Annotated in this window: 80 protein-coding genes and 1 pseudogene (1 of these 81 only partly in view); 51 read left to right on the top strand and 30 right to left on the bottom strand. The window is 71.3% G+C overall.

The annotated features are described in order from the left end of the window. Positions 1-279 carry the 5' portion of a hypothetical protein gene (locus ACIQM3_RS29395; RefSeq protein WP_401629544.1) on the bottom strand. Its footprint begins 156 nt before the window's first position, so 279 of the gene's 435 nt are visible here — the first part of the coding sequence; its start codon is at positions 277-279; the stop codon falls past the left edge of the window. A 293-nt stretch (positions 280-572) separates the two neighbouring features. On the opposite strand from ACIQM3_RS29395, the gene ACIQM3_RS29400 reads away from it, so the two are divergent. Continuing rightward, on the top strand, positions 573-1,577 hold the full coding sequence (locus tag ACIQM3_RS29400; protein ID WP_401629546.1) for a hydrolase: 1,005 nt from the start codon (positions 573-575) through the stop codon (positions 1,575-1,577). Between the two features lie 12 nt (positions 1,578-1,589). Here the strand turns inward: ACIQM3_RS29400 and ACIQM3_RS29405 are convergent, their stop codons facing one another. Further along, positions 1,590-2,483 carry a LysR family transcriptional regulator gene (locus ACIQM3_RS29405; RefSeq protein WP_401629549.1) on the bottom strand — a complete coding sequence of 298 codons (894 nt, stop codon included), beginning with the start codon at positions 2,481-2,483 and terminating at the stop codon, positions 1,590-1,592. Between the two features lie 124 nt (positions 2,484-2,607). Here ACIQM3_RS29405 and ACIQM3_RS29410 point away from each other — a divergent pair, with 124 nt between their 5' ends. The 8 genes from ACIQM3_RS29410 to ACIQM3_RS29445 all read left to right on the top strand — a co-directional run bounded on the left by ACIQM3_RS29410 (position 2,608) and on the right by ACIQM3_RS29445 (position 12,455). Continuing rightward, positions 2,608-3,609: an aldo/keto reductase gene (locus ACIQM3_RS29410; protein ID WP_401629551.1), complete on the top strand. Its 1,002-nt coding sequence runs from the start codon at positions 2,608-2,610 to the stop codon at positions 3,607-3,609. A 170-nt stretch (positions 3,610-3,779) separates the two neighbouring features. Beyond that, on the top strand, positions 3,780-4,613 hold the full coding sequence (locus ACIQM3_RS29415; protein WP_401629553.1) for a M55 family metallopeptidase: 834 nt from the start codon (positions 3,780-3,782) through the stop codon (positions 4,611-4,613). Then, positions 4,606-5,949 (top strand): M20/M25/M40 family metallo-hydrolase, encoded by a 1,344-nt coding sequence (locus tag ACIQM3_RS29420; RefSeq protein WP_401629555.1) that lies wholly within the window; start codon positions 4,606-4,608, stop codon positions 5,947-5,949. Before ACIQM3_RS29415 ends, ACIQM3_RS29420 begins: the two co-directional genes overlap by 8 nt. Positions 5,950-5,987: 38 nt before the next feature. Continuing rightward, positions 5,988-7,988: a S9 family peptidase gene (locus tag ACIQM3_RS29425; RefSeq protein ID WP_401629558.1), complete on the top strand. Its 2,001-nt coding sequence runs from the start codon at positions 5,988-5,990 to the stop codon at positions 7,986-7,988. Beyond that, entirely contained in the window at positions 7,985-8,929 is a 945-nt protein-coding gene (locus ACIQM3_RS29430) for an LD-carboxypeptidase (protein WP_401629561.1), read from the top strand. Before ACIQM3_RS29425 ends, ACIQM3_RS29430 begins: the two co-directional genes overlap by 4 nt. A gap of 132 nt (positions 8,930-9,061) precedes the next feature. Next, positions 9,062-10,855: a CocE/NonD family hydrolase gene (locus tag ACIQM3_RS29435; RefSeq protein ID WP_401629563.1), complete on the top strand. Its 1,794-nt coding sequence runs from the start codon at positions 9,062-9,064 to the stop codon at positions 10,853-10,855. A 111-nt stretch (positions 10,856-10,966) separates the two neighbouring features. Then, positions 10,967-11,200 carry a DUF1049 domain-containing protein gene (locus ACIQM3_RS29440; RefSeq protein WP_401629566.1) on the top strand — a complete coding sequence of 78 codons (234 nt, stop codon included), beginning with the start codon at positions 10,967-10,969 and terminating at the stop codon, positions 11,198-11,200. Between the two features lie 166 nt (positions 11,201-11,366). Next, positions 11,367-12,455 carry a glutamate--cysteine ligase gene (locus ACIQM3_RS29445; protein ID WP_401629568.1) on the top strand — a complete coding sequence of 363 codons (1,089 nt, stop codon included), beginning with the start codon at positions 11,367-11,369 and terminating at the stop codon, positions 12,453-12,455. Positions 12,456-12,498: 43 nt separating this feature from the next. Here ACIQM3_RS29445 and ACIQM3_RS29450 read toward each other — a convergent pair whose 3' ends face one another. After that, on the bottom strand, positions 12,499-12,954 hold the full coding sequence (locus tag ACIQM3_RS29450; protein ID WP_401629571.1) for an SRPBCC family protein: 456 nt from the start codon (positions 12,952-12,954) through the stop codon (positions 12,499-12,501). Between the two features lie 300 nt (positions 12,955-13,254). Between ACIQM3_RS29450 and ACIQM3_RS29455 the strand changes: the two genes are divergently transcribed. The 3 genes from ACIQM3_RS29455 (at position 13,255) to ACIQM3_RS29465 (ending at position 16,515) form a co-directional block, all read left to right on the top strand. Beyond that, complete coding sequence (locus ACIQM3_RS29455) at positions 13,255-14,439, top strand: alcohol dehydrogenase catalytic domain-containing protein (protein WP_401629574.1); 1,185 nt, start codon at positions 13,255-13,257, stop codon at positions 14,437-14,439. Positions 14,440-14,467: 28 nt separating this feature from the next. After that, positions 14,468-15,508, top strand: a complete 1,041-nt coding sequence (locus ACIQM3_RS29460) for an NAD-dependent epimerase/dehydratase family protein (protein ID WP_401629577.1) — start codon at positions 14,468-14,470, stop codon at positions 15,506-15,508. Between the two features lie 101 nt (positions 15,509-15,609). Further along, positions 15,610-16,515: an arginase family protein gene (locus ACIQM3_RS29465; RefSeq protein WP_401629580.1), complete on the top strand. Its 906-nt coding sequence runs from the start codon at positions 15,610-15,612 to the stop codon at positions 16,513-16,515. 5 nt (positions 16,516-16,520) lie between these two features. Here the strand turns inward: ACIQM3_RS29465 and ACIQM3_RS29470 are convergent, their stop codons facing one another. From ACIQM3_RS29470 to ACIQM3_RS29480, 3 genes are all read right to left on the bottom strand, one after another. Then, positions 16,521-16,874, bottom strand: coding sequence for a VOC family protein (locus ACIQM3_RS29470; protein WP_401629584.1), 354 nt, complete (start codon positions 16,872-16,874; stop codon positions 16,521-16,523). Positions 16,875-16,935: 61 nt separating this feature from the next. Beyond that, entirely contained in the window at positions 16,936-17,745 is an 810-nt protein-coding gene (locus ACIQM3_RS29475; RefSeq protein ID WP_401629587.1) for a class I SAM-dependent methyltransferase, read from the bottom strand. A 111-nt stretch (positions 17,746-17,856) separates the two neighbouring features. After that, entirely contained in the window at positions 17,857-19,353 is a 1,497-nt protein-coding gene (locus ACIQM3_RS29480; protein WP_401629590.1) for a bifunctional phosphatase PAP2/diacylglycerol kinase family protein, read from the bottom strand. 215 nt (positions 19,354-19,568) lie between these two features. Here ACIQM3_RS29480 and ACIQM3_RS29485 point away from each other — a divergent pair, with 215 nt between their 5' ends. The 4 genes from ACIQM3_RS29485 (at position 19,569) to ACIQM3_RS29500 (ending at position 23,579) form a co-directional block, all read left to right on the top strand. Further along, a complete protein-coding gene (locus tag ACIQM3_RS29485; RefSeq protein ID WP_401629592.1) occupies positions 19,569-20,342 on the top strand; it encodes an IclR family transcriptional regulator in 774 nt (257 codons plus the stop codon). Then, a complete protein-coding gene (locus ACIQM3_RS29490) occupies positions 20,339-21,187 on the top strand; it encodes an SMP-30/gluconolactonase/LRE family protein (protein ID WP_401629595.1) in 849 nt (282 codons plus the stop codon). Before ACIQM3_RS29485 ends, ACIQM3_RS29490 begins: the two co-directional genes overlap by 4 nt. Positions 21,188-21,304: 117 nt before the next feature. Next, positions 21,305-22,543, top strand: coding sequence for an aminotransferase class I/II-fold pyridoxal phosphate-dependent enzyme (locus tag ACIQM3_RS29495; RefSeq protein WP_401629597.1), 1,239 nt, complete (start codon positions 21,305-21,307; stop codon positions 22,541-22,543). A gap of 13 nt (positions 22,544-22,556) precedes the next feature. Beyond that, positions 22,557-23,579 carry an MBL fold metallo-hydrolase gene (locus tag ACIQM3_RS29500; RefSeq protein ID WP_401629599.1) on the top strand — a complete coding sequence of 341 codons (1,023 nt, stop codon included), beginning with the start codon at positions 22,557-22,559 and terminating at the stop codon, positions 23,577-23,579. 27 nt (positions 23,580-23,606) lie between these two features. Here the strand turns inward: ACIQM3_RS29500 and ACIQM3_RS29505 are convergent, their stop codons facing one another. After that, positions 23,607-24,227 (bottom strand): DedA family protein, encoded by a 621-nt coding sequence (locus tag ACIQM3_RS29505; RefSeq protein WP_401629602.1) that lies wholly within the window; start codon positions 24,225-24,227, stop codon positions 23,607-23,609. After that, positions 24,224-25,000, bottom strand: coding sequence for an MBL fold metallo-hydrolase (locus tag ACIQM3_RS29510; RefSeq protein WP_401629604.1), 777 nt, complete (start codon positions 24,998-25,000; stop codon positions 24,224-24,226). Before ACIQM3_RS29510 ends, ACIQM3_RS29505 begins: the two co-directional genes overlap by 4 nt. Before the next feature lie 269 nt (positions 25,001-25,269). Here ACIQM3_RS29510 and ACIQM3_RS29515 point away from each other — a divergent pair, with 269 nt between their 5' ends. Next, the gene (locus ACIQM3_RS29515; RefSeq protein ID WP_401629607.1) at positions 25,270-27,576 is read left to right on the top strand and encodes a phage holin family protein; all 2,307 of its coding nucleotides are present in this window, start codon (positions 25,270-25,272) and stop codon (positions 27,574-27,576) included. A gap of 13 nt (positions 27,577-27,589) precedes the next feature. Here the strand turns inward: ACIQM3_RS29515 and ACIQM3_RS29520 are convergent, their stop codons facing one another. The 3 genes from ACIQM3_RS29520 to ACIQM3_RS29530 all read right to left on the bottom strand — a co-directional run bounded on the left by ACIQM3_RS29520 (position 27,590) and on the right by ACIQM3_RS29530 (position 30,301). Continuing rightward, positions 27,590-28,645, bottom strand: a complete 1,056-nt coding sequence (locus ACIQM3_RS29520) for a LacI family DNA-binding transcriptional regulator (protein WP_401629610.1) — start codon at positions 28,643-28,645, stop codon at positions 27,590-27,592. A gap of 7 nt (positions 28,646-28,652) precedes the next feature. Beyond that, positions 28,653-29,282, bottom strand: coding sequence for a DUF305 domain-containing protein (locus tag ACIQM3_RS29525; protein ID WP_401629613.1), 630 nt, complete (start codon positions 29,280-29,282; stop codon positions 28,653-28,655). A gap of 83 nt (positions 29,283-29,365) precedes the next feature. Beyond that, positions 29,366-30,301, bottom strand: a complete 936-nt coding sequence (locus ACIQM3_RS29530) for a DUF1996 domain-containing protein (RefSeq protein WP_401629615.1) — start codon at positions 30,299-30,301, stop codon at positions 29,366-29,368. Positions 30,302-30,538: 237 nt separating this feature from the next. Between ACIQM3_RS29530 and ligA the strand changes: the two genes are divergently transcribed. The 5 genes from ligA to ACIQM3_RS29555 all read left to right on the top strand — a co-directional run bounded on the left by ligA (position 30,539) and on the right by ACIQM3_RS29555 (position 37,814). Continuing rightward, the gene (gene ligA / locus ACIQM3_RS29535; protein ID WP_401629618.1) at positions 30,539-32,635 is read left to right on the top strand and encodes an NAD-dependent DNA ligase LigA; all 2,097 of its coding nucleotides are present in this window, start codon (positions 30,539-30,541) and stop codon (positions 32,633-32,635) included. 147 nt (positions 32,636-32,782) lie between these two features. Then, positions 32,783-33,628, top strand: a complete 846-nt coding sequence (locus ACIQM3_RS29540; RefSeq protein WP_401629620.1) for a rod shape-determining protein — start codon at positions 32,783-32,785, stop codon at positions 33,626-33,628. Between the two features lie 590 nt (positions 33,629-34,218). Continuing rightward, positions 34,219-36,537 carry a protein translocase subunit SecD gene (secD, locus tag ACIQM3_RS29545; protein WP_401629623.1) on the top strand — a complete coding sequence of 773 codons (2,319 nt, stop codon included), beginning with the start codon at positions 34,219-34,221 and terminating at the stop codon, positions 36,535-36,537. A 111-nt stretch (positions 36,538-36,648) separates the two neighbouring features. Continuing rightward, complete coding sequence (locus tag ACIQM3_RS29550) at positions 36,649-37,392, top strand: YoaK family protein (RefSeq protein WP_401629625.1); 744 nt, start codon at positions 36,649-36,651, stop codon at positions 37,390-37,392. A gap of 116 nt (positions 37,393-37,508) precedes the next feature. Continuing rightward, entirely contained in the window at positions 37,509-37,814 is a 306-nt protein-coding gene (locus ACIQM3_RS29555; protein ID WP_401629628.1) for a 4a-hydroxytetrahydrobiopterin dehydratase, read from the top strand. 10 nt (positions 37,815-37,824) lie between these two features. On the opposite strand, the pseudogene ACIQM3_RS29560 reads toward ACIQM3_RS29555, so the two are convergent. Both ACIQM3_RS29560 and ACIQM3_RS29565 read right to left on the bottom strand, forming a co-directional pair. After that, positions 37,825-38,785 (bottom strand): annotated as a pseudogene (locus tag ACIQM3_RS29560) (LysR substrate-binding domain-containing protein). Between the two features lie 85 nt (positions 38,786-38,870). Then, positions 38,871-39,488 carry a TetR/AcrR family transcriptional regulator gene (locus tag ACIQM3_RS29565; protein WP_401629631.1) on the bottom strand — a complete coding sequence of 206 codons (618 nt, stop codon included), beginning with the start codon at positions 39,486-39,488 and terminating at the stop codon, positions 38,871-38,873. Positions 39,489-39,575: 87 nt separating this feature from the next. Between ACIQM3_RS29565 and ACIQM3_RS29570 the strand changes: the two genes are divergently transcribed. Both ACIQM3_RS29570 and ACIQM3_RS29575 read left to right on the top strand, forming a co-directional pair. Beyond that, positions 39,576-40,517 carry an aldo/keto reductase gene (locus ACIQM3_RS29570; protein ID WP_401629633.1) on the top strand — a complete coding sequence of 314 codons (942 nt, stop codon included), beginning with the start codon at positions 39,576-39,578 and terminating at the stop codon, positions 40,515-40,517. A 45-nt stretch (positions 40,518-40,562) separates the two neighbouring features. Beyond that, positions 40,563-41,306: a class I SAM-dependent methyltransferase gene (locus ACIQM3_RS29575; protein ID WP_401629636.1), complete on the top strand. Its 744-nt coding sequence runs from the start codon at positions 40,563-40,565 to the stop codon at positions 41,304-41,306. 531 nt (positions 41,307-41,837) lie between these two features. Here ACIQM3_RS29575 and ACIQM3_RS29580 read toward each other — a convergent pair. Further along, positions 41,838-42,881: a LacI family DNA-binding transcriptional regulator gene (locus ACIQM3_RS29580; protein WP_401629808.1), complete on the bottom strand. Its 1,044-nt coding sequence runs from the start codon at positions 42,879-42,881 to the stop codon at positions 41,838-41,840. Between the two features lie 407 nt (positions 42,882-43,288). Here ACIQM3_RS29580 and ACIQM3_RS29585 point away from each other — a divergent pair, with 407 nt between their 5' ends. The 6 genes from ACIQM3_RS29585 (at position 43,289) to ACIQM3_RS29610 (ending at position 52,926) form a co-directional block, all read left to right on the top strand. After that, a complete protein-coding gene (locus ACIQM3_RS29585) occupies positions 43,289-44,575 on the top strand; it encodes an ABC transporter substrate-binding protein (protein ID WP_401629639.1) in 1,287 nt (428 codons plus the stop codon). A gap of 6 nt (positions 44,576-44,581) precedes the next feature. Next, entirely contained in the window at positions 44,582-45,571 is a 990-nt protein-coding gene (locus tag ACIQM3_RS29590; protein ID WP_401629642.1) for a carbohydrate ABC transporter permease, read from the top strand. Continuing rightward, on the top strand, positions 45,568-46,428 hold the full coding sequence (locus tag ACIQM3_RS29595) for a carbohydrate ABC transporter permease (protein ID WP_401629645.1): 861 nt from the start codon (positions 45,568-45,570) through the stop codon (positions 46,426-46,428). The genes ACIQM3_RS29590 and ACIQM3_RS29595 overlap by 4 nt, the downstream gene beginning before the upstream one ends. Before the next feature lie 43 nt (positions 46,429-46,471). Next, positions 46,472-47,725, top strand: a complete 1,254-nt coding sequence (locus tag ACIQM3_RS29600; RefSeq protein ID WP_401629648.1) for a glycosyl hydrolase — start codon at positions 46,472-46,474, stop codon at positions 47,723-47,725. A gap of 63 nt (positions 47,726-47,788) precedes the next feature. Continuing rightward, on the top strand, positions 47,789-49,855 hold the full coding sequence (locus ACIQM3_RS29605) for an endo-beta-N-acetylglucosaminidase (protein WP_401629651.1): 2,067 nt from the start codon (positions 47,789-47,791) through the stop codon (positions 49,853-49,855). A gap of 41 nt (positions 49,856-49,896) precedes the next feature. Then, the gene (locus ACIQM3_RS29610; protein ID WP_401629654.1) at positions 49,897-52,926 is read left to right on the top strand and encodes an alpha-mannosidase; all 3,030 of its coding nucleotides are present in this window, start codon (positions 49,897-49,899) and stop codon (positions 52,924-52,926) included. 60 nt (positions 52,927-52,986) lie between these two features. Here the strand turns inward: ACIQM3_RS29610 and ACIQM3_RS29615 are convergent, their stop codons facing one another. The 4 genes from ACIQM3_RS29615 to ACIQM3_RS29630 all read right to left on the bottom strand — a co-directional run bounded on the left by ACIQM3_RS29615 (position 52,987) and on the right by ACIQM3_RS29630 (position 57,386). Continuing rightward, the gene (locus tag ACIQM3_RS29615; RefSeq protein WP_401629657.1) at positions 52,987-53,346 is read right to left on the bottom strand and encodes a DUF6204 family protein; all 360 of its coding nucleotides are present in this window, start codon (positions 53,344-53,346) and stop codon (positions 52,987-52,989) included. Between the two features lie 145 nt (positions 53,347-53,491). After that, positions 53,492-54,328 (bottom strand): aldo/keto reductase, encoded by an 837-nt coding sequence (locus ACIQM3_RS29620; protein WP_401629659.1) that lies wholly within the window; start codon positions 54,326-54,328, stop codon positions 53,492-53,494. Between the two features lie 136 nt (positions 54,329-54,464). Next, positions 54,465-56,264 carry an AMP-dependent synthetase/ligase gene (locus ACIQM3_RS29625; protein WP_401629662.1) on the bottom strand — a complete coding sequence of 600 codons (1,800 nt, stop codon included), beginning with the start codon at positions 56,262-56,264 and terminating at the stop codon, positions 54,465-54,467. 228 nt (positions 56,265-56,492) lie between these two features. After that, positions 56,493-57,386, bottom strand: coding sequence for a LysR substrate-binding domain-containing protein (locus tag ACIQM3_RS29630; protein WP_401629664.1), 894 nt, complete (start codon positions 57,384-57,386; stop codon positions 56,493-56,495). Between the two features lie 115 nt (positions 57,387-57,501). Between ACIQM3_RS29630 and ACIQM3_RS29635 the strand changes: the two genes are divergently transcribed. After that, positions 57,502-58,536, top strand: coding sequence for a bile acid:sodium symporter family protein (locus tag ACIQM3_RS29635; protein WP_401629667.1), 1,035 nt, complete (start codon positions 57,502-57,504; stop codon positions 58,534-58,536). A gap of 32 nt (positions 58,537-58,568) precedes the next feature. Here ACIQM3_RS29635 and ACIQM3_RS29640 read toward each other — a convergent pair whose 3' ends face one another. The 8 genes from ACIQM3_RS29640 to ACIQM3_RS29675 all read right to left on the bottom strand — a co-directional run bounded on the left by ACIQM3_RS29640 (position 58,569) and on the right by ACIQM3_RS29675 (position 66,587). Continuing rightward, entirely contained in the window at positions 58,569-58,934 is a 366-nt protein-coding gene (locus ACIQM3_RS29640; RefSeq protein ID WP_401629670.1) for a hypothetical protein, read from the bottom strand. A 284-nt stretch (positions 58,935-59,218) separates the two neighbouring features. Beyond that, positions 59,219-59,500 (bottom strand): hypothetical protein, encoded by a 282-nt coding sequence (locus tag ACIQM3_RS29645; protein WP_401629672.1) that lies wholly within the window; start codon positions 59,498-59,500, stop codon positions 59,219-59,221. Continuing rightward, positions 59,493-59,759 (bottom strand): hypothetical protein, encoded by a 267-nt coding sequence (locus ACIQM3_RS29650; protein ID WP_401629675.1) that lies wholly within the window; start codon positions 59,757-59,759, stop codon positions 59,493-59,495. Before ACIQM3_RS29650 ends, ACIQM3_RS29645 begins: the two co-directional genes overlap by 8 nt. A 220-nt stretch (positions 59,760-59,979) precedes the next feature. Next, entirely contained in the window at positions 59,980-60,828 is an 849-nt protein-coding gene (fdhD, locus tag ACIQM3_RS29655) for a formate dehydrogenase accessory sulfurtransferase FdhD (RefSeq protein WP_401629678.1), read from the bottom strand. Positions 60,829-60,833: 5 nt separating this feature from the next. Then, positions 60,834-61,694 carry a 2Fe-2S iron-sulfur cluster-binding protein gene (locus tag ACIQM3_RS29660; protein ID WP_401629681.1) on the bottom strand — a complete coding sequence of 287 codons (861 nt, stop codon included), beginning with the start codon at positions 61,692-61,694 and terminating at the stop codon, positions 60,834-60,836. Then, complete coding sequence (locus tag ACIQM3_RS29665; RefSeq protein WP_401629684.1) at positions 61,691-63,655, bottom strand: NAD(P)H-dependent oxidoreductase subunit E; 1,965 nt, start codon at positions 63,653-63,655, stop codon at positions 61,691-61,693. The genes ACIQM3_RS29660 and ACIQM3_RS29665 overlap by 4 nt, the downstream gene beginning before the upstream one ends. Then, complete coding sequence (locus tag ACIQM3_RS29670; RefSeq protein WP_401629687.1) at positions 63,646-65,601, bottom strand: molybdopterin oxidoreductase family protein; 1,956 nt, start codon at positions 65,599-65,601, stop codon at positions 63,646-63,648. The genes ACIQM3_RS29665 and ACIQM3_RS29670 overlap by 10 nt, the downstream gene beginning before the upstream one ends. Further along, a complete protein-coding gene (locus ACIQM3_RS29675) occupies positions 65,598-66,587 on the bottom strand; it encodes a 2-dehydropantoate 2-reductase (protein ID WP_401629690.1) in 990 nt (329 codons plus the stop codon). Before ACIQM3_RS29675 ends, ACIQM3_RS29670 begins: the two co-directional genes overlap by 4 nt. 279 nt (positions 66,588-66,866) lie before the next feature. Between ACIQM3_RS29675 and ACIQM3_RS29680 the strand changes: the two genes are divergently transcribed. The 17 genes from ACIQM3_RS29680 to ACIQM3_RS29760 all read left to right on the top strand — a co-directional run bounded on the left by ACIQM3_RS29680 (position 66,867) and on the right by ACIQM3_RS29760 (position 88,576). Continuing rightward, complete coding sequence (locus ACIQM3_RS29680) at positions 66,867-67,817, top strand: beta-ketoacyl-ACP synthase III (protein WP_401629693.1); 951 nt, start codon at positions 66,867-66,869, stop codon at positions 67,815-67,817. A 75-nt stretch (positions 67,818-67,892) separates the two neighbouring features. After that, positions 67,893-68,570: a GntR family transcriptional regulator gene (locus ACIQM3_RS29685; protein WP_401629695.1), complete on the top strand. Its 678-nt coding sequence runs from the start codon at positions 67,893-67,895 to the stop codon at positions 68,568-68,570. A gap of 256 nt (positions 68,571-68,826) precedes the next feature. Continuing rightward, entirely contained in the window at positions 68,827-70,008 is a 1,182-nt protein-coding gene (locus tag ACIQM3_RS29690) for an ROK family protein (protein ID WP_401629698.1), read from the top strand. Positions 70,009-70,261: 253 nt separating this feature from the next. Beyond that, a complete protein-coding gene (locus tag ACIQM3_RS29695; protein WP_401629701.1) occupies positions 70,262-71,785 on the top strand; it encodes a sugar ABC transporter ATP-binding protein in 1,524 nt (507 codons plus the stop codon). Next, a complete protein-coding gene (locus ACIQM3_RS29700) occupies positions 71,782-72,834 on the top strand; it encodes an ABC transporter permease (protein WP_401629703.1) in 1,053 nt (350 codons plus the stop codon). The genes ACIQM3_RS29695 and ACIQM3_RS29700 overlap by 4 nt, the downstream gene beginning before the upstream one ends. A 78-nt stretch (positions 72,835-72,912) precedes the next feature. Beyond that, positions 72,913-73,950 carry a substrate-binding domain-containing protein gene (locus ACIQM3_RS29705; RefSeq protein ID WP_401629706.1) on the top strand — a complete coding sequence of 346 codons (1,038 nt, stop codon included), beginning with the start codon at positions 72,913-72,915 and terminating at the stop codon, positions 73,948-73,950. A 47-nt stretch (positions 73,951-73,997) separates the two neighbouring features. Next, on the top strand, positions 73,998-75,218 hold the full coding sequence (locus ACIQM3_RS29710) for a Gfo/Idh/MocA family protein (RefSeq protein WP_401629709.1): 1,221 nt from the start codon (positions 73,998-74,000) through the stop codon (positions 75,216-75,218). Between the two features lie 12 nt (positions 75,219-75,230). Beyond that, positions 75,231-76,235 (top strand): sugar phosphate isomerase/epimerase family protein, encoded by a 1,005-nt coding sequence (locus ACIQM3_RS29715; RefSeq protein ID WP_401629711.1) that lies wholly within the window; start codon positions 75,231-75,233, stop codon positions 76,233-76,235. A gap of 325 nt (positions 76,236-76,560) precedes the next feature. Next, positions 76,561-80,262, top strand: a complete 3,702-nt coding sequence (locus ACIQM3_RS29720) for a ThuA domain-containing protein (RefSeq protein ID WP_401629714.1) — start codon at positions 76,561-76,563, stop codon at positions 80,260-80,262. A 94-nt stretch (positions 80,263-80,356) separates the two neighbouring features. Then, positions 80,357-81,475 (top strand): inositol-3-phosphate synthase, encoded by a 1,119-nt coding sequence (locus tag ACIQM3_RS29725; RefSeq protein WP_401629717.1) that lies wholly within the window; start codon positions 80,357-80,359, stop codon positions 81,473-81,475. Continuing rightward, positions 81,472-82,554, top strand: coding sequence for an SCO3242 family prenyltransferase (locus ACIQM3_RS29730; RefSeq protein ID WP_401629720.1), 1,083 nt, complete (start codon positions 81,472-81,474; stop codon positions 82,552-82,554). The genes ACIQM3_RS29725 and ACIQM3_RS29730 overlap by 4 nt, the downstream gene beginning before the upstream one ends. Further along, positions 82,551-83,414, top strand: a complete 864-nt coding sequence (locus tag ACIQM3_RS29735) for a sugar phosphate isomerase/epimerase family protein (protein WP_401629723.1) — start codon at positions 82,551-82,553, stop codon at positions 83,412-83,414. Before ACIQM3_RS29730 ends, ACIQM3_RS29735 begins: the two co-directional genes overlap by 4 nt. Next, positions 83,408-84,046 carry an EboA domain-containing protein gene (locus tag ACIQM3_RS29740; protein WP_401629725.1) on the top strand — a complete coding sequence of 213 codons (639 nt, stop codon included), beginning with the start codon at positions 83,408-83,410 and terminating at the stop codon, positions 84,044-84,046. The genes ACIQM3_RS29735 and ACIQM3_RS29740 overlap by 7 nt, the downstream gene beginning before the upstream one ends. Then, on the top strand, positions 84,043-84,891 hold the full coding sequence (locus ACIQM3_RS29745) for a TatD family hydrolase (RefSeq protein ID WP_401629728.1): 849 nt from the start codon (positions 84,043-84,045) through the stop codon (positions 84,889-84,891). The genes ACIQM3_RS29740 and ACIQM3_RS29745 overlap by 4 nt, the downstream gene beginning before the upstream one ends. A gap of 3 nt (positions 84,892-84,894) precedes the next feature. Continuing rightward, entirely contained in the window at positions 84,895-86,070 is a 1,176-nt protein-coding gene (gene eboE, locus ACIQM3_RS29750) for a metabolite traffic protein EboE (protein WP_401629731.1), read from the top strand. Then, positions 86,067-87,464: an alkaline phosphatase family protein gene (locus tag ACIQM3_RS29755; protein WP_401629733.1), complete on the top strand. Its 1,398-nt coding sequence runs from the start codon at positions 86,067-86,069 to the stop codon at positions 87,462-87,464. Before eboE ends, ACIQM3_RS29755 begins: the two co-directional genes overlap by 4 nt. A 41-nt stretch (positions 87,465-87,505) precedes the next feature. Further along, positions 87,506-88,576, top strand: coding sequence for a sugar phosphate isomerase/epimerase family protein (locus ACIQM3_RS29760; protein ID WP_401629736.1), 1,071 nt, complete (start codon positions 87,506-87,508; stop codon positions 88,574-88,576). 73 nt (positions 88,577-88,649) lie between these two features. Here ACIQM3_RS29760 and ACIQM3_RS29765 read toward each other — a convergent pair whose 3' ends face one another. The 4 genes from ACIQM3_RS29765 to ACIQM3_RS29780 form a co-directional block, all read right to left on the bottom strand. After that, entirely contained in the window at positions 88,650-90,041 is a 1,392-nt protein-coding gene (locus tag ACIQM3_RS29765; RefSeq protein ID WP_401629739.1) for an OFA family MFS transporter, read from the bottom strand. Positions 90,042-90,163: 122 nt separating this feature from the next. Beyond that, positions 90,164-92,320: an acetate--CoA ligase family protein gene (locus ACIQM3_RS29770; protein ID WP_401629741.1), complete on the bottom strand. Its 2,157-nt coding sequence runs from the start codon at positions 92,318-92,320 to the stop codon at positions 90,164-90,166. 2 nt (positions 92,321-92,322) lie between these two features. Next, positions 92,323-93,561 carry a formyl-CoA transferase gene (gene frc / locus ACIQM3_RS29775; protein WP_401629744.1) on the bottom strand — a complete coding sequence of 413 codons (1,239 nt, stop codon included), beginning with the start codon at positions 93,559-93,561 and terminating at the stop codon, positions 92,323-92,325. A 16-nt stretch (positions 93,562-93,577) separates the two neighbouring features. Beyond that, positions 93,578-95,269, bottom strand: a complete 1,692-nt coding sequence (locus tag ACIQM3_RS29780) for a thiamine pyrophosphate-binding protein (RefSeq protein WP_401629746.1) — start codon at positions 95,267-95,269, stop codon at positions 93,578-93,580. Positions 95,270-95,435: 166 nt separating this feature from the next. Between ACIQM3_RS29780 and sucC the strand changes: the two genes are divergently transcribed. The 3 genes from sucC to ACIQM3_RS29795 all read left to right on the top strand — a co-directional run bounded on the left by sucC (position 95,436) and on the right by ACIQM3_RS29795 (position 99,288). Next, on the top strand, positions 95,436-96,572 hold the full coding sequence (sucC, locus tag ACIQM3_RS29785) for an ADP-forming succinate--CoA ligase subunit beta (RefSeq protein ID WP_401629748.1): 1,137 nt from the start codon (positions 95,436-95,438) through the stop codon (positions 96,570-96,572). Positions 96,573-96,574: 2 nt separating this feature from the next. Next, complete coding sequence (gene sucD, locus ACIQM3_RS29790) at positions 96,575-97,456, top strand: succinate--CoA ligase subunit alpha (RefSeq protein WP_401629751.1); 882 nt, start codon at positions 96,575-96,577, stop codon at positions 97,454-97,456. A 245-nt stretch (positions 97,457-97,701) separates the two neighbouring features. Further along, positions 97,702-99,288 carry an aldehyde dehydrogenase family protein gene (locus ACIQM3_RS29795; RefSeq protein ID WP_401629754.1) on the top strand — a complete coding sequence of 529 codons (1,587 nt, stop codon included), beginning with the start codon at positions 97,702-97,704 and terminating at the stop codon, positions 99,286-99,288. The last annotated feature ends 125 nt before the right edge of the window (positions 99,289-99,413 follow it).

Here is a 99,413-nt window from a genome sequence, read left to right on the forward strand (position 1 = left end):
CGGGCCGCCGTCGAAGGGGAGCAACTGCGAAGGGGTCACGGAGATGCCGCCCATGAAGGCGAGCCCCAGCACGGCGGCGTAACCGACGCAGACGGCGCCCAGGAGCATGCCGGCGCGGCGCAGCAGCCTGGCCCGGCGCCCGGAGCCGTCCACGAAGACGGGTCCCTCCTGCGGCTGTTCGGCCGCGCGACGGCGCTCGGCGGAACGGGCCGGGCCGGCGTGTGCCCGGCGTCGGCCGTGCGGCGCCGGGTCTTTCTCGATGACGGGGTCGGATTGCATGTGCGCATGGTGGCGAAGCTTGATGTGCGAAGTCTGAAGCTTTCCTGGCCGCTCGCTGTGAAGAGGGTCCGAACCTGTCGGACCGCTGAGAGTACGCCGACCGCGATACGTCGGCTCTGTGCCGCTCGAACCCTGCCCATCAGGGGAGTTGGCCGTTCCGGGCGGCCGCTGCCGGTCCTTTTCCATGAGTTTCCTGTGTCTTCGGGCCGGTCCCCGGTGTGAGAGGTTCAAGGCGTCCCGGCAGCACCGGCTGCCGTTCCGGACGACATTCCGAAAGCAGGTGCACACACGTCATGCGAAGGCGCACACGGGTTTCCTCAGCCGTTGCCGGGTTGATCGCGCTCGGCCTCGCGTGCTCGGCCTGCTCGCCGGGCGGCGTCGCCGATCAGTCGAAGGGCTCCGCGCAGCCCCCACCGGCGGCCGCGCAGACCGCCTACACCCCGTACGTGAGCGCCACGACCGCCGCCGACACGGACAGCGCGGGCTCTCCGGACACGTACAACCTGGCCTTCGTCACCTCCGCCACCTCCGGCTGCACCCCCCTCTGGGGCGGCACCGCCGCTGCCGGCAGCGAGGCGGTCGCGGAGCGCGCCGAGGCGCTGACCGGTACCGGCGCCGACATCCGGGTGTCCTTCGGCGGCGCCGCGGGCACCGAGGCGGCGCTGGCCTGCGACAGCGCGGAGGAGCTGGCCGACGCCTACGCCGAGGTGCTCGACGCGGTCGGCGCCACGAAGGCCGACTTCGACATCGAGGGCGACGCGCTCACCGACACCGCCTCCGTCACCCGCCGCGACGAAGCACTGGCCCTGCTCCAGGAGAAGCGCGACCTGGACGTCACCTACACCCTGCCCGTCATGCCCGAAGGGCTCGAGGAGACCGGGGTCGCGATCCTGGAGGACGCGGTCGACCAGGGTGTCGACATCTCGGCGGTCAACATCATGGCGATGAACTACAGCACGTCCCACAGCGGCGACATGGGCGACTACGCCGAGCAGGCGGCCGCCGCGGCCCAGGCCCAGCTCGTGGACGTCCTGGGGCTGTCGCAGGACGCGGCGTGGAAGGCGCTGCACATCACCGTGATGATCGGGGTCAACGACGTCGAAGGGGAGACGTTCACCCTCGACGACGCGGCGTCCCTGCGTTCGTACGCCGCCCGCCGAGGGGTCGGCGCGCTCTCCCTCTGGGCGGCCTTCCGCGACCAGCAGTGCACCTCGGACGAGGACAAGGGGACCGCCTCGGACACCTGCAGCGGAGTCGACCAGGAAGCGGGAGCGTACGCCGAGGCGCTGAGCGGCTGAGAGGCGGCCGGGTCAGCGCAGCGGGGCCTCCCGGACCAGCGCCATCAGCGCCTTCGCCCCCGGGGTCATGGCCTGGGCCGGCGGCAGGACCACGACACTCTCGTAGGCCGGCCGGTGCGCTCCGTCGAGCTCCACCGCGACCAGGCCCCGGGCCTCCGGCTTACGGGAGAAGTGGTGCGGCACGACCGCGATCCCGAGGCCCTCGTGCACCAGCTCCAGCAGGCTGTGCACGTCGTTGACCTCCAGCGCCACCGTGCGGCGGACCCCCGCCGCGGCGAACGCCTCGTCCGCCGCGCGCCTGGGCCCCCAGTCCGGGTGGAAGTCGATGAACGACTCGCCGCGCAATTCGCCCCACGCCACCCGCACGTCCTCCTGGGCGAGCCGGTGACCAGGGGCGCACAGGACGACCATGGGCTCCCGGGCCAGCGGCACGAGCTCGCCCCGCCACTCCGGCGGGCTCACGGTCGCGGCGAACGCCAGGTCCAGCCGCCCGCCGGCCACCCCTTCGAGCAGGCTGGACGTGCCCTCCTGCCGGAGCCTGATCTCCATGTGCGGATGCTCCCGGTGGAAGGCCGCGAGCAGCCGCGCCGTGCTGACCCCGGCCACGCACTGCTCCACCCCCAGCGTCAGCGTGCCGCGCAGCAGTCCCCGTACGGCGTCGACGGCGTCCCGCGCCGCCCTGGCACCCGCCAGCGTGCGCTCCGCCTCCACCAGCAGGGCCGCCCCCGCCTCGGTGAGCCGGACCGTGCGTGTCGTACGGCTGAACAGCGGCGTCCTCAGCTCGTGCTCCAGCGCGCGGACGGACGCGGACAGTCCCGACTGGGACACGGCCAGACGCTCGGCCGCCCGGGTGAAGTGCCGCTCCTCGGCGACCGCGACGAAGTGCTCCAACTGACGCAGTTCCATGATTGAGCAATCTAACCGATGAATCCCAGCGGAATCTCCTGTTGGACCGCTGGATCGTTCTCCGCCAGTCTTGGGTACGCGCACCGGTCCTGGCGCGCCAGCCCGTGCCCCGTGGAGTGCCCCTATGTACGTTCCGTCCGCCGACCGCTACGCCGCCATGCCCTACCGGCGCACCGGACGCAGCGGCCTGCTGCTCCCCGCGCTGTCGCTGGGGCTCTGGCACAACTTCGGAGGCGACCGTACCCCCGAGAGCCAGGGCGAGATCCTGCGCAGGGCCTTCGACCTCGGCATCACCCACTTCGACCTCGCCAACAACTACGGCCCGCCGCCCGGCTCCGCCGAGACCGCCATGGGCCGCGCCCTGAAAACGGACTTCGCCGGACTCCGGGACGAGATCGTCATCTCGACCAAGGCCGGCTACCACATGTGGGAGGGGCCGTACGGGGAGTGGGGCTCCCGCAAGAGCCTGCGCTCCTCGCTGGACCAGAGCCTGACCCGGCTCGGCCTCGACTACGTCGACATCTTCTACTCGCACCGCTTCGACCCCGACACCCCGCTCGAGGAGACGATGGGCGCGCTCGACACGGCGGTGCGCCAAGGCAAGGCGCTCTACGCCGGCGTCTCCAACTACTCCGCCGAGCAGACCCGCGAGGCCGCCCGCATCCTGAACGAGCTGGGCACGCCCCTCGTGATCCACCAGCCGCGCTACTCCATGCTCGACCGCTGGGTCGAGGACGGACTGCTGGACGCCCTCGACGAGCTCGGCACCGGCTCCATCGCGTACTCCCCGCTGGAGCAGGGCATCCTCTCCGACCGCTATCTGAACGGCATCCCGGAGGGATCGCGCGCGGCGGGGAGCAGCCCCTTCCTGTCGGCCGAGGCCGTCACCCCCGACCTCGTGAGCCGACTGGGCGCACTGAACGAGCTGGCCCGCGAGCGCGGACAGTCCCTCGCCCAGATGGCGCTCGCGTGGGTCCTGCGCGGTGGCCGGGTCACCTCCGCGGTCGTCGGAGCGAGCAGCGTCGCCCAGCTGGAGAACAGCGTGGCGACGGTCGGCAACCTGGAATTCGGCGAGGACGAACTCGCCCGGATCGAGCAGCTCGTCAAGGGCACCGCCCGCGCCTGACCTCCGAGCCGTCCGCCGCCCGTGCGGCGGACGGCTTCACCGGACTGGACCAGTGGCAGATCACCGCCGCCCTGGTCCGGCGCTGTCCCGGCGCGTACCGTGATGCGGCACGAAGATCCTCTTCCCGGGAACGGGCGGGGGAGCGACCGACCAGCGACAGGACCGCGCACGTGAAGATCCTCGTCAGCGCCGACATGGAAGGCGCCACCGGAGTGACGTGGCCGGCCGATGTGCTGCCCGGCACCCCGCAGTGGGAACGGTGCCGTGCGCTCTTCACCTCCGATGTGAACGCCGCCGCCCTCGGGTTCTTCGACGGGGGCGCCGACGAGGTCCTCGTCAACGAGGCCCACTGGACCATGCGCAACCTGCTCCTGGAGCGGCTCGACGACCGCGTCCAGATGCTCACCGGCAAGCACAAGTCCCTCTCCATGGTCGAGGGCATCCAGCACGGCGACGTCGACGCCGTCGCGTTCGTCGGCTACCACACGGGCGCCGGCACGGAGGGCGTGCTCGCCCACACCTACCTCGCCAACTCCATCACCGGTGTCTGGCTGAACGGGGTCCGCGCCAGCGAGGGCCTGCTCAACGCCCAGGTCGCGGCGGAGTACGGCGTCCCTGTCATCCTGGTCACCGGCGACGACCTGACCTGCGAGGACGCCCAGGGCTACGCCCCCGAGGCGCGTACGGTGGCGGTGAAGGACCACGTCTCGCGGTACGCCGCCGTGTGCCGCACCCCGGCCCGTACCGCCGCCGACATCAGGGCGGCCGCCGCCGGCGCGACCGCGCTCGCCGGGCGCCGCACACCCGTGACGAGTGGCTCGTACACGGTGGAGCTGGAGTTCGACGCCGAGCATCTGGGGGCCGCCGCGACCGTGGTCCCCGGCGTGGCGCCGAGCGGCGAGCGGCGCGTCGTCTATACCAGCGGGACGATGTACGAAGGTATTCGCACATTCAAGGCGGTGACGACGATCGTGTCGGCCGCCGTGGAGGAGCAGTATGGCTGAGGCGGGCAACCCCACCGGACCGGTCGACGAGCGGGCGCTCGAAGAGTCGGTGACGTTCACCTCCGAGCTGATCCGGATCGACACCACCAACCGGGGCGACGGCACCTGCCGGGAACGACCGGCCGCCGAGTACGTCGCCGAGCGGCTGGCGGACGCCGGACTGGAACCGGCCCTCCTGGAGCGCACGCCGGGACGGACCAACGTCGTGGCCCGGATCGAGGGCACCGACCCGTCCGCCGACGCCCTCCTCGTCCACGGTCACCTCGACGTGGTGCCCGCGGTGGCGGAGGACTGGACCGTGCACCCCTTCTCCGGGGAGGTGCGCGACGGCGTCGTGTGGGGGCGCGGAGCCATCGACATGAAGAACATGGACGCGATGGTCCTCGCCGTCGTCCGCGCCTGGGCACGTGCGGGCGTACGCCCGCGCCGCGACATCGTCATCGCCTACACGGCCGACGAGGAGGCCAGCGCGCACGACGGCGCCGGCTTCCTCGCCGACCGGCACCCCGAGCTCTTCGAAGGCTGCACGGAGGGCATCAGCGAGTCCGGGGCCTTCACCTTCCACGCGGGACCCGGCATGTCGCTCTACCCCGTCGCGGCGGGGGAACGGGGCACAGGGTGGCTGAAGCTGACCGCCGAGGGCAAGGCCGGCCACGGATCCAAGGTCAACAGGGCCAACGCCGTCAGCAGGCTCGCCGCCGCCGTCGCCCGGATCGGTGCGCACGAGTGGCCGGTGCGGCTGACCCCGACCGTACGGGCCGCGCTCATCGAGATCGCCGCGCTCCACCACATCCGCGTCGACCCCGACGCCCCAGGGTTCGACGTGGACGAGCTGCTCGGCAAGCTCGGCCCGGCCGCCGCACTGATCGAGCCGACCGTGCGCAACAGCACCAACCCGACGATGCTGGAAGCCGGTTACAAGGTCAACGTGATCCCGGGCCACGCCACCGCCCAGATCGACGGACGCATGGTCCCCGGCGGCGAGGACGAGTTCCGCGAGACCCTGGACCGGCTGACCGGCCCCGGCGTCGACTGGGAGTTCCAGCACCGCGAGGTCGCGCTCGAAGCCCCGGTCGACTCGCCGACGTACGCGAAGATGCGCGCGGCCATCGAGCTGTTCGACCCGGACGCCCACGTCGTCCCGTACTGCATGTCGGGCGGCACGGACGCCAAGCAGTTCTCGCGCCTCGGCATCACCGGCTACGGCTACTCCCCGCTGAAGCTGCCCGTCGGCTTCGACTACCAGGCGCTGTTCCACGGCGTCGACGAGCGGGTCCCCGTCGACGCCCTGCACTTCGGAGTCAGGGTCCTGGACCACTTCCTGCGCACCGCCTGACGATCCGCACCGCCCGACCGAAGAGGGGGAAACCGACCATGGCGTCCACAGCGGCGTACGGCACATGGCCGTCACCGATCGACGCGGCGCTGGCCGCGTCGCACGACGGCAGGCCGGAGTTCGCCGGCACCGTCGGCGACGAGGTGTGGTGGACGGAGCCGCGCCCCGCCGAGGGCGGCCGCCGCGCCCTCGTACGCCGGAGGGCCGACGGCAGCGCCCGGTCCGTGCTCCCCGAGCCGTGGAACCCCCGCAGCCGCGTCATCGAGTACGGCGGAGTGCCGTGGGCCGGTGCGCCCCGCGAGGAGGGCGGGCCCCTGGTCGTCTTCGTCCACTTCCCGGACCAGCGGCTGTACGCCTACGCGCCGGACGGGCCCGACGAACCGTGGCCGCTCACCCCCGTGTCGGAGCTCGGCGGCGGACTGCGCTGGGTGGACCCGCAGTTGCACCTCGGGCGCGGGGAGGTGTGGTGCGTGCTGGAGGAGTTCACCGGCGCCTCACCCACCGATGTGCGGCGCGTGATCGCCGCCGTGCCGCTGGACGGATCGGCCGCGGGGAACCGCGGCGCCGTACGCGAACTCACCGACGACCGGAACCGGTTCGTCACCGGGCCCAGGCTGTCGCACGACGGCCGCCGGGTTGCCTGGATCGCCTGGGACCATCCGGGGATGCCGTGGGACGGAACCGTCGTGAAGATGGCCGACGTCACGGCGGACGGCGCTTTCACCGGGGTCCGGCCCCTGGTCGGCGACATCGACGAATCGGTCGTCCAGGTGGAGTGGGACCGCGACGGATCGCTGCTCTTCGTCTCGGACGTCGGAGGCTGGTGGGAGCTCCAGCGCCTCAGGCCCGACGCCGTCGCCGGCGCGGTCGTGCCCACCAGCCGCCTCTGCGGCGGCCGGAGCGAGGAGTTCGGCGGGCCGCTGTGGAAGATCGGGCTGCGCTGGTTCCAGCTCCTGGACAACGGTCTGATCGCCGTGATCCACGGCCGGGGCACCACCGCGCTCGGTGTGCTCGACCCGGAGACCGGTGAACTCGTCGACGCCGTGGGCCCCTGGACCGCGTGGGCGGAGACGCTCGCCGTGCAGGACACCAGGGTCATCGGCATCGCCGCGAGCCCTCACAGCTCGTACGAGGTGGTGGAGCTGGACACGGCCACGGGGCACACCCGGACCATCGGCGCCCACCACCAGGACGCGGTCGACCCCGCCTACCACCCCGAGCCGCAGATCCGCAGCTTCACCGGACCGGCGGGCCGCGAGATCCACGCCCATGTGTACCCGCCCCGCCACCCCGACCGCACCGGACCCGACGAAGAGCTGCCGCCCTACGTCATCTGGGCGCACGGCGGCCCCACCGGGCGTGCCCCGCTCGTACTCGACCTGGAGATCGCCTACTTCACGTCCCGGGGCATCGGCGTCGCGGAGGTGAACTACGGCGGTTCGACCGGCTACGGCCGCGCCTACCGGGAACGGCTCCGCGGGCAGTGGGGCGTCGTCGACGTGGAGGACTGCGCGGCCGTCGCCCTGGGGCTGGCCGAGGAGGGCTCCGCCGACCGTGACCGGCTGGCGATCCGGGGCGGAAGTGCCGGGGGCTGGACCGCCGCCGCCTCCCTCACGCGGACCGATGTCTACGCCTGCGGAGCGATCAGCTACCCGATCCTCGACCTGGAGGGCTGGGCGACCGGGGAGACGCACGACTTCGAATCGCGGTACCTGGAATCGCTCGTAGGCGCGTACGCCGAAGTGCCCGGGCGTTACCGGGAGCGCTCACCCGTCAACCACACGGACGGGCTCACCGCCCCGTTCGTGCTGCTCCAGGGCCTGGACGACCCGATCTGCCCGCCCGTCCAGTGCGAGCGCTTCCTCGCCGCGACCGAGGGGCGCGGGATCCCGCACGCCTACCTCACGTTCGAGGGGGAGGGGCACGGCTTCCGGCGCGCCGACACGGTGAGGCGCGCCCTGGAGGCCGAACTCTCCCTGTACGCCCAGACGTTCGGGATCGACCGCCCCGACGTGCCACGGTTGGAGCTGAAGAAGTGACCCTGGAGCCCCTCGCCCGCCCGGCCCGGCTGCGGCCCGGTGCCAGGGTCGCGGTCGTCGCTCCCAGCGGCCCCGTGCCGCCCGAACGGCTGGAGCGCGGCCTCGATCTGCTGCGCGGATGGGACCTCGACCCCGTCGTGGCCCCCCATGTGCTCGACACGCACCCGGAGCTGGACCACCTCGCCGGTACGGACGAGAACCGTGCGCGGGACCTCCAGGAGGCCTGGTGCGACCCCTCCGTGGACGCCGTGCTGTGCGCGAGGGGAGGATACGGCGCCCACCGCATGGTCGATCTCCTGGACTGGCGCGCGATGCGGGCGGCCGGGCCCAAGGTGTTCGTCGGCTACAGCGACATCACCGTGCTGCACGAGGCCTTCGCCCTGCGGGCCGGGTTCTCGACCCTGCACGGACCGATGGTCGCCACCGAGGTCTTCCTCAAGGACGCCGACACCCAACAGGCCCTGTGGTCCACCCTGTTCGAACCCGAGTCGGTGCAGACCCTGGGGCTGGACACGGCGGTCGCGCTGGTGCCCGGCACGGCCCCGGGGGTCACCTACGGCGGCTGTGCCACGCTGCTCGCAGCTGACGCGGGCACCCCGCGCGCCCGGACCTCTGTCCAGGGCGGGCTGCTGATGCTCGAGGACACGGGGGAGGAGCCGTACCGGCTCGACGGCGTCCTCACCCGGCTGCTGCGCGTCGGCGCCCTCGACGGGATATCCGGTGTGGTGTGCGGCTCCTGGGAGGGCTGCGGTCCCTACGAAGGGGTGCGGGCCGTGCTCGCCGACCGGCTCGGTGGTCTCGGTGTCCCCGTGGTCGAGGAGCTGGGCTTTGGTCACGGCCCCACGGCGCTGACCGTCCCTCTCGGTGTTCCGGCGGTGCTGGACGCGCCGGCCGACGGCGGCCCTTGCACGCTGACCTCCCAGGTCCCGGCGCTGGTCTGACGGCCCGTGGGGCCGGGCGCCGTCGCGGGGGTCCGTTCCGGAAAACTCCGCCCACGTGCGTTGACAGCGGTATGAGGTGTGTCACAACATGGGCCTGGCCCGGTACTTACCGGTCGGTAATGTGTCCTCGGTGTGGAGGTCCATGTGTCGCGTGCTGTGCCCAGATTCCGCCGTCCACGTCCACTCGCCCTGCTCGCCGGGGCGGCGCTTCTCGCCCCGCTCGCTCTGACCGGCGCCCCACCCGCGTCGGCGGCCGACCAGTACACCGTGACCCCACTGGAGTTCACCGTGCGGGCCGGCGACCGGTCCTGCACGGTCGACGCCGACCTCTACCGGCCGGCGGGAGTCGACGCGCAGCACCCTGCCCCGGCCGTCCTCGCCACCAACGGCTTCGGCGGCAGCAAGTCCGACGGCTCCACCGACGTCATCGGCAAGGCCTTCGCCGAACGCGGATACGTCGGACTGGTCTACTCGGGGCTGGGCTTCGGCAAGTCCGGCTGCCTGATCACGCTCGACGACCCCGCGATCGACGGCAAGGCGGCCTCCCGGCTCGTCGACTTCCTCGCCGGTACCCGCGCCGCCGACGACGGCACCAAGGCCGACTACGTCACCGCGGACGCACCGGGCGACCCGGTGGTCGGCATGATCGGCGGCTCGTACGGCGGGGCCATCCAGATGGCGACCGCCTCCGCCGACCACCGCGTGGACGCGCTCGTCCCGCTGATCACCTGGAACGACCTGGGGTACTCGCTCGCCCCGAACGCCGCCGGAGCGTCCCGGGGTGTCTCCTCCGACACGCCCGGTGTCTTCAAGTGGCAGTGGACCAACGGTTTCTACCTGATGGGCGAGGGCCAGCCGCTGCTGGTCCCGGGCCTCGACCCCTCGCGCTTCGGCAGCCTCGGCTGCCTCCACTTCGCCCAGCAGGCGTGCGACACCATCCGCCTCCTGAACTCCGGCCGCTATCCGGCCGAGGCGACCGAGGAGATGCTGACGTACGCGCGGAGCGTCTCACCGGCCTCCTACCTGTCCGGTGTCACCGCGCCCACACTGCTCGTCCAGGGTCAGGCCGACAGTCTCTTCAACCTCAACGAGGCCACGGCCACCTACCGGGCGCTCGAGGCCCAGGGCACCACGACGAAGATGATCTGGCAGGCCTGGGGCCACAGCGGCGGCTCCGTACCCGGCGAACTCGACCTGTCCACGGGTAATCTGGAGACCAGCTACGTCGGGCAGCGCATCCTCGCCTGGTTCGACCGCTACCTCCATCACGACAAGTCCACCGCCACCGGACCCGAGTTCGCCTACTACCGCGACTGGGAGAGCGGCTACGGCACCGCGGCCGCCGTCCCCGCCCTGTCCCGCACCATGTACCTCTCCGGCGACGGCGCCCTGGTGGACAGCCGCTCGAAGGTCACGCGCGGCAGCCGGCAGTACACCAACTGGCTCGTGCCGACCAGCCACTCCGAGAGCTCCCTCGCCGGACTCATCGGGCTGTCCGACCCGGCACCGTACGACACCAAGGGCACCTACCTCGGCTGGACCGGTGCGCCACTGACCGAGCCGGTGGACGTCGTCGGCGCGCCGAAGGCCACCCTGAAGGTCGTCTCCCCGAAGACGGAACGGGTCCAGAACAGCGGCGACGCCGCGGACAAGCTGACCCTGTTCGCGAAGGTGTACGACGTGGCACCCGACGGGACCCAGAAGCTGGTGAACCGCCTGGTCGCCCCCGTCCGCGTCCCCGACGTCACCCGCCCCTTCACCGTCGAGCTGCCCGGCATCGTGCACCGGTACGAGACCGGGCACCGGCTGCGGTTCGTGATCGCCGCGAGCGACACGGCGTACTTCGGCAACCGGGGCATCAAACCGGTCACCGTGGTCAGCGCCCCGCAGGACACCGGCGTGCTGGAACTGCCCGTGATCGGCTGACCGTCACCCGTACGGCTCCGCTCCACCACTCCCCGGACCCGGGACGGCGCCATCCTGGGTCCGGGGACCGCCGTTCCCGGCCCGGCACCAGGACGAGCGAAAGGGCAGCGCATGAGCCCCAAGGACGTATCAAGCGGCACCGCGAGCGCCTTCTCGCCGGCCCGGATCGCCGTCATCGTGCTGGCGATTCTGGCGATCGTCTTCATCTGCGTGAACACCGACGAGGTCACCATCCGCGTCATCATCCCCAAGGTCCCGATGCCGCTCTGGGCGGCGCTGCTGGGCGTCTTCCTGGCGGGCGGGCTCTGCGGGGCCTATCTGTTCCGCAGGCGGGCGGCGCGGTAGGCGACAGTGGTCCGGACCGTTCGCGGCGGCGCCGACGGCCATCCTCTTCCGTCCCCGCGCCACCGGGCCGGGGTGCGGCCGTCTGAAAGGTGTCGCCGGGGGTACGCGCGCCTCATCACCCGCTACGCGTACCGGACGGCAGCGGGCGGCTGAGGAGGATGCGAACGTGCGGACTGTCGGTGTCGAGGAAGAACTGCTGCTTGTCGACGCGGAGAGCGGTGACGCCCGCGCGCTGTCGACGGCGGTGCTGGCCCTGGCGGAACGCCGGGCCGAGGGGGACTCCGTCTTCGAGTCCGAACTGCACGACCAGCAACTGGAGTTCGCCACCGAACCACGTGCCGTGATGGACGACCTCGCGGAGGAGATCCGCCGCTGGCGGGCGGAGGCCTCACACAGCGCGGCCGAGGCCGGCGCCGCCGTGGCGGCCCTCGCGACCTCACCGCTGCCGGTCAGCCCCTCCATAGGTGACGACGAGCGGTACCGGTGGCTGGCGGAGCGGTTCGGGCTGACCGCACAGGAGCAGCTGACCTGCGGATGCCATGTACATGTATCGGTGGAGTCGGACGAGGAGGGCGTCGCCGTACTGGACCGGATACGGCCCTGGCTTCCGGTCCTGCTGGCACTGAGCGCGAACTCTCCCTTCTGGCAGGGTCAGGACACCTCGTACGACAGCTACCGGAGCAGGGTCTGGGGCCGCTGGCCGTCGGCGGGCCCGGTGGAGGTGTTCGGCTCCGCGGACCGCTACCACGAGCAGGTCCGGCAGCTGGTCGGCACGGGTGTCCTGCGTGACGAGGGAATGATCTACTTCGACGCACGGCTCTCGCACCGCTACCCCACCGTGGAGATCAGGGTGGCGGACGTGTGCCTGGACCCGGCGGACACCGTGCTGCTCGCCACGCTCGCTCGCGGCCTGGTCGAGACGGCGGCACGCGCCTGGCGGGCCGGTGGCCCGCCGGACCCGGCCCCGGTCAGCGCGCTGCGTATGGCCGCCTGGCAGTCCGCCCGCTCGGGCATGGAGGGCCGGCTGATCCATCCCCTCACCATGCGCCCCGAGCCCGCCGCCGACGTCGCGGGAGCCCTGCTCGGCCATGTGGGTGACGCACTGGAGGACAGCGGCGACCTGGCGTCGGCGGACAAGGCGCTGCGGACCCTGCTGACGCGGGGGACCGGGTCCCGGGCCCAGCGTGAACTGCTGGCGGGCTCGGACAGCCTCCGGACCGTCGTGACCGAGTGCGCGGCCAGGACCCGCGGCTGACTGCCGCGGCCGTCCGCGCGGGCACGGGGGCGGCCGCGGGCGGTCACCCGGCGGGATGCCCGCCCTCCGCCTGGGCGTCGACCGCCTCGCCCAGCCGCCTCAGCATGGTGCGGTGCCTGATCTGGAGGACCGCGTCGAGGGCGACGTTGTGCAGGCTGCCGCCGAGCCCTTGCAGCGGGTGCTCGTCGAGCAGCACCAGGGTCTCGTCACCCCAGGGACGGATGTCGAACGAGATGCGCGCCGTGCCCAGGAACCCGCTGTACACCTCCAGCTCGAGCACTTCGGGCCGTTCCAGACGGCGCACGGTGGTACGGCCCTGGAAGTCCTTCGGGCCGAGCCTCAGGGTGTACTCGATGGAGGAGCCCACCTCGGGCCACCGGCCTTCCAGAAGGCGGGAGTCATGCGTTCCCACCACCCATTTTCCGTACTGCTCCGGTTGCTCCAGTACTGCCCACAGAGCCGAGGGCGGGTGATGAATCAGCTGGTGGCGAATGGCCATGGACGCCTCCACACACGGAAACACGGACATCGGACGGGCGGGAACGGCGGCGGGTTCACCGGAAATGCTACGTGGCCCGACGGCAGCCGACATGTCGGAGCCTGCCCCGCCGGGAGCCGTCCCGGGACTCACCCGAACGGCCTAACGGGGCTCCGGTCGGCGCATCGGCGGGCCGCCGCGCCCGTGCGGCCCTGGTCACGGGTGATCCGCCCGAAGTCCTGTTCACCGTAGGAGCGGGCGGGCAGTAGAACGGAAATGCACCATGCCGGCGAACCCACCCGGAAGAATTGAGGAGGGCGCATGCGCGCACTCACCTGGCAAGGACGGCGGGACGTCCGTGTGGAGACGGTCCCCGACCCCGTGATCCAGGATCCGACGGACATCATCGTCCGGATCACGTCGAGCGGTATCTGCGGATCGGACCTCCATCTGTACGAGGTACTCGGCCCCTATCTCACGCCCGGCGACATCCTCGGGCACGAACCGATGGGCGTGGTGGAGGAGACGGGTCGCGAGGTCACCGCCGTCAAGCGCGGGGACCGTGTCGTGGTTCCGTTCAACGTCTCCTGCGGCGACTGCTTCATGTGCGACCAGGGGCTCCAGTCGCAGTGCGAGACCACCCAGGTCCGTGAGTACGGGAGCGGCGCCTCCCTGTTCGGATACACCAAGCTCTACGGGCAGGTGCCCGGCGGACAGGCCGAGCTGCTGCGCGTCCCCTTCGGCAACACCCTGCCGGTCAAGGTCCCGGACGGCCCGCCCGACGACCGGTTCGTCTATCTGTCGGACGTCCTCCCGACCGCCTGGCAGGCCGTGGAGTACGCGGCCGTGCCGCCCGGCGGCAGTGTGACGGTCCTGGGGCTCGGGCCGATCGGCGACATGGCGGCACGCATCGCCCTGCACCGAGGCGCCGAACTGGTCATCGGCGTGGACCTGGTCTCCGACCGTCTGCAGCGGAGCGCCGCGCGGGGCGTCCGGACCCTGGACCTGCGGGAGCACGGCAAGAACCTCGGAGACGCCGTGCGCGATCTCACGGACGGACGCGGCACCGACGCCGTCATCGACGCCGTCGGCATGGAGGCGCACGGAGCGCCCGTGGCCAAGGCGGGGCAGTGGGCCGTGGGCATGCTGCCCGACACGGCGGCCCGCGCGCTCATGGAGCGCGCGGGCATCGACCGCCTCAGCGCCCTGCTGACCGCGATCGACCTGGTGCGCCGGGGCGGCACCGTGTCCGTCTCCGGAGTCTACGGAGGCGCCGTGGACCCGCTGCCTCTGCTCAAGATGTTCGACAAGCAGATTCAGCTGCGGATGGGGCAGGCCAACGTCAGGAACTGGGTGCCCGACCTCCTGCCGCTGCTCGTCGACGACGACCCGCTCGGGGTGGACGGCTTCGCCACCCACCACCTGCCGCTGGCCGACGGGCCGAAGGCGTACGAGACTTTCCAGCAGAAGGCGGACGGCATGGTGAAGACCCTGCTCAGGCCGTGACCGCCCCCGACTCGGGGCAGGAGGAGCGATGACGAACGCACCCCGGGGCCTGCGCGTCGTGGTCACCGGCGCCACCGGAAACGTGGGGACCAGTGTCGTCCGGGCCCTGGCGGGTGACCCCTCCGTGGCCTCGGTACTCGGCCTGGCGCGACGGCGGCCGGAGCTCACCGTGCCCGGCGTGGAGTGGGGCACGGTGGATCTCGAACACGGCGACAGCCCTCGAAGGCTGGCGGAACACCTGGCCGGCGCCGACGCCGTCATCCACCTGGCCTGGCGCTTCCAGCCCACGCACGACCCCGTCGTCACCTGGCGGAGCAATGTCGAGGGCTCGCTGCGGGTCTTCGGCGCGGTTCGGGACGCGGGCGTGCCTGTGCTGGTCCACGCCTCGTCGGTGGGCGCCTACTCGCCGGGGCCGAAGCAGGAGCCGGGGGTGGACGAGCGGTGGCCCACACACGGGTGGCCAGATGCGGCGTACTGCCGGGAGAAGGCGTACCTGGAACGCGTACTGGACACCTACGAGCTACGGAACCCGGGGATCAGGGTGGTGCGTATGCGCCCGGGGTTCCTGTTCAAGAGGACGGCGGCGAGCGAACAGCGCCGGATCTTCGGCGGCCGCCATCTGCCGGGAATCCTGCTCCGCCCCGACCTGCTGCCCTTCGTCCCCGATCTCAAGGGGCTGCGCTTCCAGGTGCTGCACACGGACGACGCGGCCGAGGCGTACCGGCTCGCCGTCACGAACGACGTCCGGGGCGCCTTCAATCTCGCAGCGGACTCCGTGACCGATGCCCGGCAGCTCGGCGAACTGCTCGACGCCCGTGTCGTACGCGCCCCGACGGCACTGGTGCGGAGCGCCCTGGCCGCCGCGTGGCGGACGCACGCCGTGCCCGCCTCCCCGCACCTGTTCGACGCCGTGCTGCGGCTCCCGGTCATGAACAGCGCCCGGGCCCGGGAGGAACTGGGCTGGCGGCCCGCCTACTCGGCCACCGAGGCGCTGACCGCCTTTCTGCACGGAGTCTCCCGAGGCGAGGGGGAGGACACCGCCCCGCTGGCCGGCAGCCGGTGGGGATGAGCGCACCCGTCGAACTCAGGGCGGCCGCCCGGTCCCTGGGCTGAGCCGACCCTTCCCGTAACGGGGAGACATGTGTGGGCCGGAGCGCAAAAATGGTCCGCATGCGCACACTTGTGGTCCTCGACGCCCCCTCGAACCTCGGGCTGCGGCCCCCCGCACCCGGCACCGTGCCCGGCTGCTACAAACTGGCCGGCGCGCTCCGTGAGCAGCGGATCGTGCAGCGGCTCGGAGCGTTCGAGGGCGGTGTCGTCGTACCGCCCCGCTACGACCGCGGCGACTGGCAGGAGGGCGACGGCGTCTTCAACGCCACCGCCATCGCCCACTACACCCGCACGCTCGCCGACCGTATCGAGGGGCACGTCAGGGCGGGTGAGTTCCCGGTCGTCCTCGGAGGCGACTGCTCCATCCAGCTCGGCGCCACCCTCGCCCTGCGCCGCATCGGACGGTACGGGCTCGCCGCGATCGACGGTTCGGCGGACTTCCGGCACCCGGGCAACAGCGACCGGATCGGCGCGGCGGGCGGCGAGGAGCTGGCCCTGTCCACCGGACGCGGGCAGGCCGATCTCACCGACCTGGAAGGGCTGGGACCCTATCTCAAGGACGAGGACATCCGGCTCTTCGGCATGCGTGACCAGGACGAGGACCGCGCCGAGATGACCGCACTGAAGATCTCCAACGCGACGGTGGGGGAGATCAGGGAATGGGGGCCCGCCGACATCGCCCGCGCCGTGGTACAGACCCTGGAGGTCTCCGTCCTCGACGGCTTCTGGGTGCATCTCGACGCCGATGTGCTCGACCCGGCCGTCATGCCCGCCGTCGACAGCCCCGACGACGGAGGCCTGTTCCCCGACGAACTCGCCACGCTGCTGCGGACCCTGGTCCGGTCACCGCGCTGCGTCGGTCTCAACGTCACGATCTACGACCCCGATCTGGACCCGGACGGCACAGCCGGCGCTCTGCTCACCGATCTGGTCGTCGGCGCCTTCGCCGAGGAGCCCGCCGGCTGAGCACGTCAGGCGGATACGTTCCGGTCGACGTACTCGAAGACCGAGCCGTCCGGGTGCAGGGCGATGAGATTGCGGCCGGCCGGGGTGGGCACCGGGCCCGCGATGACCTTCGCGCCCACCCTCGTCAGCGCCGTGTGCGCCTCGTCGACGTCCTTGACCGCGATGGTCGCCGACACCTTGCGCAACACCTCCAGCTGCGACTCGGGGCCGCTCATCAGCAGAAAGCAGCCGATCGCGGCCACCGAGACCCCGCCGCGCTCGAAGCGCTGTGCCGGAGTGCTGGTCAGGCCCTCGTAGAAGGCCACCGCGGCCTCCAGGTCGTCGACACAGATACGCAGCGTGGTTCCCAGGATCTCCATGCCCACGAGGGTAGTTGCCGACCCCGCGGCATGTGATCGATTCCCTGCCACGCTGCACGGATCACGCCCGGCAGAGCACCTCGCCGTGGGGCACCATGAACCACGCGTCGGGCTCCTCGCCCCACGCGCGCCAGGCCTCCGAGATCGCCGTCAGCTCTCCGGCGCTCGCGTGCCCGCCGTCCACCGCCAGCTTCGCGTACACCGACGCGGTCGTGCGGTCCGCCCACAGGCCGCTCCACCAGGCCCGGTTCTCCGGGGTGGCGAAGCACCAGGCGGCCGCTGTCGGGGTGATGTCGGTGAAGCCCGCCTGCCGCGCCCAGGACAGCAGGCGGCGCCCGGCGTCCGGCTCGCCGCCGTTCGCACGGGCCACCCGGCCGTACAGCTCCAGCCACTCCCGCATCCCGGGGACTTCCGGATACCAGGTCATGGCCGCGTAGTCGCTGTCGCGGGCCGCGACGATGCCGCCCGGTCGGCAGACCCGCCGCATCTCGCTCAGGGCCAGCACCGGATCGCTGACGTGCTGGAGCACCTGATGGGCGTGGACCACGTCGAACGAGTCGTCGGGGAAGTCCAGGGCGTGGACGTCGGCCGTGGTGAACTCCACGTTGTCCACGCCGCGTTCGGCGGCGTTCCGCGCCGCGCGCTCCAGTACGTCGCTGCTGGTGTCGACCGCAGTCACCCGGCCGGGCGCCACCAGGGACGCGATGTCCGCGGTGATGGTGCCCGGCCCGCATCCCGCGTCGAGAACCGCCTGGCCCGGGCGGAGTTCGCCGACCAGGTAGGCCGCCGAATTGGCGGCGGTGCGCCATTGGTGCGAGCGCAGCACCGACTCGTGGTGGCCGTGTGTGTAGACCGCTGGTTCCTTCGGCATGGCCGTACGTCCTCTCTCGGACCTCAGTCGCAGGCGATGGAGTCGACGGTACGCCGCGATGTCGCATCCTGAGATAGGCGTCTCATGATGTGGTCGTCGTGTGGTCTCCCGTCATACCTGCATCGGGCAGTACACCGTCAGCGCCTCGGGCAGCTTGTCGATCAGCAACTCCGTCCCGGAGTGGGCAACTTCGCCGTCGTACGCGTAGGGAGTCCCCGGCGCGAGGCCGGCGAGCCGCACCCGGCGGCGGCGTACCGCGGCGTGGACGGGCGACCGGCTGAGCGGTCCGGCGATCGCTGCGGCGAGCAGCCGGAGTCCGGGGGTGCGGCCGCCGTGCACCACGCGTACGTCCAGCAGGCCGTCCGCCAGGTTGTGGCGGCGGCCCGGGGCCGGCCCCACCCGCCGGAACAGCCCGTTGCCCACGAAGAGCAGCCACAACGGCCGCCGCTTCCCCTGGAGTTCCGCCGTCAGCGGGCGCGATCCGCGCAGCGCCTCGAAGGCCGCGAGCACTCCGGCGGGCCAGCCGCCGATCCGGGGGGCCCAGTGCTCCCGGGTCCGAACGAGCTCCGGATACACACCCAGGCTGAAGGCGTTGAGGAAGTAGCCGGGCGCTCCGTCGGGTCCCAGTGGCCCGGGCCTGAAGCGGCCCAGGTCGACCCGGACCGCGTCGCCCGTCGTGAGTGCCGTCACCGTGTCCTGCACTGTCTCGATGCCGAGGTCGTAGGCGAAGTGGTTGAGAGTCCCGCCGGGGAACACGGCGAGCGGCAGGCTGTGGGTCGCCGCGACGGCCGCCGCCATGTTGACCGTACCGTCGCCTCCGCAGACGCCCAGGGCCCTGCCCTGCCCCGCGGCCTTCTCCAGGCATCCCGGCAGATCGGCGGGCGCGCACTCCACCGTCTCCGCGAGCGGCAGCGCGTCGCGGATCATCGTCGCCGCCGCGGTCGCGGAGCCGGACTCCCGGTTGACGACCACCACGAGGCCTTGGCCCGACGCCAGTGCGGGTGCCTCGGCCGGCGGGCGGCCGGGGGCCGGGAGCTGTCCACGGGTCGGTACGACACCCCGCAGTGCGAACGCGGCTCCTACGCCGAGCGCCGCACCTGCCAGCACATCGCTCGGATAGTGGACCCCGGTGTAGACGCGGGAGGCCGCCACAGCCGCAGCCACCGGGGCGACGACCGCGCCCCAGCCCTTCGACTCCATGGCGACGCCGGTCGCGAAAGCCGCCGCGGACGCGGCGTGCCCCGACGGGAAGGAGGTGGTGAACGGCTGCCGCTTCAGCTGTCTTATGACCGGAACCAGATCCACTATCGGGCGCTCCCGGCGCACCGCTCCCTTGCCCACGGTGTTGATGGCGGCCGAGGCGACGGCCAGCGAGGCGACCCCGCGCAGCGCCGCCCTGCGGGACCGCGCGCTGGAGCCCAGCGCCGCCATGCCCGCGGCGGCCCCGAACCACAGCAGCCCATGATTGGCGCTGCGGCTCAGCCGTGGCAGGACCGGCTCGGCGCCGGGCCAGTGTCTTTCGGCCACGCGCTGGAACGCGGCGAGATCCCGCTGGTGGAACCAGGCCCGCCAGCGGCCGGGGGAGGAGAGGCTGCTCGTTGTCGACATGGGACAGCGAATACCCTGCGACCGGGCGGTGAACCAGGAGGCGCGCACAGCGAGCCCCGTCGGATCTCGGCGGAATCGGGTGAGATGCGGGGAATCACCCCCGTCCCGCCCGCTCCATGGCGCCGAGGACGTTGCCCGGACAAGATTCCTGCCGCTAGCCTGCGTTCGTGATTCCGGTCATTGGCCGGAGTGTCGAACGAGATAGGCGGGCGATCATGGGACGACTCGTCCCTGCGGTGACCAGGGCGCTGGATGTCCTCGAGCTCTTCCTCCAGAGCGAGGGAACCCTCTCGGCGCCCGAGGTCACCCGCAAGCTCCAACTGCCGCGGACCACCGTGCATGAACTGCTCACCACACTCGCCGCGCGGTCCTACCTGGTCACGGTCCCGGAGCAGCCGGGCCGCTACCGGCTCGGCGTGCGCACGTACCAGCTGGGCAGCCGCTACGCCGAACAGCTCGACCTCGCGGCCGAGGGGCAGCAGGTGGCCCGTGAGGTCGCCGAGACCTGCGGAGAGACGGTACACGTGGCGATCCTGGAGGGCACCGAGGTCATCTACATCGCCAAGGTGGACTCCACCCACGCCGTCCGCATGGTCTCAGCCGCGGGCCGGAAGCTGCCCGCGCACTGCACCTCCGTCGGCAAGCTGCTGCTCGCGGCGCTCCCGGAGGCGGAGCTCGACGCCCGCCTCGACGGACGCGAGCTCATCGCCATGACCGACAACAGCCTGACCGACGCCACGGAGCTGCGGGAGGCCCTCGCCGTCGTCCGCAAGCGGGGCATAGCGGTGGAGCACCGGGAGTCGAACCCGGATGTGAGCTGTGTGGCCGCGCCCGTCCGGGACCGCTCCGGGCGGGTCGTCGCCGCGCTCTCCATCTCGGTGCCGATGATCCGCTGGAGCGAGGAGCGCGAGGCGGAACTCGCCCAGCTCGCGGCGGGCGGTGCCGACGCGCTGTCCGGCCGGCTCGGACACCACCGGCCGCAGATATGAGGCCGGCCCTGGAGGTGGCCGTGCGTGAGCAGGCCGAACTGGGTGAAGGCCCCACCTGGGACCCGGCCACCGGGCGGCTGATCTGGGTCGACATCCTCTCGGCCCGCGTCCACACCTACGACCCGTCGACCGGCCGCCGTACGGTCATGGCCACCGGCCAGCACGTCGGGGCGGCGAAACCCCGGGCGGGCGGCGGCCTCGTGGTCGTCCTGAGGGACGGAACCGGACTGTACGACGCGGCGGGTGCCTTCTCCTGGCTGGTCCACGATCCCGTCCCCGGCCGGCGGGGCAACGACGCGGCCGTGGCACCGGACGGCGCGCTCTGGGCGGGCACCATGCGCTACGACGAGGCAGAGGGAGGCGGCACCCTGTCCCGGATCGCCCCGGACGGCACGGTCAGCCGCGCCCTGGACCCGGTGACCGTCAGCAACGGCACCGGCTGGAGTCCCGACGGCCGGCTCATGTACTACATCGACACCACCACACGGCGTATCGACGTCTTCGACGTGGACGGGGAGCGCGTCCTGAACCGGCGTGCCTTCGCCGAGATCGAGCAGGGCGCCGGATGGCCCGACGGGCTGACGGTGGACGCCGACGGCTGTGTGTGGACCGCCTTCTGGGACGGCGCGGCGATCCGGCGCTACACCCCCGACGGCCGGGTGGACCGGGTCGTGGACCTGCCGGTCCGCCGGCCCACGGCGTGCGCCTTCGGCGGGCCCGGCCTCCGCGACCTGTACGTGTCCACCGCCCGAACGGGCCTGGACTCCCCGCACCCGCTGTCGGGCTCCCTGCTCGTGCTGCCGGACGTGGGGCAGGGGCTGCCGGGGACGCCGTTCGCCGGATGAGCGGGCCGGGTGGACGGCGTGCGTATTTCTGCCGCCTCCGGGGCCGGTGCGCGGGCGGACCCCGGGGAACCTCCGTATAAAGGGGCCAGAGGGACGCAGGCGGAGGGAGACCCCGGGATGCAGTGGAGCGAGCGGCAGCAGCCCCGCCCGCCCGGGGAGGACCACGGCCCGGTCCGGTACGGGCCGCCCGCCCCCGACCCCGGCCTCCCCGTCCTGCCCGAGCTCGCCGGCGTACTGGCCGCGTCGGCCGCGCGTACCCGTCCCGAGCCGCCCGGTGGCGGAACGATCCTGCGCGAGGCGGCCTGCGCCTACTGGGAGCGTCGGGGCCTGCACGGCGGTCCGGAGGGCATCGCGGCGGCCCCGGGCGCCCAGCCACTCCTCCTCGCCCTGATCGCGGCGTACGGCGGCGACGTGCTCATGCCCCGGCCCTGCCCGGCCACCTGGATGCCCCAGGCGCGGCTGCTGGGCCGGCCCGCTTACCACGTGCCGACGCCCGCCGAGTGCGGCGGCATCCCCGACCCGTACGCCCTGCTGGAGACCGTGCGCAGGGTGCGTGCCGAGGGGGGCAGGCCACGGCTGCTCCTGATCTCCGTGGTCGACGACCCGACCGCGACCCTCGCCCCGCCGGAACTGGTCCGGGAGGCGTGCGAGGCCGCCGTCTCCGAGGGGCTGCACATCGTCAGCGACGAGACCTGGCGCGACACCCTGCACCGGCCCCACGACACCGTCCTCCTGAGCCCCGCCGAGATGTGCCCCGACGACGTCACCGTCCTCTCCGACCTGGCCGGGGCCCTCACCCCCTCCGCCTGGCCGGTGGCCGTCGCACGCTTCCCGGCCACCGCGCGCGCCGCCGCACGCCGCGCCCGGGTCCTGGACATCCTCACCGCGCTCGGCGCCTTCGTCGCGGAGCCGGTGGCCCGGGCCGCCGCCCACGCGCTGGGCGAGCCCGAGGCCGTCAGGGAGAGGGTCCGGCAGGCGGCGCACCTCCAGTCCCACGTCGCCTCCGCCGCGCACCGCGCCGTGCTGACGGTCGGCGCCCTGGCCAGGCCGCCGCAGGCCGGCCGCCACCTCTACGCCGATCTCGGACCGCTGCGCACCCGACTGGCCGCCCGGGGCGTCACGGACTCCATGGAGCTGGAGGAGTACCTGACGGAGCGGCTCGGTACCCCCGCTCCCGGCGGGCACCGGTTCGGGGACGAACTGGGAGCGCTGCGGGTGCGGCTGAGCACCGGACCGCTCCTCGGCTCAACCCCGGAGCAGCAGACGGAGTCCCTCACTGCGGTGGAGCCCTTGAAATTGCCCCATGTCGCCCGAGCACTGAGCATTTTCGCAGCAGCCCTCGATGAACTCCGATGACAGGAGCCTCTCGATGACGGAACAGACCGAGCGTCCGTTCGCCGGAACCGGCCGTGCGCCCAGCCGTCCCGTCGACGCTCCACGACGCCTCGGTGAGCTGCGGATCTGGCCCCGCAGCTTCGCCGACCGCCTCACCGCACCCCTCCCGGGTGTCAGGGGCATGACCCGTCTCGCCAGGGAGCGTGCCCTGCGGCCCAACGCCGAAGGGCTCCGGGGCGTTCACCGGCTGCCGTACGCCCCCCAGCCGCTCCCGGTCACGGACACCGGCACGACGGCCGTGACCTGGGCCGGACACGCCAGCTGGATCGTCCGCATCGGAGGACTCACCGTCCTCACCGACCCCGTCTGGTCGCGGCGCATCCTGGGCACCCCCGCCAGGATCACCCCCGTCGGAGTCCCCTGGGAGGCACTGCCGCCCGTCGACGCGGTCCTCATCAGCCACAACCACTACGACCACCTGGACGCCCCCACGCTCCGCAGACTCCCTAGGGACACCCCACTCCTCGTCCCCGCGGGTCTCGGCCGCTGGTGCCGGCGCCGCCGCTTCACCTGCGTCACCGAGCTCGACTGGTGGGAGTCGGTGGAACTGGGCGGAGTCCGGTTCGACTTCGTGCCCTCCCACCACTGGTCCAAGCGCACCCTCCTGGACACCTGCCGGTCCCTGTGGGGAGGCTGGGTGCTCGGCGACGCACAGGGACGGCGGCTCTACTTCGCGGGGGACACCGGCTACGGCCACTGGTTCAAGGAGATCGGCCTCCGCTACCCCGGCCTTGACCTCGCGATGCTGCCGATCGGGGCGTACGAACCGCGATGGTGGCTCTCGGACGTCCACACCGACCCCGAGGAGGCCGTGCAGGCGTACGAGGACCTCGGGGCCCGCGCGATGGCCCCCATGCACTGGGCGACGTTCCTGCTCTCCGCCGAGCCGGTCCTCGAACCGCTGACCAGGCTCCGTACCGCCTGGCAGCGGGCCGGGCACCCGCGCGCCGACCTCTGGGACCTGCCGGTCGGCGCCTCACGCGTCCTGGAAGCCTGACCGGTGCCCCGCCGGCGCACCGCAGGCTCAGTCGGCCATCCGCGCCCGCAGCCGCTTCCAGAGCGCCGGCGTCCCGCTGATCAACAGCGTCAGCACGACCGCCGCGAGCACGCCCTCCCAGGGCTCGGCGAACAGCGAACCGCCGAGGACCCCGATCAGCTGATACGTCGCCGCCCAGGCCAGACACGCGGGTACGTCACCACGGGCGAACTGCCGCAGCGGCATCTCGCCGAGCAGACAGGCCAGCATCACGGGTATGCGCCCGGCCGGCACCAGCCGGGACAGGACCAGCACCATCGTGTCGTGCTCGTCCAGCTTGCGCTGTGCCTGCGCGAGCCGTTCCGGAGCGGCCCTGCTGGTGATCGCCTCCAGCCACTTCGAGCCGTTCTTGGACCGCACCCCGCGCTGCCCCAGCCAGTACAGGCATACGTCCCCGAGGAACGCCGCACCCGACGCCACGGCGAACACCACGAGCAGCGCGAACGGTGACGTCTGGTGGAGCGTCACCACGGACGCCGTACTCACCAGCGCCCCCGTGGGCACCACCGGCACCAGGGACCCCAGCGCCACGAGCAGGAACAGCGACGGATAGCCGACGGCCTGCTGCGTCGACTCCGTCGGCAGCTGCCCCAGCACTTCCTCTATCACCTACGGGCCTCCGGCCTCACATGCTCGCCGTGCCCCAGTCGGTGCACCGCCACTTCCGGTGCCACCCGTGCCGCCTGCCGCACGAACTCGTCGCCCGGCGCATGGAACTCGTGCGGCTTGACCCCGTCCATCCCGATCGGCCAGTACGTGCCGTAGTGCACCGGCACCGCGGACCGCGGCTCCAGCATGGTGAGCACCTGAGCGGCGCGGGCCGCGTCCAGATGGTGGTGGCCCAGATTGGGTCCCCAGCCGCCCACCGGAAGCAGCGCCACGTCCACCGGCCCCACCGCGTCGGCCATGCCCTCGAAGAGCCCGGTGTCGCCCGCGAAATAGGTGCGGGCCTCGCCCTCGACGACGTACCCGAGAGCGGGCACCCGGCGCGGGCCGACCGGCAGCCGGCGCCCGTCGTGCAGAGCCGGAACCGCCCGGACCAGGACCTCGCCGACCCGCACCACGTCCCCCGGCGCGACCTCGGAGATCCGCAGCCCGCGCGCCCGGCGCAGCAGCCTGAGGCCCGGGACGGCCCCCACGGCGCCACGGGGCACGATCAGCAGGCTGCCGGGGGCGAGTCGGGCCAGGGAGGGGAGATGCAGATGGTCGGAGTGCAGGTGGGAGATGAGGACCGCGTCGGCGACCGCGGCCTCCGGCGGCGGGATCTCGCCCCGGCGCCGGCGCAGATGTGCGAAGCGCCGTGCGAACAGCGGGTCGGTCAGCACCCGGACTCCGGTGTCCTCGATCGTGCAGGTGGCATGACCCCACCAGGTGACCTCCACCGCCGTGCCTCCTCGTCCCCGCCCTTGCCGGCCTCGTACTCGTACGCGTACGAGAGTAGGCGCTTCGCGCTCCTCCCACGCCGGAGTGCTCCTTCGCGCCCGGCCCGGCAGGCCCGTGGGCGATTACGGAGGGCTACCCCAGAGGTAGGGTCATGGCCGGCATCCGGGCCCCGGAAAGGGCCCGGGGCCTGGGAAGATCCCGAAACGGCTATGACAGGCTTGATGCGGGCCCATGCCGAAAACGGGGCCCGGACGTGAGGTGGAACGGCGTGAGTGACGGGCGATGGCGCAGGGCGGGGGGAACCCTCATACGCGTGATCTCGGTGTGGGCCGTCTCCACGCTCACCATGCTGGCGCTGGCGGGGATCCTGCCCGACTTCCAGCTCCAGGCCGACGACGGGGACACCGTCACGCGGACCGCCTTCACCGCGGCCTGGGGCGCGGGCGCATTCGGTCTGCTGTCCGCCCTGGTGTGGCCGGTGCTCGTCAGATCGCTGCTCATCGTGCCCGCCCTGGTGCTGGGCGCCCTGGTCTTCTTCCTCAACGGCTCGCTGCTGCTGGTCGCCCTGCGGCTCATCCCGGACGGGCGCGGGGACGCCAACCCGGAGACCGCCGTCGTCGTGGCCGCCGTCATGTCGGCCGTCGCCTCCGCGACCTCCACGGCCCTCGCGGTCCGTGACGACGACGCCTACCGGCGCAGACTCTCCCGCCTCGCCGACCGGCGCCGCAGACGCAGCGGCATGCCGCAGACAGCGGACGGCGGCCGCGGCGGCCCGGCCGGGATCGTGTTCGTCCAGCTCGACGGTGTGGGCCACGACGTACTCGAACAGGCCGCGGCCGACGGGCTCATGCCGACCGTGGCCGGTCTGCTCTCCGACGAGGCGGGCCACCGGCTCACCCCGTGGACCACGGACTGGTCCAGCCAGACCGGTGCCAGCCAGCTCGGCATCCTGCACGGCAGCAACTTCGATGTGCCGGCCTTCCGATGGTTCGAGAAGGAGACCGGCACCGTCATGGTCTCCAGCAGACCGGCGAGCGCACTCGAACTCCAGCGCAGGGCCATCGCCCGCACCCATGACGGCGGCCTGCTGACCGTCGACGGCGCCAGCCGGGGGAACCTCTTCAGCGGCGGGGCGGACCAGCTCGCCCTGGTCCTGTCGATGGCCGCCAGGCTCGGCAAGGGGCGTCGCTCGCGCGCCGGCTACTTCGCCTACTTCTCCGACCCGGCCAACGCGGTCCGTACAGCCCTGTCCTTCGTCGCCGAGGTGGGCCGCGAGATCGGCCAGTCCGTCCGGGCACGGGTGCGGAAGGAGAACCCGCGGGTCAAGCGCGGCGGGCTGTACCCCTTCATCAGGGCCTTCGCGACCGTCGTGGAACGCGACGTGGTGGTCGCCGCGGTGATCGGCGACATGTTCGCGGGACGCACCGCGGTCTACGCCGACCTGGTCGCCTACGACGAGGTGGCCCACCACTCCGGGCCGTTCAGCAGGGACGCGGAGAAGGTCCTGACACGGCTCGACCGGTCGCTGGGCCTCATCCTCAAGATCGCCGACCACACCCCGCGCGACTACCGGGTCGTGCTGCTGTCCGACCACGGCCAGAGCCCGGGGGAGACCTTCGCGGGACGCTACGGGCTCACACTCAAGGACCTCGTACGGGCCGGCTGCGGACTGCCCGTGCCGCGCAGCGTCCAGCGCACCCGCAGTGCCTCCGAGGCCCGCGACGCCGTGCGCATCGCGCTGCACAGGCCGGTCGCCGGGGAGCAGGAGGCGGAGCACCCGGCCAAGAACTCCGACCCGGTGGTGCTCGCCTCCGGAAACCTCGGGCTGCTGTCGTTCCCGGACATCGAGGGGCGGGCCACGCGCGAGCAGCTCGACCGGCGCTACCCCGCACTGCTCGGCACGCTCGCCGCCCATCCTGGGATCGGCTTCCTGCTCGTGCGGAGCCAGAAGCACGGGTCGGTGGTGCTCGGGCCGGGCGGTGTGGAGGTCCCGGTGGCGGAGCTGACGGACGGGGAAGGGCCCATTGCCGTCTTCGGGGCCGGTGCGGCGGACGCGGTGCGGCGGACCGACGGTTTCCCGCATGTCGCGGACGTCATGGTCAATTCGATGTACGACCCGGAGACCGGCCGCGTACACGCCTTCGAGGAGCAGATCGGCTCGCACGGCGGACTGGGCGGTGAACAGTCGCGGCCGTTCCTTCTGTGGCCGCGGACCCTGACGGACCCCCTGGACGCCGTGGCGGCGGATGCACCCCGTGGGGCGTCTCCGGCCGGTCCGGTGGGCGTTCCCGCGGCCGGTCCGGTGGGGGCGGAGGCGGTGCACCGGGTGCTGGCACGCTGGCTGAGGGAGCTGTCCGGCCCCCAGGTGCCGCTGCGGCAGGAGGGCTTCACCGGGGCGGTGCGGGTGGACGAGCCGCTCCCGGCCGGCCGGCCGCTTCCGGACGGACAACCGCTCTCGGACGGAACGCCGTTCCCGGCCGGACAACACCTTTCCGAGGGACCGGCCGTCGCGGACGTCCCTGTCCGCGCCGATGTCCCGGATTCCGGCGACGCCGTCCCGGGCCCACGCGGGTGAGAGGCCCCGGGCGTCAGGCGGACTCGCGCCGCACCAGCGTCGGGTGGAAGACCACGGAGGGAGCAGGGCCCGCGCCCGGCTTGCCGATCTGCTTGAGGAGGAGTCGGGCCATCTCGGAGGCCATCTCCTCCACCGGCTGACGTACGGTCGTCAGCGGTGGATCGCACGCCACCGCAGCGTTGCTGTCGTCGAAACCCACCACCGCCACGTCCCCCGGCACATCCTTGCCCGCCCGCAGCAGCACCGGCAGGGCGCCCAGCGCCATCAGGTCCGAGGCGATGAACACAGCGTCCAGATCCGGCCGTTCGCGCAGCAGCCGGCGCATCGCCGAAGCCCCGCCCGACTGGGTGAAGTCCCCCTCGGCGGTCACCACGTCCCCGATGCCGTGCTGCTCCAGCGCGTCCAGGAAGCCGGTCAGACGCACCTGCCCCGCAGGCATGTCCTGCGGACCCGCCACCGTCCCGATACGCCGCCGGCCCAGGGCCGCAAGGTGGTCGGCCGCCATCTGGGCCCCCGCCCGCTGATCCGCCTCGACGTAGGTGAGCGGCGAGGGCCGCCGGGGCCGTCCGGCCAGCACGGCGGGCAGCCGGGTGTCGTGCAGCAGCCCGGGCAGCGGGTCGTCGGCGTGCGAGGAGATCAGCACCACCCCGTCGACGTGCCCCTGGCGGAGATACGACAGGAGCTGATTGCGGGAGGCCTCGTCGTCGGAGAGCATCAGCACCATCTGGATCCCGGCGGGGCGCAGCACGTCCATCAGCCCGCCGACCACGCGTCCGAAGTGCGGGTCGGAGAACATCCGGCCGATGAACGGCTCGGAGACCGGCCGCCGTTCACGCTCGGACACCACCAGGGCGATCGAATCGGTACGCCGGGTCACCAGTGAACGCGCCGCACGATTGGGGACGTAGCCGGTGGCGGCCACCGCCTCCTCCACGACCCGCCGCAACGCCGGGTCCACCGTGGTCGCGCCGTTGATCACACGGGACACGGTCGCCCGGGAGACGCCCGCCACCGCGGCCACGTCCTCCAAGGTGGCGGGGCGTACGGGCGGCGATACGTCGGCAGTCATGCAGTCTTTATACAAGGTGATCCGACGGGCAGGCGAAGGCTTCCGGCACGTCAGCGGGTGTGCTTGCCCGCGTGCAGCGCGGCAGGGCGGCCAGTTGTGTCCCACGCGCGGTGACGAGCTCCCTGGCCCGTGCCCTGGCGTCCCCACGGCTGCCCGCCGACACCTCCGAGCGCGAGACCTGTTGCGACTGGCGCAGATGGTCACGGATCTGCTCCATCAGCAGACGGTCGAAGGCCGCCCCCTCGGCCGTACGGGCATCCTCGATGTCCTGGGGCGTCACCATGCCTGGCATGTCATGCCCCTTGTGCAGGTCGGTGTCCGGCAGCCCCATCCGGTCCCGCAGCCCCCGCAGCGCCGCCAGTTCGGTGTTCTGGGCGGTCCGCAGGCGGGAGGCCCAGTCCCGCAGCCGGGGAACGGTGGCCTTCTCCGCCGCGAGGTCCAGCAGGATCAGGGCCTGTTGGTCCATCGGGATCATCAACTGGACCCAGGCGGAGTCGGTCGGGTCCGCGGAGGAGGCGGCACCGTCCGTCGTACGTGACGGCACGGGACGGGGTTCCGGAGGCCGTTCTCCGTCCCGGCCGCACGAGGTCAGGACGGCGAGCAGGAGAAGCAGCGCTGCGGCGCGACGAACCGGCATCGGCAGGTCTTCCTTGCGCGAGGGCGCCTGCCCGGGCCGTGTGGGCCCGGACAGACACCGGTGGACAGTGGATCCACGGCAGATCAGGGGGTGCCGTCGGCGCCGCACTTGATGATGGCGTTGATGCAGTCGCGGACCCGCTGTGCCATCTCGGCCTCGGGCCATACGTTGAAGAAGTCGCCGTGCATGGTGTAACCGCGCCCCGAGGCCAGTCGGAGCCGTGCCGGGTCACCGTTGACCGGATAGCGCAGGACCTGGCGCAGTTTGGGCACCGCGACCGGATGGGTCGACGGGCAGGCGCCGCCCACCGGATAGGCCATGTGGCTCTTGTGGTCGGCCGAGTCGAGGTCCGTGCCGTTCCAGCACTGGGGGAAGTCGAGGTAACTCTCCAGCATCGAGCCGGCCGGGCAGTTGACGAAGTCGTGGGACGGGTTGACCTCACCGTGGTGCAGACACGACCAGCGCGAGATGGTGTTGTCGTCGGGGCCGGTCGCCTTCGCGTTGCCCGCGACGATCCGCAGCCCCCGGGGGAACGGCTTGATCGTACGGATGATGTCGTCCCGCACCCCCTCGCCGAGGTAGTAGAAGGTGGTGCCGGTGGGCTCCACCTCCTTGGCGCCGTCGTACAGCGTGGGGACCCAGTACGAGGACAGGTCGGTCGTGGGTGAGCAGCTGGTGCGGCCCTTCTCCAACGAGGCCAGGTCGGAATGCGCATTGGTGGTGTCGTTGCCGAAGAAACTGTGCATGTGCGAGGCGCCGGGGAGGTTGGGCAGCACGATCGGATCGTCGGGAGCGCGGTGGGTGTAGGGGCACTCCGCGAGGAACTCCGCGACCCGGACGACATCGGCCGCGGCCTTCGGCCCGGGCTGTGCGGTCCGGTCACCGGCCGCGTTTCCCGTGTTGGCCTGGACGAGGGTCAGGGCCAGGGCGGCGGCGGCCAGCCCCGCGATCCGGTAGCGCCACGGCGGGAGGATTCCGCGTCCGCGGTGTCCGGGCTTACGTCTGCTGAGGAAGAGCACGGCACTCCTGTTCCGAGAAGTGGGGGGGCCTCCGACCGGTTGTCCGGCCGGGGAGAGAGCGCTCTCTCATGGAACGTAGAAGTGTGATGTAAGCATGTCAAGTCTCTGCGTGGGAGCCTCAATTATCGTCCGCTTGAACGGAGTTGTTGGTGTCAATCACGGGAGAGCGCTCTCTCGTCGATGGTCCCGGATGGTGGCCGGAGGGCGTTGTCAGTGGTGGACGGCAGGATGGTGGTCATGACGACGAACTCAGTCGGTGTGCTCGCCGACACCGCCGCCTACGCGGCCGCTGTGGAAGAAGCCGAGCGTGCCGCCGCCGCGTATTACGCCACAGGTGAGAGCACGCTCGACGACGATGCGTACGACCGCCTGGTGCGCGGGATCGCGGCCTACGAGGAGGAGCACCCGCAGGAGGTGCTGGACGCCTCGCCGACCGGGAAGGTCGCCGGTGGGGCGGCTTCGGGGGACGTGCCGCACACCGCCCCGATGCTCTCGCTGGACAATGTCTTCTCCGCAGAGCAGTTCGTCACGTGGACCGCCTCCGTGGAGCGGCGTATAGGCAGGTCTGTCGCCGCCTGGAGCGTGGAGCCGAAGCTCGACGGTCTCGCCGTCGCCGCACGCTACCGGAAGGGCCGCCTCGACCGGTTGATCACCCGTGGCGACGGGACGGCCGGGGAGGACGTCTCGCACGCGATCGGTACGGTGCTCGGCCTGCCCGAGCGGCTCGGGGCTCCCGCCACCCTGGAGGTGCGCGGCGAGATCCTCATGACCAACGAGCAGTTCGAGCAGGCCAACACGGTGCGCACGGAGCACGGAGCCGCGCCCTTCGCCAATCCGCGTAACGGGGCGGCAGGCACCCTGCGGGCCAAGGACCGTCCCTACCGCGTGGAGATGACCTTCTTCGCTTACGGCGCGCTCGCGCTGCCCGAATCCGGCGAGCTGGCCGCCACCCTGGCCGAACTCCCGCACAGCGAGGTCCTGGAGTACGTCGCGGGGCTCGGCGTTCACACGGCCGCGGACACCGCGGTCGCCCCACGCACCGTCACGACGGTCGAGGAGGTGCAGGCCGGGGTCGAGGACATCGCGTCCCTGCGCGCGTCCCTGCCGTTCGGGATCGACGGCATCGTGATCAAGGCGGACCTGGCGGCAGACCAGCGCGACGCGGGATCGGGCACGCGGGCGCCACGCTGGGCCATCGCCTACAAGCTCCCGGCGGTGGAGAAGGTCACCCGGCTGCTGGGCGTCGAATGGAACGTCGGCAGGACCGGCATCATCGCGCCCCGCGCGGTGCTGGAGCCCGTCGAGATCGACGGGTCCACCGTCGGCTACGCCACCCTGCACAACCCGGCCGACATCACGCGCCGCGATCTGCGCCTGGGCGACCACGTGATGGTCTACAAGGCGGGCGACATCATCCCCCGCATCGAGGCCCCGGTCGCACATCTGCGGACGGGTGAGGAGAAGCCGGTCGAGTTCCCCGAGGTCTGCCCCCAGTGCGGGTCGGAGATCGACATGAGCGAACAGCGCTGGCGCTGCGTCCGGGGCCGCGACTGCCGCCTGGTCGCCTCCATCTCCTATGCGGCGGGCCGTGACCAGCTCGACATCGAAGGGCTCGGCGCGACGCGGGTCGTCCAGCTCGTCGACGCGGGCCTCGTCCAGGACTTCGCCGATCTCTTCACGCTGGAGCGGGACCAGCTGCTCTCGCTGGAGCGGATGGGGGAGACCTCCACCGACAATCTGCTGGCGGCCATCGAGACGGCCAGGACCCGTCCGCTGTCCCGCGTCTTCTGCGCCCTCGGTGTGCGGGGCACGGGCCGCTCCATGTCCCGCCGGATCGCCCGCTACTTCGCCTCGATGGACCGGATCGTCGCGGCGGACGCGGAGGCGTTGCAGCAGGTCGACGGAATCGGCAAGGAGAAGGCCGCAGCGGTCGTCACGGAGCTCGCGGAGCTGGCGCCGCTGATCGGCAAACTGGTGGCCGCGGACGTCAATATGACGGAACCCGGTGCGACTCCTCCGCCGGAGCCCGGTGCCGAGGCGGAGAGCGGAGACGAGGACCGGACGACGGCCGGCCTGCCGCTCGCCGGTATGACGGTCGTGGTCACCGGAGCCATGACCGGGGCTCTGGAGAAGCTCTCGCGCAATCAGATGAACGAGCTGATCGAGCGGGCCGGCGGGAAGTCGTCCTCCAGTGTCTCCAAGCGCACCAGCCTGCTGGTCGCCGGCGAGAAGGCAGGGTCCAAGCGGGCCAAGGCGGAGGATCTGGGAGTCCGGATTGCCGCACCCGAGGAGTTCGCCGAGCTGGTCGAGAGTCACCTCGCCTCTGAGGCGTGAACGGTACACGCGGGCGCAAGCCTTGGAATTGTCAAGGGAGTGGCGGTTCCATGCCTTGTATTGCATAGTGAGGGCTCGATCATGCCTCGCTATCAGCGGTCGGTGAGTGCGGGCGGCTGAGGCGGCAGACCTGAGGGTGAGGACCTGATGCGTTCTTCGCGTGACGGACGGCGGCGTGGCCGGCCGGTCCTCCGGCAGCGGGTCGCACACGCAGGAGCGGCGCACCGCCCCGGTCCCGTCACGGGACTGGCCATCGACCTGGGCAGCTCCGGGGCCCGCGCCTGGGTCCCGGGGCGCGGCCTTGTCGCCGGCGGACCGGCCGGCTGGGAGGACCACGCGAGCCGGCCGGTCCGGCGGGGGCGCATCGTCGACGAGGCGTCCTGCGCCGGACTGCTGGGCCGCGTCGCCGACACCGCGCTCGGCGACTACCGGCAGGACAGCGTGATCGTGCTGAGCCGCCCGGTCCTGGCCGGACGGGAACACCGCACGCTTGCGGGGGAACTCCTCGCCGCTCTGGGCGCGTCCAGGGCCGTGGTCCTGAACAGCGCCGGCGCCGTGGCGGCGTCCGCCGGGCTGCTGGGCAGCGGCCCCGTGCTGGTCGTCGACATGGGTGCCGAGCTGACCGAAGTCGCCCTGCTCGTGGACGGACGGGTCGTCGACGCCCGCCAGACCGACGCGGGACTCAGCGATCTCGAACCGCGGACACTGCAGGCGGAACTCGTCCGTAGCGTCCTCGATATGATCACGTCCATGTGCCGTGCGGACCAGCACGGCGCGGTGCGCGGAGCGTTGCGCCGTGGGCCCGTGCTCACCGGTGGCGGAGCGCTCCGCAGCGACGTCACCGACCTGATCGCGGGCCGCCTGGGTGTGCCGGTGCGCATCGCCCCCGACCCGTCGACCGCTGTCGTACGGGGCGCCGCGATGATCCTGGACCTCCTGCCGGCCCCCGCCGGTACGGCTGCGGTGTCCCTTCGCCCGGTCCGGCCGAGGTGAGCCCCCTTCCGGGGGCACCCCGGGGGAACGCGCCCCCGAGGGCGCCGCGCGGCACACGGCCGCACGACGCGCGGACCTTCGGCCCACGACTGCACGACCCGCGAGCGCATGGCACGCGACCGCACGGCACCCCGCGGCATGAGGTGCGACACCTTCTTGCCGCGCTGCTCCTCACCGTCCTGACTCTTCTCGGGGGCGCGCCGGCAGCCGCCGGAACCACACTCCCCGCGCCCGGCCCCGGCGCCGCGCACGCCGCCCCCGCCGGGCACATCGCCGATCCCGCCGTCGGTCTGGTGCCGCGCGCGGGGGCCGACCGCCCCAACCCCCAGCACCACGTTCCCCCTGCCGGCTGCCCCGGCGCCCTGCCACCGCACACGCAGGGTCTTCCTCTGCCTCGGGGCATCGCGTCGGGAGCGGTGCGCGCGGGCCCCTTCATCGTCGTAAGGGCAGGGGCGGCGCTTCCCGGTGTGCGGGGTCCTCCAGGGGGGACGGCCGGTCAGCCGGCCGTCCGCCGGTCCTGTTCCACAGACCTGTCGCCCCGCCCTCCCCTCTGAGACCAGGGCGGACGACGCCCACTCAAGGGGATCCCCATGACTCGCGCCACCACGGTGCGAGCGGTTCTGGCTGCCGCCGTTCTGCTCGTCTCCGTGTTCATCACGCTGACCATGTCGCCCAGACTCGGCCTCGACCTCCAGGGCGGCACCCGGATGGTGCTGCAGGCCAAGGACTCCGGCACCGCGAAGGCGGACCGTGAGACCACCGATCGCACCCTGGAGGTCCTACGGCAGCGCATCGACTCCCTCGGCGTCGCCGAACCGGTCCTGACCCGCTCGGGCGAGGACCGGATCATCGTCGAACTACCCGACGTCCAGGACCCGCGCCAGGCCGCGGAGGTCATCGGCAGAACCGCCCAGCTCAGCTTCCACTCCGTCCTGGGCGCCGGGGCCCAGGAGCAGAAGGACGCGGAGACCGAGGCAGCCGGGGACGGGCCGACACTCCCCGACGAACAGGGCGGACTCCTCGACCTCGGCCCTACGCAGCTCTCCGGCGCCGGGGTCGAGGACGCCACCGCGAACTTCGACGCCCAGCAGGGAACGGGCTGGAGCGTCTCGCTCGACTTCCACAAGGACGCGGGCAGGAAGTGGACCGAGCTCACCGGGGAAGCCGCGTGCAACCCGCCCCAGGACGAACGGCGCCGAGTCGCGATCGTCCTCGACGGGAAGGTCATCTCCTCGCCGCAGGTCGACCCGTCGGTCGGCTGCAAGGCGGGGCTGCCCTCGGGGTCCACCCAGATCACCGGCTCCTTCAGCGCCGACCAGGCGCGCGACCTCGCCCTGCTCATCAAGGGCGGCGCACTTCCCGTCCCCGTGGAGATCGTCGAGCAGCGGACCGTCGGCCCGACCCTCGGGGCCGCCGCCATCGACGCCGGCGCCCAGGCCGCCCTCATCGGCGCCGCAGCCACGGCGCTCTTCATCACCTTCATGTACCGGCTGTCCGGTGCGCTCGCCGCGCTCGCCCTCGCCGCCTACGGAGTGATCTCGTACGCCGCGCTCGTCGTCCTCGGCGTCACCCTGACCCTGCCGGGACTCGCAGGCTTCGTCCTCGCCATCGGAATGGCGGTCGATGCCAACGTCCTTGTCTTCGAACGGGCACGGGAGGAGTACGCGGAGCGGCGGAACGGTTCACTGCGCTCCGCGCTGAGCGCCGGATTCCGTAACGCCTGGAGCGCCGTCGCCGACTCCAACGTCACCACACTCATCGCCGCCGGCCTCCTCTTCCTCCTCGGCTCGGGGCCGGTCAAGGGCTTCGGAGTCACCCTCGCCATCGGTGTCCTGGTCTCGATGTTCTCCGCGCTCGTCATCGCCCGCGCGCTCACCGGGATCGCGGCGGGATCCCGGTTCGTCGGTGACTACGCGGGCGTCAACGGCATCGCACGGCCCGGCCGCGTACGCACCTGGCTGAACGCCCGGGACCCCCAGCTGTTCCGGGCCCCGCGCCGCCGGCTGATGACGTCCACCGTTCTTGTCCTGGTCGCAGTGACCGGCATCCTCGTGCGCGGAGTCGACCTGGGGGTCGAATTCACCGGGGGCCGGCTCGTGGAGTACTCCACCAGCCGGCCCGTCGACGTCGAGACCGCCCGCGACACGATCGCCGCCGCGGGATTCGCCGACGCCGAGGTCACCACCGCTGGCGAGCACGATCTTTCGGTACGTACCGGGAAACTGGACAACGACGGGGAGCACGCCCTGCGGGCCGCGCTTGCCGAGGAGGGCGGCGAGGCCACGAAGGTGCGCGACGAGCTGATCGGCCCCAGTCTCGGGGACGAGCTGCGGCGCAACGCCCTGATCGCCCTGGGCGTGGCCGTGCTCGTGCAACTGGCCTATCTCGCGGCCCGCTTCCGCTGGACGTTCGCCGTGGCGTCGGTCGGGGCCCTGGTCCACGACGTGGTCATCCTGGTCGGCGCCTTCGCCTGGCTCGGACGCCCCGTCGACGGGATCTTCCTGGCCGCCCTGCTCACCGTCATCGGTTACTCCGTCAACGACTCCGTGGTGGTGTTCGACCGGGTACGTGAGCTCTGGGCCAGGAACCGGCGCATCCCGGTCGCCGACGTGGCCAACCGTGCCGTCCTGCAGACCGTCCCACGCACCGTCAACACGGGGATGGGCGCCCTGTTCATCCTGGTCGCCCTCGCGGTGCTGGGCGGCGACTCGTTGGCGGACTTCGCGCTCGCCCTTCTGATCGGCATCTGCGTCGGGACGTACTCCTCGGTGATGACCGCCGTACCGGGAGCGCTCCTGCTGGAGAGGAGCAGCAAGGCCCCACCGCCCGCCCGCAAGCGGGCACCGGGGCGCGGGAAGAAGGTCGGCAAGCCACGCCGGGACCCCGCCGACAACGGGGCACGCGTCTAGGGTCACCACGTGCCGGGCGGGGGATACAGCCCCGCCCGGCGCGTACGGAGAGCAGGATCGCCGGGCCGGGGCACAATCCTGACCACGTCGAGTGATCGGAGTGTTCCCCTCATGCCCCTCGTGCTGCGTGAGGCCAGGGACACGCTCGTACCGGACATGGGCGGTCCGCACGGCCCGCTGCCGCCGGTGATGCTCGTCCTGACCGTGCTCACCGGGCTGGTCGACGCGTTCAGCTATCTGCTCCTCGGGCATGTCTTCGTCGCCAACATGACGGGCAACGTCGTCTTCATGGGCTTCGCCCTCGCAGGAGCGGAGGGCTTCTCGACGCTCGCCTCGATCGTGGCGCTCGTGTCGTTCGGGGCCGGGGCGCTGGCCGGCGGCATCACCGTCCACCGGGCGAGGGCGCACCGGGGCCGTCAGTTGCAGCACGCGCTCCTCGTCGAGACCGTCTTCGTCACCGCTGCCATGATCGTCACGCTGGTCTCGGGCGGACCGTACGCCGGGGGAGCCCGTTTCACCCTCATCGCGCTGCTCGCCCTCGGGCTCGGTGTGCAGAACGCCGCAGTCAGGGCGCTCGCCGTACCCGACCTCACCACCACCGTGCTGACCCGCACCCTGACCGGCGCCGTGGCCGACAGCCGGTTCGCCAAGGGGCCCGGCAGCCGGGCGGGGCGCAGGGTCCTCTCCGCCGCCGCCCTGCTGGCCGGTGCATTTGTCGGGGCTCTGGTCCTGCTGAACGGGCACCCGACGCTTCCTCTGGTTCTCGCCGTGGTCCTCCTGGCCGTCCTGAGCACGGCGGCGACGCTGCTGGCCCGCAGCGACGCGCCCTGGACGCGCCCGCGCGACAGGGCATGAGGCGGGCCCCGGCCGGCGGCGGCAGCCCCGCCCCGTGTAAGGCGCGACACCCGGCGCACCCGGACCGTAACGTCACAGGCACCGTCGACCGCACCCGTACGCCCAGGAGCCGCCGAATGCCCACTGAACCGCTGTCCGCAGACGACATCGAGGCCGGCCTGCGCGAGTTGCCCGGCTGGCAGCTGGAGGGGGACCGGATCACCCGTACCTACCGGCTGCCCTCCCACTTCGCCGCCGCCGGGCTGACCGTCCACGTCGCCCAGATCCAGGATGAGCTCAACCACCACTCGGAGCTGACGCTCAATTACCACACGGTGGCCCTCGCCGTGCACACGCATGACGCGGGCGGCGCTGTCACACGCAAGGACCTCGGGCTGGCGGCCCGGGTGGAGGCGGTCGCCGCCGGGCACGGCGCGGAGTAGGCGGGCCTCCTCACGGAGCAGGGCCGAAGCGGGGGTGTGCGGCCAGCCAGTTCGCGTAACTGTCGCTGCGCCGCACGGCCTCCGCGTACGCCGCGCGGGTGTGACCGCCCACCGCGGCGGCCGCGGCGCTCGCTGCGGGGGACTGCGGATGCCTGCCCAGCAGATGCCGCCAGCTGAGCGGCGAACCCGCGAGGGGCCGCGTCACCACGCCGGTCGTCGGCGGGAAGGTGGCGCGGCACAGCCCGATCGCCCGGCCCACCTGGACCAGATGCACCGGACGTCGTGTCCGTCTCGTACACCGACGCCGGGGTGAAGCCGGCCCGCGCGCACGCGCCGGTGAAGCAGTCGGCGAAGCATCCGTCGCCGGGGACGTCGGCCCAGCGTTCGTCCGCCAGCGCCGAGAGTTCGAGCTCCTGCCGGTCCGCCAGCGGGTGGTTCTCCGGGAGCATGACGAACACCGGGTCGACACCGATGACCTGCCAGACCAGCCGGTCCGCCATCGGCGGCGGGCTCTCCCCGCAGGCGCCGATCAGGGCGAAGTCCAGCCTGCCGTCGATCAGCAGCGAGGCGATCTCCGCCACCGACCACGAGGTGTATGTGGACACCGGCGCCGCCGGGTGAGCGGAGGCGAGCCGGTCGACCAGGCCGCCGAGCAGCGGGCCGTGCGTCCCGCCGAGTCGGAAGCGCTCCACGGTGGCCCGGGCGTTGGCGAAGCGCACCGCCTCCTCCTGGAGTCCGCTCACCGCGGGCAGCACCACCCGGGCCCGTTCCAGCACCAGTTCGCCGAGCAGGGTGGGCCGGGCACCCGTGTGGTCCCGGTCGAAGAGCGGTCCGCCGAGCGCCTTCTCGATCCGCCGCAACTGGGCGCTGAGCGCGGGCTGCGCGAGCCCGAGAGCCGCCGCGGCCTTGGTGAGGCTGCCGGTGTCGGCTATCGCCCGTACGGTGCGCAGATGACGTAACTCCAGCTCCATGCGCGCACGTTATGGCCGCCGGCATCCACCGGCAATACGTGGAGCGTGCTCCAGGTCCGGATTCATGAGGCGATCGCCCGGTCCGTCAGCCGTTCCGTCCCGCGGAGTGCCGGAGCGCGTCGACGACCAGGTCGAGGAGCTGGTCGGTCCTCTCCGGCGAGTCGCTCGCCGTGGTGGAGAGGAAGACCCCGAGCAGCATCATCGTGACGTTTTCCGGATCGACGTCCGCGCGCAGCGAGCCGGCCCGCGCGCCGCGGTCGAGGATCTCCGCGATGACTGCCGTGATCCGCTCCCGCGTCGCGGGCGTGGCGATGCTGCCCGAGGCCCAGCCCGCGCGCAGCGTGGCCGACATGCCGCGCTTGACCTGGAAGAACGCCGCGTACCGGTCCATCCATGCGCGGAGTGCGGCTTCCGGCGGCAGTTCGGAGAGCAGTACGGGCGCGCTGGAGACCACCTCGTCCAGTTCTGCCGAGTAGAGGGCCTCCACCAGCGCTTCACGGGTCGGGAAGTGCCGGTAGAGCGTGCCGATCCCTACTCCGGCCCCGCGGGCGATCGCGTCCAGGGGTACAGCCTCGGCCGTCGAGGCGAAGGCGGCTCGGGCGACGGCGAGGATCTTGTCGCGGTTTCGCCGCGCGTCGGCGCGCACCGGCCGGCCGGGCGCCGCGGCACTGCGGTCCGTGGCCGAGGATTCGTGCTCTGACAAAGCGGAGTGCCTCCGATTACTGCTAGCCTGGACTAAGCGGAGCAACTCCGCTTAACGCATCGTCTCACGAGAACCGGGAAAACCGTCATGGCCTCTCCCACCCGATCTCTCCAGCACACGGCTTCCGGCGCGCGGCGCGCCGGAGGACCCGGGCAGCTCGCGGGCCGCACCGTCTCCCGCGTCGGCTTCGGCGCGATGCAGCTCGAACGGCTTGCGGGCGACCGCAAGGCGGCCGTGGCGCTGCTGCGCCGCACCGTCGAGCTAGGCGTCGACCACCTCGACACCGCCCAGTTCTACGGCCATGGATTCGTCAACGACGTGATCCGCGAAGCCATCCGTCCCGAGGACGACGTCATGGTCGTCAGCAAGGTCGGAGCCGACCCGGACCCCGACGGCCCGTTTCCCATGCGCCTCGCGCAGCGTCCCGAGCAGCTGCGTGCCGGCGTCGAGGACAACTTGGCCGCCCTCGGACTCGACCAGATCCCGCTCGTCAATCTGCGCCGTGCGGACAACGGGCCCGGCCTGCGCGCCGAAGGCGATCAGATCGTCGACCTCGACGACCAGCTCGCCGTGATGACCGCACTGCGCGACGAGGGCAAGATCGGTGCGCTCGGCCTCAGCAGTGTCACGCTCGACGGGCTGCGCAGGGCCCTCCCCGCCGGAATCGCCTGCGTGCAGAACGCCTACAGCCTGCTCACCCGTGACGACGAGGACATGCTCCGGCTCTGTCTCGCCGAGGGCGTCGCCTGGGTGCCGTACTTCCCCCTCGGCAGCGCCTTCGACGGCCTGCCGAAGGTGTCCGAGGAGCCCGCCGTGATCGCCGCCGCCCGCGACCTGTCGGTCACTCCCGCACAGGTCGGCCTGGCCTGGCTCCTCCACCATGCCCCGAACCTGCTGCTGATTCCCGGAACTGCCGACCCGGATCACCTGCGGGCGAACGTCGACGCGGGAGCGATCACGCTCGACGAGGCGACGGTCGCGGCACTCGACGCGGTCCCGCCTCGCCCGGGAGACATCGCGCTCGGCTGAGAGAAGCCCGGACGGGATCTGACGGGTACCCCATAAGGTGGCGTCGTGCTGGATTACGACACGGAAGCCGCCCGGTACGACAGGACCCGCGGTGGGGAGCCCCGGGCCGAGGCTGCCGCGGGTGCCGTCCTCCGACTGCTGCCACCTTCCGCCCGAACACTGCTGGACGTCGGCTGCGGGACGGGACTGGTCACCCGGCAGATCGCCCAGGGACGCCCGGCGCTCCGGGTGTTCGGCGCGGACGCCTCGTACGGCATGGCGCGGCTGGCCCGGCAGCGAATCGGAGCCGTCACGCTCGCGGACGTACGGCAACTGCCTCTGCGCCCCGCCTCGGTCGACGCCGTCAGCGCCGTCTGGCTGCTGCACCTGCTGCGCGGTGACGGCCTCGTCCGCGAGGTGGTGGCCGAGGCGGCCCGGGTGCTGCGGGCCGGAGGGGTGTTCGTCGCCACGGTCGACAAGGACGCCGGGCACGACGTGGGCAGCGACATCGACGCGGTGCTCGCCCCCTACCGAAGCTCGCAACCGGCCGACGCGGCGGACCTGGTCACCGATTACGCGCGGTCCCGCGGCCTGGAGCCTGCGGGCGAGGCCGGCTTCACGGGGCACGGGCAGGGGCGCTCGCCCCTGCGCACCGCACGGGCGGTGCTGCGGGGCGACTACGCCTCGCGACTCGCGCTGCCCGGAGAGGCGGCCACCCGGCTCGCGTCCGAACTCACCGCGCTTCCCGACCCGGACCGCCCGCGGGGCGACCCCTCGTACCGGCTGCTGGCGTTCCGGGCGCGCGGCTGAGCGCCCGGCCTCGAACAGTGTCGTCGGGAAGGGCACTTCGGGGGCCCGGCGGCTTCACAGGCAGCCGCAGCCCGACGCGTAGAGCAGCAGGAACGCCGCCGTCGCCGCGACCACGATGACCGGCCACGGCTACCGCGGTCCAGTCCCCGTCGTCGGCGGCCCTTCACCGGATCGCGGAAGATCGCCCAGGCGCCGTGAGTGAGGAACAGGCTGAGCAGTCCGGCACCCGCGACGGTCAGGAGCGGGCTGAAGACCAGCTCAGGTAGGCGATCAGAACCAGTTCCGGCGAGCAGGGCGCAGGCCAGCAGGCCGAGGATCGCCTCGGCGACGGCTTCCCCCGATCATGTCTGCCAGGAAGTCGCCGATGCCCCTCACCGCTCTGCGGATCCTCTCGACGCTCCTCCGGCCCCCCCAGGGCGAGAAGGTCTCGCACGGGCTGAGGTGGAGGACCCGTGAACGGCCGGAACGGTTGCTCGGGAACACCTTCCGGTGCGGTGAGCGCCGCCGGCCGTGGAGGCAGGTCCCTCCCGGTCACCCTGCCGGCACCGCTCCCGCCCCGCCGTCCCGTGCCGCCGCCGTGCTGCCCCGCTCTATCAGCCGGGGAAGCGGAACCTGCACGGTGCGGGCAGGGCCGCCGTCGAGCAGTACGGTCAACTCCCTTGCCGCGAGCCGGCCGAACGCCACCGGGTCCCGGGAGAGCGCCGTCAGCCACGGTGCGGTCAGCCGGCAGAGTGCCGAGTCCTCCCACGACACGACCGATACGTCGTCCGGGACCGTGAGGCCGAGGCCCGTGGCGACCGCGGAACCGGCCGCGGCCATCACATCGTTGTCGTAGATCAGGGCCGTCGGCGGCATCGGCTGCTCCAGCACCTTCCTGGTGACCGCCGCCCCCTCGATGTCGGAGTAGTCCGTGGTCACCGAGTGCGCCTCGGCCAGGCCGCGCCGGTCCGCCTCGATCCGCAGGGACTCGATGCGCCGGTCGGTGTGGGCGAGGCTGGACAGACCCGCGATGTGCACGATGCGGCGGTGCCCCAGCTCGTGAAGACGGCCGACGACCGCTGCCATGGCGCCCGCGTCGTCCGCCCGGATCTGTGAGAGACCCGGATGCGGGCCCGTGTCACCGCCGGGCAGCGTGCCGATGACGACGGCGCGCAGGCCCAGTTCGTCCAGCAGGTCCGCACGTGGATCGTCCGTACGCGGGTCGACCATCAGCACGCCGTCGACCCGGTGCTCGGCCCACCAGCGCCTGTAGACGGCGCACTCGGCGGCCACGTCCTCCACCACCTGGAAGAGCAGGCCGAGTTGACGCTCGGCGAGCACCTCCTGGATACCGGAGATCAGTTGCAGGAAGAACGAGTCCACGCCCAGGTTTGCCGCCGGGCGTGCCACGACCAGCCCCACGGTGGCCGACCCCTCGCCGGACAGTGCCCGCGCGGCTGTACTCGGCCGCCAGCCCAGCTGTTCGGCGACGCGCCGGATCCGGTCCCGGGTGATCTCCGAGACGCCCGGACGGCCGTTGAGCGCGAACGAGACGGCGCTCTCCGAGACGCCGGCGCGCTGCGCGATGTCCTTCATGGTCGGCCGGCGTGCCGGTGTGCGTCTGACCGGTGAGATGTCCTCGGCCGACGGCCCCTTCGGTATCACCCGGTGCCTCTTTCCCGCGTTCCCCGTGGTCCCCAAGTGAGGTCGGCGTCTTCGCCCGGCCCTGGGGCAGTGTAAGCCTTGCCGACGGCTGGGTCGAGAGAAGTCAACGAGCAACTAATGCGCTTGAGTTGCCGGAGTCTAATGCGCTTTAGTGCACAACGGTGTCTGGAGCCTGCGGACCTCCTGACCTGCATGTATCCCGAAAGTTCGTTCAATTTTCGATGAATGTATTGACTTTCTCTCAGGTGCCTTGCAGTCTCAGCCGAGCGAAGGGGGCCGACGGGTTCACCACTCCGCTTCCCTTCGCATGCCTGGTCCGAGCAAAGGAGCCGTTCACCGTGCGCATCTCCCGCAGAGCAGCCGCCGCTGCCGTCGTACTCGCCACAGTCCTGCCGTTGAGCGCCTGCGGGGGCGGCTCCGGAGCGGGCTCCACCGATGCCTCGGGCAAGGTCGAAGGGAAGATCACCTTCCAGACCTGGAACCTGCAGGCGAACTTCAAGGACTACTTCAACGGTCTGATCGCCGACTTCGAGAAGAAGTACCCCGGCACCGAGGTCAAGTGGGTCGACCGTCCGGGCGAGGGTTACGCGGACAAGATCAGCGCCGACGCGGCCGGAGGCACCCTGCCGGACGTCGTGAACGTCTCGCCCGACCTGGTGGCGCCGTTGGCCGAGGCGGGAATCGCCCTGGACCTCGACAAGGCGGCGTCGAAGTACCGCGAGGAGTACCTGCCGGAGGCGTGGGCCAGCCATCAGGTCCCGGGCGCGGAAGGCACGTTCGCCTTCCCCTGGTATCTCAACACCGGGCCGATGTTCTACAACAAGCGGCTGCTGGAGAAGGCCGGGCTCGACGCGGCGAAGCCGCCGTCCACCTATGACGAGGTCTTCTCCGCGGGGCTGAAGCTGGCCGAGGCGAGCGACGGGAAGGTCGCGGCCCTCGCGAACGTGCCCACCATCGAGGACTTCGGCCGCTACGGCGGCGGGCTGATGAACGACGAGGGCACCGGCTTCACCTTCAACGATGCCAAGGGCGTCGAACTCCTCACAAAGTACAAGCAGTTGTACGACGCGAAGGCGCTCGACCCGCAGGCGCTGACCGCGACACCCGAGTCCTCGGGTCACAAGTTCCTCACCGAGTCCGTGGCGATGAACCCCGGCAGCGCGCTGGACCTGGCCAACTTCAAGAAGCAGGCCCCGGGGCTCTACAAGAACATCGGCATCACCGACCAGGTCAGCAACACCGGCAAGGCCAACATGTACGTCATGGGGCTCATGGTGAACGCGCAGACCGAGCAGAAGCCCGCCTCCGTGGCCTTCGCCCACTACGTCACCGACGCGACCCGGCAGATGCAGTTCGCGAAGAAGGTCGCCATCTTCCCGAGCACCGCGGGATCCCTCGACGACCCCTACTTCACCGAGGAGGACGGCACGGACGAGACCCGCGTCCGGATAGCCGCCGCCAAGTCGCTGAAGACGGCCGTCAACTACACCCCGGTGCTGTTCAGCGAACAGATGAAGACCGAGCTCCGCAACCAGATCGCCAAGGCGCTCCAGGGGAAGCAGAGCCCCAAGGAAGCTCTTGACAACGCTGTCAAGGCCTGCGACCGGCTCCTGCAGCAGAGCTGAGACCTGATGAAGACCCCTGTCACCCCCTCCGCCGCCACGCGCGCGACGGCCGACGGCGTCCCCGGGCCCCGTACCGCCCCGGCGGTGAGCGGGCCCGCGGCGCCCGGCGGCCGGCCGGCCCGCCGGATCAGCCGCCATCTTCCCCTGAGTCCGTGGCTGTTCGCGGCACCCGGACTGCTGGTCGTCGGCGCCTTCAGCCTGTACCCGTTCTTCAGCACCCTGGTCAACGCCTTCACCGACCGCCGGACGCTGGTGCCCGGCACGTTCGTCGGCCTGGACAACTTCCAGGAGCTGCTGCACGACGAGATGTTCTGGATCGGCCTCCGCAACAGCACGCTCTACGTCCTCGGCGTCGTACCCGCGCTCGTGATACTCCCGCTGATGCTCGCGATGCTCGTCCAACGGCACATCCCCGGCATCACCTTCTTCCGCTCCGCCTTCTACACCCCCGTCGTGGCCTCCATCGTGGTCGTCGGCCTGATCTGGGTGTGGATGCTCGACGACCGCGGGCTGATCAACTCCCTGCTGGAGGCGGTGGGCATCGGCAAGGTCGGCTTCCTCAGCGACCAGTGGCTGCTGCTGCTGAGCGCGATGACGGTCACGGTCTGGAAGGGCCTCGGCTACTACATGATCATCTATCTGGCGGCCCTGGCGAACGTCCCACGGGAGCTGCACGAGGCGGCCGCCGTCGACGGGGCCGGAGCGGTACGCCGCTTCTTCACCGTCACCGTTCCCGCCGTCCGCTCGACCATGGTGCTGGTCGCAGCGCTCGCCTCGGTCTCGGCCTTCAAGGTCTTCTCCGAGGTCTACCTGATGGCCGGCCCCTCCGGCGGTCCGGCCGGCGAGGACACCACCCTGGTGATGCTGGTCCAACGGGTCGGCACCGGACTGACCGGACGCGTCGGTTACGCCTCCGCGATCTCGGTCGTCATCTTCGTCGTCACCGTCGGGCTGATGCTGCTGGTGCTCCGCGCCGACCGCAAGGAGGACGCGTGAGCATCCTGAGGACCACCGACGCCGAGGGCCGCCGCATCCCGGTCTGGCAGCTCGTCCTGCGTTACGTCCTGCTGCTCCTCGTGCTGGCCCTGACCGTCGGGCCGTTCCTGTGGCAGCTCTCGACGTCGCTCAAGGGTCCGGGCGAGGACATCTTCAGCTCCCCGCCGAAGTTCTTCCCCAGCGACCCGACCCTGGACAACTACACCCGGGTCGCCGACACCATCCCGGTCTGGGAGTACGCGCTGAACTCCCTGAAGGTCGCCTCCGCCAACGTGGTGACCAACTGCGTGGGCGCCGCACTGGCCGGCTACGCGCTGGCCAGGCTGCGCTACCGGGGGCGCCGGGCCGCGACCCTGGCGTTCATCCTCGCCATGCTGGTTCCCGTGGAGGGCATCATCATCGCGCAGTTCACCACCATGCGTGATCTCGGCCTCAACAACACCCTGGTCGGGGTACTCCTGCCGGGCTCCATCGGAGCGATGAACGTCCTGCTGATGCGCAACGCCTTCCTGAACCTCCCGCAGGAGGTGGAGGAGGCCGCGTTCGTCGACGGCGCCAACGTCTGGCAGCGCTTCCTGCAGATCGCGCTGCCCTCGGTCAAGGGCACCCTCGCCGTCGTCGCGATCTTTGCCTTCATGGGCGCCTGGGACGACTTCCTGTGGCCCCTGATCGTGCTCAGCGACCCGGAGAACTTCACCCTGACCATCGGGCTGAACTACCTGCACGGCACCTTCGCCAACGACGAACGGCTCGTCGCGGCGGGCACGATCATCGCCGTGGCCCCGCTCATCGCGCTCTTCGCCTGTCTGCAGCGCTTCTTCTTCCGGGGAGTCGGCGAAGGCGCCGTCAAGGGCTGACCGTCCACCGCCCCCCACCACAGAACCAGGATCACCCCTTCCCATGAGCTCCACCGTGCCGCGTTTCGGCGCCAACTACACGCCCAGCCAGGGCTGGTTCCACCACTGGCTGGACTTCGATCTCGACGCCGTGCGCGCCGACCTGGACTCGATCGCCGGTCTCGGCCTCGACCACATCCGCGTCTTCCCGCTCTGGCCGCTCTTCCAGCCCAACCGCACGCTGATCCGCCCGCGCGCCGTCGAGCAGCTCGTCGAGCTGGCCGACGCCGCGGCCGAACGCGGCCTCGACGTCAACGTGGACGGGCTGCAGGGGCACCTGTCGAGCTTCGACTTCCTGCCCGCCTGGACGCAGACCTGGCACCGCCGCAACCTGTTCACCGACCCGGACGTCGTGGCCGGCCAGGCCGCATACCTGAGGACCCTCGCCGCCGCACTCGCCGACCGGCCCAACTTCATCGGCATGACCCTGGGCAACGAGATCAACCAGTTCTCCGGAAGCCCGCACCCAGACCCCGACCCCATCACACCCGGCCAGGCCGCCGACTGGCTGCGGACCCTGCTCGACGCGTGCGAGGACGGCGCCCCCGGGAAGCTCCATCTGCACGCGGAGTACGACGCGTCCTGGTACCAGGACGACCACGCATTCACCCCGGCGCACGCGGCCCGGATCGGTGCGGTCACCGCCGTCCACTCCTGGGTCTTCAACGGCACCGCCCAGCGCCACGGACGTCACGGCACGGCGACCGAGCACCACGCGGCGTACCTGATCGAACTCTCCAAGGCGTGGGCGCACGACCCTCACCGGCCGGTGTGGCTCCAGGAGGTGGGCGCCCCCGCGCCCCTGATCCCGGCCGACCACGCCGCCTCGTTCACGGAGGCGACCGTCGCCAACGCCCTGGACTGCGAGGACGTCTGGGGAGTCACCTGGTGGTGCTCCCACGACGTCTCACGCTCCCTGGCCGACTTCCCCGAACTGGAATACGGCCTCGGGCTGCTGACCAACGACCGGCAGGTCAAGCCCGCCGGGCAGGCCATCGCCGGGATCGTCGAGGAGCAGCGCGCGGCGGCCCACCGCCCGGCGCCCCGGACCACCGCACTCGTCGTCGACGCCGGGGACGACGACACGGCACCCCGCCGCTCGGTGTGCGCGCCCGGCGGCGCGGTCTTCGAGGCGTTCGCGCGGCTCACCGCGGACGGCGCCCGCCCCACCACCGTCCTCGCGAGCCAGGCCGAGGACCGGCACCACCTCGCCGGCCGCGGTATCACCGAGGTCGTCACGCCCGGCCAGGTCCTGTGACCCGCTGACGTACGCCACCACACCCAGCACCGGAATCGCACCTCGCACGATACGGAGCAGACCATGCCCCAGTCTCAGCAGCGCACCGCCGCCCCCACCCGGCGCACCGTCGTCCTCGCGGGCGCCGGTGCCGCGGCGGCCCTCCTCGCCCCCGCCTTTCCCGGCACGGCGGCTGCCGCCACCACCGCCGCCTCCGGAGAGCTCCAGCCCTACGCCTCGTACTGGTTCCCCGACTCGCTGCCCACCGGCACCCCCGGGGAGGGTGTGACCTGGCGGAGCCTGAAGAGCTGGCGTGCCGAGGACGACCGCGACCTCGCGTTCAACACCGCGACCGTTCCGCTCGCCGACCGCTTCACCCCCGTTCCGGTCAACACCACCGCCCGGGCCGGCCAGGCACGCAACACCTCGCTGGTCGCCTTCGGGCACACCGCGGGCAACCCGTCCCAGGGTTCGGCCACCGCCGACCATTACGCGCTGAGCCAGTGGGCCTACCTCGACGAACTCGTCTTCTGGGGCGGATCGGCCGGCGAGGGGCTGATTCTCGCGCCCAACGCGCCGGTCGTGGACGCCGCCCACCGCAACGGCGTGCCCGTCCTCGGCACCGTCTTCCTCCCCCCGGTCCACCACGGCGGTGACCTCCGCTGGACCCGCGACCTCGTGCAGCGGGACGCCGGTGGACGCTTCCCCCTGGCCGCGAAGCTGGTGGAGGTCGCCACCGTGTACGGCTTCGACGGCTGGTTCCTCAACGCCGAGACCGAGGGCGGGGACGCCGGACTCGGGGCCGACATGCTGGCGTTCGTCACCGATCTGCGGGAACGCGGGGAGGCCGCCGGGCTCCGCACCACCTGGTACGACGCCATGACGGTCGGCGGCCAGGTCGGCTGGCAGGGCGCCCTCAACGAGGAGAACACCGCGCTGTTCCAGCAGGCGGACTCGATGTTCGTCGACTTCCGCTGGACCCCGGACACCCTCACCGCGTCCGGTGAGCGGGCCGACGCCATCGGCCGCAGCCGCTACGACCTGTGGGCCGGGGTGGACGTCGAGTCCACCGGGTGGAACAAGGCCGTCGACTGGGACGCGATCGTCCCCACCGACCGCCCGCACACCGTGTCGTACGGCTTCTACCGCCCCGAATGGACGCTGAACCACCTTCCGGAGGACCGCACGCCCGGCCAGTTCCACGCCGCCGATCAGCGGTTCTGGACCGGCAGCTCGCTCGACCCCGCGAGGCCCGGCCCCAAGGAGGAGTGGCGCGCCCCGGCTGCGGTGCTCGCCGACCGCTCGACGGTCGACCGGCTTCCGTTCGCCACCACCTTCAACACCGGGCACGGCCTGCGGTGGTACGAGAAGGGGCGGCCGGTCTCGGACACCGCGTGGAACCACCTCGGGCTCCAGGACCGGCTCCCGGCACGCCGCTGGGTCGTCCGCACCGAGGGAAGCAGGCCCTCCGTGGCCTTCGACTTCGCCGACGCCTGGCGTGGTGGAAGCAGTCTCCTGGTCGACGGCGACCTGAAGGCCCCGGCCACCGTCGAGCTGTTCGGGACCCGGCTGCCGCTCTCCCGGCGTACGGTCGTCGAACTCACCCACCGCATCGATCCGGATTCCGGTCCGGTCACCGTGGAACTGGCCGTCGCCCCGCACCAACCGGACCGGGCCGGCGACCCGTTCGCCTACACCTATGTGCCGGCCGGAGAGCTGAGGCCCGGCGCGGCCGGCTGGACCACCGCGTCGCTGCGGCTGGGCTCCCTGGGCGGCACCGTCCACGCACTGGGCATCCGGCTCACCGGCACGGGCACGGGCGCCGTGCGGTGGCGGCTCGGTGCGCTGGCCGTACGCGATACCGTCAGGAAGCCGCACGCGCCGACCGCACTGCGCATCACCGACGCCGCCGCCGACGGCTCGGAGCTGCGCCTGCGGTGGCACCACGCACCGGGCCCGGTGCGTCACTACGAAGTGCACCGGATCCTCCCCGACGGCACCCTGCGCTTCCTCGGAGGCACCTGCCAGACCGCTTTCTTCCTGTCCGGCGTCCGCAGGGAGGCGGCCGAGAGGTCCGCGCGCTTCCAGGTCCGGGCCGTCGACGAGCTCTACGACCTGTCCGGCGCCGCAGTCGCCGCACACCGCTGGTAATCCACCCCCACCCGCACCCACATCACAACGGAGTCACCCTCATGCACGACGACCGCAGCCTGGTGGAAGCCCGTCTGAAGCGTGTCCTGGACGAACGCATCCGCCCCGCCGTGTACCCGGAGTCCGTACCACTGGACGTCGCCGTCTGGAACGCCCCGGGAGAGCCCGTGCCCGTCGCCGAGGGCCTGGCCGGCCCCGTCGAGCCCATCGCGGTCGGCGACCGGTGGGGTGCCCCGTGGAGCACCTGCTGGTTCCGCGTCTCCGGTACCGTCCCCGCGCACTGGGCGGGCCGCACCGTCGAGGCGCTCCTCGACCTGGGCTTCGACGAGAACATGCCGGGCTTCCAGTGCGAGGGCCTGGTGTACCGGCCCGACGGCACCCCGGTGAAGGGCCTCAACCCGCGTAACCAGTGGGTGCGCGTGGGGGCTCCAGTCGAGGGCGGCGAAGAGGTCCTGCTGCACGTCGAGGCCGCCTCCAACCCCGTCATCCTGGACTACCACCCCTTCCTCCCGACCTCGCTCGGCGACAAGGCGACCGCCGGCAGCGAGCTCCAGTACACCCTCGCCCGGATGGACCTCGCCGTCTTCGACGAGCACGTGTGGAACCTCGTCCAGGACCTGGAGGTGCTCGGGGAGCTGATGGCGGAGCTGCCCGTCGAGGGAGCCCGCCGCTGGGACATCCTGCGCGCCGTCGGCCGGGCGCTCGACGCGGTCGACCTCCAGGACGTCAACGGAACCGCGGCGGCCGCCCGCGCGGAGCTGGCCGAGGTGCTCGCCACCCCCGCGCAGCCCTCCGCCCACCGCATCAGCGCGGTGGGGCACGCCCACATCGACTCCGCCTGGCTGTGGCCGCTGCGCGAGACCGTCCGCAAGGTCGCGCGGACCACGTCCAACATGACGGCCCTGCTGGAGGACGAGCCGGACTTCGTCTTCGCGATGTCCCAGGCACAGCAGTTCGCCTGGATCAAGGAACACCGTCCCGAGGTGTACGCCAAGGTCAAGAAGGCCGTCGCGGAGGGCAGGTTCGTGCCATCCGGCGGCATGTGGGTCGAGTCAGACACCAACATGCCCGGCTCCGAGGCGATGGCCCGTCAGTTCGTGCACGGCAAGCGCTTCTTCCTCGACGAGTTCGGCATCGAGAACGACGAGGCGTGGCTGCCCGACACGTTCGGCTTCGCCGCCGGGCTGCCGCAGATCATCAAGGCCGCCGGTTCCAAATGGCTGCTCACCCAGAAGATCTCGTGGAGTCAGACCAACAAGTTCCCGCACCACACCTTCCGTTGGGAAGGCATCGACGGTACGCGGATCTTCACCCACTTCCCGCCGGTCGACACGTACAACTGCTCCATGAAGGGCAGCGAGATCGCCCACGCGGCCGGCAACTTCAAGGACAAGGGGGTCGCCCGCCACTCGCTCGCTCCCACCGGCTGGGGTGACGGCGGCGGCGGTACGACCCGCGAGATGATCGCCAAGGCCGGCCGGATGCGGAGCCTGGAGGGCTCGGCCACCGTCGAGTGGGAGAAGCCCGCCGACTTCTTCACCAAGGCCGAGGCCGAGTACCCGGACGCGCCGGTGTGGGTGGGCGAGCTGTACCTGGAGCTCCACCGCGCCACACTCACCAGCCAGGCGAAGACCAAGCAGGGCAACCGCCGGAGCGAACACCTGTTGCGGGAGGCCGAGCTGTGGGCCGCGACCGCCGCTGTCCAGACCGGATTCGCCTACCCGTACGAGCAGTTGGACCGGATCTGGAAGACGGTGCTGCTCCACCAGTTCCACGACATCCTGCCGGGGTCGTCGATCGCGTGGGTGCACCGCGAGGCCGAGAAGACCTATGCGGCCGTCGCAGGGGAGCTGAACGGCATCGTGGACGCCGCGCAGCGCGCACTGGCGGGCGACCCCTCCGCAGGGCGCGAGCTCGTCTTCAACTCCGCGCCGCACACCCGTGCCGGGGTTCCGGCGGGCGCTGCCGGTGCCGGACACCCCGGCAGCGCGGGACAGCCGGCCCCGCGTGAGGGCGGCGGCTTCGTGCTCGACAACGGACTTCTCCAGGTGGAGATCGACGCGAGGGGCCTGGTCGTCTCGGCCTACGACATCGGTGCCGAGCGCGAGACCGTCGCACCGGGGCAGGCGGCCAACCTCCTCCAGATCCACCCCGACTTCCCGAACATGTGGGATGCCTGGGACGTCGACGCGTTCTACCGGAACACCGTCACCGACCTCACGGACCTCGACGAGCTCACCCCGGTCGAGGGCGAAGGCACGGTCGGTGTCCGGGTCGTACGGAGCTTCGGCACCTCGAAGGTCACCCAGCTGCTGACCCTCACCTCCGGTGCCAAGCGCCTCGACATCGACACCGAGGTGGACTGGCACGAGACGGAGAAGTTCCTCAAGGCCTCGTTCCCGCTGGACGTGCACGCCGAGCGCTACGCCTCCGAGACCCAGTTCGGGCACTTCTACCGGGCCACCCACACCAACACCAGCTGGGAGGCCGCCAAGTTCGAGGCGTGCAACCACCGGTTCGTCCACGTGGAGGAGCCGGGCTGGGGCGTGGCACTCGTCAACGACTCGACGTACGGGCACGACGTGACGCGCACGGTGCGCGCGTCCGACGCGGGTACCACCACCACGGTGCGCGTCTCGCTGCTGCGCGCCCCCCGGTTCCCCGACCCGGAGACCGACCAGGGCGTGCACCGCTTCCGGCACGCGCTCGCGCCGGGCGCGGCGATCGGCGACGCGGTGCGGGAAGGCTTCCGCATCAATCTGCCCGAGCGCCGCGTCACGGGAGAGCGCGAGGTCGCACCGCTGGTGACCGTCGACAACGACGCCGTCGTCGTCAGCGCGGTCAAGCTGGCCGACGACGCGAGCGGTGACCTCGTCGTCCGTCTCTACGAGTCCACCGGCGGCCGGGCCCGGGTCCGCCTCGCCACCGGGTTCGACGCGGCCGGCGTCGCGGTGACCGACCTGCTGGAGCGGCCGCTGGACGACGTGACGGCGCCCGGACTCACCGAGGAGGGCGTGAGCCTGTCACTGCGCCCGTTCGAGCTGGTCACGCTGCGGCTGGCCCGCCGCTGAACCGGAGCGTGGGGGCCGGCGTCCGGCCCTCACGCCGCTCCGGGGCCCGAGGCGGGAGGATCAGGCGTTCTTCCCGGCCGCGGCGCGGCGCTGCCGCTTGCCGAGGGGCGCCTGGGAGAGGTCCTCGGCGCTGCTCCTGAGGTTCTTGTAGCCGTAGCCGCGTTCGGCCAGCCACGCCTTCGCCGCGTTCTCGGCGCGTTCGGTCGCTTCCAGGATGTGCTCTTCCTCATCGCCCGAGTCCTGGAAGCGGAAGGTGAAGGCCGAGCGTGCGGCCAGGTCGTAGCTCAGGTGTCCCTCAGGGGTGAAGGCCGCGCGCAGGACGTCATGTTCCGCGGCACGGGACAGGAGCTCGGCCCGCTGGGCGGGGCTGAGCCCGTCGAAGACACCGCGGACCGTGATGCGGAAGGTTCGAGTACTCATCCGGCGACCTTAACCAGCTGATCGGCACGGTTCCACCGCGTTTCCCGCGCACCGCCCTCCTGCCCGCGCGGACACCGACACACGGACACACGCCGGCGCCCCCACCGGACGTACAGCGGTGGGGGCGCCGGGGGAGAAGCTGGGGTCAGGCGCCGGCGTTCATCTCGGCCGGGTGGGATCCGATGCGCTTGCCCTCGTCGAGCGCGGCGAAAGCGGCCAGGTCGTCGGCGTCCAGCTCGAAGTCGAAGACGTCGATGTTCTCCGCGATCCGCGACGGCGTCACGGACTTGGGGATCACGACGTGGCCGGTCTGCAGGTGCCAGCGGAGCACCGCCTGTGCGGGGCTCCGGCCGTGCTTGTGCGCGACGGCGGCCACCGTCGGGACCTCCAGGAGGCCCTTGCCCGAGCCCAGCGGCGACCAGGCCTCGGTGACGATGCCGTGCTCGGCGTGGACGGCGCGCGACTCGGCCTGCTGGAGCTGCGGGTGCAGCTCGATCTGGTTGACCGCGGGAACGACGGAGGTCTCGCCCATCAGGCGCTCCAGATGCTCCGGCAGGAAGTTCGACACGCCGATGGCCTTCGCGCGGCCGTCGGCGAGGATCCGCTCGAAGGCCTTGTACGTGTCGACGTACGCGTCCTTGGCCGGCGTCGGCCAGTGGATGAGGTAGAGGTCGACGTAGTCGAGGCCCAGCTTGTCCAGCGACACGTCGAACGCGCGCAGCGTCGAGTCGTAGCCCTGCTCGCTGTTCCACAGCTTGGTCGTGACGAACAGCTCCTCGCGGGCCACACCCGAGGCGGCGAGGCCCTTGCCCGTGCCCGCCTCGTTCCCGTAGACCGCGGCGGTGTCGATGCTCCGGTATCCGGCTTCCAAGGCCGTGGCCACGGCCGTCGTGGCCTCGTCGTCAGGCACCTGCCAGACACCGAAGCCGAGCTGCGGCATCTCGAGGCCGTTGTTGAGGGTGATGGTGGGGACCTGGCTCACGAGCGGTCGATCCTTACGTTGTGGGTGGGTACTCCCAGAGGGAACGATCGGAAAAGCCTAACCATTCCCACCTGCCCCGATCCGGTGAACCGGAGAAGGAGTGCACCTCTGACGCGCCGTCAGGAACGGTCCCGGCTCATCGGTAGAGAGCGTCGACCTCGGCCGCGTACGCCGTCTCGATCGCCTTGCGCTTCAGCTTGAGCGACGGGGTCAGCAGGCCGTGTTCCTCGGTGAACTGGTGCGCAAGTATGCGGAAGGTGCGGATGGACTCGGCCTGGGACACCGCCGTGTTCGCGGCCACCACGGCCCTGCGCACCTCCATCTCCAGATCGGGGTCGCGCACCAGATCACCGGGACGCATCGGTGTACGGCCCTGCATGGCGAGCCAGTGCTCCACCGACTCATGGTCCACCGTGACCAGGGCCGCGATGTAGGGCCTGTCGTTGCCGACGACGATGCACTGCGCCACCAGCGGATGCGCGCGCACCCGCTCCTCCAGGCCGCTCGGGGCGACACTCTTGCCCCCGGAGGTCACCAGGATCTCCTTCTTGCGCCCGGTGATGGTCAGATAGCCGTCCTCGTCGAGCGCGCCCAGATCGCCGGTGGCCAGCCACCCGTCGTGCAGTACGGCGTCCGTGGCCTTGGGGTCGCCCAGGTATCCGGAGAAGACGTTGGCCCCGTGCACCCACACCTCACCGTCCCTGGCGATGTGCACCGTGGAACCGGGGATCGGCTGGCCGACGGTGCCGTAACGGGTGCGCTCGGGCGGATTGGCCGTGGCCGCGGCGGTCGTCTCGGTCAGTCCGTAGCCCTCGTAGACCGTGACGCCCGCGCCCGCGAAGAACAGCCCGAGCCGCCGGTCCATCCCGGAGCCGCCCGACATGGCATGCCGCACCCGGCCGCCCATCGCGTCGCGGACCTTGCGGTAGACCACCTTGTCGAAGAACTGGTGCTGCATCCGCAGCCCGGCGGACGGTCCGGGACCGGTGCCAAAGGCCCGCTCCTCCATCGCCTCGGCGTATTTCACCGCGATGTCCACGGCCTTGTCGAACGCCCCCGCGCGGCCCTCCGACTCCGCCTTGCGCCGGGCGCCGTTGAAGACCTTCTCGAAGATGTACGGCACCGCCAGGATGAAGGTGGGCCGGAAGGCCACCAGGTCCGGCATCAGCGCCTTCGCGGACAGCTCCGGCTGGTGCGCCAGCTTCACCCGGCCGCGCAGCGCCGCGATCTCCACCATGCGGCCGAAGACGTGGGCGAGCGGCAGGAAGAGCAGCGTCGCCGCCTCCTCGCCGGGCTTGGAGAGGAACACCGGATGCCAGCGGCCGACCATGGTGTCGGCCTCGAACATGAAGTGGGAGTGCGTGATCACACAGCCCTTGGGGCGCCCCGTCGTGCCGGAGGTGTAGATCACGGTCGCCACGGAGTCGGGGGTGACCGCGCGGCGGTGCCGGTGGACGACCTCGTCGTCGATCAGGGCCCCGGCCTCGACGAGCTCGGTCACCACGTCGGCGTCCAGCTGCCAGAGTCTGCGCAGGTTCGGCAGCCGGTCTATCACCGAACCGATCGTCATCGCGTGGTCCTCGTGCTCGACCATGACGGCCGCGACCTCGGCGTCGTGCAGCATCCACAGGACCTGCTCGGCCGACGACGTCGGATAGATCGGCACGGACTGGGCGCCCACCGCCCACAGGGCGAAGTCGAAGAGGGTCCACTCGTAGCGCGTGCGTGACATCAGGGCGACCCGGTCGCCGAACCGGACGCCGTGCGCGATCAACCCCTTGGCGAGAGCGAGCACCTCGTCGCGGAAGGTGGCCGCCGACACGTCGTGCCATCGGCCATCCGCGTCCTTGCGGCCGAGGGCCGTCCGATGGGGGTCTTCCTCCGCATAGTCGAAGACGGTATCGGCAAGACCGCCGACTTGAGGGGCAGCGGCCATGGGTGGGACAGTGAACTCGCGCAATGACCTGCTCCTTGTGGCGCTCCGCACGGCGCCGCGACGCTACCTCACCGCGCGAGGCTGCGGGAGGGTCCGAAGTCTCCGGAAAACGTGGCATCTGGCCATGCCAACCGTAGAAATCGGGCCAGATGGGCAAGGCTCGGGCAGAGTTCTGACCACGGAGTAAGTAGCTCGGGCGGGAATCTCCACCGAATCTGTACGCGGCACTTACGCCGATTCCGGGTGCGAAGGCACGACCGGACCGCGGTGGAGACGGTCGCCGCCCGCCAGGATCGCGGCCGCGAGGGCGTCCGCCGCCTCCTGGGCGTTGTCCCTGCGGCGCCCGTGCAGCAACACGAAGTCCACATCTCCGAGCTCCGGCAGGCCTGCCCGGGGCGGGACGGGCACGAGCCCCGGCGGGATGAGCCCCCGGGTGTGCGCCATCACCCCGAGACCGGCACGGGCCGCCGCCACGAGTGCGCTCAGGCTCGCACTCGTACACGCGAAGCGCCAGGACCTGCCGTGCTCCTCCAGCACCTCCAGGGCGCGCGCCCTGGTGATGCCGGGAGGCGGGAAGGCGATCAGCGGGAGGGGGCGCTCGGGATCGATCCGCAGCTGCGGGGCGCCGATCCAGGCCAGGGTGTCCTGCCAGACCAGCTCCCCGTGGGTGTCCCCGACGCGGCGTTTGGCCAGCACCAGGTCGAGCCGGCCTGCGGCGAGCTGCCGGTGCAGCGCACCGGACAGCTCCACGGTGAGCTCCAGCTCGACCTCGGGGTGCTCGCGCCGGAAGGACTCCAGGATCTCCGGGAGGCGGGTCAGCACGAAGTCCTCGGACGCCCCGAAACGCAGCCGTCCGCGCAGTCTGGTGCCGGTGAAGAACGCCGCGGCCCGCTCGTTGGCCTGCAGAATCGTCCGCGCGAAGCCCAGCATGGCCTCGCCGTCCTCCGTGAGATCGACCCGGTGCGTGTCCCGGTCGAACAGCTGGCGGCCGGCCTCGGACTCCAGCCGGCGGACGTGCTGGCTGACCGTGGACTGCCGGACGCCGAGGCGGCGCGCCGCCTGCGTGAAGCTCAGGGTCTGGGCGACGGCCAGGAAGGTGCGGAGCTGGACGGGGTCGTACATGGGCCGAGGCTATCGCGAAGCGTGATGACAGTCAGTGCGGTGTACGGGATTCCCGATCGCGGGGATCGGGAGCACGATGGGGAGGGCACGATTCCACCGAGAGAGCACGGAGCACATGAGCCGCCGCACCAGCCGCCGTATCCCCGCGCTGCCGTCCTGGCTGCCGGTCGACCTCTACATCCTGGCGCTGATCGGCACGGTGGTACTCGCGGCGCTGCTGCCCGTCTCCGGGACCGGCGCGGACGTGGCGGGCGGCGCGTCGACCGGCGCGGTGGCCCTGCTCTTCTTCCTCTACGGAGCGCGCCTCTCGACCGCCGAGGCACTCGACGGCCTGAAGCACTGGCGGCTCCACCTCACCGTCCTGGTCTGCACCTTCCTGGTCTTCCCGCTGCTCGGGCTCGCCAGCCACGGTCTGGTGCCGTACGTCCTGACCCCACAGCTCCAGGACGGGTTCCTCTTCCTGTGCCTGGTGCCCTCGACGATCCAGTCGTCGATCGCCTTCACCTCGATCGCCCGCGGCAACGTGCCGGCCGCCATCTGCGCCGGCTCCTTCTCCAGCATCGCGGGGATCGTGCTCACGCCGCTGCTCGCGGCCGTGCTGCTGGGCGGGACCGGGGGAGGGTTCTCCGCGGACTCGCTGGTGAAGATCGTCCTCCAGCTGCTGGTGCCCTTCCTCGCCGGGCAGCTGCTGCGCCGCTGGGTCGGAGGATTCATCAGCCGTCACCGCAAGGTGCTGGGCTACGTCGACCGCGGCTCGATCCTGCTCGTCGTCTACACGGCCTTCAGCGAGGGCATGGTGGCCGGAATCTGGCACCAGGTCACCCCGCTCCGGCTCGGCGCCCTGCTCGGCGCCGAGGCCGTGCTGCTGGCCCTCATGCTCGCGGTGAGCTGGTACGGGGCGAAGCGGCTGGGCTTCGGGCGGGAGGACCGGATCGCCATCCAGTTCGCCGGGTCGAAGAAGAGCCTCGCGGCCGGGCTGCCGATGGCCAGCGTCCTGTTCGGCGCGCACGCGAGTCTCGCGGTGCTGCCGCTGATGCTCTTCCACCAGATGCAGCTGATGGTCTGCGCGGTGATCGCCAAGCGCCGCTCGCGTGACCCGCTGCCGGGCGATGCCCCGGTCAGGCCTGCTCCGGCGGAGGCGCTGAACTGACGTAGCGGTGAGGCGCGGGCCAGCAGACGGTCTCAGCGGGTCAGCGTCTCGAAGCCGACATCGTCGCAGTACTTCACGACACGGCCTTCGGCCTCGGAGTCACCGTTGGTCATCGCCGCCACCGTCGCCTCCCCCAAGGTACGGCCTCCGGCGACGGCCTCATCCTTGAGCGGTCGCATCGCGAGAAAGGCGTCCTGAGCGAGGGCCCCGACCTCGTCGTAACCTGATGGGTTCGGCGTGTCCGGATCCGCCGCGTTCCGGGCCTTCTGCCACATCCCCAGCTGCGTGCAGTAGGTCTCCCGCTTCTCGGTCAGCCGCTGCTCATCCACATCGTCGGACGAGGAACACCCCGCTGCCACCGCCACCAGAGCAAGGACTGGGAGTGCCGTCTTCCACATGCGCACCGTGTTGCCCCCCGGCTGTCGACTTCGCCGCACGACGCTGTCACCCGCGACTCCTCGCAGCAGGATACCGGTGGGGCTGCCGACCGCCGCAGCGAGCACTGACCACCGGACGTCAGGCACCTACGAGAGGGCCCGGCCGGCGCAGGGCGCGCTCCCCGCCGGCCGGACCCCTGCCCCGTGCAGCGGGCGGGCCTCCTCAGCCCTGGCTCGGCAGATGTGTGGACCTGGGCTGACATAAGGCGCCTGGTCCTGCGGAGCGGCACCCGCCTGCGGGGTCGTCACCGGGGTCCGTCCTCCGCCGGGCCGGTGTGTGGGGAGCCCCGTATGTCGGCGAGTCCGAGGCCGGTGCGGCTTCGGGCGTTGGCCTCGGCGACGCGGGCGCTCAGCAGCTCGGCGGGGGCGAGCGGCCGGAGGCGGGCCGGGTCCGCGTTCCACTCCCGGCCACCGCCGAGCGGGCGTAGCTGGAGGTAGGGGCCTTCGTGGCCCATCACCGGGCCCACCCGGCCGCTGTCGTTGTCGTGCACGACCGCCCCGACGCCGAGGGCACCGTCATCAATCACTTGCCGCTCCACTTCTGATCACCGCAGCGAGAGCATGCACCACAGGGGCGGAGCAGACGCCGAGGTGGACGAGGGCGTAACGGGCCGGCCGTGCGTCGCCGTTGCCCTCCGCGTCCGGCCACGGGGTACGCACGTGCATCGCGGGGAGCTGGATGCCGGTGGCGGTCAGGGCGGCGGCGAGGGCGTCGTGCGCATCGACGGCCTCTTGCATCTTGGCCGTCCTGCGGGGGAGGGGCGGCTTCTGCGACGGCCGAGTCATGGGTGGCTGAAGCTCCTCCGCGAGCTGGACAGCTCGACGCAGCGGGAGCCCATCGTCGGCTACCTGAGCGGGGACGTCGCTCCAGGGCCACCTGGCTGTACCGCAACCGAGGCGGAGAAGAGACGCTGGTCGCCCGCTGGTGACGCACGAGAGGGCCCGGCCGGCGCAGGGGGCGCTCCCCGTCGGCCGGACCCCTGCCCCGTGCAGCGGGCGGGCCTCCTCAGCCCTGGCCCACCGTCGCCTCGAGGGCGATGCGGTGGTCACCCGCGTACACGTTCATGGACTGCCCCCGCAGGAAGCCGACGAGGGTCAGTCCGCTCTCGGCCGCGAGGTCCACGGCCAGTGACGAGGGCGCCGAGACCGCCGCCAACATCGGGATCCCCGCCATCACCGCCTTCTGCGCCAGTTCGAAGGAAGCCCGCCCCGAGACCAGCAGGATCGCCTGCGAGAGCGGCAGGCGGTCGTCGGTGAGGGCGCGCCCCACGAGCTTGTCGACCGCGTTGTGGCGGCCCACGTCCTCCCGGATGTCGAGCAGCTCGCCCTCCGGGGAGAACAGCGCCGCCGCGTGCAGGCCCCCGGTCCTGTCGAACACCCGCTGCGCCACGCGCAGCCGGTCGGGGAGTGCGGCGAGCAGCGCGGGCGTCACCCGGACCGGGGGAGTGTCGGCGACGGGATGGCGGGTCGTGGTGCGGACCGCGTCGAGGCTCGCCTTGCCGCAGAGCCCGCAGGACGACGTGGTGTACACGTTGCGTTCCAGCGTGATGTCGGGGACCACGACGCCGGGCGACAGCTTCACGTCCACCACGTTGTACGTGTTCACCCCGTCGGCCGTCGCCCCCGCGCAGTACACGATCGACTGCACCTCGGAGCCCTCACCGATCACGCCCTCGCTCACCAGGAAGCCCGCCGCGAGCGCGAAGTCGTCGCCCGGGGTGCGCATCGTGATGGCCAGCGGCTTGCCGTTCAGCCGGATCTCCAGGGGCTCCTCGGCCACGAGGGTGTCGGGGCGGGTCGTGACCGCCCCGTCCCGGATGCGGATGGTGCGGCGACGCTCGGTGACCCGTCCCATAGCCGTCAATCCCGATTCTGTACGTGTTGGTAGCCGAAACGGCCCTTGATACAGAGGTTGCCATGGGTCACCGGGTTGTCGTGCGGCGAGGTGACCTTGACGATCTCGTTCTCCTGCACGTGGAGCGTCACGTTGCACCCCACACCGCAGTAGGCGCAGACGGTCGTGGTCCGCGTCTGTGCCTCCTCGTCCCACGTCCCCGCCGCCCGCATGCCGAATTCCGTGCTGAACGAGAGTGCGCCGGTCGGGCAGACCTCGATGCAGTTCCCGCAGAAGACACAGGCCGAGTCGGGGAGCGCGGCATCGTGCTCGGTGGAGATACGGGCGTCGAAACCGCGCCCCGAGACGGCGATGGCGAACGTGTTCTGCCACTGCTCGCCGCAGGCGTCGACGCACTTGTAGCAGAGGATGCACTTGTCGTATTCGCGGACGAACAGTTCGTTGTCGATCTTCGGCTGTTCGTTGACGCGGGCGGCGTCCGCGCCGAAACGCTCGGGCTTCGCCTCGTACTCCTTGATCCACTCCTCGGCCCGTGGCGTCGTGGACAGGTCCGTCGACGAGGCCAGCAGCTCCAGGATCACCTTCCGGCTGTGCCGGGCCCGCTCCGTGTCCGTACGGACCGTCATGCCCGGCTCGGCGCGCCGGGAGCAGGCCGGGGCGAGCGTGCGGGAGCCCTCCACCTCGACCACGCACACCCGGCAGGCGTTCTTCGGGGTGAGCGTGTCGCCCTGACACAGGGTCGGGACGTCCTTGCCCGCCGCCCGGCAGGCGTCCAGGATCGTCGATCCCTCCGCTACCCGGGTCTCCTCACCGTCCAGCGTGAAGGAGACGAGACGGCGCGGCGGCTGAAGCGGCACAGTGGTCACTTGTAGACCCCCAGACGGTCGATGGCTGACTCCACGGCGTTCCACGCGGTCTGGCCGAGACCGCAGATCGAGGCGTCGCGCATGGCCTGACCCACCTCTCTCATCAGCGCGATGTCGTCGGCCGCCGCGGCGCCCGTACGGTCCACGATCCGGTGCAGGGCCTCCTCCTGGCGGACCGTGCCCACCCGGCAGGGCACGCACTGGCCGCACGACTCGTCGCGGAAGAACTCCGCGATGCGCAGCAGCACGCGGGGGAGCTCCACCGAGTCGTCCAGGACCAGGACCACCCCCGAGCCGAGTGTCGTCCCCGCCGCGCGGGTGCCCTCGAAGGTCAGCGGGACGTCCAGCTCGTCGGGGCGTACGAAGCCGCCCGCCGCCCCGCCGAGGAGCACGGCCCGCAGCCGCTCCGGCGGGCCCGCGAGGTCGAGCAGCTCCCGCAGATTCGCGCCGAAGGGCAGTTCGTAGACGCCGGGGCGCGCCACCTGTCCGGAGAGACAGAACAGCTTGGTGCCGGTGGACGTCTCCGTGCCGGTCGCGGCGTAGGCGGCGGCGCCGTGCTCCAGGATCGGCAGCACGTTGACGAGCGTCTCGACGTTGTTGACCGCGGTCGGTTTGCCGAAGAGGCCCTTCTCCACCGGGAACGGTGGTTTGGAGCGGGGTTCGCCACGCCGGCCCTCGATCGAGTTGAAGATCGCGGTCTCCTCGCCGCAGATGTACGCACCCGCACCGCGCCGGATCTCGATGTCGAAGGCGTACCCCTGCCCGAGGACGTCGGGGCCGAGCAACCCGCGGGTACGGGCGCTCGTCAGGGCGTGGTCGAGCCGTTGGTACGCCCGGGGGTACTCGCCGCGCAGGTAGATGTAGCCCTGGTGGGCGCCGACGGCGAATCCGGCGATCGTCATCGCCTCGACCAAGGCGTACGGATCGCCCTCCATCAGCACCCGGTCCTTGAAGGTTCCGGGCTCGCTCTCGTCCGCGTTGCAGACCAGGTAGTGCGGGCCGTCGGCCTGCTGCGCGGTGGCCTGCCACTTGCGGCCCGTCGGGAACGCGGCGCCGCCGCGGCCGACGAGCCCGGCCTCCAGCACCTCGCGGATCACGCCGGCGGGGCCGAGCGTGAAGGCGCGGCGCAGTGCGGTGTAGCCGCCGGTGGAGCGGTAGTCGTCGAGCGAGGCGGGGTCCACGGTGCCGATCCGTTTGAGGAGTACGAGGGTGGGGTCGCCGGCCTGGGGGACGGCTGCGGCGGCCGGGGGCTCCTCCGGGGCTTCCAGGGGTGCGCGGACCGCGGTGACGAGCGCGGGGGCGGTGGCGGGGGCGAGTACGGCGGAGCAGCGGACGGCGCCTGCGGCGGGTTCTTCGGGGGCTCCGCCCCCGGACCCCCGCTCCTCAAACTCCCCCAGACTTCGTCCGGGGGGACCCCCAAGGGGCTGAAATTGCCTGAAGTTCCGGGGGTCTGGATCCGTCCCCGCACGCAGCAGCAGCGCCGCCGGGGCCCGTTCGCACAGGCCCAGGCACGGGCTCTCCTGCCAGACCGTGCCCTCGGCCGGGGCTCCCGGAGTACCCAGCCGCTCGGTGAGTTCCGCGCACACGGCCGCCGAGCCGCGGGCCGCGCAGGCCAGGTCCGTACAGACGTGGAGCACCTTCGCCGGGCGGGGCCGCACCGCGAACATGGCGTAGAAGGTCGCGACGCCGTACGCCTCCGCCGGGGCGACCGTGAGCCGCCGGCAGATGTAGTCCAGTGCGCCCTCGCTGATCCAGCCCACGCGGTCGTTCACCGCGTGCAGTGCGGGCAGCAGCTGGTCCCGGCGGTCCTTGGCCGCGGCGGCGCCGCCCCTCGCCCACCGCAGGTCCTCGTCGGTGCGCTCGGCGGCGCCCTCCCAGCCGGACGGCGGAGGGCCCAACAGGGCGTCCACCGCTTCCCGTTCGGTGTCGGACGGGGCCGCGTCGGTGTACCTCAGGTCCATGCGGGCACCAGCTTCTCTATCCGTACGGCGGAGGCCTTGAATTCGGCGGTGCCGGCGATCGGGCAGTTCGCCTCGATGGTCAGCTGGTTGGTGTCGACCTCGTCGGGGAAGTGCATCGTCATGAAGGCCAGGCCCGGTCGCAGCCCGGGATCGATCCAGACGGGCGCGGTGACACTGCCCCGACGCGACGAGACCCGCACCTCCTCGCCCACGGAGACGCCGTACGACTCGGCGTCCTCGGGGCACAGCTCGATGTACTCGCCCCGGCGCAGCGGTGACGCGTAACTCCCGCTCTGTACGCCGGTGTTGTACGAGTCGAGGCGTCGCCCGGTCGTCAGCCGCAACGGGTAGGACTCGTCGGTGAGGTCGACCGGAGGTTCGTGCCGCACCAGACCGAAGGGGGCCGCGGGGCCGCGCCGGTCCGGATCGGTCTCCCAGAGCCGGGCGTGCAGGAAGCTCGACGGCAGCTGGTTCGTGTCGGGGCAGGGCCACTGCAGCCCCTGGTGCTCCGCGAGCCGTTCGTACGTCATCCCGAAGTGGTCGGGGGAGAGGGAGCGCAGCTCGTTCCAGACGGCCTCGGAGTCCTCGAACTTCCAGTCGTGGCCCAGCTGTCCGGCCATGGCGCAGATGATGTCGATGTCCTCGCGGGCCTCGCCCGGCGGCACGAGCGCGGCCCGGACCCGCTGCACGCGCCGTTCGCTGTTGGTCGTGGTGCCGTCGGTCTCGGCCCAGGCGGCGGTGGCGGGCAGGACCACGTCGGCCAGTTGGGCGGTTCTGGTCAGGAAGATGTCCTGCACCACCAGATGGTCGAGGGCCTCCAGCCGGCGCACCGCCTGGTCGCTGTCGGCCTCCGACTGGGCGGGGTTCTCCCCGATGCAGTAGACCGCGCGCAGTTCGCCGGTCTCCATGGCCTCGAACATCTGGGTGAGGGTCTTGCCGTACCGCGGCTGGATGACGGTGTCCCAGGACCGCTCGAACTTCTGCCGGACGGGCGGGTCCAGGATGTCCTGGAAGCCGGGCAGCTTGTTGGGGATGGCTCCCATGTCGCCGCCGCCCTGCACGTTGTTCTGCCCGCGCAGGGGCTGGACCCCGGAGCCGTACCGCCCGACATGGCCGGTGAGCAGGGAGAGGTTGATCAGCGCGCGGACGTTGTCGGTGCCGTTGTGGTGTTCGGTGATGCCCAGGGTCCAGCAGAGCTGGGCCCGCTCGGCCGTGGCGTAGGCGTGGGCGAGGTCCCGGATCGCCTCGGCCGGGACCCCGGTCACCTTCTCGGCGGCGGTCAGGGTCCAGGGTTCGACGAGCGCGGCGTACTCCTCGTAGCCGCTGGTCGCGCGGTCCACGAAGGCCTTGTTGACCAGGCCCGCGTGGATGATCTCGCGACCGATCGCGTGGGCGAGCGGGATGTCGGTGCCGACGTCGAGACCGAGCCAGCTCTCCGCCCATTCGGCGGTCGAGGTGCGGCGCGGGTCGACGACGTGCATCCGGGCGCCGTTGCGGATGCCCTTGAGCACGTGGTGGAAGAAGATCGGGTGCGCGAAACGGGCGTTGGAGCCCCACATCACGATCAGGTCGGTGTGCTCCACCTCCTCGTACGAGGACGTGCCGCCGCCGGAGCCGAAGGCGGCCGAGAGGCCCGCGACGCTCGGGGCGTGACAGGTGCGGTTGCAGGAGTCGACGTTGTTGGTGCCCATCACGACGCGGGTGAACTTCTGGGCCACGTAGTTCATCTCGTTGGTGGCCCGGGCGCAGGACAGCATCGCGAAGGCGTCGGGACCGTGTGCCTCGCGGGTCTGCCGGAATCCGGCAGCCGCCCGGGCGAGCGCCTCCTCCCAGCTCGCCCGGCGCAGCACACCGTCCTCCCCGCGGACGAGGGGGTGGGTGAGGCGTTCGTACGTCTTCGGCTGCCGGCCCTTCCGGCTCCTGCCGCCTGTGCGTTCGGTCTTCATGGTGCGCTCCCTGCCGGTGCCGAGGACGTGGTGGCGAGGAGATCCGCGAGCGCGTGCACGGCGCGCAGCGTCGGTACGGGCGTCCCGGCCAGCTCGGCCAGCTCGACGACGGCCGCGAGCAGCACGTCGAGTTCGAGGGGTTTGCCCTTCTCCAGGTCCTGGAGGGTGGACGTCTTGTGATCGCCGACGCGCTCCGCGCCCGCGATGCGCCGCTCCACGGAGATCTCGGGGCGGCAGCCGACGGCCGCCGCCACGTCGAGGGTTTCGCGCATCATCGACTCCACGAGTGCGCGGGTGTCCGGATGGCGGCAGATCTGGCCCATGGTGGCGCGGGCCAGCGCGCTGATCGGGTTGAAGGAGATGTTGCCGAGCAGTTTGATCCAGATGTCGTTGCGCAGGTCGGACTCCACGGGGCACTTGAGTCCGCCCGCGACCATGGCCTCGCTGAAGTCCAGACAGCGTCCGGACACCGACCGGTCCGGCTCGCCGATGGCGAACCGGGTGCCTTCGAGGTGGCGTACGACGCCCGGTGCCTCGATCTCGGTGGCGGCGTAGACCACGCAGCCGATGGCGCGTTCGGGCGGCAGCGTGGCACTCACCGAGCCCGCCGGGTCGACGCTGTGGAGCCGGCGGCCGGTGTAAGGGCCGGCGAGGCCGTGGAAGTACCACCAGGGGATGCCGTTCTGGGCGGCTATCACTGCGGTGTCCCGGTGCATCAGCGGATGGACCAGAGGTCCCGAGGCCGCGTACGAGTTGGCCTTGAGGCCGAGGAACACATAGTCGACGGGCCCGACCTCCGAGGGGTCGTCGGTGGCGGCGGGCCGTGCGGTGAAGTCACCGCGCGGGCTGAGCACGCGCACACCGTCACGGCGCATGGCCGCCAGATGCGGGCCCCGGGCGATGAGATGGACGTCGGCGCCCGCGCGGTGGAGCGCGGCCCCGACATAGGCACCGATTGCTCCGGCGCCGACAACTGCGACTTTCACGGGGCTCTCCGTTCGGTGAGAGGACCGAGCGAGGGTGTCAAGTCGACAGAATATTGTCTACAGTATGCCTTCGGGGAGGGTCAATACTCGTGACAGCGGGTGCCTGGCCCCGTACGCGATTCCGGCAGGTACTCCGGAGTGTCCGCGAGAGTTCCCGGGGAGCTGTTCGAGACGCTCCAACCTCGGGCCCGTATTCCTGTGGGGTTAGGTGCCCCTGTACCGGTCGGTAGCAACCAAGACTGGATAGTTCCTGCCAAACGTAGCGAGGGGAACCCGTACATGACCGGCTCACGTGTCGTGGCGCTCGGCCACTACCAGCCTGCCAAGGTCCTCACCAACGACGACCTGGCGGCCATGGTCGACACCAGCGACGAGTGGATCACCAGTCGGGTCGGCATCAGGACCCGGCACGTGGGCGGGCCCGACGAACCCGTGGACGAACTGGCCGCCCATGCCGCGGCCAAGGCCCTCGCGTCGGCCGGACTCCAGCCGGCGGACATCGACATGGTCCTGGTCGCCACCTCCACGGCCATCGACCGGTCGCCGAGCATGTCCGCCCGGGTCGCCGCCCGGCTGGGCATGGGCTCACCGGCCGTGATGGACATCAACGTCGTCTGCTCCGGGTTCACCCACGCGCTCGCCACCGCCGACCACGCCATCCGGGCAGGAGCCGCCACCCGGGCCCTCGTCATCGGCGCCGACAAGATGGGCGACATCGTCGACTGGACGGACCGCTCCACCTGCGTCCTGATGGGCGACGGCGCGGGTGCGGCCGTCGTCACGGCCGATCCCGGCGGCGGCGACACGCCCGGGATCGGTCCGGTCCTGTGGGGTTCGGTGCCGGAGATGGGCAATGCCGTACGGATCGAGGGCACGCCCCCGCGCTTCGCGCAGGAGGGGCAGTCCGTCTACCGCTGGGCCACCACGCAGCTGCCCCCGATCGCCCGCAGGGTCTGCGAGCGGGCCGGTGTCGCGCCCGAGGATCTCGCCGCGGTGGTGCTGCACCAGGCCAACCTGAGGATCATCGAACCCGTCGCCCGGAAGATCGGGGCGGTCAACGCCGTCATCGCCCGGGACGTGGTGGATTCCGGTAATACCTCGGCCGCGTCGATCCCGATGGCCCTGTCCAAACTGGTGGAAAGGGGCGAGGTCGAGAGCGGTGCGCCGGCCCTGCTCTTCGGCTTCGGCGGAAATCTTTCGTACGCGGGTCAGGTGATCCGCTGCCCCTGAGGCCCCCGGCGTGGCATTGTGCTCGGTAGACTGTAGACGATAAGCAATGGCCCGGGCGCCCGGAGGGGGACCGCGATGTTGTCCGCAGGACTGCCGCAAGGAACGGTGCCGAAGCTGGAGCGGCCGGGGCCGTTGCGCGAGCGCGTCTACGAGGCGCTCCTCGAGCTGATCACCACGCGCGCCCTCAGCCCCGGTCAGCATCTGGTCGAGAGTGAACTCGCGGGCCATCTGGGGGTGTCGCGGCAGCCGGTGCGTGAGGCGCTCCAACGGCTGAACACCGAGGGCTGGGTCGATCTGCGTCCCGCGCAGGGCGCGTTCGTCCATGAACCCACCGAGGAGGAGGCGGACCAGCTGCTCTCGGTCCGCACCCTGCTGGAGGCGGAGGCCGCCCGGCTGGCCGCCGCCCACTCCGGCCGGCCGGGCATCGAGGCCCTGGAGGAGCTGTGCTCCCAGGGTGAGCGGGCCGTAGCCGCCGACGACGTGGACCTCGCCGTCGCCACGAACGCCGCGTTCCACGCCAAGGTCATGGAGCTGGCGGGCAATGTCGTCCTGTCCGAGCTCGCCGCCCAGGTGGACCGCCGGGTCCGCTGGTACTACACGCCTGTGGCCCGCCAGCGAGGCACCCAGTCCTGGATCGAGCACCGGGAGCTGATCGCGGCGATCGCCTCCAGGGACGAACAGCGGGCGACCGAGATCATGCGGGCACACACCGAACACACGCGACAGACGTACCACCGGCGCGAACAGGCCTGATCACCGTCCGACCGGAGATCACCGCCTGACCGAAGGCCGGGGCAGCAGGACGCCCCGGCCTTTTCGCGCGCTCCTGGCCGGCGTAACGCGCGCCGGGTCATCCGCCGCCGCCCGCGAGCCGCATCTTTGTCCTGAGTGTGGAGAAAGTTGGAGCGGATTCATGCGCAACTTCTTCCCACTCCGGTAAACCGCTGCTACGTTCCCCTCGAAAGCCCGACGGACTGGCCGATGTGGCGGGGAGGGACGCGTGAGACGTATGACGGCACGACCCGCGAACACGCACCAGGCGCGACTGCTCCGGCTGTTGCGCGACGGAGGGCCCAACTCCCGCGCACAGCTGGGTGACCAGGTCGATCTCTCACGCTCCAAGCTCGCCGTCGAGGTGGACCGGCTCCTGGAGACCGGGCTCGTCGTCGCCGACGGGCTCGCCGCGTCCCGCGGGGGGCGCCGGTCCCACAACATCCGGCTCGCCCCGGGACTGCGTTTCCTCGGCGTCGACATCGGTGCCACGTCCATCGATGTGGCCGTCACCAACGCCGAGTTGGAGGTTCTCGGGCACCTCAACCATCCGATGGACGTACGGGAAGGGCCCGTCGCGATCTTCGACCAGGTGCTGGCGATGGCGGCGAAGCTCCGGGCCTCCGGCCTCGCCGAAGGCTTCGACGGCGCCGGCATCGGGGTACCGGGGCCTGTCCGCTTCCCCGAAGGCGTACCGGTCGCTCCGCCGATCATGCCGGGCTGGGACGGCTTCCCGGTCCGCGAGGCGCTCAGCCAGGAACTGGGCTGCCCCGTCATGGTGGACAACGATGTGAACCTGATGGCGCTGGGGGAGCAGCACGCGGGCGTCGCCCGTTCCGTGGCCGACTTCCTCTGCGTCAAGATCGGCACGGGTATCGGCTGCGGCATCGTGGTGGGCGGAGACGTCTACCGAGGTACGACGGGCAGCGCCGGAGACATCGGCCACATCCAGGTGGAACCGGACGGACGCGCCTGCGCCTGCGGCAACAAGGGCTGCCTGGAAGCCCACTTCAGCGGCGCGGCCCTCGCCCGCGACGCCGAGGACGCGGCCCGGGCCGGACGGTCCCCGGAACTGGCGGCCCGGCTCGAAGCGGCCGGAAAGCTCTCGGCCGTCGATGTGGCCGCCGCCGCCGCGGCCGGCGACCCCACGGCGCTCGACCTCATCCGTGAGGGCGGAAACCGGGTCGGCCAGGTCATCGCCGGACTCGTCAGCTTCTTCAACCCGGGCCTCGTCGTGATCGGCGGCGGGGTGACCGGGCTCGGCCACAACCTGTTGGCCAGTGTCCGCACCCAGGTCTACCGGCAGTCCCTGCCGCTGGCCACGGGCAACCTCCCCATCGTCCTCGGTGAGCTGGGGCCCGTCGCCGGGGTGACCGGTGCGGCCAGGCTCATCAGCGACCACCTGTTCTCGCCGGCCTGATGTCCGGGCCGGCGCGCCGTTCGGCACGCGTTCCGCAGTCACCTCCGTAAGCAGCCTGTTCCGAGCTCCGCCCGCAGGACCGCACAGCAGTACCACCCAGCAGTTCCGTCAGCAGTACGGCACCGCCGGCACTGCCCCCTGCCCGCTCACCGGCCTTCCCGCGCTCACGGCCTCTTCCCCAAGCTCTCGGCTCCGCTCGAGCAGGGGAGGCCCCGACGAGCAGGGGAGACCCCACCCGCCGAGGGGATTCGTCATGGCACCAGAACCACCTCTGCTCACGATGTCCGGCATCACCAAGTCGTTCCCCGGTGTGCGCGCCCTCGACGGCGTGGACCTGGAGGTGCTGGCCGGTGAAGTCCACTGCCTCCTCGGCCAGAACGGTGCCGGCAAGTCCACCCTCATCAAGGTGCTGGCCGGGGCCCACCAGCCCGACGACGGTGCCATCACCTGGCGCGGCGAGCCCGTCCAGCTGTCCTCGCCGATCACCGCGATGCGGCTGGGAATCGCCACCATCTACCAGGAACTCGACCTGGTGGAGGGCCTCTCGGTCGCGGAGAACGTCTTCCTCGGCCACGAACCGACCAGCGCGGGCTTCGTGGTCCGGACCCGGGAGGCCCGCACCACCGCCGCCGCGCTCCTGAAGCGACTGGGGCACCCGGAGATCGACCCCGCCCGCCTGGTCGGTGACCTGTCCGCGGCCCACCAGCAGATCGTCTCCATGGCACGGGCGCTCTCCCACGACGTACGGCTCATCGTGATGGACGAGCCCTCCGCGGCGCTCGACCCCGACGAGGTCGACAACCTCTTCCGCATCGTCGACGGCCTCACCGCCGACGGGGTGGCCGTCGTCTACATCTCGCACCGGCTGGAGGAGATCCGCCGCATCGGCGACCGGGTGACGGTGCTCAAGGACGGCAGGGCCGTCGCCGTCGGGCTGCCCGCCCACTCCACCCCCACGAACGACATCGTTGCCATGATGACCGGCCGCAACGTCGAGTTCGTCTTCCCGGAGCGGCCCGGCCCCGGCTCCCGGGCCACGGCCGAACCGGTGCTGAGGGTCGAAGGCCTGTGCCGCAAGGGGGAGTTCGAACCCGTCGACCTGGAGCTCATGCCCGGTGAGATCGTCGGCCTGGCCGGACTCGTCGGCTCCGGGCGCTCCGAGATCCTGGAGACCGTCTACGGTGCCCGCAGGCCGACCGCCGGCCGCGTCCTCGTCGACGGCACACCGCTGCGTCCCGGCAGCGTCCGGGCCGCCGTGGCCGCCGGAATCGGCCTGGCCCCCGAGGAACGCAAAGCGCAGGCGCTGCTGTTGACGGAATCCGTCACCCGCAACGTCTCGATCTCCACCCTGTCCCGGTTCGCCCGCGGCGGCTGGCTCGACCGGGGCGCCGAGCGCACCGCGGCCAGGACCGCGACCCGGGAACTCTCCCTGCGGCCCGACAATCCGGACGCCGCTGTCCGTACCCTCTCCGGCGGCAACCAGCAGAAGGCGGTCCTGGCCCGCTGGCTGCTGCGCGGCTGCCGGGTCCTGCTGCTCGACGAACCGACCCGCGGCGTCGACGTCGGCGCACGCGCCGAGCTCTACGCCGTGATCCGCCGGCTGGCCGACGAAGGCCTCGCCGTTCTGCTCGTCTCCAGCGAAGTGCCCGAAGTGCTGGGCCTCGCCGACCGGGTGCTGGTGCTCCGGGAGGGCCGTGTCGTGCACACGGCCGATGCCAGGGAGCTCGACGAGCACCGTGTCCTCGACCTCGTCATGGAAGGGAGCCCGACGTCATGACACAGCCCGCACCGTCGGCGCAGTACCAAGGGCCCGAGAAGGGGGCCGCGACCGGCCCCGTGGCCGCGCCGCCCTCGAAGCAGGGGGGTGGTCCGCGCGCACTCGGCCTGCGGGCCGATGTCCGTAACCTGTCGCTGCTCGGGGTACTCGCCGTCCTGGCGCTCGTCGGCGGCATCACCGAACCCGACGCGTTCCTGGACACCGGGAACCTCCAGCTGATCCTGACGCAGTCCTCCGTCATCGGGGTCGTCACCGTCGGCATGACCCTCGTCATCATCGGCGGCGGCATCGACCTCTCCGTCGGCGCGATGGTGGCCCTCGCGTCCGTCTGGGCCACGACACTCGCCACCCAGGATTTCGGCTTCGCCGGCATCCTCTTCACGGCGGTGATCGTCGGCCTCGCCGCCGGGCTCGTCAACGGGGTCCTCATCGCCTACGGGCGGATGGTGCCCTTCATCGCGACGCTTGCCATGCTCGCGTCGGCCCGTGGACTCGCCCTGCTGATCACCGACGGCAAGACACAGATCGTCACCGTCCAGTCCGTCCTCGATCTGGGCCTGCCCGACTCGTACGTCCTGGGCATCCCGCCCCTGGTCCTGGGCTTCGCCGCGGTCACCGTCGTCGGCTGGCTCATCCTCAACCGGACCACGTTCGGACGCCGTACGGTCGCCATCGGAGGCAACGCGGAGGCGGCCAGGCTCGCCGGCATCGACGTACGCCGCCAGCGGCTCTACCTCTATCTGCTCTCCGGCGTGTGCTGCGGCATCGCGGCCTTCATGCTGATCATCCTGTCCGGCTCCGGGCAGAACACCAACGGCAATCTGTACGAACTCGACGCCATCGCGGCCGCGATCATCGGAGGCACCCTGCTGAGCGGTGGCAGGGGCACCATCGTCGGATCCGTGCTCGGGGTCCTCGTCTTCACCACGATCACCAACATCTTCGCCCTGAACAACCTGCAGAGCGACGTCCAGCAGATCGCCAAGGGCGCCATCATCGTCGCCGCCGTCCTCGTCCAGCACCGCACACTGCGCGGCGGCGAGACCTGAGTTCCCCCTGCCTGACAGAGCACTGATCACCCACCCGCTGTTCCGTACGTATCGCACCGGATGAAGGGTTTGACAGCCATGCCAGAAACCAGCCGCAGAGGACTGCTCTTCGGCACCGCGGCCGTCTCCGCGGGAGCCTTCCTCACCGCCTGTACCAGCAACGAGCCCAAGGAGAAGGAGACAGCCCAGAACAACCAGCCCGCCGCCGACGACAAGCCCGGCAAGCCCGTCACCATCGGCTTCGCCGGACCCCAGGCCGACCACGGCTGGCTCAACGCCATCAACGTGAACGCCAAGTCGCGGGCGGAGAAGTACTCCGAGGTGACCCTGGAGATCACCGAGGGGTCCAACGACACCGCGGCCCAGATCGGCCAGGTCAAGACCCTCATCAACAAGAAGGTCGACGTCCTCGTCATCCTCCCCGCCGACGGCAAGGCACTCACCCAGGTCGGCCTGGAAGCGATGAAGGCCGGCATCCCCGTCGTCAACCTCGACCGCGTCTTCGCCTCACCGCAGGCCTACCGCTGCTGGGTCGGCGGCGACAACTACGGCATGGGCCTCAACGCCGGGCACTACATCGGTGAGCAGCTCAAGGGCAAGGCGAACGCCAAGGTCGTCGAGCTCGCCGGCATCGACAACCTGGAACTCACCAAGCAGCGCAGTCAGGGCTTCGCCGACGCGCTGAAGAACTACTCCAACATCAAGCTGGTGGCCCGTCAGGCCGCCGACTTCACCGTGGAGTCGGGTCAGGCGAAAATGGCGCAGCTCCTCCAGGCGCAGAAGCAGTTCGACGCGATGTGGAACCACGACGACGACCAGGGCGTGGGCGCGCTGCGGGCCATCCAGCAGGCCGGCCGCGACGAGTTCATCATGGTCGGCGGCGCCGGCGCCAAGTCCGCGATGGACGCCATCAAGGCCGACAACAGCGTCATGAAGGCCACCGTGCTCTACCCGCCCACCATGGCCGCCTCCGCGATCGACCTGGCGCGCGCACTCGGCCAGAGCAAGGGCGTCGCGGGACTCTCCGAGATGGAGATCCCGACCTCGCTGACCCTGTACTCGGCCGTGGTCACGAAGGACAACATCGACCAGTACCTGCCGACGGGCTTCAGCTGATCCCGCACCGCCGCAGCCACCGAACCACCGACGAGGAGGAAGCCCGCATGGCCCGCAGGGAAGAAACGGAGCAGCAGACCGAGGCACCGCCGCCGACGGCGACGCTCGGTGTCGGCATGGTCGGATACGCGTTCATGGGTGCGGCCCACTCCCAGGGGTGGCGCACCGCGGGACATGTCTTCGACCTGCCGGTGCGACCCGCTCTCGCCGCGATCTGCGGACGTGACCGGGCGGCCGTCGAGGCCGCGGCCGTCCGGCACGGGTGGGCTGCCGCGGAGACCGACTGGCGCGCCCTGATCGCCCGGGACGATGTGCAGCTGGTCGACATCTGCACCCCGGGCGACAGTCACGCGGAGATCGCGATCGCCGCCCTGGAGGCGGGCAAGCACGTCCTCTGCGAGAAGCCGCTCGCCAACACGGTCGCCGAGGCGGAAGCCATGGCCCGGGCCGCGGAGCTGGCGGCGGCCCGCGGCCAGGTGGCGATCGTGGGCTTCAACTACCGCAAGGTGCCCGCCCTCACCTACGCCCGCCGCATGATCGAGGAGGGCAGGCTGGGCTCCCTGCGGCACGTACGGGCCACCTACCTCCAGGACTGGCTCGTCGACCCCGAATCACCGCTCACCTGGCGGCTGGAGCGGGAGCGCGCCGGATCCGGCGCACTGGGAGACCTCGGGGCGCACATCGTCGACCTCGCCCAGTACCTGGCCGGGGAGGCGCTGGTCGGGGTGTCGGCGATGAGCGAGACCTTCGTACGCGAGAGGCCCGTGCTCGCCGGGGCCGCCGCCGGGCTCTCGGGGGTCGGTGACAGTGCCGCGCGGGGGGCGGTCACTGTCGACGACGCGACCCTGTTCACCGGGCGGCTGGCGTCGGGGGCCCTGGCCTCCTTCGAGGCGACCAGGATGGCCGCAGGGCGTAAGAACGCCCTGCGCCTGGAGATCAACGGGGAGCTCGGGTCGATCGCCTTCGACCTGGAGCGGCTCAACGAGCTCTCCTTCCACGACCACACCGAACCCGCCACCAGCGCCGGTTTCCGACGGATCCTCGTCACCGAACCCCAGCACCCGTACCTGGAGGCGTGGTGGCCGCCGGGCCACGGTCTGGGCTACGAGCACACCTTCGTCCACCAGGCCCATGACGTGGTGCGCGCCATCACCGAAGGGCGGGCCCCCGTACCGTCGTTCGCCGACGGGCTCCAGGTGCAGCGGGTGCTCGCCGCCGTCGAGGAGAGCGCCGCGAAGAACTCCGTATACACCCCGGTTCCCTTCTAGGAGGTTCCGCGCATGCCCCGTCCCTTCACTCTCTTCACCGGCCAGTGGGCCGACCTGCCGCTGGAGGAGGTCTGCCGGCACGCCCGGGACTTCGGCTACGACGGGCTCGAACTCGCCTGCTGGGGCGATCACTTCGAGGTGGACAAGGCGCTGTCGGACCCCGGTTACCTCGACGGCCGGCGACAGCTCCTCGACAAGTACGGTCTCAAGTGCTGGGCGATCTCCAACCACCTGGTCGGACAGGCCGTCTGCGACAACCCGATCGACGAACGCCACCAGGGGATCCTGCCCGCCCGCATCTGGGGGGACGGGGAGCCGGAGGGCGTCCGGCAGCGGGCAGCCGAGGAGATCAAGAACACCGCCCGGGCGGCGGCGGCCTTCGGCGTCGACACGGTCATCGGCTTCACCGGGTCCTCCATCTGGCACCTGGTCGCCATGTTCCCGCCCGTCCCGCCGCGCATGATCGAACGCGGCTACGAGGACTTCGCGGAGCGGTGGAATCCGATTTTGGACGTCTTCGACGCCGAGGGGGTGCGCTTCGCACACGAGGTGCACCCGAGCGAGATCGCGTACGACTACTGGACCACGCACCGCGCCCTGGAGGCCGTGGGCCACCGGCCCGCGTTCGGGCTGAACTTCGACCCGAGCCACTTCGTGTGGCAGGACCTCGACCCGGTCGGTTTCCTGTACGACTTCCGGGACCGGATCTACCACGTGGACTGCAAGGAGGCCCGTAAGCGCCTCGACGGCCGCAACGGGCGCCTCGGCTCCCATCTGCCCTGGGGCGATCCGCGGCGCGGCTGGGACTTCGTCTCGGCGGGACACGGCGACGTGCCCTGGGAGGACGTCTTCCGGATGCTGCGGTCCATCGGGTACGAGGGGCCGGTCTCCGTGGAGTGGGAGGACGCCGGCATGGACCGGCTGACAGGGGCGCCCGAGGCACTGGCGTCGCTGAAGCGGTTCGACTTCGACCCGCCGAGCGCGTCGTTCGACGCGGCGTTCGGCGGGGGCGAGTAGCGGGGGGCGGCGCGGGGCCCTTTCCAGGGGCTCCGCCCCGGCCCCCGCGCCTCAAACGCCGGCGGGGCTTGATTGCGGGGCTCCGCCCCGGGGCGATCCCGCCTGCCCTGACGGGCCTTTGTCCTGCCGTGGGTAAAAGTTCAACTCAGCACCTGCGCAAGGGCTTTCCGTACGGGACGAACACGGCTACGGTCCCCTACGTGTACACGACATGACTCGCGTCACCGGGGCCCCTTGAGGAGCCCCGGTGGCGAGCGCGGCAGTCCCCGCGCGGAACGGCATGACGCACCCGCCCGTACAACCGGCACCACTCCGGAGGACGCACGTGCACAGAAGCAGCAGACGGCTCCGCGCCCGAAAAACACTCGCCCTCTTCACCGGCGGACTTCTCGCCGCCGCCACCCTCACCCTGGGTTCCTCGCCCGCCGCCACCGCGGACGCCCCGCCGGCCGCGCAGGCAGCCGCGGAGGACTTCCAGCAGGTCACCCTCGCCAAGGGTGCGGCCGAGACCGGCGAACCCATCTCGCTGGCGGTGCTCCCCGACCGCAGCGTGCTGCACACCTCGCGCAGCGGCGAGCTGCGGATCACGGACAGCGCCGGCAACACCCGGGTCTCCGGCACCATCCCCGTCTACTCGCACGACGAGGAAGGCCTCCAGGGCGTCGGGATCGACCCGGACTTCGCGGAGAACCGCGCGATCTACCTCTACTACGCGCCCCCGCTGGACACCCCCGCCGGCGACGCCCCGGAGAACGGCACCGCCGCTGACTTCGCGAAGTTCGACGGCGTGAACCGGCTCTCCCGCTTCGTCCTCAACGAGGACGGCACCCTCGACAACGCCAGCGAGAAGAAGGTCCTCGACATCCCGACCACGCGCGGCATGTGCTGCCACGTGGGCGGCGACATCGACTTCGACGCGCAGGGCAACCTCTATCTCTCGACGGGCGACGACTCCAACCCCTTCGCGTCCGACGGCTTCTCCCCGCTGGACGACCGGGCCGACCGCAACCCCGCCTTCGACGCCCGCCGCACGTCCGGCAACACCAACGACCTCCGTGGCAAGATCCTCCGCATCAAGGTCGCCGACGACGGCTCGTACACCGTCCCCGAGGGCAACCTCTTCGCCGCGGGCACGGACAAGACGCGCCCCGAGATCTACGCGATGGGCTTCCGCAACCCCTTCCGCTTCAGCGTGGACCAGGCCACCGGCATCCTCTACGTCGGTGACTACGGCCCCGACGCGGGCGCGGCGGACCCGAACCGCGGACCGGCCGGGCAGGTCGAGTTCGCCCGGGTGACGAAGCCCGGAAACTTCGGCTGGCCCTTCTGCACCGGCGCCAACGACCCCTACCGGGATTACGACTTCGCGACGCAGACCTCCGGACCGGCCTTCGACTGCGCCGCCCCGAAGAACGAGTCGCGGTACAACACGGGCCTGGTCGACCTGCCGCCCGCCCAGGCGGCCTGGATCCCGTACGACGGCGCGTCCGTGCCCGAGTTCGGCACGGGCTCCGAGTCCCCGATGGGCGGACCCGTCTATCACTACGACGCGGACCTGGACTCACCGGTGAAGTTCCCCGAGGAGTACGACGGTGACTTCTTCGCCGGGGAGTTCGGCCGGCAGTGGATCAAGCGCATCGAGCAGGACGCGGACGGCGCGGTCCAGTCCATCAACGACATCCCGTGGACCGGGACACAGGTGATGGACATGGCCTTCGGCCCCGACGGCGCGCTGTACGTCCTGGACTACGGCCTCTCCTGGTTCGGCGGCGACGAGCACTCGGCGCTGTACCGCATCGAGAACGCGACCGGCGGACGCTCGCCCATCGCCGAGGCCTCTTCGGACAAGACCTCCGGCACCGCGCCCCTCAAGGTGAAGTTCTCCTCCGAGGGCACGGCCGACGGGGACGGCGACGCACTCACGTACGCCTGGGACTTCGGCGACGGCGGCACGTCCACGGCCGCCAACCCCACGTACACGTACAAGAAGAACGGCACCTACACCGCCACGGTGACCGCCGAGGACCCGACGGGCCGCACCGGTTCGGCGAGCGTGCACGTCACCGTCGGCAACACGGCGCCCACCGTCGTGCTGCAGGCCCCGGCAGACGGGCAGCCGTTCGAGTTCGGCGACGAGGTGCCCTTCAAGGTGACCGTCACCGACCCGGAGGACGGCACCATCGACTGCTCCAAGGTCGAGGTCAAGTTCACCCTGGGCCACGACAGCCACGGTCACGACATCACCACCGAACACGGCTGCGAGGGCACCATCAAGACCGCCATGGAAGGCGGCCACGACCCGAACGCCAACATCTACGGCGGAATCTCGGCGTCCTACACCGACGGCGGGGGCGGCGGACAGGCCGCGCTGACCGGCCGTGACGGGGCGAAGCTCCAGCCGCGCCACCGCCAGGCCGAGCACTTCGACGACTCCTCCGGTGTCACCACGCCGAGCAAGACCAGCGCCCACGGCGGCAGGACCGTCGGTGACATCGACAACAACGACTGGATCTCCTTCACCCCGTACATCCTCGACGGCTCCACCAAGCTCACCGTCCGGACCTCCTCGGCCGGCGCGGGAGGCTTCCTCGAGGTGCGGGCCGGATCGCCCACCGGCAAGATCCTCGGCTCCGCGCCCGTCCCGGTGACCGGCAGCTGGGACACGTTCCAGGACATCGACGTGCCGCTGCGCGGCGCACCCAAGAAGGCCACCCAGCTCTTCCTGGTCTTCAAGGGCGGGGCCGGAGCCCTGTACGACGTCGACGACTTCGAGCTCTCGAACAGCCCGGTCGACCGGACCGCGAAGCGCGTCCTCGTCTTCTCGAAGACGGGCGGCTTCCGGCACGACTCGATCCCCGAGGGCACCGCCGCGCTGAAGGAACTGGGCAAGGACACCAACATCTCGGTCGACTCCACCGAGGAGGCCGGACAGTTCACCACCAGCAACCTGGCGCGCTACGACGCGGTCGTCTTCCTGTCGACCACCGGTGACGTCCTGAACGCCGACCAGAAGAAGGCGTTCGAGAACTTCGTGTCCACCGGCGGCGGTTACATGGGCGTCCACGCCGCGGCCGACACGGAGTACGGCTGGAAGTTCTACGGAGGGCTCGTCGGGGCGTACTTCGACTCGCACCCGCAGATCCAGCCCGCGACCGTCCGTGTGGAGAACCACGACCACCCGGCGACCGAGCACCTGGACGAGGCCTGGGACCGTACCGACGAGTGGTACAACTACCGCACGAACCCCCGGGACAAGGCCCAGGTCCTCGCCACCCTGGACGAGACGACGTACACCGGCGGCAACATGAAGGGTGACCACCCGATCGCCTGGTGCCAGGCGTACCAGGGCGGACGCTCCTTCTACACCGGTCTCGGCCACACCAAGGAGTCCTACGCCGAACCCGCCTTCCGGCAGCACCTGCTGGGCGGTCTGCGCTACGCGGCCGGACAGGTGAAGGCCAACTGCAAGCCGGACACCGGCTACCGGTCGATCTTCAACGGCAAGACGCTCGAAGGGTGGAAGCAGGCCGGCCCCGGGAAGTTCGCCGTGGCCGACGGCGAGCTCCGCTCCGAGGGCGGCATGGGCCTGTTGACCTACCAGGCCAAGGAGCTGAAGTCCTACTCGCTGAAGCTCGACTGGAAGATGGCGGGCGATGACAACTCCGGTGTCTTCGTCGGCTTCCCCGAGTCGGACGACCCGTGGTCCGCGGTGAACAACGGCTACGAGGTCCAGATCGACGCCACCGACGCGGCGGACCGCACGACCGGCGCCGTCTACACCTTCAAATCCGCCAACATCAAGGCCCGTGACCAGGTTCTGCGGCCGCCCGGCCAGTGGAACAGCTACGAGATCAAGGTCCAGGGCGAGCGGCTCCAGGTCTTCCTCAACGGGGTGAAGATCAACGACTTCACCAACACCGACCCGGCCCGCAGCCTCAAGAACGGCTACATCGGCCTCCAGAACCACGGAGCCGACGACCAGGTGTCCTTCCGTGACATCCAGCTGAAGGAGCTGCCCTCCACGTAGGGCGGCGTCCTCCTGAGCCGGTGGTGGGCGGGGAAGCGTTCCTCTTCCCCGCCCACCGTCCACCATCCCTCTTCAGCCCCCAGGGAGGCAGCCCGTGACCGCACGTGCCGTTCGTACCGGAGTCTGGTTCATCGGAGCACGCGGCTCCGTCGCCACCACCGCCACCGCCGGGTGCGCGGCCATCGCGGCAGGGCTCCACCCGCCGACCGGCATGGTCACCGAGACACCACCCTTCACCGACAGCGGGTTGCCACCGCTGACCGCTCTCGTCTTCGGCGGCCACGACACCCTCGACTGTCCCCTGCCCAAGAGGGCCGAGGCCCTCGCGGCCGGGGGAGTGCTGCCGCACGGGCTCCCCTCCGCCGTCGAGGCCGAACTCACCACCGCCGACGCGGAGATACGCCCCGGAGGTCCGCTCCGGGGTGACACCCGCACCGACGAGGAGCTCATCGCCGCCTTCGCCGCCGACATCGAGGACTTCGCGCGCCGCCACGAGCTGGCCCGCACGGTCGTCATCAACGTCGCCTCGACCGAACCGGCCCCCGGCGAGGACGACTCCCGCCTGCCCGCCAGTTCCCTCTACGCGGCGGCCGCGCTCCGCGCCGGCTGCCCGTACGCCAACTTCACCCCCTCCACCGGGCTGCGCAGCCCACACCTCCAGGACGCCGTCGACTCCTGCGGACTTCCCCACGCCGGACGCGACGGCAAGACAGGCCAGACGCTGCTCCGTTCCGTGCTCGCACCGATGTTCGTCCAGCGCGCACTGCCGGTGCGGGCGTGGTCGGGCACGAACCTGCTGGGCGGCGGGGACGGAGCGGCGCTGGCCGACCCGGCCGCGGCGGCCGCCAAGAACGCCGGCAAGGAACGCGTGCTCGCCGACACGCTCGGGTCGGCCCCCGAGGGCGAGGTCCACATCGACGACGTACCGGCGATGGGTGACTGGAAGACGGCGTGGGACCACATCGCCTTCGACGGCTTCCTCGGCTCGCGGATGATCCTCCAGACGATCTGGCAGGGCTGCGACTCCGCCCTCGCCGCACCGCTGGTCCTGGACCTGGCCCGGCTGCTGGCACGCTCCCACGAGACGGGCCTGAGCGGGCCCCGGCCCGAGCTCGGCTTCTATTTCAAGGACCCGGACGGCGGCCCGGCCGCACTGCCCGAGCAGTACGCCGAGCTGCTGGCCTTCGCCGAACGCCTGCGGGGCGCCCGGTGAAGGCACTGCGGCTGCTCGCGGCGGTGACCGGCGCCCCGCGGCTGCTCGGCGCCCGCCCCGCGGCGCCCCCGTACAGCCTGTCCGGTGCGGGCGGGACTGCGCCCGCACCGGACAGGCCCCCCGCCCGCGCGCGCCTGCGAGCCTGGGCGGAGCTGCTCCGGGTGTCGGCGCTGTTCACCGTGCCCGGTGACGCGCTCGCCGGGGCCGCGGCCACGGGCCGGCGCCCCGGCCGGGGCACGGCACTCGCGGTCGGCGCCTCGCTGTGCCTGTACGAGGCGGGCATGGCACTCAACGACTGGGCGGACCGGGAGGAGGACGCCGTCGACCGCCCGCACCGGCCGATCCCCTCGGGCCGTGTCGCGCCCGGGGCAGCCCTGGCCGCCGCGGGCGTCCTGACGGCGGCGGGTCTGGCTTTGGCCGCGCGGGCGGGCCGCCCCGCACTGGCGGTGGCATCCGGTCTGGCGGCCACGGTCTGGGCCTACGACCTGCGCCTCAAGCACACGAAGCTCGGGCCGGCCGCGATGGCATCGGCCCGCACCCTGGACCTGCTGCTCGGCGCGACCGCCACGGTGGCAACGATGTCGAACACGACTGCCGGGGGAGGTGCGGCCCCGGCCACCCGGCCCGCACCCGGCCGTACCCCCGCTGCCGCGCTCCCCGCCGCCCTCGTGCTCGGCGCGCACACCTACGCCGTGACCGCCGTCTCCCGCCACGAGGCGCACGGCGGATCCACCGCCGCACCGCTGGCGGCGCTGGCCGGTGTGGCCGGACTCGGGGCCGTCGTCCTGCGCGGCCGGACGGCGCCGGGGGAGCCACCAGGCCCTCCCGCCAACGCCGTACGGCTCCTGCTCCCGGCCTTCGCCGGCGCCTATCTCCGCACCTCCGCGGTCCCCCTTCTCCACGCCGCGCTCAACCCCTCCCCGCCCCTCACCCAGCGCGCCGTCGGCGGCGGGATCCGGGCGATGATCCCGCTGCAGGCGGCGCTCGCGGCCAGGGCCGGGGCGCCCGTCAACGGGCTCGCGGTCATGGGGCTCGTCCCCCTCGCCCGCGCGCTCGCCCGGAAAGTGAGCCCGACATGACCCTCCGCCTCGGCTACGGCACCAACGGGCTGACCGACCTCCGGCTCGACGACGCCCTCGGCCTCCTCGCCGACCTCGGTTACGACGGGGTCGGCCTGACCCTCGACCACATGCACCTCGACCCGCTGGCGCCGGACCTCGCCGCCCGCACCCGCCAGGTGGCCCGCAGGCTCGCCGGACTCGGCCTGGGTGTCACCGTCGAGACCGGGGCGCGTTACGTCCTCGACCCCCGGCGCAAACACGGCCCCTCCCTCCTCGACCCCGACCCGGACGCCCGCGCGGCCCGCACCGCCCTGCTCGTGCGCGCCGTGGAGGTCGCCGCGGACCTCGGTGCTCACGCCGTGCACTGCTTCAGCGGCATCACCCCGCCGGACACCTCCACGGACACCGCGTGGCAGCGGCTGGCCGAGGCCCTCGGCCCCGTACTGGAGGCCTCCGACCGCGCGGGAATCCCGCTCGCCGTCGAACCTGAACCCGGCCACCTCCTCGCCACGCTCGCCGACTTCCACCACCTACGCACCCTCCTCGGTGACCCGGGCCCGCTCGGACTCACCCTCGACATCGGCCACTGCCAGTGCCTCGAGTCCGCCTCGCCCGTGGACTGCGTGAAGGAAGCCGCCCCCTGGCTGCGCCACGTCCAGATCGAGGACATGCGGCGCGGCGTCCACGAACACCTGCCGTTCGGTGACGGCGAGATCGACTTCCCGCCGGTGCTCGAAGCGCTCGCCTCCACCGGATACGCCGGCCTCACCGTCGTCGAACTGCCCCGGCACTCCCACGCCGGCCCCGAACTCGCCCGCAGTTCGATCGACTTCCTGCGCCGGGCCACCGGGGCGACGAACGGAGCCGGACCATGCTGAGCAGCCGCAAGGAACTCGACGACCGGCTCCCGGGAGCGGCCAGGGCCTGGCTGGACGAAGCGCTCGCCGAGGCCGCGCACGCCGCGGCACATCCCGGCGCGGACAGCGGCAACCCGCCCTGGGAGCTGCGGTTCGCGTCGGCGGGAAGGCACTGCGGCCTCGAGCACGCCGATTCCGTGCGCGCACTGCTGCTCGTCGAAGCTCGCGCCGGGCTGCCCGCCGTGACCAGGCTCTACGACCAGGGCACCGCCGCCGAACGCCGCGCGGTCCTTCTCACCCTGCACCGCCTCGAACTCGGCGCCGCCGCGCTCCCGCTGGTCGAGGACGCCCTGCGCACCAACGACACCCGGTTGGTCGCCGCGGCCGTCGGCCCGTACGGCGCGGCCCACCTCGACGTGCACGGCTGGCGGCACGCCGTCCTCAAGTGCCTCTTCACCGAGGTCCCGGTCGAAGCCCTCGACCGGCTCGCCGAACGTGCCCGCGGCGATGCCGAACTCGCCCGCATGCTGGGTGACTTCGCAGCCGAACGCACTGCCGCGGGGCGTGCCGTCCCCGCCGGTCTGCGGACCGTCCTCGACCTCACGGCCCCGGCGCCCGCCACCGCCCCCACGTCCACGGAGGAAACCCGATGAGGATCTTCGACCCCCACATCCACATGACCTCCCGCACCACGGACGACTACCAGGCGATGTACGACGCAGGGGTCCGCGCCCTCGTCGAACCCTCCTTCTGGCTCGGCCAGCCCCGCACCTCGCCCGCCAGCTTCTTCGACTACTTCGACGCCCTCCTGGGCTGGGAGCCCTTCCGCGCCTCCCAGTACGGCATCGCCCACCACTGCACCCTCGCCCTCAACCCCAAGGAGGCGAACGACCCCCGCTGCGCCCCCGTCCTGGACGCCCTGCCCCGCTACCTCGTCAAGGACTCCGTCGTCGCCGTCGGCGAGATCGGCTACGACTCGATGACCCCCGCCGAGGACAAGGCACTCGCCACACAGCTCCAGCTCGCCGCCGACCACGGTCTTCCCGCGCTCGTGCACACCCCGCACCGCGACAAGCTCGCCGGTCTGCGCCGCACCATCGACGTCATCCGTGAGTCGGCCCTCGCCCCGGAGCTGGTCCTGCTCGACCACCTCAACGAGACGACCGTGAAGGACGCCCTCGACAGCGGCTGCTGGGCCGGTTTCTCCATCTATCCCGACACCAAGATGGACGAGGACCGCATGATCACGGTCCTGCGGAACCACGGCACCGACAGGGTCCTCGTCAACTCGGCCGCCGACTGGGGGAAGAGCGACCCGCTGAAGACCCGCAAGGTGGCCGACACCATGCTCAAGGCCGGATTCGACGAGGACGACGTCGACAAGGTCCTCTGGCGGAACCCCGTCGCCTTCTACGGGCAGAGCGGCCGGCTCCAGCTCGACCTCGACGCACCGGGCCCGCTCCACGAGGGCAACTCCATCCTCCGCGGCGGGGAGTGAACCATGCGCTTCCGCCACCCCGACGGCTCGACCGTGCACCTCGCCTACTGCACCAACGTGCACCCCGCGGAGACCCTCGAAGGAGTCCGCGCCCAGCTGCGCGACCACTGCGAACCCGTACGCAAACGGCTCGGCCGGGACCGCCTCGGCATCGGACTCTGGCTCGCCAAGGACGCCGCCCGCGCCCTGATCAACGACCCCGCCGCTCTGCGCTCCCTGCGCGGCGAACTCGAACACCGCGGCCTCGAAGTGGTCACCCTCAACGGCTTCCCGTACGAGGGCTTCGGGGCCCAGGAGGTCAAGTACCGCGTCTACACACCGGACTGGACCGATCCCGAGCGGCTCTCCCACACCACCGACCTGGCCCGGCTGCTCGCCGCGCTGCTCCCCGACGACGTCACCGAAGGCACCATCTCCACCCTGCCGATCGCCTGGCGAACCCCGTTCGCCGACGACCCCACGGCAGCGGTCACCGCGCGGAAGGCGTTCACCACGCTCGCGCAGCGGCTCGACGCCCTCGACGAGCTGACCGGCAAGGCCATCAGGATCGGCCTCGAACCCGAACCCGGCTGCACCGTGGAGACCACCGCCGACGCCATCGGCCCCCTCACCGCTGTGGGCCACGACCGCATCGGTATCTGCGTCGACACCTGCCACCTCGCCACCTCCTTCGAGGATCCGGACACCGCTCTCGACGCCCTGCGCACGGCCGGGATCACCATCGCCAAGGCCCAGCTCTCCGCGGCACTGCACGCCGAACACCCCCATCTGCCGGAGGTGCGTGCCGCCCTGGGGGCCTTCGCCGAGCCCCGCTTCCTGCACCAGACCCGCACCCTCACCGGTGCGGGCCTCCGCGGGACCGACGACCTCGGCGAGGCCATCTCCGGCGGCGCGCTCCCCGACAGCACCCCCTGGCGCTCCCACTTCCACGTCCCCCTGCACGCGCCCCCCGCACCCCCGCTCACCTCCACACTCCCCGTGCTCCAGTCCGTGCTGAACCGGCTCGTCGGCGGGCCCGTGGCCCTCACCCGGCACCTCGAGGTGGAGACGTACACCTGGCAGGCGCTTCCCGCCGAACTGCGGCCGCGCACCCGCACCCAGCTCGCCGACGGCATCGCCGCCGAGCTCACCCTCGCCCGCGACCTCCTCGTCGACCTCGGACTCAAGGAGCTCCCATGACCGCGCCCGGCGCCGGAACGCGTCCCACCCCGCTCCTCGTCCTCGACGTCGTCGGCCTCACCCCCCAGCTGCTCCAGCACATGCCGAACCTCCAGGCCATGGCCGGAGCCGGCGCACAGGCCCCCCTCTCCACCGTCCTGCCCGCAGTCACCTGTGCCGCCCAGTCCACCTTCCTCACCGGCACCACCCCCTCCGAACACGGCATCGTCGCCAACGGCTGGTACTTCCGCGAGCTCGGCGACGTCCTCCTGTGGCGCCAGCACAACGGGCTCGTCGAAGGGGACAAGCTCTGGGACGCCGCCCGGCGCGCCCACCCCGGTTACACCGTCGCCAACATCTGCTGGTGGTACGCGATGGGTGCCGACACCGACTGGACCGTCACCCCCCGCCCCGTGTACTACGCCGACGGCCGCAAGGAGCCCGACTGCTACACCCGGCCCCCGGCACTGCACGACGAACTGACCGAGAAGCTGGGCACCTTCCCCCTCTTCCATTTCTGGGGCCCCGGCGCCGACCTCGTCTCCTCGCAGTGGATCATCGACGCCACCCGGCACCTCCTCTCCACCCGCAGCCCCGACCTGGCCCTCTGCTACCTCCCGCACCTCGACTACGACCTCCAGCGCTACGGCCCCGACGACCCCCGCTCCCACCGGGCCGCGGCCGACCTCGACCGAGCCGTGGCCCCCCTGCTGGACGAGGCCAGGGCCGGGGGCCGCACCGTCGTCGCCCTCTCCGAGTACGGCATCACCCGCGTCGACCGGCCCGTCGACATCAACCGGGCCCTGCGCCGCGCCGGACTCCTGGAGGTCCACACCCAGGACGGCATGGAGTACCTCGACCCGATGGCCTCCCGCGCCTTCGCGGTCGCCGACCACCAGCTCGCCCACGTCTACGTACGCCGGCCCGAGGACCTCGACGCCACCCGGGAAGCCCTCGCGGACCTCCCCGGCATCGCGGAACTCCTCGACGACGAGGGCAAGAAGGCGAACCACCTGGACCATCCCCGCTCCGGCGAGCTCGTCGCCGTGGCGGAGAAGGACGCCTGGTTCACGTACTACTACTGGCTCGACGACGACCGCGCGCCCGACTTCGCGCAGCTCGTCGAGATCCACCGCAAACCGGGCTACGGCCCCGTAGAGCTCTTCATGGACCCCCAGGACCCCTACGTCCGGGTCAAGGCCGCCTCGGCGGTCGCCCGCAAGAAGCTCGGGATGCGCTACCGCATGGCGGTCGTCCCCCTGGATCCCTCACCTATCCGCGGCAGCCACGGCCGCCTGCCCACGAGCGACGACGAAGGTCCGCTCATCCTCTGCTCCACCCCCCACGCGTTCAACGGCCGAGTCCAGGCCACCGAAGTGAAGTCCTTGCTCCTCCAGCTTGCCGGACTCCACTGACAATCCACCCCGCCCGCACGTTCACAGGGAGATTCGTGATCATGAGCCGCACCCCGAAGGACCCCGAGCTCGCGCGCAGACTCAGCCGCCGCAACGTCCTGGGCGTCGCCGCCGGAGCCACGGCCGCGACCCTCCTCAGCGGCGCCGCCGCCCAGGCGGCCGGCCCGCACACCGGCCAGGCACACGGCCACGGACATGGCAACGGGCACGGCAAGGGCCGCGCCGTCCTGCCTCCGGGCCGCCTCGGCATCCAGCTGTACAGCCTCCGCGACAAGGTCTCCACCCTCGGCTTCGCCCCCGTCTTCGCCGAACTCGAGAAGTACGGCTACGACGAGATCGAGTTCGCCGGATACACCCAGGGCTCGGCCGGAGCCATCACCCTCGCCCAGCTCAAGCGGCTGGCCAAGGACCACGGGCTCAACCCCATCGGCAGCCACGTCAACTACTACGACGACAACAACCCCGACGCCTACTCCTTCGCGCAGAACCTCACCAAGGTCCTCGACGAGGCGGAGGCCCTCGGTCTGAAGCACATCGGCACAGCCTCCGGGCCGTTCCGCTACGGCGACACCGTCGACGGCTGGAAGCGGGCGGCCGAGGACTTCAACACCTACGGCGCCGCGGCCCGTGAGCGCGGCATGAAGTTCTACCAGCACAACCACGCGGAGGAGTTCTCCTTCGCCACCGACAAGCCGAAGGTACGCCTCTACGACGTCCTGCTCGCCGAGACCGACCCCGACCTGGTGTACCTCGAGATGGACATCTACTGGGCTTTCTGCGCGCAGTTCCGCTTCGGCAAGCGCGTGGACGGCACGCCGGCCCCCTTCAACCCCATCGACTACGTACTCAAGCAGCCCGACCGCTACCCCCTCTTCCACGTCAAGGACGGCACCCGCAACGACGCCGCCCGCGACGGCTACGACATGACGGACGTCGGTGACGGCGACATCGACTACAAGAACTTCCTGAGCCGGGTCACCGCGCGGACCCACCGCGGCCGTACCTACCACCACTGGCAGACCGAGCACGACAACCCGGTCGAGTCCCTCGCCTTCGCCCGCAAGTCGAGCGAGCACCTGCACTCGCTCCGCGAGAGCCGCTGCGGCGACTGACGCCCGACGGGACGGCACACGCGTGGGGCCCGGTTCCAGGAACCGGGCCCCACGCGTGTGCTGCGGTGTGCGATCAGTCGGTCTCCCGGATCACCGGAGCCGGGGCGGCCTTCACCAGCGGGTTGCCCTTCCGGTCGCGGCCGGGTGCCGCGAGGAACAACGCGAGGAATCCCGCGAAGAACGAGATACTGCCCGCCAGGATGAACGCGCCGTTGAGCCCCCAGGCGTCGACGACCAGGAAGCCCATCCCCGCTCCGAGTCCGGAGACGAGCTTGGAGCTGTAGACCATGCCGTAGTTGGTGGCGTTGTTGTTCTCACCGAAGTAGTCCGCGGTCATCGCCGCGAACATCGGGAAGATGGCGCCGCCCCCGAACCCGGAGACCGCGGAGAAGAACAAAAACAGTGGCAGGCTCTCCATGTCGGCCGCCCAGATGATGCCGAACTGGGCGAGCCCCAGGATGACGCAGACGTAGAGCAGGCACTTCTTGCGGCCGTAGAGGTCCGAGAGCCAGCCGATGACGCCGCGCCCGGTGCCGTTGACGATCGCCTTGAGCGACATGGCCGTGGCCACGATGCCTGCGGCGAAGCCCGCGTCCTGGCCGATGTCGACCTGGAACGCGATACCGAATATGTTCACGCCGGAGGTACAGGCGAGGCAGCACCACATCAGTGCCACGCGGCCGGTCCTCCAGGCCTCGCCGGGGGAGTACTGCTTGATGGCCGGCGGGTTCTTCTCCAGTGCACGGCGGGCCCGTGGGTCCTCGGGAGGGTTGAGCGGGTCGACCTCCGAGGGCCACCAGTTCTTCGGCGGGTCCCGGAAGAAGAAGCCGGCGCAGGCCACGAGCGCGGCAAGGAAGACCCCCACCGAGACCAGGACCCATCTGAAGTTGGTGATGTCCATGAACCCGGTGAAGATGAAGACGAACGGTACCGAACCGTAGGCGAAACCACCGTTGACGAAGCCCGTCTTGCCACCCCGGCGCTCCGGGTACCACTTGCCGACCATGTTGACGCAGGTGGCGTACACCATGCCCGCGCCCATGCCCGAGAACACACTGAAGCCGATGTACGCGAAGATCACGTGCGGCGCGTACGCCAGTGACAGGTAGCCGAGGAGGGTGCCCGTCGCGCCGAGCATCATCGCCCAGCGGGCCGGCAGCCTGCCGGTCTCCCTCAGTCTGCCCGCGGGCATCGCGACCGCGGCCTGGAAGAACACCCAGACTGTCATCATCCAGTAGATGTGACCGCTGTCCCAGTTGTGCGCGTGGTGCAGCGTGTCCTCCGCCGACGCGAAGGCGTACTCGGCCGAGCTGATGCCCATCATGCCGACCCACGGCAAAATGACCATCCACTTGCGCTTGCGGCCCATGATGTCGATGTCGCTCTCGCCAAGGCGGTAGGTCCTGCCGTTGGCGTCCGTCACCTCCCTGTAGGGGACGGAAGTCGAGATGTCGGTTGTCGCCATGTAGATCGAACCCCTTGCGTGGAAGAAGTCTGGCCAGCGCCCCCTGCCCGTTCTCACTTCGCGCGGGGGCCCGCGGCCGAGCGTCACGCCGCAGACCCCGTGGTTCGAGCCGTCTCATCAGGTCATCGGGCACCTCCCAACAACCCGGCGGCCCTGGCCCACCTGTACTTCGCGCCGAGTACGGCGACCGGCCGCTCCGTGGTGTACGGATACGCCACGACGCCCCTCTCGAACAGGTATGCGCATGCCTCCTCGACCTCCGTGTCGCCGGCGAGCGAAGCCACCACGGGCTTCTCGATCCCGCGCTCCCGGAACTCCTCCACCACCCGGGCCGTCAGCTCCGCGAAGACCATCGGAGGGGTGACGATCGTGTGCCAGTAGCCCAGCACCAGCGCGTGGATCCGCGGATCCTCCATCCCCAGCCGGATCGTCGCCTCGTACGTCGACGGCGGCTCACCGCCCGTGATGTCGATCGGGTTCCCGGCCGCCCCGAACGGCGGGATGAACGCCTTGAACGCCGTGTCCAGGTCCGGCGGGATCTCCATCAGCGAGAGCCCGTTGTCGACGATCGCGTCAGACAGGAGCACCCCCGAACCCCCCGCCCCCGTGATGATCACGACGTTGTCGCCCTTGGGGGCCGGCAGCACGGGCAGCGCCCGCGCGTACTCGAGCATGTCGTTCAGCCCCGGGGCCCGGATCACCCCCGCCTGCCGCAGGATGTCGTCGTACACGGCGTCGTCCCCGGCCAGCGCGCCCGTGTGGGAACCCGCCGCCCTGGCGCCCGCGCTCGTCCGGCCCGCCTTGAGGACCACGACCGGCTTCTTCGGCACGGTCGCCCGCGCCGCCTCCACGAACGCCCGCCCGTCCTTGAGGTCCTCCAGGTGCATCGCGATGCACTTGGTGTTCGGGTCCTCGCCGAACCAGGTCAGCAGGTCGTCCTCGTCGATGTCCGACTTGTTGCCGAGCCCGACGATCGCCGACACCCCCGTCCTCGTCGACCTCGCGAAGCCCAGGATCGCCATGCCGATGCCACCGGACTGCGAGGTCAGGGCCACCGGGCCCTTGACGTCGTACGGGGTGCAGAACGTGGCGCAGAGGTCCTGCCACGTCGAGTAGTAGCCGTAGATGTTCGGCCCGAGAAGCCGCACACCGTGCTCCTCGCCGATCGCCACGATCTCGTCCTGGAGGGCCTGTTCGCCCGTCTCGGCGAAGCCGGACGGAATGAGCACGGCATTGGGGATCCCCTTGCGGCCCACCTCCTGGAGCGCCGACGCGACGAACTTGGCGGGTATCGCGAAGACCGCCACATCCACCTCACCGGGAACGTCGAGGACACTCTTGTACGCCTTGCGGCCGAGAATGTCATCGGCCTTGGGGTTCACCGGATGGATCTCGCCCGCGAACCCGCCGTCGATGAGGTTGCGCATCACCGAATTGCCGATCTTGCCCTGCTCGTTGGACGCGCCGATGACCGCGACCGAACGCGGCTCCATCAGCCGGCGCATCGATACGAGGATCTCCTCACGGCTGTAGCGTCGCCGCGCCTTCACCTCCTCGGTCGTCAGCAGGATCCGGATGTCGGCGGCGACAGCGCCGTCCGGAGACGCGATGACAGGGTTGAGGTCGACCTCCGCGATCTCCGGGAAGTCCGTGACCAGTTGGGAGACCCGTCGGATCTGCTCCGCCAGCGCCCACCGGTCCACGGCCGGCGCTCCGCGCACCCCCTTGAGGATCTCCGCGGCGCCGATCGAGTCGAGCATCGACCGCGCCTCCTCCGCGGTCACCGGTGCCAGCCGGAAGGTGATGTCCTTGAGCACCTCGACCAGGACACCGCCGAGGCCGAACGCCACCACCTTCCCGAACGTGGGGTCGGTGACCGCCCCCACGATGACCTCCTGGCCGGGCGGCACGAGCTGCTGCACCTGTACGCCCTCGATCCGCGCGTCGGCCGCGTAGGCCTTCGCGTTCTTCACGACGGTGCAGAAGGCCGCGCGCACCTCCTTGGCACCCGACACGCCGACCACGACGCCGCCCGCATCCGTCTTGTGCAGGATGTCGGGGGAGACGATCTTGAGGACCACCGGCCCGCCGAGACGGTCGGCCAGCGCCACCGCCTCGTCCACGTCCCGGGCCAGGCCCTCGCCCGGCACCGTGATCCCGTACGCGTCGGCGACGACCTTCCCCTCCGGCGCGGTGAGCGCGCTGCGCCCCTCGCCCCGGACACGGTCGAGCAGCGCCCTGACGCGGTCATGCTCCTGGTTCTCGACTGTTCCGGCCATGCTCAGATGACTCCGTTCGTCTTGAGAAGCCGCAGTTCCTCGTCACCCAGGCCCAGTTCGCCGACGTAGACCTCCGCGTTGTGCTCACCGAGCAGCGGGGAGGTAACGATGTCGACCGGGGAGTCGGAGAGCTTCAGCGGGCTGCCGACGGTGGTGAAGGTGCCGCGCTCGGGGTGTTCGACGCGGACCACCATCTCGTTGGCGGCGAGGGACTCGTCCTCGGCGATCTCCTTGGTGGAGAGGATCGGACCGCACGGGATGTTGTGCGCGTTCAGCTGTTCCAGGACGTCCCACTTGGGGAGCGTGGCCGACCACTCCTCGATCAGCTGGAACATCTTGCCGAGCTTCGGCAGCCGGGACTCGGGCGTCGCCCACTCGGGGTCGTCGGCCAGCTCCGGCCGGCCGATCAGCGCGGAGAGGGGCTTCCACCCGACCGGCTGCACGATGACGTACACGTAGTCGTTGGGGCCGCCCGGCGCGCACTTCACCGCCCACCCGGGCTGGCCGCCGCCGCTGGCGTTGCCGCTGCGCGGCACCTCGTCGGCGTCGGCGGTGTCCTGTGCGTTCGGGTACTCCGCGAGGGGCCCGTGTTCCAGCCGCTGCTGGTCGCGCAGCTTGACCCGGCACAGGTTGAGCACCGCGTGCTGCATCGCCACGTTCACCCGCTGGCCGCGTCCGGTGTTCTCCCGCTGGAAGAGGGCGGCGAGGATGCCGGCCACCGCGTGGATCCCCGTGCCCGAGTCGCCGATCTGGGCGCCGGTGGCGAGAGGCGGCCCGTCGGCGAATCCGGTGGTGGACATGGAGCCGCCCATGGCCTGTGCGACGACCTCGTACGCCTTGAAGTTGGTGTACGGGCCCTCGCCGAAGCCCTTGATGGAGGCGTACACGATCCGGGGGTTGATCTCCTGGATCCGCTCCCAGGTGAACCCCATGCGGTCCACGGCGCCCGGGCCGAAGTTCTCCACCATCACGTCGCTGCGGCGGATGAGCTCGGTGAGGATCTCCTTGCCGCGCTCGCTCTTGGTGTTGAGTGTGATGCTCCGCTTGTTGCAGTTGAGCATCGTGAAGTAGAGGGAGTCGACGTCGGGCAGATCGCGCAACTGCTTGCGGGTGATGTCGCCGCTCGGCGCTTCCAGCTTGACCACGTCCGCCCCGAGCCAGCCGAGCAGCTGGGTGGCGGAGGGTCCGGACTGTACGTGTGTCATGTCGAGGACGCGCACGCCCTCAAGAGCCTTGGTCATGCCAACCGCTCCTCTGTCACTTGTACATGGTCTGGTTCATCGTTCCGGGGGCGTACGCGTCCGGGTCGACCCAGACGTTGATGAGCGAGGGAAGACCCGACTCACGGGCCCTGCGCAGCGCGGGTGCGATGTCGGCGGGGTCGCGTACCTCTTCGCCGTAACCGCCCAGCATCTGGGCGAACTTGTCGTAGTGGACGTCGCCGAGGGTGTTGCCGACCCGCTCGCGCTCGTCGCCGTATTTGGCCTTCTGGCCGTAACGGATCTGGTTCATCGAGGAGTTGTTGCCGACGATGCCGACGAAGGGCAGGTTGTAGCGGACCAGCGTCTCGAAGTCCCACCCGGTGAGGGAGAACGCGCCGTCGCCGAAGAGCGCCACGACCTCCTTGTCGGGCCTGGCCTGCTTGGCGGCCAGCACGAACGGCACCCCCACCCCGAGCGTGCCGAGCGGGCCCGGGTCCATCCAGTGGCCCGGGGTGCGGGGCTGGACGACCTGCCCGGAGAAGGTGACGATGTCGCCGCCGTCCCCGATGTAGACGGAGTCCTCGGTCAGGAAGTCGTTGATCTCGCTCACCAGCCGGTAGGGGTGGATGGGCGAGGCGTCCGACTTCAGCTGGGGCAGCCGCTTCTCGATCGACACCTGCTCGGCAGCCCGCAGTTCGTCCAGCCAGGCCTTGCGCAGTGCGGAACCGCCGTTGATCCGGCCGCTCGCGGCCTCCGTGACCGCCTTCAGGACCAGCGAGGCGTCACCGACGATCCCGAGGTCGACATCGCGGTTCTTGCCCACCGTGCGGTAGTCGAGGTCGATCTGGACGACGGTGGCGGCCGGCGAGAGCCGCTTGCCGTAGCCCATCCGGAAGTCGAAGGGGGTCCCCACGATCACGATCAGGTCGGCGTTGGAGAACGCGTAGCGCCGCGAGAGCTGGAAGTGGTGCGGATCGCCGGGCGGGAGAGTGCCGCGGCCCGCGCCGTTCATGTACGCAGGGATGTTGAGCGTCCGGACGAGCTCGGTGGCGGAGTCCGTCGCGCGGGTCGTCCAGACCTGACTGCCCAGCAGGATGGCGGGCTTCTCGGCGTGGACGAGCAGATCGGCGAGCTTCTCGATGTCGGCCGGATCACCCGCCGCGCGGGTGGACGCACGGTACCGCCCCGCCTCGGGGACCCGTGCCCTGTCCGCCGGGACCTTCGCGTCCAGCACATCGCGCGGGATCTCCAGGAACGACGGGCCGGGCGCCCCGTGGTAGCACTCCCGGAACGCCATCGACACCATGTCCGCCGCCCGCGCGGTGTCCGGCACGGTGGCCGCGAACTTGGTGATGGGCGTCATCATGTCGACGTGCGGCAGATCCTGGAGAGAGCCCATCTTGTGCTGGGTGTGCGCTCCCTGACCGCCGATCAGAAGCATCGGTGACTCGGCACGGAAGGCGTTGGCGACACCCGTGACGGCGTCGGTCGTCCCGGGACCCGCGGTGACGACGGCGCACCCCGGCTTCCCGGTGATCCGGGCGTAGCCGTCGGCCGCGTGGGCGGCCACCTGTTCGTGCCGTACGTCGACGACCTCGATGCCCTCGTCGACGCAGCCGTCGTAGATGTCGATGATGTGGCCGCCACAGAGGGTGTAGATGCGTTCCACCCCCTCCGCCTTGAGTGCCTTGGCGACCAAGTGCCCACCGGAGATGAGGTTCTGGCTGTCCTGGCTGTCCTCGGGCATGGCGATGTCCTGTCCCTTCGTAGGGGAGTGCGGGAGCCGCTCCGCCGCTCTCGCGGTACATTGCATACAGTCGACGAATACTGTATGAAGCTTGTTATCCCGCATCCGGTGGGTGGTGTCCAGGGGGCGTGCGGCACTTTCACAATCGGCACGATCGGGAGTGGCTATGGATCTGTACGAGCACCAGGCAAGGCAACTCTTCGCGGATCACGGCATCGCCGTACCGGACGCCGAGGTCGTGGACCACCCGTCCGCGGTGCACGCCGCGGCCGAACGGCTGGGCGGCCGTGTCGTCGTCAAGGCGCAGGTCAAGGTGGGCGGCCGGGGCAAAGCCGGCGGGGTGAAGGCCGCCGCGGACCCTGCGGCAGCCGTCGTCACCGCGCGCGGGATCCTCGGCATGGACATCAAAGGACACCTCGTCCGGACCGTGATGCTCGCTCAGCCCGTGGACATAGAGGCGGAGTTCTACGTCAGCTACGTGCTGGACCGGGCCGCCGGGACCTTCCTCGCCATCGCCTCGGCGGAGGGCGGCATGGACATCGAGGAGGTCGCCGCCACCCGGCCGGAGGCCGTGGCCCGTATCCCCGTGAACCCGGCCGAGGGGGTCACGGCGGCCAAGGCGGCGCAGATCGCGGAGGCGGCCTCCCTCCCGCCGGAGACCGCCCCCGTACTCCAGGCGCTGTGGCGGGTACTCACCCAGGAGGACGCCCTGCTGGTCGAGGTCAATCCGCTGGTCCGCACCACGGACGGCCGGGTCCTCGCCCTGGACGGCAAGGTCACCCTGGACGACAACGCCGCCTTCCGGCAGAGCCGTTGGGGTGCGGACACCGCCGACCCCCACGGGGACCCGCTGGAGGCGGCGGCCGCCGCCAAGGGGCTCAACTACGTCAAGCTCGACGGCGAGGTCGGCATCATCGGCAACGGCGCCGGACTCGTCATGTCCACCCTCGACGTCGTCGCCGGCTGCGGCGCACGCCCGGCCAACTTCCTCGACATCGGGGGAGGGGCCTCGGCCCGTGTCATGGCCGACGGACTCACGGTCATCCTCTCCGACCCGTCGGTGAAGTCCGTCTTCGTCAACGTGTTCGGTGGCATCACCGCCTGCGACGCGGTCGCCGACGGGATCGTCCAGGCCCTCGACTCGGTCCACCTGACCAAACCACTGGTCGTACGCCTCGACGGCAACAGCGCGGCACGCGGGCGGGCGATCCTCGACGACCGTGCGCACCCGATGGTCCAGCAGGTCACCACGATGGACGGCGCGGCCGACCGAGCAGCCCGACTCGCCCTGGGAGGGCACTGATCATGGCCATCTTCCTCAGCAAGGAGAGCAAGGTCCTCGTCCAGGGCATGACCGGCGCCGAGGGCATGAAGCACACCAGGAGAATGCTCGCCGCGGGCACCCAGATCGTCGGCGGCGTCAACCCGCGCAAGGCGGGCCGCACCGTGGACCTCGACGACCGTACGGTCCCGGTCTTCGGCTCCGTACGCGACGGCATGGACGCCACCGGCGCCGACGTCACCGTCGTCTTCGTCCCCCCGCCGTTCGCCAGGACGGCCGTCGTCGAGGCGGCGGACGCGGGCATCGGTCTGGCCGTGGTCATCACCGAGGGCATCCCCGTCCACGACGCCGTGGCCTTCCACGCCCACGCGAAGGCGCACGGCACGCGCGTCCTCGGACCCAACTGCCCCGGGGTGATCAGCCCGGGGCAGTCCAACGCGGGCATCATCCCCGCAGACATCGCGACGAAGCCCGGCCGGATCGGCCTGGTCTCCAAGTCGGGCACGCTCACCTACCAGCTGATGCACGAGCTGCGCGAGACGGGCTTCTCGACGGCGGTGGGCATCGGCGGCGACCCGGTGATCGGGACGACGCACATCGACTGCCTGACGGCCTTCGAGAACGACCCGGACACCGAACTGATCGTCCTCATCGGCGAGATCGGCGGAGACGCGGAGGAACGCGCCGCGGCCCACATCGCCCAGCACATCACCAAGCCGGTGGTCGGCTACATCGCCGGCTTCACGGCCCCCGAGGGCAAGACGATGGGCCACGCCGGAGCGATCGTCTCGGGGGCGAGCGGCACGGCCGCGGCGAAGAAGGAGGCGCTGGAAGCGGCAGGAGTCGCGGTGGGCGCCACCCCGACGGAAACGGCCCGCCTGGCGGAGGACAGGCTGCGCGGCTGACAACCGAGATCCGGCACCGCGGGACCACGTCCGTGGCAGAGCCGCACCGAATCAGCCCGTCCGGCACCGCGGGACCACGTCCGTGGCAGAGCCGCACCGAATCAGCCCGTCCGGCGATTGAGGACCGGGGTCCGGGGCGGAGCCCCGGTCACGGGAAGGGGCGGGCAGGGGAACAGGCCCGCCGCAGGCGCCCCACCGGCCCCCTCCACCCGCACCCCCGCCACCGCACCCAGAGCGGAGACCCGATGACACAGACACCCGCACAGACCCCCGCACAGACCCCCACCCCCGCCCCCACCTCCCTCACCCTCAAGCCAGGAACCGCCTGGCACGACGCCTGGGAACGCTGCCTGGCCAGCGCCCCCGAGGCCTTCCAGGACGACAGGGCCCGCAACCTCTGGGCCGCCACCTGGCACCGGGACGGCCGCACCCTCCCCGCCACCAGCCCCATCGACAACACCCCCATCACAGGACCACCCCGCCTGGACGCAGCGACCGCCCGGCAAGCGGTCCGGGCGGCCCTCGACGCCCACCGCGCCTGGCGCCACATCCCGCTCCCCGAACGCCGTGCCCGCGTCTCGGCCACCCTCGACGCCCTCACCGAGCACCGCGAGCTCCTCGCCCTCCTCCTGGTCTGGGAGATCGGCAAGCCCTGGCGCCTCGCCCAGGCCGATGTGGACCGCGCCATCGACGGCGTCCGGTGGTACGTCGACCACAGCGACCGCCTCCTGGCCGGCCGCACCCCGCTCGCAGGCCCCGTCTCCAACATCGCCAGCTGGAACTACCCCATGTCCGTGCTGGTCCACGCGATGCTCGTACAGGCGCTGGCCGGCAACGCGGTGATCGCCAAGACCCCCACCGACGGCGGCGTCTCCTGCCTCACCCTGGCGTGCGCGCTCGCCGCCCGCGAGGGCGTCCCGCTCACCCTGCTCAGCGGCAGCGGGAGCGAACTGTCGGAACCGCTCGTCAGGTCGGCCGAGATCGGCTGTGTCTCCTTCGTCGGCGGCCGGGACACCGGCGCCCGGATCGCCACCGCCGTCGCCGACCTCGGCAAGCGGCACATCCTGGAACAGGAGGGCCTCAACACCTGGGGCATCTGGAACCACACGGACTGGCCGTCCCTCACCGCGGTCATCCCGAAGCTCTTCGACTACGGCAAGCAGCGCTGCACCGCCTACCCCCGCTTCGTCGTCCAGCGCACGCTCTTCGCGGACTTCCTGGCGGCCTACCTTCCCGCCGTACGGTCTCTCCGCACCGGGCACCCCCTCGCCGTGGAGCACCCCTCCGACCCCCTTCCCGTACTGGACTTCGGCCCTTTGATCAACGCGACCAAGGCCAAGGAACTGCACGACCAGGTCACCGAGGCCATCGACCGCGGGGCCGTCCCCCTCCACCAGGGATCCGTGGCGGACGCCCGCTTCCTCCCGGGCCAGGACACCAGTGCGTACCTCCACCCGGTCACCCTCCTCAACCCGCCTCCGTCTTCGCCGCTGCATCACGCGGAACCCTTCGGCCCGGTCGACACGATCGTCCTGGTCGACACCGAGGCCGAGCTCCTCGCCGCCATGAACGCCTCCAACGGCGCCTTGGTCGCCACCCTGTCCACCGACGACCCGGCGACGTACGAGCGGCTGGCGCCGCAGATCCGCGCCTTCAAGACCGGTCACGGCAAGCCACGTTCCCGGGGTGACCGCGAGGAGCTCTTCGGAGGCTTCGGCGGGTCCTGGAGAGGTGCCTTCGTGGGCGGTGAGCTACTCGTACGGGCCGTGACCGAGGGCCCGCCGGGGGAGCGGCTGCCGGGCAACTTCCCCGACTACCACCTCATGCCGTAACCGTGGGTGGTGGGCCCCCCGCGCGGGGGCCCCCCCCCCCCCCCCCCCCCCCCACAACACCCCCCCCCCCCCCCCCCCCCCCCCCCCCCCCCCCACAAAGCGGGCCGCCACAACACGACCGGCTC

Origin of the sequence: Streptomyces sp. NPDC091271, from assembly GCF_044757505.1 — a bacterium.
In the GTDB taxonomy this organism is placed as follows: Bacteria; Actinomycetota; Actinomycetes; order Streptomycetales; family Streptomycetaceae; genus Streptomyces.

Coding starts and splice junctions, on each gene's coding strand:
- ACIQM3_RS29400 (WP_401629546.1), top strand. CDS start 573: ATGCGAAGGCGCACACGGGTTTCCTCAGCCGTTGCCGGGTTGATCGCG.
- ACIQM3_RS29405 (WP_401629549.1), bottom strand. CDS start 2,483: ATGGAACTGCGTCAGTTGGAGCACTTCGTCGCGGTCGCCGAGGAGCGG.
- ACIQM3_RS29410 (WP_401629551.1), top strand. CDS start 2,608: ATGTACGTTCCGTCCGCCGACCGCTACGCCGCCATGCCCTACCGGCGC.
- ACIQM3_RS29420 (WP_401629555.1), top strand. CDS start 4,606: ATGGCTGAGGCGGGCAACCCCACCGGACCGGTCGACGAGCGGGCGCTC.
- ACIQM3_RS29425 (WP_401629558.1), top strand. CDS start 5,988: ATGGCGTCCACAGCGGCGTACGGCACATGGCCGTCACCGATCGACGCG.
- ACIQM3_RS29440 (WP_401629566.1), top strand. CDS start 10,967: ATGAGCCCCAAGGACGTATCAAGCGGCACCGCGAGCGCCTTCTCGCCG.
- ACIQM3_RS29450 (WP_401629571.1), bottom strand. CDS start 12,954: ATGGCCATTCGCCACCAGCTGATTCATCACCCGCCCTCGGCTCTGTGG.
- ACIQM3_RS29455 (WP_401629574.1), top strand. CDS start 13,255: ATGCGCGCACTCACCTGGCAAGGACGGCGGGACGTCCGTGTGGAGACG.
- ACIQM3_RS29460 (WP_401629577.1), top strand. CDS start 14,468: ATGACGAACGCACCCCGGGGCCTGCGCGTCGTGGTCACCGGCGCCACC.
- ACIQM3_RS29465 (WP_401629580.1), top strand. CDS start 15,610: ATGCGCACACTTGTGGTCCTCGACGCCCCCTCGAACCTCGGGCTGCGG.
- ACIQM3_RS29470 (WP_401629584.1), bottom strand. CDS start 16,874: ATGGAGATCCTGGGAACCACGCTGCGTATCTGTGTCGACGACCTGGAG.
- ACIQM3_RS29475 (WP_401629587.1), bottom strand. CDS start 17,745: ATGCCGAAGGAACCAGCGGTCTACACACACGGCCACCACGAGTCGGTG.
- ACIQM3_RS29480 (WP_401629590.1), bottom strand. CDS start 19,353: ATGTCGACAACGAGCAGCCTCTCCTCCCCCGGCCGCTGGCGGGCCTGG.
- ACIQM3_RS29485 (WP_401629592.1), top strand. CDS start 19,569: ATGGGACGACTCGTCCCTGCGGTGACCAGGGCGCTGGATGTCCTCGAG.
- ACIQM3_RS29490 (WP_401629595.1), top strand. CDS start 20,339: ATGAGGCCGGCCCTGGAGGTGGCCGTGCGTGAGCAGGCCGAACTGGGT.
- ACIQM3_RS29495 (WP_401629597.1), top strand. CDS start 21,305: ATGCAGTGGAGCGAGCGGCAGCAGCCCCGCCCGCCCGGGGAGGACCAC.
- ACIQM3_RS29500 (WP_401629599.1), top strand. CDS start 22,557: ATGACGGAACAGACCGAGCGTCCGTTCGCCGGAACCGGCCGTGCGCCC.
- ACIQM3_RS29520 (WP_401629610.1), bottom strand. CDS start 28,645: ATGACTGCCGACGTATCGCCGCCCGTACGCCCCGCCACCTTGGAGGAC.
- ACIQM3_RS29525 (WP_401629613.1), bottom strand. CDS start 29,282: ATGCCGGTTCGTCGCGCCGCAGCGCTGCTTCTCCTGCTCGCCGTCCTG.
- ligA (WP_401629618.1), top strand. CDS start 30,539: ATGACGACGAACTCAGTCGGTGTGCTCGCCGACACCGCCGCCTACGCG.
- ACIQM3_RS29540 (WP_401629620.1), top strand. CDS start 32,783: ATGCGTTCTTCGCGTGACGGACGGCGGCGTGGCCGGCCGGTCCTCCGG.
- secD (WP_401629623.1), top strand. CDS start 34,219: ATGACTCGCGCCACCACGGTGCGAGCGGTTCTGGCTGCCGCCGTTCTG.
- ACIQM3_RS29550 (WP_401629625.1), top strand. CDS start 36,649: ATGCCCCTCGTGCTGCGTGAGGCCAGGGACACGCTCGTACCGGACATG.
- ACIQM3_RS29555 (WP_401629628.1), top strand. CDS start 37,509: ATGCCCACTGAACCGCTGTCCGCAGACGACATCGAGGCCGGCCTGCGC.
- ACIQM3_RS29570 (WP_401629633.1), top strand. CDS start 39,576: ATGGCCTCTCCCACCCGATCTCTCCAGCACACGGCTTCCGGCGCGCGG.
- ACIQM3_RS29580 (WP_401629808.1), bottom strand. CDS start 42,881: ATGAAGGACATCGCGCAGCGCGCCGGCGTCTCGGAGAGCGCCGTCTCG.
- ACIQM3_RS29590 (WP_401629642.1), top strand. CDS start 44,582: ATGAAGACCCCTGTCACCCCCTCCGCCGCCACGCGCGCGACGGCCGAC.
- ACIQM3_RS29600 (WP_401629648.1), top strand. CDS start 46,472: ATGAGCTCCACCGTGCCGCGTTTCGGCGCCAACTACACGCCCAGCCAG.
- ACIQM3_RS29605 (WP_401629651.1), top strand. CDS start 47,789: ATGCCCCAGTCTCAGCAGCGCACCGCCGCCCCCACCCGGCGCACCGTC.
- ACIQM3_RS29610 (WP_401629654.1), top strand. CDS start 49,897: ATGCACGACGACCGCAGCCTGGTGGAAGCCCGTCTGAAGCGTGTCCTG.
- ACIQM3_RS29615 (WP_401629657.1), bottom strand. CDS start 53,346: ATGAGTACTCGAACCTTCCGCATCACGGTCCGCGGTGTCTTCGACGGG.
- ACIQM3_RS29625 (WP_401629662.1), bottom strand. CDS start 56,264: ATGGCCGCTGCCCCTCAAGTCGGCGGTCTTGCCGATACCGTCTTCGAC.
- ACIQM3_RS29630 (WP_401629664.1), bottom strand. CDS start 57,386: ATGTACGACCCCGTCCAGCTCCGCACCTTCCTGGCCGTCGCCCAGACC.
- ACIQM3_RS29635 (WP_401629667.1), top strand. CDS start 57,502: ATGAGCCGCCGCACCAGCCGCCGTATCCCCGCGCTGCCGTCCTGGCTG.
- ACIQM3_RS29640 (WP_401629670.1), bottom strand. CDS start 58,934: ATGTGGAAGACGGCACTCCCAGTCCTTGCTCTGGTGGCGGTGGCAGCG.
- ACIQM3_RS29650 (WP_401629675.1), bottom strand. CDS start 59,759: ATGACTCGGCCGTCGCAGAAGCCGCCCCTCCCCCGCAGGACGGCCAAG.
- fdhD (WP_401629678.1), bottom strand. CDS start 60,828: ATGGGACGGGTCACCGAGCGTCGCCGCACCATCCGCATCCGGGACGGG.
- ACIQM3_RS29665 (WP_401629684.1), bottom strand. CDS start 63,655: ATGGACCTGAGGTACACCGACGCGGCCCCGTCCGACACCGAACGGGAA.
- ACIQM3_RS29670 (WP_401629687.1), bottom strand. CDS start 65,601: ATGAAGACCGAACGCACAGGCGGCAGGAGCCGGAAGGGCCGGCAGCCG.
- ACIQM3_RS29680 (WP_401629693.1), top strand. CDS start 66,867: ATGACCGGCTCACGTGTCGTGGCGCTCGGCCACTACCAGCCTGCCAAG.
- ACIQM3_RS29685 (WP_401629695.1), top strand. CDS start 67,893: ATGTTGTCCGCAGGACTGCCGCAAGGAACGGTGCCGAAGCTGGAGCGG.
- ACIQM3_RS29690 (WP_401629698.1), top strand. CDS start 68,827: ATGACGGCACGACCCGCGAACACGCACCAGGCGCGACTGCTCCGGCTG.
- ACIQM3_RS29695 (WP_401629701.1), top strand. CDS start 70,262: ATGGCACCAGAACCACCTCTGCTCACGATGTCCGGCATCACCAAGTCG.
- ACIQM3_RS29700 (WP_401629703.1), top strand. CDS start 71,782: ATGACACAGCCCGCACCGTCGGCGCAGTACCAAGGGCCCGAGAAGGGG.
- ACIQM3_RS29705 (WP_401629706.1), top strand. CDS start 72,913: ATGCCAGAAACCAGCCGCAGAGGACTGCTCTTCGGCACCGCGGCCGTC.
- ACIQM3_RS29710 (WP_401629709.1), top strand. CDS start 73,998: ATGGCCCGCAGGGAAGAAACGGAGCAGCAGACCGAGGCACCGCCGCCG.
- ACIQM3_RS29715 (WP_401629711.1), top strand. CDS start 75,231: ATGCCCCGTCCCTTCACTCTCTTCACCGGCCAGTGGGCCGACCTGCCG.
- ACIQM3_RS29735 (WP_401629723.1), top strand. CDS start 82,551: ATGACCCTCCGCCTCGGCTACGGCACCAACGGGCTGACCGACCTCCGG.
- ACIQM3_RS29740 (WP_401629725.1), top strand. CDS start 83,408: ATGCTGAGCAGCCGCAAGGAACTCGACGACCGGCTCCCGGGAGCGGCC.
- ACIQM3_RS29745 (WP_401629728.1), top strand. CDS start 84,043: ATGAGGATCTTCGACCCCCACATCCACATGACCTCCCGCACCACGGAC.
- eboE (WP_401629731.1), top strand. CDS start 84,895: ATGCGCTTCCGCCACCCCGACGGCTCGACCGTGCACCTCGCCTACTGC.
- ACIQM3_RS29755 (WP_401629733.1), top strand. CDS start 86,067: ATGACCGCGCCCGGCGCCGGAACGCGTCCCACCCCGCTCCTCGTCCTC.
- ACIQM3_RS29760 (WP_401629736.1), top strand. CDS start 87,506: ATGAGCCGCACCCCGAAGGACCCCGAGCTCGCGCGCAGACTCAGCCGC.
- ACIQM3_RS29765 (WP_401629739.1), bottom strand. CDS start 90,041: ATGGCGACAACCGACATCTCGACTTCCGTCCCCTACAGGGAGGTGACG.
- ACIQM3_RS29770 (WP_401629741.1), bottom strand. CDS start 92,320: ATGGCCGGAACAGTCGAGAACCAGGAGCATGACCGCGTCAGGGCGCTG.
- frc (WP_401629744.1), bottom strand. CDS start 93,561: ATGACCAAGGCTCTTGAGGGCGTGCGCGTCCTCGACATGACACACGTA.
- ACIQM3_RS29780 (WP_401629746.1), bottom strand. CDS start 95,269: ATGCCCGAGGACAGCCAGGACAGCCAGAACCTCATCTCCGGTGGGCAC.
- sucC (WP_401629748.1), top strand. CDS start 95,436: ATGGATCTGTACGAGCACCAGGCAAGGCAACTCTTCGCGGATCACGGC.
- sucD (WP_401629751.1), top strand. CDS start 96,575: ATGGCCATCTTCCTCAGCAAGGAGAGCAAGGTCCTCGTCCAGGGCATG.
- ACIQM3_RS29795 (WP_401629754.1), top strand. CDS start 97,702: ATGACACAGACACCCGCACAGACCCCCGCACAGACCCCCACCCCCGCC.